Below are 113,492 nucleotides of genomic sequence, written 5' to 3' on the forward strand. Positions count from 1 at the left end.
CCTCGGCCCCTGCGAGGTCGTCGTGTTGCAGGACGACACATCGAACCCCGACGCGGCCCTGACCGAGCTCGCCGAACGCCACGCGACGACGCCGCGCCGGCCGGCAGCGGAGATCATCGCGGCGGCACAGGCCGAGTTCCCCACGTTCGAGGAGGACCTCGAGAAGCTGTGCCGGTGACGGGGTTGGACCAACGAGCCGTACGAACGCCGGGCGCCCACGGTCCAGCCCGGTTCCAGCTCCCACTTCGGACAGCGCAATTTCGTCATCCTTGATCGCGAAGCGGACGAAGCGTAGGACAATCGACAGTAATGAACACCGCAAGGCCTTCCTCTCCTGAGGTCTCCGCCAGGATGAGCCGCCAGGCGAGCCGCGACACCGCACCCGAGGTGGCGGTCCGGAAGCTGCTGCACGCGTCCGGCTACCGGTACCGCCTCAACGAGCGGGTGCCTCAGATGTCCCGTCGGACGATCGACATCGCCTTCCCGCGGGCGAAGGTAGCGGTGTTCATGGACGGGTGCTTCTGGCACGGCTGCCCCGAACACGCCACGCAACCGAAGTCGAACGCGGAGTGGTGGCGGCAGAAGCTCGACAAGAACATGGCACGGGACTCGGAGACGACGGCGCACCTGGTCGCCGAGGGGTGGACGGTCCTGCGCTTCTGGGAACACCAACTCCCGGCGCAGGTAGCCGAGGTGGTCGCGGAAGCCGTCGATCGCGAGAGGCCCGCCAGGCGGGCAACACAAGGGGGCGGGGGCTCATGAGCGGATTGCGGTTCGTGGATGTCTGCGCTGGCGCGGGCGGGCTGGCGTTGGGCTTGGAACAAGCAGGCTTCGACCCGGTGCTGCTGTTGGACAACAAGGCGGTGGCCTGCGACACGCTGCGCCTGAACCGACCGTCGTGGCACGTGATGGAAATGGATCTCCTGGAATTCGTCCCGGACGAGCACCCGAAGACCTACGACGTGGATCTCCTTTCGGCGGGCCCGCCCCGGGTGAAGTCCAGCGCGACCACGGCGAGGAAGGAGACGGAGGAGGAACAGCGCCTGCTGGAAGCGGCGATCCTCCTCACCCACTCCATCCAACCCCGCGCCCTCCTCGTCGAGAACGTGCCGGGTCTCGTGTCGGCTTCGGCATTCGAACCTCTGCGCTCGTTCATCCGCGAGGAGCTGGAGCATCTCGGATACCGGCTGCACTGGTTCGTCCTGAACGCGGCCGACTTCGGCGTACCACAGGACCGCAAGCAGGGCGTGCTGGTCGCACTGAAGGAGCGGTATTCCAACCTCTTCCGGCCGCCGCTGCCGACGGTCAAGGAGCACGTGTCGGTAGGCAAGGCGCTCCACCGTTCGGTGGCCGCCCGCGGGTGGCTCGGCGCTGACGCATGGGCATCTCAGGCACTCAGCGTGGCGCCGACGCTTGTCGGTGGCTCGGACAAGCGCGGCGGAGCGGATCTGGGGCCGACAGGGACGAAGAGGGCATGGGCGCGGATGAGGGTCAATGGAGGCGCCCTGGCCGATGAGGTCCCGGGGCCCGACCTCGACAGTTCCGCCGACATGATCAAACTTACGGACTCGCAGGCTGCGCTCCTTCAGGGGTTCCCACGTGAGTGGCAATTCGCAGGCAGAAAGACCGCGCGGTACCGGCAGATCGGTCACGCCTCACCACCACCGGTCGGGGCCGCTCTGGGACGAGCACTCGCAGTCGCCCTGAAGCGCTGATCCTTCTGGGGCCGACGGGCCCACCGGCCGGCTACACTGGCTCATCATGACCTGCCCAGTTCCTCCGTCACTCCCGCGTGCGAAATTCATGATCGTCGATCTTTTCGCAGGTCCCGGTGGTCTCGACATCGCCGCCACGATCATGGACGAAGTAGAGAGCATCGGCGTCGAATGGGACGACGCGACCCGTGCAACGCGTCGGGCGGCCGGACTTCTGACCACGACGGTGAAAGATGTCGCCGCGCTCGGTCCGCGCGACGACGAGGTCGCCCGAGCGAACGTCCTCACCGGCGGGCCTCCGTGCCAGTCCTTCTCCGTCGCGGGCAACCGTAAGGGCCACAAGGCTCTGGAACAGGTCAAGGCACTTGCCACGCAATTGGCCGGCCATGACGAACTCAAGCAGTTCGAGGCCGCGTGGAAAGAGGTCAAAGACAAGACGGACAAGATGTCCGACGACCGCACCGGCTTCGTGCTCCAGCCCTTGCGCTGGATCATGGAGGCCAAACTCGGGCGAGGCAAGCCGTACGACGTGATCGTCCTCGAGCAGGTGCCCACCGTTCTGCCGGTCTGGAAGCACTACGCCAAGCTCCTCCGCCGAGTCGGCTACGCCGCCGACGCCCATGTTCTCCACTCAGAGGATTTCGGCGTCCCACAGACACGCCGGCGTGCGGTGTTGATCGCTCAGTGGGACCCGGAGAATGTGGACAGGCCTGTCCAGTTCCCCACCGCTACGCACCAGCGCTACCGCAAGGGAATCACTCGCCTTCTCCAACAGGACACTCCGGAGTGCGAAGACCAGGGGGCGCTGTTCGCCGCACCTCAAAAGGGGAAGAGCCCGGTCAAGCCTTGGGTCGCCATGCAGGACGTGCTCACCGAGCGTCCGTCCGACTTCGAGGTGGTCTCCAACTACGGCTCGGGGGGCGACCCCAAGAACCGGGGGCGCCGCACCTCCGACCAACCCGCGGCGACGATCACGGGAAAGGTCCGGCGTAACCGCGTCTTCCTCCTGAAGGAGACCACTTCCGGGGCGAAGGAGGTCGGCGAGGAGCTGGAACGGCTCACATTCGAGGAAGCCGGCCTGCTTCAGTCGTTCCCGAAGAAGTACCCGTGGCGGTCCACCGATGTGGCCCAGCAGATCGGCAACGCGATTCCGCCGCTCCTTTCTCTGCACATCCTCAGCAGTGCACTCCGACTCGGGCCGCCGGACGACGATTTGATCAACAAGCTGGCAACGTGGACACCGAAGCATCCGGCCCCTTTGACGGAAGAGGACCTCGCCGAGGACCTGTGAGTCGTCCGGGGCCTGCGGTGACAAGCCCCGGACGGAGCTACGACCACCGCGTGTTCCGGGGGCCTCGACAAGGCTCAGTCTTGTGCAGCCTTGGACCGAGCCCGATCACGCAACGGTGCCTCTGCAGCAAATCGCTCGAACATCTGCGTCAGGGCCTCACAGGACGAGCGCCGGGCTGTGCCGTCGGCCGGCCCTTCAGGGAGTCGGTCCCACGGGACCGCCGGAGCTGATTCCACCTCTTCGATCCAGTCGGAGAGCCCGAAATGATCAGGGGCGTCGTCCGGCGCGATCACCTCGTACATGAGCGTGCTCCCGGCCACGTTGACTGCGGTGCAGAGCGCGTTGACTCGGTCCCCGAGCCTCGATGCGCCCTGTCGGGACAGGTCTTCGAGAACCCGCACCAGGGCCAGTGCGGTGGGCTTGTGATCGATGGTGGAGAGTCGGAGAGCCGTGTTGATCATGTCCTGATTCCCGCAGGCGATCTCTGCGGAGGTGTAATCGGGCCCGTCGCGGAACATCTCGGCGGCCCACCACAACCGGGCGAAGGCCTGACTGTAGTGAGGACCCACAAACCTGACGCCCGTGACCGTCCTGGCGTCGCCGTCGGGGGATCCTCCGAGTGGCAGGTGCCGCCACAGAACGTAGTCCGGTGCCACAGCCAGAGCCAGGAAGTTCCACAGACCGGGGTTCGCCGCCTCGGCCCGGGTCATCCGCAAGGTCGCGTGCAGCCGGGGCGCCAACCAGGCATCGGCGTCGGTCCTCGCCGCGTCGAACCGGCTCATGGCCTCTTCGACAAGCTCTCGCACCGGTTCGACGCCCCAACGGGCGGAGTCGCTCTCGATCGCCGTGCTCGCCCGAAGGATCGCCACCTGAGGCAGGCCGTCCCGGCCCGCGCGTACTCCGTGGGTGAGGAGACCGGTGGCGACGTTGCCGGGTAGCGAAGCGAGCCGTTCGGGAGGCTCGATGTGGTGTGCGCTCATCGACGCGGGCCTTCCTGGGCACGTTGCACGGCGCGGATGGTCGCCGTCAGATTCTTGGGCACCTGTCCTCGTTTTCCTGCTGCGTAGTGGATCCGCGCCTGAATCTCCGCCCACCCACGGCCATCACCTCGGCAGCTGTGTGCCTCGGCCAAGGCTTCGGGGAGCGGCAGCCCGGGGAACACCTCAGGAAGTATGGATCGCAGCACCGACTCCCGCCATCCACCAGGAAAGCGGGGGGTCCCGTCCTCGTCGAATTCGAGGTCACTCAGTGCCGCGTGGAACATGGTCGCCCACGCCTCACCCGCGATCTGCGCGGCCACCATTCCGGCGGTCGCCTTCTCCAGCGGACCACGAGCACCGGAGAGCAGTTCGGGAAGCCCTTCGAAAGATGTATTGATCAAGACCGCCGGCAGGTCCCCGGTGGTGTCGATCAGCCAGGGCGCGTCCGCGAACCGGCGAAGCCCTTCCTCTGGACCGTCCCGGAAGTCCTTCTCCAGAATCTCCAGATCGCGTTGCCTGGTCGGTGTACGGGCGAGCAGGTCCACGACCCAGGACGTGTCCGTCCGGCCGATGACGCGCCCGTCGACTCCACCATGACTACCGACGACGCTCACGTCGAGGAGTGCGCGTGCCGCGTGCATGGAGCGGCGCACCCGGACCTCACCTCGCCAGTGGGTGTCGCCGCGACGACGTTCCAACCGACTCACCACACGGGTGTTGGTTGCGCCTTCGGTCAGCACGGCGACGCAGCTCACTCCCGACCACGGGCCCTCATCCAGTTCATCGCTGGGGAGGGACACTTCCAGGTCGAGGACGCCCTCGATCCAGTCGTCCCGCTCGATCTGATGAAGGGCGACGACCTGATCCCGTTGGGAGATCAGCGACAGTTGCAGCGGTTTCCCGTCCATGCTCGCCCCTCGAACAGTGATCTCGATCTTCCCCGCCAGGGTCGGGTACGCGTACACAGTGCTCATGCCGAAATCTCCCGTGCCTGCTGGATGTCGACGATCACACCGGCCATGGCGGCGGCCACGGGGTGGCTGCGGACAGCCGTGACACCTCCGAAACGCGCCGACCGCACGTCCGGATCTATGAGCAACCGGCCGTCGACGACCTGACAGTTCTCCTTCGGGGACAGCTCGGCCCACTCCAACGAGGGGCGCCCTCCCGACCGCACATCGAACTTGACCACTGGCAACAGTTCCCAGCGCCCGTCGCGGTGCGGGACAGACAGGGTGACGTCCAAGGTCCAGGCCCCGTCCCCGTCCACCTTCCCGACGACCCGGTCCACGAGTGGGTGCCCCAAGCCACGGCGATTGCTCGCTGCCGCAGGCGCATCGATGCGCAGCAGCTTTCGAAGGATCTCGGGGCCGGTCGAGTCCTGACCGACGGCCCGCCGACCGACCACGCCTCGCAGGGCCGCATCCATGGCTGCGTTGAACTCGGTCAACCGTCGGGGAGCGTTGGCGTAGGCGGCGGTGAGTTCTTCGGTCGTCCCCCACCTGTCGTGCTCCGGCGGCTCGGCTGCCCGTAGGAATGCCTCGGCTGCGTGCGTCGCCGAGCTGTCATCGCCTGTGGCGAAACCGGCGAGCAGGACGGCTTGGAAAGGGTCCACTCCCGCGCCCAGGCTCCGAGGACTGCGGGCCGTGACAGACATGCGGGTGCCACGCATACAGATGATGCGGCTGTGCTTCTCGTCCTTGTCCGCAGCGGGAGTGACCAGGAGGACGGCACGGTGGTCGTGCCCCTCGGCTCCGCGTCCGGCGGCCCGCAGCGGCGGGACGGCGAAGGCCACGTCCCTGGCCGCGACCTGTCCGGAGTCCGTGAGTTCCTCGACCGTGTCGCCGTCGAGGAAAGCCCGCAGCGCGTGAACCAGTGCCGGGTGCCGACCGAGTGGATCAACCCGCTGCTCCGGCACCACGAATTCGCCGTTGCGAAGAGCGCGTACCGATGCTTCGAGCATGGCCGGGGTCGTACGGCCCGAGGTCATGGCGGCCCAGAAGTTGTCGGACAGCGCCCGACCGAGAGCCGCGTGCAGATCCTCCAGGGTGTTGTTGACCCCGGCCGCGTCGTGAGCGCCGACCACGAGGAAGGAAGTCCCCGGATCATCGCTGTCCCGGTCGAGACGCAGGTCGGCGACCACTCGTTCATCGGCCCACCAGGAGCGGGACACACCTTCGCGTTCCCTCGCCGTGTCCGGCTCACCGAGCCAGGCGGGCCCTGCGTAGGCGACTCCATCGACCTCGCGCCAGGGAAGGTCCAGACGACCGACCACCCGGCGGACCGTCCGCCCCTCATACGCCTCGGACAGGGTGCTGTTGATCAATACCAGGCCGAGCCGGCTGGCCGCCCACAGTGTGGCCTTGCCCAATCCGTACGATCCACCGGCCCGGTCGTTGCTTTTGTGACTGTCCAGCTGCCGACGGACCACAGCGGCATAGCGCCCGTCCCCGTACTCGGGTCCGGTCAGACCGGAGGCGTTGTAGTCGTCAACCCGGAGGAGCAGGAGAGAGGAGTCGTCACGCAACGCCCGCAGCCCTTCGGCGAGGGCCCTGCCGACCTTGTGCCGGGACTGTGCCGCCGCCGCGTAGTGGGGCTCGAGCTGGTCCCACTTCAGCGCGGAGAGGAAGGAGTGCAGGTGTTCACCAGTCAGTTCGTGCAGGGTAAATCGCACCCGCACAGGCCGCTCCGGATCCAGTCGTTCGTCCAGGGAGTTCTGCGTGACTTCCCTGGCCAGCACAGCCAGGTTCGCGTCGAAGGCGAAAACAGCCGCATTGCCGTACTCCCGACCACCGTCCTGATGCGCGGCCCGGTGGTACCAGTCGATCGGTCGATCCGACCCGGCATCGGAGTCCCTGGTGATCAGGGTGGCAACGTCCGTCTCCAGGATCTTGGCGATCTTGGCCAGCACCTCCGCCCTCGGGCGCGCTCGACCGGTGACCCATGCCGACACGGCCGCACGTGTCAGTTTCAGCTCCTGGGCGAGTTCCGCCTGCGATATGCCGTTGCGACGTAGCTGGCGTCCGAGCCAGACGCCGAAATCCTCGATGTCCTCCACCGAACCCACTTCCCCTTGGTTCCGAGCGGTTCACCGTAGCACCCGATTTGACGTCAGCATGGCGTCAAATGTTGCTTGACGCCCATGATCCATTCGAGCGCCAGCAGGAGTCGTCTATTTTCCTTCACCTTTTGATCGACAGGCCTCCACAACATGCCCTACTGTCCTCGTAGGCAACTCCCAGCCCGGCCAGGGTTGTTGATGGGGCCGTTCACTCAAGGGCCGAGCTCTGCCCTCAGGGTCCGTTTTGCAGCGTTTTCATGCGTCATCCAGTCATGGGCACACGTCGGTGTGCTCGCCGGGAGGGGACCCACATGATCAGAGACGATGATGCCTGGATGGCGTGGTTCATCACGCAGTACGAGAGGTTGGAGGACCCCGACCTCCGTGCCGAACTCCTGGCGTGCCACGACATCCGCCCCCAGGACCTGGCTTCGGAACGACGGCGCCTTGCCCGCCTCACGCAGACCTCGCACACGGAGCAGACCACCACCCCTCCCGTCTCTCCCGTGCCCCGCGCCTCTCGGGCCACCCGCCGCCCCAACACCCCTCGGCGCGCCGGTCGTCCTCGCACCTACCACCAGGTCACCCGGACCCGGAGGATCCGCACAACCGGGCGGACGGTGACGATCACCACGACTACCGTCACCGTCACCACCGTCGTCACGGTCACCACCAACAGCTGACCCCCCTCTGATCAGCTGCGCCACCCGCTTCACCCGGGGTGCCGGCGCCATGCGCCGGCACCCCGTATCCCCCCGCGCATCCTCGGTTCGTTTTCTCTCATTCGAGACAGGTGCCTCATGACCGACCGGCAGTTCGCCGACTCCTCGCTCCCGCCCGTGATCGAGACCGTGATCCGGCAGTCCGCCACCGTCCTGAAGACCTACCAGGTCGATCCGGGGCTGATACAGGAGCACGCCAACGGCGAGCGCCGCATTACCCAAGGCGGCTACGGCGAACGCCAGTTGTACGAGCTCGTGCAGAACGCGGCGGACGAGATCGCAGCGGCACCCGGCGGCAAGCTGCACGTGGTCCTCACCGACATGCACCTCTACTGCGCGAACGTGGGCAGTCCTGTCACGCCGGAGGGAGCGGAGACGATCCTGCGGATGGGCGTGTCCCGGAAGCGCGGCGGGCAGATCGGTCGGTTCGGTGTCGGCGTCAAATCCGTGCTCTCGGTGAGCGACTCACCCCAGTTCTTCAGCGGGAGCGGCGCGTTCGGTTTCGGCTTCGACAAGGAGTGGTCCGCTGCCGAGATCGCGCAGGCACTCGGTCAGCAGGGCTATTTCGACATGGACACCCCGGTGCTCCGCATGGCCCGTCCCCTCGACGTGGAGCAGGAACGCGCCGATGACGACACCCTTGACAAGCTGTTGCGCTGGGCCACCACTGTCGTCCGCCTGCCCCTGATGGCGGGCGCCGCGGAACGCCTTGCCCGCGACATCGTCGGCCACAGGGGTCGCAACGGACGCGAGACCGACGCCTTCCCCGCCCACTTCCAGTTGTTCTCCCCCCATGTCGGCGAACTGTTCCTGCACGACCGTCGCTCGATGCCACCCGTCCGGCGGGAGATCTCGATCGACCACAAGGACAACTACCGGACGCTCAAGGAGGTGGCGAGCGGCGCCAAGCAGACGACGGAACAGTGGAAGGTGTTCTCAGCCTCCTACTCTCCTACCGGCGAGGCCGAGGAGAGCGCGGGCGAGCTTCACGGACGGCCCGTACTCGAGGTCTCCTGGGCGATGCCCGAATACACTGTGCGTAACGGCCTGTACACCGTGCCGGTCGGCAAAGGCTCCTTCTGGGCATTCTTCCCCACCAAGTACGACGTGTCGTTGACCGGCATTCTCAACGCGCCGTGGAAGACCAACGAGGACCGCCAGCACCTCCTCGACGGCAGCCCCTTCAATCGCGAACTCCTGGAGGTGGCGGCGCGACTGGTGGTCGACACCCTGCCCGCGCTCGTCCCCGCCGAAGATCCCGCCGCCTACCTGCCTCTGCTGCCGGGACGCGTCAAGGAGAAGCTCAACTGGGCCGACGAGCACTTCCTGCGCCGCGTGTGGGAATACGCCGCCGAAAGCCCTTCCCTGCCCGACCAGAACGGTGTGCTCCAGCGGCCTCGCGAGCTCTTCATCACACCCCCCGGCCTCGACAAGGAATGGGTCCAGATCTGGGCCGAGTACAGCGGCCGCCCGGCCGGCTGGCTCCACCCGTCCGTCGACGCGTCCGACACCACTGTCCGGCGCGGCAAGATGAACCACATCCTGGACCAGGCAGGGAAGACGCCTGAGAGCGTCAAGGACTGGCTCGAAGCTCTTGTCGCCGACGGCTCCGCGGAGGCCTCAACGCATGCCATCGAGATCCTCTCCCTGATGGTGCTCAAGGATCAGGCCGGACGGCAGCGCGGCGACTCCGAGATCACCGCTGCGGCCCGCCGGGCAAAGATCGTCCTTACGGAAGTCCACGGGATGGTCGCACCCGTCGCCGGTGAGATCTTCCACCGCACCTCTTCCGACACCCTCCGTGACGACATGGTCTACGTGCACCCGTCGATCTCCGAGCGTCCCGAGATGTCCAGGCACCTGCACAACATCGGCATCAGGGTCGCCGATGCTCAAGGACGGTTCGAGGGCGTCCTCGATCAGGGATTCGACAACTACGACGACCATGCGTGGGCCAACTTCTGGGTGCTGCTGCGCAGCGCCGGCGGCAGCCTGCAGATCGACCGGCTGCGTACCAAAGTGCCCAAGCCGCTGGAGACGCTGCGAGTCCGTGCCCTGGACGGACGGTACCGACCGATGCGCGACTGCCTCCTCCCGGGCCCTGTGGTGCCTGCGGACGGGAGCCGTGACAGTGCCGTCACCGTCGATATGACCTTCCACGACAGCGACAAGCCGGTCTTCCGTGACCTCGGACTGCTCGACCGCCCCGCCGGCGGATACCGCCCTCATGACGAGCCGTGGTTCCAGGATTACAAGCAGGTCGTTCACGACGCGCACCTTCGTGACCTGCCCAGCACGGCTCCCCGCCCCAGCATCACTCGGCTCGCCGTCGAAGGTGCTCCGACGCTGGGACCACTGCACCTGCTGCCTGTTCTGTCCGAGGAGGGACGCGCGGCCTTTGTATCCGCGATGCCGGCGTCCGGCATCTCGCAGCACTGGCAGATGCAGTACGGATCCACTGCCGGCACGCGCAAAGCCGTCATCTCCCCACTGCTCTGGATGATCAGGAAGCACGGGCTCGTCAGGACCTCCATGGGCCTGACCCGGGTCCCCGAAGCTGTAGGACCCCAGCTCAAGAGCTTCCGAGCCGTGCTTCCTGTCGCCGAGATCTCCGAGGAGGCGGCACAGAGGCTCAAGATGCCCACATCCGCCGACGAAGTGCCCCTCCGGCGCTGGAGCAAGTTGCTGGATCTCCTGCTCGCGAGTGACGACGACGCCTTCATCGGGCGCGCCTACGCGCTACTGCACCGGGTCGGCTTCGAGTTTCCTGAGGACCTACTCACCCGCTGCAGGGTTGGATCGTCTTGGGAGGGTCGTCCCGACAGCGAGATCGCTGTCGCAACGAACGCGGTGGAGTTCCAGGAACTGGTCCGTGAACGGCTCCCCGCCCTCCTGGTCACGGACAAGGCGGACATCGCCACGGCGAGGGAGATGATCGAGGACTGGGGGATGCTCAAGGTCTCCGACGTCATCAGTAGGGAAATCGAGCCCGTCAAGATCGGGCGGGCTACGTCTCTGTCGGAGGAGTTCCCGACGGTCAAGGCACGTCTCGGTCAAGCCGCAGGCAGCCAGAAGATCCAGCGCTGCTCCGAGCTCAACGAGGTCATGCGCACTCCGATGGGGAGCAACCGTAAGCCGCTCCAGTTCGCGAAGAAGGGACAGACTCTCTACGTACTGGACTCTCTCGACCGGCAACAGGTGCTGGAGGCCGCGGACAAGGAGTTCAAGTGGGGCTGGGGCCCGGACGGCTGCCGCCAGGCTCTCGCTCTCCAGCACAAACAGGAACACGACCAGACCCTCCTGAAGCGTCTGCGGGAGGTACGAGAAGCCGAAAGCATCATCGACAAGATCGATCTGCTGATCGGTGAGACAGCTCTGCGTGGCCAGCTTCCGCCCGGGCTCATGGAGAGCGAGATCCAGGAGCACGGCGCCGAGCCGAGTTCACGGCGTATCGCGGAGATGGCCTTCAACGCCCACGGTGAGGCGATCCTGCGCATCCACTCCCGCGACCTCGCGCTTGACTTCCCCACGCGCGCGCCCAGCTCCTTCACCGGTAGCTCGAAGGCCCTGCTCTTCGTCACCGACCTCGGGTTCCCTGACTCCTTCGCCGGTGCCCAGGTGCCCTCGCTGGAGCCCCGCCTGGAAATCGACGGTCCCTCTGAATTTCCGGCCCTGCACCCGTATCAGGAAGAGCTCGCGCAAGCGCTGCTCGGCCTGTTGAAGAACCCGATGCCGCAGCGCGGCATGCTCAGTCTGCCGACCGGAGCGGGGAAGACTCGTGTCACGGCAGAGGGTGTGATCCGCTGGATCCGCGACCGGACGAATCTGCCCGGCCCGATCCTGTGGATCGCGCAGACCGAAGAACTGTGTGAGCAGGCCGTACAGAGTTGGAAGTTCGTCTGGTCGAAGGTCGGCCCCGAACAACCGCTGGTCATCAGCCGGCTCTGGTCGTCGAACGAGGCCACTCCGGTCGCCGGGCGCCCGCACCTGGTCGTCGCCACCGACGCAAAACTGGCCATCTGCATGGAGACTGAGAACTACACCTGGCTGAGGGAAACCGCCTCGCTCGTCATCATCGACGAAGCACACACCGCGATGTCCAAGCGCTACACGGGCCTGCTGGACCAGCTCGGTCTCACGCACCACCGGACCAGTCGCCACCTGGTCGGTCTCACCGCGACCCCCTACAAGAACAACGCGGAGCTGACCCGCCTCCTGGTGCAGCGGTTCGGTAGCCGCCTCGACACGGGGGTCTTCGACGGCGATCTCTCCGTCGCGATCAAGGGTTTGCAACGCATTGGTGTCCTGGCCCAGGTGAAGCACAGGGAGTTGGCGGGTGCCGCCATCGCACTCACTGCCGACGAGCGGGCCCAGTCCGAGAAGTTCGCCACGCTACCGAAGGGTGCCGAGCAGCGGCTGGCCGAAGACCACGGACGTAACCAGCGCATCGTCGATGAGATCGCCGCCATGCCCTCCGACTGGCCGGTGCTGGTGTTCGCCACCTCCGTCGCCCACGCAAAGCTGCTCGCAGCCAAGCTGGGTGACAGGGACATCAAGGCCGCGGCCATCGACTCGAGCACGCCCACGAACGAACGCCGTAAGCAGATCGCCGACTTCCGCCAGCGCAAGATCCAGGTCCTGACGAACTACGGCGTGCTCACCCAAGGCTTCGACGCACCGGCCACCCGTGCCGTGGTCGTAGCCCGCCCGACGTACAGCCCGAACATCTACCAGCAGATGATCGGACGAGGTCTGCGTGGGCCGAAGAACGGTGGCAAGGAAAGCTGCCTGATCCTGAACGTGCGAGACAACATCACCAACTACGGTGAGGCGCTCGCCTTCACCGAGTTCGAGTACCTGTGGGACGGGAACCAGTGACCGTCGCCTCTCTCATCGAGCATCGGCTCACCCCCGCGCAGCAAGCCGTGGTGGACCAGCCCTGGGACGCCCGGGTCCTGGTCACGGCGGGAGCGGGTGCCGGCAAGACGCACACCCTCGTGCGGCGGCTCGACGTGTTGGTGGAGCGCGAGGAGCTGGAGGCCGGGGAGATTCTGGTGCTCAGCTTCTCCCGCGCCGCCGTGCGCGAGCTCACCGAGCGGATCGAGCGGCATGCCGCCGCCGCCCAGCGGATTCGTGTCCAGACCTTCGACGGCTGGGCGGCAGCCCTGCTCAACCGCGCGTACCCGGACGTGGACTGGGGGACGTACACGTACGACGGCCGCATCGAGGCCGCCACCGAGGCGATCGACAAGGGAGCGATCGAAGGTGGTGACTACACGCCGGCCCATGTCGTGATCGATGAGGTCCAGGACCTCGTCGGTGTCCGACGGGAGATGGTCGAGGCGCTGCTCGATCGTTTCCAGGAGAACAGCGGGTTCACCGTGGTGGGTGATTCGGCCCAGGCTGTGTACGGGTTCCAGGTGTCCGATCCGGATCAGCGGGCCGAAGAGACGGACCGTTTCCTGGAGTGGGTGCGTGCCACGTTCGGTGAGGACCTGGTGGAGCTCCACCTGGGCGACAACTTCCGGGCCCGTAGCGAGACGGCGCGGATGGCCCTGCCCTACGGCCCTCAGTTGCAGGGGCTGCCCCGCGATCGGGCCGCTGCCGCCGGCGAGGCGGAGCGCATCCACGGCGACCTACGTACGTTGCTCCTGTCGACGCCGAATTTCGGAAGCCTGGACAACGAGTTCGTGCTTGCGGCACTGCGCGACTACCCCGACACCACCGCGATCCTGTGTCGTGACAACGGTCAGGCGCTGGCCCTGTCCGGCACCCTGTCCACCGCTGGTGTCCGACACACGCTGCAGCGTTCGGCTCGCGAGCGCTCCGCCCCTGTCTGGATCGCGGAATTGCTCGCCTCGACCGGAACGACCGCTCTGACTCGCGAACGCTTCGAGGAACAATTGGTCGATCTGCGTATCCCGGTCGGCGCCGTGCCCGAAGCCCTGTGGCGGTCGGTGCGGAAAGTGGCGCGGGGTCGTGGTCGCGGAACCCTCGATGTCGTCGCCCTGCACCGCGCGCTCGCCGAGGGCAGGTTGCCCGACGAGCTCACGGCGGCACAGCCGTCCTCGCTCGTGATCTCGACCGTGCATCGTGCCAAGGGTCTGGAGTTCGACCGGGTCCTGGTCGTCGAACCACGTGTTCTGAAGGAGCCCGTCCCGGTCAAGAAGAAGAAGTTCGACTACGACCCTGCTGCGGAGGCCCGACTGCTGTACGTGGCCATGACACGAGCCCGGGACGATCTCTACGTCCTGGATGCCCCCAACTCATGGATGCTCCGGAAGGACAAGCGCATCGACCGCTGGTACCTGGGCGGTCGCAGCGCCTGGGCCCGTAACGGCATCGAGCTGGCCGGTTCGGACGTGTCCCACGAGCAACCTCCGGGCACGGAGGAATTCCGAGGGGACGCCGAGGAGCTCATGCGTCACCTCATGACCGATGTCGTCGCAGGTGCCGAAGCGGAGCTCGTCCTGCTGCACGGCATCCCGGTCGCCTCGGACCAGTCGCCCCCGTACGCGGTAGTGGTGGGTGGACGACAGGTCGCGGTGGTTTCCGAGCGCTTCCGGACGGATCTGCACCGAATGCTGCGCCGCACCTCACACTCAGAGATCGATCGCTGGCCACCTCTGATCACCGGTCTCAGGGTCGACTGCGTGGAGAGCGTGGCGGGCAGCCCTGCCGCCACCGAAGCCGCAGGGCTGGGGACACACGGCGTGTGGGTCGCGCCCCGGCTGTGCGGTCTGGGGCGCTTTCACTGGTACGCGAACGAATCCGAGGGGGACGCATGAGTGAATCGGCTCACCAGGCGCATTACGAGGTGCGCGATTCGCTCCTCGCTGCGTTGCGGGAGGACCTACTGGGTCCTGTGGGTGGTGTGGACGAGGTGCTCAAGGATGACGCGCCGATCACCATGTACCCGGTGGGTGTGCTCTTCCCACGCTCACGGGCAGGTCGCTCCGACAATGCGTCCGGGACCGTCCCTACCGAACCGGGCGAGCTGGAGTCCGAGCGGGACGGCCTCGACGCGGTACCGCTCGGCGTTCGGCGGGACATCGAGGAAGGCCCCGGTGACCTGGGAGTCTCGCTGGCGAACGTCAGGATGCCCTCATCCATCGGCCTGACATTCGCCGTGGACCCGACCGTGTCCGCCTGGATTCGGTTGACCGTACGCACTGCCGTCTATCTCCCCGAAGACGCCGAAGGAAAGCCGGTGGCCGCGAAGCGGACCGAAGCACGGAGCACGAAGGGCCAACGGGAACATTGGCGACGCTCCACCCTGCGGATCGAACCGGTCAATGTGGACGTCACGCAGCCCGGCCTGCTTGCGCCCTTCGCGCTTCACCCTGGGCTGGAACTACGCGTGCTGGTCCGCCCCCGGTCCTCGTCGAACGGGACGGTGACCGTGACGGCCACTGTCGTCAACAGCCTTGAGGTCGGCCAGTACGACCTTCGCGACGCACACTGCTTCTACCAGCCGGAACTGACTGTCACGGCGAAGGACGGCAGCAGCCCCGTGTTCGTGGTGCGGCCGGCAACCCTGGGCGCGGTCGACTCGGAACAGGCGCTGAGCCGGCTCCTGCACCGCCATGCGCCGAGTTTCGCCACCGGGCACGGTTGCGCGGCGCATTGGGAGTGGACACCACCTGCGGTCGGATCCATTTCGATCGATCCTCCGAGCGTCAGCGCCATACGGACCGAATTCGTCCCCTCACACGAAGTGTTGCTGACCGATTCCAATCCCGGGATCGATGACAAGCCACTGGCCATGTACCGGCTGGGAACCGACCCGCCCCATGAGGTCGTGGCGGCGCTTCGCACCCTGTTGGCAGGATACGAACGGTGGATAGAGACCCAGGAGCACCAGGCTCGTCTGCTGCGTGACACGGAAGACGGCAACACCGCAGCCGATCAGGTTCAGCTCTGCAGACACGCACTGCGCCGCATGCGCGAAGGCGTGGATCTGCTGGCGGACACCGATCGGCCGGACATTCTGCGTGCGTTCCAGCTGGCGAACCTCGCGATGGCGGACCAGAGGGCTCGCACCGTGTGGATCAAGCGCGGTAGGTCAGGCCGACCGGACGAGCAGGCCGGACGGTGGAGGCCCTTCCAGATCTCCTTCGTCCTTCTTTGCCTGGCCGGAATCGTCGATCCGACCCATGACGACCGAGAAGTCTCCGACTTGCTGTGGTTCCCCACGGGCGGCGGCAAGACCGAGGCATATCTCGGGCTGATCGCCTTCACCACCTTCCTGCGACGGTTGCGGGACGGGGAGGCCGGGGCAGGCGTCACCGTGCTCATGCGATACACGCTCCGCCTTCTCACTCTCCAGCAGTTCGAACGTGCCGCAGCGCTGATCTGCGCCATGGACCGGCTACGGGCCGCCGACCCTGCGGCGCTCGGGTACGAGGAGATCTCCATCGGTATGTGGGTGGGCCGTTCGGCGACCCCCAACACCCTGGCGGCCGCCGAGGGGAAACTGGCCGACCTCATGCGTAATGAGAACCTCCAGTTGCAGACCGAGAACCCGGTTCAGCTACGCAACTGCCCATGGTGCGGCGAACCGTTGCGCCCCCGGGACTACGCGGTCGACACAGCCGCCGAACGCATGACGGTCACATGTCCGTCCAACGCGTGCGACTTCCACCGCGGACTCCCCGTGCACCTCGTCGACGAGGCCGTCTACGCCCATCGTCCGACCTTGGTCATCGCCACTGTCGACAAGTTCGCCTCGATGCCTTGGCGGCCCGCATCGGCGGCTCTGTTCAACCGGGATGTGGACGGGGTGCGGCCGCCCGAACTCATCGTCCAGGACGAACTCCATCTCATCTCGGGCCCGCTCGGCACCCTCACCGGCCTGTACGAGACAGCCGTGGATGCCCTGGCGGAACGCCCCAAGGTCATCGCCTCGACCGCGACGATCCGTCGCGCCGATGAGCAGGGCACCCGGCTGTTCGACCGTTCAGTTGAGCAGTTCCCTCCCGGCGGCCTCGATGCACGGGACTCCTGGTTCGCCGTTGAGACACCACGCGAGCGCAAGGCTGCCCGCTGCTACGTCGGCCTGCTGACCTCGAGTACCAGTCAGGCCACCTTGCTGATCCGGGTCTACGCGGCACTGCTCCATAGAGCGCACACTCAGGAGGCCCCGCCTGAGGTGAAGGATGCCTACTGGACCCTGGTCGGTTACTTCAACAGCTTGCGACTGCTTTCGGCCGCGGAGCTCCAGGTCCTCGACGACGTCCAGGACCGACTGGGCCACCTCGCAGTGCGAGACGGGCTCAAAGCCCGCCGCGCAGAGGCTCTTACGGAACTGAGCAGCCGGGCCAACGCCAGTGACATCTCCAGGCGACTCAAGGATGTGGAGCGCCGGCACCCGAGTCCGGATGCGCTGGACGTACTGCTCGCCACCAACATGATCTCTGTGGGTGTCGACGTCGACCGGCTCGGGCTGATGGCCGTAATGGGGCAACCGCAGACCACTGCCGAGTACATCCAGGCGACGAGCCGTGTCGGCCGACAACATCCCGGTCTTGTCGCTGTCATGCTCAACTCCACGCGTTCGCGTGACCGTTCGCACTACGAAGACTTCCAGAGCTTCCACTCGGCCTTGTACCGCGAGGTGGAGTCCACGAGTGTCACCCCGTTCTCTGCACGGGCCCGTGACCGAGGACTGCACTCCGTGGTGGTGGCTCTGGCCCGGTTGATGCTGCCTGCCGCACGGTCGAACGAAGCGGCAGCACGCGTCGAGGACTTCCATACCGATCTCCGCGAGCAGGTCGACAAAGCCTTGCTCGACCGGGTCTCAGCGGTGGAGCCGGACGAGTACGAAGCCACTACGGCAGCGTTCGAAGAGTTCATCAAATGGTGGCGGGACGAGGCGCTGGCCAGCCCGAACCTCGTGTACGAGGCTCCACGCGGCTCCCGTGCGCCCGCCCTGCTCGCCAACTACGACGACGAGTCGGCAGACGTGTCGCCGTGGAAGACATTGTGGAGTCTGCGCGACGTAGACGCCTCGTCCACCTTCTTCGAGGAGCGCTGATCCATGGGTCCCGTCCCGCCCCGCACACGTCGCCGCGGCCTCCCGTCCGCTCCGGCGCGTACCGCCCGCAAGCTCGGTGAGATCCGGCGCGCCCAGCTCATCACGACGTACGGCGTCGGAGCCATGATCGCGGTGGAGAACGAGTCCTTCCTCATCCGTGGCATCGAATCATGGGACATCTCCGAGGCGCCCTTCATCTCTGAGCCCCGGTTGGCCCGACAACTGGGTGTCTCCGGGTTCCGGATGCCGCCGGCACCCGACCCCGACTCGGCACGGGACGGCGTACGAGCGGTGCGCTTCCCTGAGATGTACTCATGCCCTCATTGCCACCAGTTGCAGCCTTTCCGCAAGTTCAACTCGCGTGCCGGGCGCGCCGAATGCTCGACCTGCCAGGAGAGTCTGGTCCCGTCCCGCTTCGTGATCGCTTGCACGCACGGACACCTGGAGGACTTCCCGTACTGGAAATGGGTCCACCGGGGTAACCGCACGGGTTCCGGGGCCTGCGGGGGCCAACTGACGTTCCAGTCCGACGGCTCGACCGCCTCTCTCCGTGCTGTGCTGATCGGCTGCAGTTGCGGGGTGGAGAGGGTGTCCATGGAGGGGTCATTCCGCCGCCAGGCCCTCCGGGACCTCGGCATCCGGTGCGGTGGTCGTCGTCCTTGGCTCAAGGACGCTCCGGCGGAGACCTGCCAGGAACCGCCACGCACACTCCAGCGAGGTTCTTCCTCGGTCTGGTTCCCGGTCATGCACTCCGCGCTGTCCATCCCGCCGTGGAGTCAGGGCGTCGCCAAACTCGTCGCGCCCTTCTACGACGCGCTCAAGGACGAGGACCCCGCCTCCATCAAGTCCTATGTGCGCATCGTGAAGCTGCTGCGTCACCACCCGCACTACACCGAGGACGATGTGGTCGCCGAGGTCGCACGGAGGCGTGCGGCGGATACCGCCGCTACGGAGCCGGTCGATGACACGGAGGCCGCGAAGCGGGCTGTCGACTACCGGCGGGAACTCTACGAGGGTGAGTACCGAAGCCTGCGCAAACCGCACCCTGAGATCGCCGCGGAGGAACAGGAGTTCGTCTGCGAACCCCCGAGCAGCTCGATCGACACCCTGCGCTCGTCCCATGGGCTGGCCCAGGTGATGCTGGTCAAGCGGCTGCGTGAGGTCCGGGCACTGCAGTCGTTCCGGCGCGTGGAGGAGCCGAGCCCGGCGGACTCACCCATGCGCGAGGCCGCCATCTCGTCGGAGAAGCCACGTTGGCTTCCTGCCTTCGAAGTGAGCGGCGAGGGGGTGTTCGTGCGTCTTGACCAGGATCGGCTTCGGGTTTGGGAGGAGCAACCGGCGCAGGTCCACCGAGCCGCTCGGATACGCCAGAATCACGAGAAGCTGTTGTCAGCGCGTGCGGGCGACTCGGAAAGGCCCGTTCCCCCCTCGCCCGCCACCCCCCGCTTCCTCCTTCTGCACGCCCTGGCCCACGTACTGATCAACGAGTGGAGCCTGGACGGGGGCTACCCGGCAGCCTCCCTGCGCGAGCGGCTCTACAGCGACGAAGACATGGCGGGAGTGCTGATCTACACAGCCACCAGCGACTCTGCGGGGAGTCTCGGCGGCGTCGTCGCGCAGGGTGAGCCGGACCGCCTCGCAACCTCCCTCCGAACTGCCCTGCTCAGAGCGAGCTGGTGCTCGAACGACCCTCTGTGCATGGAGTCCGAGGCGAGCGGTGCGGACAGCCTGAATATGGCCGCCTGCCACGCCTGCCTTCTTCTCCCCGAAACCAGCTGCGAGAACAACAACATCCTGCTCGATCGGGCAGCACTGGTCGGGACTCCGGAGGACCCCTCCATGGGGTTCTTCAGCAAGGCGTTGCGGACCTGACCGCACAGCTGCGGTCGTCCGGTCTCCCGCGGTGCGGCATCTACATACGCCCCGCCCCGCCGCCGAGAACGAGGAAACTGCCGACAGCCGATGCATGCGCCCCGGCGCGACCGTCCGGCCACGGCCACCCGTGCCGGCCGAGGCGGAGGAGGCGGCGATCGATCTGGTCGCCACCTCCTCCCATGGCTCCGGGCGCAGGGCCCCGACCCGGACGGTGCGCTGGACCGCGCTCTCCGTGGCGGCGTACTGATGGGCCCGGTTGAGGCTGCGCTACGGCCATCGCCCTTGCCCTCAACCGCCTCAGTGCAAGCCGCCGCAACGACAACGCCCTGCCCTCACAGTTCCACCGGGTGAGGCCCCCGGGACTGGGAAGTTACGGACAGAAATTCGGGCGATATGTCCGATGCGGGTGTCCGCGACTTCCCAGTGACGGGCGCCGGCGACTGCCCTGCGTGCCGCGACGGCGCTGCCACCGTCTGCGTGAGTGACCCGGTCGGCCCTCGGGGTGTGCGCGCCGGAGAGGATCGCTACCGTCTGCCGGATGAGGAGCATGATTCCGCGCGGCAGTTGGCTCGACGACGACATCTTCCGCGAGCTGGTGAAGGAGATCGCCCCGCTGCGGCTGGGCGGATGGAGCCTGCTGGAATTCGAGCGCGCCACGTCGGCGCTGGGCTGGGAGCTCCGCGAGCCGCGCGAGGTCGCCGGCCAGGTCTGGCGCCGCTTCCTCCCCCGGAAGGGCCCTTGGGGCGGATACGGCACCGTGATCGCCGACGCGTCGGAACCTGAGCAGATACGCAAGCTGCGCGTACCCGTCGTCGACCTGCCCCCGGAGGATGCCCCCACCGCCGCGGACCTGGTACGTGCCGCCTGGTGGATCGCGGAGGAGGAACTCGGTCCGGCGACGATGTGGGGAGGCCGCGTCGGGCCGTGGATGCTGTGGCAGCGCCCTGACAGCAGCCTCGTCGTGCACTCGGACCGCAGGGGGCAGGTGAACCTCGAACTCGTGCATACCGACGCCGACCCCGACGCCGGCGCAACCATCGCCGCGACCGCCACCGCGACCGCCGCCGCCACCGCCGCGCCGGAGGTCTCCCGCGGCGCCTGGCGGGCCGCCGACCCGGCCCACCTGCCCCCTGTCCTTGCCGCGCCGGCCGGGCCCAGCACCCGTTGGGACGAGGTACAGGAGCGCTTGTACCAGGCGTTGAGCGCCCTCACCCACGACACCCCGTTCTTCCCCGGGAGGTTCATCCTGCACCTGGGGTCGGCCCATGACCTCCACCGGTTCGTCCAGTGCTGGAGCCACGGCGCGGAGCTCGTCATCGAGGCCACCGGCTACCTGCACCGTCCGGAACTGGCTGATCCCGCCCGCCTCGCAGAGCGCGGTTGGGATCTGTCCCACTCGCTCTGGCAGCGCCGCTTCCCCCGTGCCAGGGAGGAGAGGGCTTGCTCCACGACAGCCGCCCGCATGCTCGTCGAGGAAATGCAGAACCTGGGCATCGGCCCGGCCGACATCGTCTACAGCGGAACCATGTCCGGTCGCGGGCTCGGCTTCCACCTCGACCTGCCCGGACTGGGCCTTCGGCGCAGCCAGTCTTGATGCGGGCCGAGCCGTGGAGCGGGCCGGGGCGAGCAGTGGGCTTCGGGACCCGCCCGGCGCTCGGATCCCGCAGCCCACTGCCCGGATCCCGCCACCCGGCGCTCGGATCCCGCAGCCCGGGTCCCGGAACCCGAGCTCCGGGATGGGTCCGTTCACTCCTTCGTGGGGTGCGAAACGGGCACCGCGCCCGGCGCTTGAGCTTCGGGATTCGAGGGGCTGGATTCGGGGGCCGGGATTCGAGTGGTGTCTGTCTCCGGTAGGGAAAAGAAGGGGGGTAAGGAAACCCTCCCGACCTCCCTGACCCGCCACGGCCAGCAAGTATGACTAATCGTGACCGGCTTGCGGCGCGGAGTCGCGACTGCTTACGGTGCCCACAACTGAACGACCCCGACGCGGTGTAGGAAGCACCAGGCCGGGGTCTCACCCCAAGATCGATACCCTAGAAAGACGATCTCGTGGCTACCCAGCACCCTAGCTCCGCCCTGCGCGCACCCGCATCCTCACGCCCGTACCGGCAAGCCCCGCACGGCTACGGCAAGCGGACCGCTCCCGGACAACGCCCGTCCGGCGCTGCGGACTTCGCCTTCCTCCCGGCGCGTGAGCGGTACATCGCCGGTTACGTCGACCGCCTCCCCGACGGCGCCGCCATGGACATCAAGTCCCTCGCCAAGGACCTTCCGCTGTACGGACAGATGGCGATCGGCAGCGCCTTGCGAGCCCTGGGCGTGGCCGGGCACCTCCGTCACGTACGGTGCCGCGTCGAGCGCCTCGGTCAGAGCCGCTGGGTCACCCTCACCTACTGGTCCCGCACCGCTCATGACAACGAGTGGTGGGCCACCCACCTCTCGGATGAGGGCGGCAGCCAGGCCGTGGGCGCCGAGGCAACTTCTCCGCCGCCGCCCCGGGTCGTCCCCGCCGCGCTTCCCGCCCCGCCGGTCGACGCGGCTGCCGACGCGATTGCCGTCGCGGCCACCGACGCGCAGTCACCTGCCCCGGACTCGGCATCGGAATCGGACCCGAACCGGGAACCGGCACCGGCACCCGCCCCGGCAAGGGCTTCGGCCGCCCCCGCCTCGCCCGCCTACCTCGTCCTCGCCCGGCTCGGGCAGCGCGAACCCCGGCTCGGGCTCTCCGCTGCCGACTGCCGGGTCCTGGAGGATCTGGCCGCCCGGTGGTTCGCACGTGGCGTGACTGCCGACCACCTCGTCCACGCCCTCACCGCCGGCCTCCCCGAGACGGTCGACTCCCCCGTCGGGTTCGTACGCCGCCGCCTCCTCGACAAGCTCCCGCCGGACCTTCCCTCCACCCCGGAACCCCCCGTCACCGCCGCCCGCCGCCTGCTGGTCGAATGCACCGAATGCGGGGCCCCCGGGTCCCCCGAAGCGATCCTCGACGGGCTCTGCCGCACCTGCCGGCCAGTCCCTCGGGACCACGCCCCGGCGATCTCAACGGCGCCCGCCGAGCGCGATGTCCACGCGCTGGTGGGCAGTCTTCGCGACATGCTCCGCGCTCCATAGCCGACCCGCGTCGGGCCCGGCCGGAAACGCATCCCGGGACGGCGCCGGCAGTCCCGGGACGGCGCTAGCCTGGCGGCCAGGGGGTGGAGTTGTGGACGACCTGGAGATCTTCGCGTCGGCATTGCGCGGCGACGACGTACGGCTGAGGGACTTCGCCGGGGCTTACGGCCTGGTGTGTACGGCCGTCGAGCTGTCCAGCGTGTTCGTGATCAGGCCCGCCGACGACGGTGGGCAACGCGGGGCGCTCGCCGTCGTCGGCGCGAGCGGTGGAGGTGGCGTCAGCGCGGTGCGGCTCCCCCGGTCCTTCCCGGTGCGCCGGGTCGAGTACGAGGGCGACCGCTTCGTTCTTACGAGCGTCGACGGACGGGAAGTGCGCGGCACCCCCGAACAGTTCAGTGCCTGGCCCAAGATGATCACGGCCGAGCACAACTCCTCGTACGAGCGACAGCTGGAAGAAGCGTTCCTGGCAACACATCTCCTTCCCGACGGCCGTCGCGGTACCGCCTGCGCCGAACGTCCGTGCACCGGGCGGGAATGGAGTGCTCTCCGCGCCGACGAGATGGTCCGCCGACAATCCGTGATCGTGGCGGCCGACGGACTGGACCTGTCCGTGAGTTTCGACTGCGCCGGGCCGGAGATGACGGCCGAACTGCTGCCCCACGCACGCGAGGTCGTCGCCGACTTCGGCGCCGTCCGCCGTGCAGGTGCGGAGTTCCTGTGGGGCTGGGGCGCGAACGGTGACGAGTCCGAGGAGGACCGCGCCGAGTTCCTGGCCGCCGTGGCGCCCACCGATCTGGTCGTCTTCCGCTCCGGAGACTTCGAGGTCCACTTCGGCGACGCGAGCGGACGATTCTTCCCCGACGGCTACTGGGGCGCCGTCCAGTACCGGCGCGACATGTCCCCCGCGTCCGGGGCGATGGAAGCGTGACCACCACCCACACGTGACCGGCACGTTCGCGTGACCGGCGCCGGTGAGGCGGATCCAGGGCCGCAGACGGTCCGGTCCGGGCCCTCCGGGGGCGTACGCCGCCGCGCACCGCTGGAACCAGCGCGCCCGCTCCCGCCGTCCTCACGCCCGAACCTCCGTGCGAGTCACCCCGAGTGCCGTGCGGGCCACGTCACGCACCCGAGGAGAAGCATGATCACCCACGGCAGCACACGACCACGGATCAGCGGCACGGGAAGCACCGGGGAGTCGTCGCGGCTCCGCGCCCGTACGGTCCTGTCGGCCGGCTCGCGCACGGCGGTGCTCCTCGCGCTCGTCCTGGCGGCGGCGACCGCCTGCGGCCCGACCTCCTCGTCCGGCGGCAGCAAGCAGGCCAAGGAGTGGAAGGCCGGCGACTGTGCCGGGCCGGACACCAGCAAGTCCGAGGACGGTTTCCAGGCCCTCGACTGCGACGACCCCAAGGCGACGCTCAAGGCACTGGAGGTGCAGGACGGCGCCGTATTCGCCCAGTCCGTCCAGTGCCCGGCCGGGACGGACGAGATCATCTCGGTGAAGGTCTCCTTCGGCGGCGACGCCTCCACCGGCGGCATTCCCAGCAAGACCGTCTGCGGGCGCAACCTGTCCGGTGAGCATCCCGGTGACGCAGGCGCGGGGGGCGGCCAACTGGTGGTCGGCGACTGCGTGGACGACCGGGCGAAGGAGATCGCCTGCGCCGGTGCGAGCGGCGCCGTGAACAAGGTCCTCGCCCTGACCAAGACGGCCGAGGAATGCCCGGCTGCGGCGAACAGCCCCATCGATCTGTTCCCGAGCCCGGGCCGGCCGTACGACACGATCTGCGCCTCCGCCGCCTGAAGGGCCCCCGGCCCGGGCGGCCGACCCGTGTGCACCCCCGGGGCGGCAGCCCGTGACCCGCACAGGCCCACCGCCCACCGCCCCCGTGCACCACCGCCCCCCGTACACCGAAGTGCGCGCGACATCTTGACCTGTCCCTGACGAGATGGCTTTATGGGAGCGCTCCCATTCCCCCACCCCCTCCCACCCCCTTTCCGATGCTCAGGTTTCTTGGCGCTCACTCATCTGGAGTCGCAGTGAGAACAGCAAGAGGTACGGCACGAAGCAACCCCGTCATCGCCCTGCTGGCCGCCCTGGCCACCCTCCTCGGGCTGGTCGCCCTAGGCGCCCTCGGTCCGACCACCGCCCAGGCTCAGGAACGGGCCGACGAACCGGCCCCGAAGCAGGCCCGGTCGGCCGACACCGCCGCCGCCACCGGCCTCCACATCAGCGACGGACGCCTGCTCGAAGGCAACGGCAACGACTTCGTCATGCGCGGAGTCAACCACGCCCACACCTGGTACCCGGGCGAGACGCAGTCGTTGGCCGACATCAAGGCGACGGGCGCCAACACCGTCCGCGTCGTCCTGTCCGACGGCCACCGCTGGACCAGGAACGGCCCCGCGGAGGTGGCCGGCATCGTCGGCCAGTGCAAGGCCAACCGGCTGATCTGCGTACTCGAGGTGCACGACACCACCGGCTACGGGGAGGACGCGGCGGCCGGGACGCTCGACCACGCCGCCGACTACTGGATCAGCCTGAAGGACGTCCTCACCGGCGAAGAGGACTACGTCATCGTCAACATCGGCAACGAGCCCTGGGGCAACACCAACCCCGAGGGCTGGACCGCGCCCACGACCGCCGCCGTCAAGAAGCTGCGAACCGCCGGATTCGCCCACACGATCATGGTGGACGCACCGAACTGGGGCCAGGACTGGCAGAACGTCATGCGGACCAACGCCCAGGCCGTCTACGACGCCGACACCACCGGCAACCTGATCTTCTCGATCCACATGTACAGCGTCTACAACACCGCGGCGAAGGTCACCGATTACCTGAACAGCTTCGTGGACGCCGGACTGCCCCTCCTCATCGGCGAGTTCGGAGGCCCGGCCGACCAGTGGGGCGACCCGGACGAGGACACCATGATGGCCGTCGCCGAGCAGCTCGACCTCGGCTACCTCGCCTGGTCCTGGAGCGGTAACACCGACCCGATCCTCGACCTGACGATCGACTTCGACCCGAGCCGTCTCAGCTCATGGGGCGAGCGCATCTTCCACGGCGTCAACGGCATCGCCCAGACCTCGCGGGAGGCCACGGTCTTCGGCGGTGGCAACCCGGGGGACACCCAGGCCCCGACCGCTCCGGGCACGCCGACCTCCTCCGCAGTGACGGCGACGTCCACCGCTCTCACCTGGGCCGCGGCCACCGACAACGTTGCCGTCACCGGCTACGACGTCGTGCGCGTCAGCAGCGGCTCCGAGACCACGGTTGCCGCGTCCACCACGAACAGCGCCACCGTGACCGGCCTCACCGCCGATACGGCGTACACCTTCGCCGTCTACGCCCGGGACGCGGCCGGGAACCGCTCCACCCGATCGGCCACGGTGAGCGTCAGGACCGCCACGGACGGCGGCACACCGGGTGCGGGCTGCTCCGTCGGGTACCGCGTGGTCGGCGACTGGGCCTCCGGATTCCAGGGCGAGATCACCATCCGCAACACGGGCACCACGACCCTCAATGGCTGGACCCTCGGCTTCGCCTTCGCCAACGGCCAGACCATCAACAACATGTGGGGCGGAACCCCCACGCAGAGCGGCGGCACGGTGAGCGTCACCCCCGCCTCGTACACCGCGTCCATCGCGGCCGGGAGCTCGGTCACCGTCGGCTTCACCGCCGCTCGCGGCGCGTCGAACACGGCTCCGACCGCGTTCACCCTCAGCGGCGCCGCCTGCGCGAAGGCCTGAGCGAGACGTACGTCAGCCGGCCGGCCGGGCGTGTGTCCCGGCCGGCCGGCCACCCGCCCCCGGGTCGTGCGCGGCCGGCAGCGATGACGCGGTCAGCGCGGCGTACGGGGCAGCCCCAGCTCCCTCGCGCGGAGCCCGGCCTTAAAGCGGGAACCGGCCTCCAGCACGGCCATCAGCTCGGCGACCCGCCGCCGGTAGGTGCGCAGCGAGACACCGAGCCGCCTGGCGGCCGACGCGTCGGTGAGCCCCGAGCCGAGGGCGTCGAGGATCATGCGGCCGTCTGCGTCGAGGTGCGGGACGTCGCTGGATCCGCCACCTCATTCGCGCAGGCTCCGACTACGGCCATGTGGAGGTTCCGGTCCAGCAGACCAGGCATGCCGCACTTCGGGATACCTGGTAGCGGAACAACCCCCGTACGCCGTCCGGTTCACGCGTACGCCGTCCGACTCACGGATTCACGCGGGCTGCCGCAAGGTCGCCGAGGACAGTCTCGGCCGTCCGGGCCGGGGTCTGTTCCGAGTTGTCCAGCCAGAGCCCCATGCGTGGCATCTCGGCCCGTGGGGGGCGCTCAGCCTCCTTCGAAGTCCCGGCGCACGGTGTCGGCGATGCGGGTGAGTGCGGTCTCGAGGTGGCGGCGCTGCGCGGCGCTGAGCGGGTCGAACACGAGCCGCTTCACCTGCGCGACGTGTGATGGTGCGCTCTCGACGAGCTTCTGCCGGCCGGCGTCGGTCAGGGCGGCGAGGGTGTACCGACCGTCGCCGGGGTCGGGGCGGCGGGCCACCCAGTCGCGGGCTTCGAAGCGGTCCATCACCTTCGACAGGCGGGGCTGGGTGCTGTCGCAGACCCGGGCCAGGTCGCTGAGCCGCATCGTGGCCCCGTCGGCCATCGACAGCTGGGCCAGGACCCCGCACTCGAAGTTGGAGATGCCCGCGTCCCTCTGCAGCTGGCGGTCGAGGGCCGCCGGGAGGGCGATGACGACCGTGAGAAGCGCCTGCCACAGGTCCTGCTGGTCGTCGTCGAGCCAGGGCGACTGAGTGTCCATGAGCCCCATCATACTTGCCCGGGCAACTCGCATCACTTGCCTGGGCAACTCATGATGGGTTACTTTCTGACTTGCCCAGGCAAGTGAAGACACTTTCCCCGACAAGTGAAGGAGTTGATTTCGATGACGGCCACGAGCAGCCCGGCCTCCCCCTTCCCGTCGCACAGACCAGCCGCGGCATACGACGATCTCCTTGCCCGGGTCCTGCCACAGGCGCGCGAGCAGCGGGTGTGGAATCCCTCCGACGGGCCCCTGCCCAGCCTCTTCGTCAGCCATGGCGCCCCGTTCACCCTCGACGATCCCCAGTGGCTCGGCGACCTCTTCGACTGGGCCCGGTCGATGCCCAAACCCCGGGCCGTCGTCGTCATCTCGGCCCACTGGGAACGGGCGCCGGTCGCGATGTCCCGGGCCGAGGCCGGCACCCCGCTCCACTACGATTTCAGCGGCTTCCACCCCCGCTACAAGACCCTTCCCTACGCGACCCCGGACGCCACCGACCTGGCTCGGCGACTCACGGGTCTGCTGGGCCGGACGCCGGTGCACGAGTTCGCCGACCGCGGCCTCGACCACGGCGCCTTCGTCCCGCTCATGGCCATGTATCCCGCGGCCGACGTCCCGGTCGTTCAGCTGTCGATGCCCAGCCTCGACCCCGGCGCCCTGCTCGAACTCGGGGCACGCCTGAGGCCCCTGCGCGAAGAAGGCATCCTCGTTCTCGGCTCGGGCTTCATGACGCACAGCTTCGCCGTCTTCCGCCGGCCGGAACTCGCCGCCGAAACCGAGGCCTTCGACGCATGGGCCGTCGACGCCCTCGCGCGGGGCGACGCCGACGCCCTCACCGACTACCGCAACAAGGCACCCGGCGCCGCGGTAGCCCATCCGACGGCCGAGCACTTCGTCCCGCTGCTGCTCACCGTCGGCGCCGCCGACGACCCCGGCAGCGCTGTGAGCGCCATCGACCGCATGGTGATGGGCAACTCGACCCGGTCGGTCCAGCTGACCTGAGCGCCTCGACGCGCTTCACCTTCCCGCCCGATCGCCTCATCCGTTGGCGACGGCATCCATACACCCTGGAGAAATGCCATGCAGGCAGTACGTTTCCACGAGTTCGGCAGCAGCGACGTCCTGCGTCTCGAGGACGTCGAGCGTCCGGTCCCCGGCACCGGGCAGGTGCTGGTGCGGGTGGCGGCCACGTCGTTCAACCCCGTCGACGACCACATCCGCGCCGGTGTCATGGCCGAGATGCTCCCCATCACTCTCCCGTACGTGCCGGGAATCGACCTTTCGGGCACCGTCGCCGAACTCGGCGCGGACGTGACCGGTCTGGAGGTCGGCGACCGGGTCGTGGCGATGCTGCCCCTCGACTCCGCCGGCGGCGCCGCCGAGTACGTGCTCGCCCCGGCCGAGTCCCTGGCCCCGGCGCCCCGGACCATCGAGCTGGTCGACGCCGCGGCGCTGCCACTGACCGGCCTGGCGGCCTGGCAAACAGCGTTCGAACTCGCCGAGCTGAAGCCCGGTCAGACCGTCCTGATCAACGGGGCGGGTGGCGCGGTGGGCAGCCTCGTGGTGCAGCTCGCCGTCGACGCGGGGGCGCACGTGACGGCGGTGGACGCGCCGCAGCACGCCGACCGCCTTCGGGGCTACGGCGCGGACCGGGTCGTCGACCCCCTCGACCTCGACGCGGGCCCGGCCGCCGTGGGCGGTCCGTTCCAGGTCGTGGTGAACCATGTGCGGGTCTCCCCGGAGGAGCTCGCCCAGCTGACGGACTACGTCGCGGACGGCGGGGCCGCCGCCAGCACGGCCGGCCCGATTCCCGAGGACCCCGCCCGGGGGGTGCGCAGCGCGAGCCTGTGGGTCCGCAGCGACGGAGCCCAGCTGGCCGCGCTGGTCGCCAAGGTGGATGCCGGCGAGCTCCGGGTCCACGTCGCCGCCCACCGCCCGCTGGCCGAGCTGGCCGCCGTGCACGAGGACGCCGGTGCCGGGCGGCTGCTCGGCAAGACGGTCGTGCTCGCTCCCTGATCACGCCCTGACCGCACCGACCGGGCGCGCCCGCCGTTCGCTCCCCACCGGCGGGCGTCCCGGAGGTTCGGCAGCAGCCGCACCCGCGATCCGTCGGCACCGGCGAGGCGGCGTTGTCAGACTCGTCCGTCATGCTCCGGGACATGACCGAAGACGACTTCTGGCGCCTCATCGAGGACTGCCGGCCCACCGCTCCCGACCCCGAGGCGGAGCTGCTCGCCCCCGCGCTGACGAGCCGCCTCGCGGCCGGCTCCGTATCGGCCGTGACCGGCTTCGCCGAGCAGCTGTCCTGGGCGCTGTACCGGCTGGACCGCCGGGAGTACGGCGGCGAGCTGTCCGGGGACGCGTTCCTCTACACACGGGCCGCCGTGGTCGCCGCCGGGCGCCGGGAGTTCGAGGGCGTCCTGGCCACTCCCGCCCGGTTCCGGTCGTACGCCGCCGAGTTCGTCTGGGCCGAGCCACTGCTGTACGTACCGGACGAGGCGTACCGGCTCCTCACGGGCGAGGAGTGGGACCGCGCCACGCGCCACAGCTACGAGTCGTACTCCAACGCGGAGGGGTGGGCGGGGGCCGACGGGTGAGGGCGGGCAGCTACTTCACACCCAGGAGCTCCAGGATCCTGTTGACCGCTTCCAGGACCGGTTCCCCGACCGTGCCGACCGTCGCGGCGATGCCCGCGACCGCCAGGAGCGCCCGGTGCCGGTTCTCGGGCGGGGCGCCGGCGTCACCGTCGATGGCCGACACGGAGTCGTCGATCGTCCGGGCGTTGAGGGGAGAGACCTGGTCGCGCAGCTCATGGACCAGCACGAGGAGTTCCCGTACGGCCGCTTCGAGGGCGGGGGGTTCCGACGGGGTGGTGCCGGGAGTCGTCTGACCCTTGACGATGCCGTAGTTGCCCGACCCGCCGTGCATGTTGACGATGTCGCCGAAGTTGTAGTTGTTCCCGCCGGCGCTCATGCGTGGGTGATCCCCACGTTGCCCGATCCCCCGTACATGTTGACGTTGTCACCGAAGTGGTAGTTCTGCGGGCTGCTGATCATGAGCCGCTCCACCTGGACGTGGAACTCCGCCTCGGGGTTCTCGATCGCGTTGGCGATGTAGCCGACGAGCTGCTTGAGGTGCTCCGTGTTCCGGCCGGTCACCATCGCGGTGGACGGCCCCGCCGTCTCGATCGCCACGACGTGGTGCGAGGTCGCGGTCAGTACGGTGAGCAGGTCGGTGACGTACACGACCAGCGCCACGAGGCCGCCTACCCAGGCGAACCGCACGAATCCGTCGCTGTCGTCACTGCCGAGAAAGGTGATCTCCCCGATCATCGTGAGGATCATCAGCACCGCCAGCGTGAGACCGACCCGCTTCAGGAAGCGCATGGTGGCTTCCTGGCGCTTCGGCTTCAGGACGAAGGTGTACACGCGGGCGATGTTGTGCAGCGGATAGGCGGCGCCCCCGACCCAGAGAAGCCGCTTGCCGATGCGGAGCTCCACCGTCTGCGCCGGCACTCTCACCGGCTCCGGCCGGTTGTGCCACGGCCGCTCCCCCGTACCCGGTTCCTGCATACCGACCCCCGATGGTGTGCATCAACTACGTTGCCATAGAAGGTATCTGAAGTGTTGTCAGATGCAGATGGGACTTTGTCGGCGACAGGCTCGATTCAGACAAACGTCCCCGCGCCCCGCTCGGAAGCCGGGACACGGGGACGCCGGAACGCGCGGACGTCGGGACGGGCGGACGTCGGGACGGGCGGACGCGGGACGGGCGTCAGGCGGCGAGCCAGTCCCGGTAGCGGGTGGGGGCGATGCGGGCGTCGTCGCCGTCCTTGGGGATGATCGCGTCACCCTTGACCGCGGAGAACATCCCGGCCTGGTCGTCGGTCGTGACGGTGCGCTTGTCGCCGCGGGCCGCGAGTGTGATCCTGCCGAGCTCGTCGAGCGGGAAGACGTCGGCACCGGCCACGTTGCGCGTGCCCCCGAGGGGGCTTCCCGCCGCCACGTCGGCGACGGCCTGGGCGACGTCCGCCGCGGCGATGGGCCGCAGTGGGGTGGCGGGCAGGCGGACGGTCTCCTCGTCGGCCGTCCAGGACAGCACGGCGTCCATGAACTCGAAGAACTGGGTGGCGCGGACGATCGAGTACGGGACGGGCCCCTCCTTGAGGATGTCCTCCTGGAGGACCTTGGCCCGGTAGTAGTCGAGCTCCGGCACCAGCTCCGCACCGACGATGGAGAGGACGACGGCGTGGCCGACGCCTTCCTTCGCCGCGGCCTCGAGGAGGTTGTCCATCGTCTGCCGGAAGAAGGCGAGCGAGGCGTCGTCGAAGGTGGGTGAGTTCGTCAGGTTGACGACGACATCGGCCCCCGCCAGTGCCGACGCCAGGCCCTCCCCCGTGAGGAGGTCGACGCCGGTGGAGAGCGCGTGCGGCTCCGCCTCGTGCCCGGCCGCCTTCAGGATGTCCACTACCTGCGAGCCGATGAGCCCGGTTCCGCCGATCACTGCGATTTTCATGTCGTACCTTCCATTGCGCTACAGGAGGGTTTCATGGCACATCATGCATACGCCGGAATTGCCCCGACCGCACGACACCCCACCCCCGAACTCGGACATCTTCTATCCGAGATGCTACTCGGACAAACTTTGACCGAGTAGAAGGGGGGTGGCTACTGTGAGGTCGTGAAGATGTCAGGTGGAGTGGAATGGGCGCTGCATTGCTGCGTCGTGCTCACGACCAGCGACGAAGCGGTGCCCGCCGCCCGGCTGGCCGAGCTGCACGAGGTCTCCGGCAGCTACCTCGCCAAGCAGCTCCAGGCCCTGTCGCGAGCCGGTCTGGTGCACTCCACGCAGGGCAAGTCGGGCGGGTACGCCCTGACCCGGGATCCGGAGACGATCACTGTGCTCGACGTCGTCCACGCGGTCGACGGAGCCGGGCCCGCCTTCGTCTGTACGGAGATCCGTCAGCGCGGCCCTCTGGCCACCCCCGCTTCCGCCTGCACCACCCCGTGCGCGATCGCCCGTGCCATGGGCGCCGCCGAAGCCGCGTGGCGCGAGGCGCTGGCGGCGATCACGATCGCGGACCTCGCCCGCGACGTCGACTCCGACTACGGCCCCCGGGCGCTGGCCGGCATCCGCACCTGGCTCACGGCCAAGGACGACTGAAACCGTCCCGGCCGCAGGGGGACGCCCCCTCTGCGGCACGGGACGACGGGACCGCCGGAAAGGGACGACCGGGCCCGCCGCGACCCGAGGGGGACACAACACCCCCACCCGCGGCGAGGACGACGGTGCGGGGACCGCGACCCCCGCGACGCTTCTCACCCCCCGGGCGCCTCCTCCTGGGGTGGTGGCGGGCGTTGCGCCCACCCCCGCCCACGGACCTACGGCGCCGGCGGCGCCGCCACCGCGCCCCACGGCAGGAGCTCCGGGCGCTTCGCCGTGCGGCCGTCACCGGATGACCTGCCGCGCAGGCGGCGGCCGATCCACGGACCGAGGAATCCGGCCGCCCACCGCACCTCGGCCCCCGCCGCGCGCAGGGCCGCAGGGCGTGCCTGGGTCTCCAGGGGCAGCGACCACGCCTGGTCGCTGCCGGGCAGGTGGAGGGCGTACGCGGCGGCCGCGGCGATCCGGGCGTGGCCCAGAGGGCTGGCGTGGAGACGGTCCTCGCTCCACAGGCGCGGGTCGGTGGCGACGGCCAGCGGGGCGAAGTCGGCGACCGTCACACCGTGTCGGGCCGCCGCGGCACGGATGCGGGCGTTGATGTCGAACACACGGGACCGCACCGGCCGGGCGATGGGTGCGATCTTCCCGACGTCGGGGAAGGTCAGGGTCACCACATGGGCCCCGGCCGCCGTGAGCGCGGCGAACATCTCCTCCAGGTGCCCCGCCACCTCCTCCGCGTCGAACTTCGGGCGGAGCAGGTCGTTGACACCGGCGACGACGGAGGCCAGGTCGGGGCGCAGGGCCAGCGCGGGTGCGAGCTGTTCCGCGTGGACCTGGGCGGCGACCCGTCCTCGTACCGCCAGGTTGGCGTACCGCAGACCGGGGTTGACGGCGCCCAGGTGCTCGGCGAACCGGTCCGCCCAGCCCCGCAGGCCGACGGTGTCGTCCCCGTCCCCGACGCCCTCGGTCTGACTGTCGCCCAGGGCGACGTAGCGCAGGTATTCACCGCTCGGCATGCTCGGTCCGTCTCTCTCTCAGTACGGCCGCGATCCGCAGGCACCACTCCCGGTGCTCCCGCTCGAAGGACAGGCCGCGCAGGCAGGTCAGGTACGGGCCGATGCGCTCACCGGTCCGCAGGAACTCGTCCTCGTCCACGTCACCGCGCAGCCGGAGCAGCAGCTTCCCGAGGAGCTCGATCTTGGCGTCGGCCGCGGCGGCCCGCTCGTCCAGCTGCTCGATCACCGGTCCGGTGCCGACTCGGTCGGCGGCCTGCACCTTGACGAGCAGGTCGTCGCGGATGAACGAGGGCTTCGACACGTCGGCGGCGAACCGCTCCAGCTCTGCCTGGCCGGCGTCGGTGACCCGGAAGAGGCGCTTGTTGGGCCGGGATTCCTGGATCACCTGCCGGCCGGCGACCAGCCCTTCCTTCTCGAGCTTGGCCAGCTCGGTGTAGAGCTGCTGGGGCACGGCGTGCCAGAAGTTCGCGACACCGATGTCGAACGCCTTCGCCAACTGGTACCCGCTGTACTCGCCGTCCAGCAGCGCAGCCAGCACGGCATGCCGCAGGGCCATCGCCGCACCCCCTCCACTCTCCGTGTTCTCGACCGCCAGCCATCATACTCAAGAATCTGTCTAGTCATAGAGTTGAGTATCGGGAACGGAGGTCAGCGGTCATGATGACGGCATGAGAAATCGTTCAAGTCCCGTAGAGGCACTGATCGTTGTGGACGTCCAGGCGGCGTCCGTCACCGGCGCGGGGGCACTGCCCGACGCCGCCCGGCTGCTGGACCGGACGACGGACCTGATCGCACGGGCGCGCACGGGCGGAGCGATCGTCGTCCACATCCAGAACGACGGACCCGCCGGCGCGGGCGACGCGCCCCACACGCCCGGCTGGGAGCTCCACCACCCGGTCCAGGCCGGCCCGTCGGAGACCGTCATCCGCAAGACCCACGACGACGGCTTCGAAGAGACCACGCTGGGCGGCCTGTTGAGCAGCGCGGGCGTCCGCTCGCTCGCCGTCTGCGGCCTGATGTCCGAGATGTGCGTCCAGGCCACGGCACGTACGGCGCTGGCGCTGGGGTACCGGGTCGTCCTGCCGTACGACGCCCACGCGACGCACGACATACCGGCGGAGCCCGGGATCAGCGAGGCGGTGCCGGCCGCTGTCGTCTCCCGGGTCGCCGCATGGCCCCTCAGCAGGGACGCCGACGTCACCGCCCGGGCGGCCGACGTCACGTTCACGGCCCCCGGCACCCGAGCGGCCCACTGACCAGGGGCCGGTCGGGAGCGGTGCGGGCCGCTGGATCAGGCGTACGTGTTCACGCTGACGGGGCGCGTCCCGGTGTACGGCGTCCAGCCCTGCAGAGTGGCGGGCAGTCCCACGCGGCTGTTGCAGTCGATCACCTGGAAGTGCAGGTGCGGAGCGGTGGAGTTGCCCGTACTGCCCGACCAGCCGACGACCCGGCCCTGCGGGACCCGGTCGCCGGTGTTGTAGATCGCCTTGTTCAGGTGGGCGTAGTGGGTGCACTGGCCGTTCGAGTGCCTGATGATCACCTCGATACCGTTCCCCGGGTAGGGCGACCAGTCCGAGATGACGATGGTGCCCGCCTGCGCCGCGGACACCTCGTAGTTGGCGGGGAGCCCGAGGTCCCACGCGTACTCGTTGTAGGGGCCGGTGTGCGAGTACGTCCCCTCCGGCCCCTGGGTGACCGTGTAGGCCTCCCCCGCCGGGTACGGCATCTCGTAGTAGTAGTCCACGGCCGCGGCCGTGGACGCCCCCGTCATCGTGATGCCCACCGCTGTCAGCAGCGCACTCGCCCCTGTGGCGATGCGACGCAGAACCGTCCTCGCTCCACCCATGTGCGTCTCCGTTCGCGTTCCCGCAGGACTCGGCTCCGCGTCCGGCCGGGGCGGAGGAGTTGCAAGGATTGGCCCGCACGGCCTGCCACGCAAGGCTCGGAGAAGGGTGAAAGGGAGCCGCGATTGGTCTCGACCACTGGCTCCTGGGATGCGCCGGTCATCTGCATGGGCGCAGGCCGGCGGGGCCGGGGACGCCGAGACGGGGCAAAGGGCCAGGCAGAGCACCGACCGCCTTCAGCGGCACCGCACAGGGCACGGGACCCGCCCTCCGGAAAGTCCGGCCGGGAGGCGCGAGGGCCCTCGCGGGGAGGAGGGCCGGGGCAAGAGCGTCGCGAGAGCGCGGGGAGAGCGGAGGTCACCTCCCGCGGGACTCGGGCCCGGGTGGCGGGCCGGGCTCGGGTGAGGGCCCGGGTGGCGGCGGCTCCGCCACGGGCCCGCGTGCCGACTCCGACTCCGACTCCGACTCCGACTCGGCCAACCTCCCCCTCGCGTGGGCGCGTTCGGGTTCTGTGCCCGCCAGACTCAGCGCCTTCCGGTACGCCACCGCCGCCTCGGCCCGGCGGCCGAGGCGGTGCAGCAGATCGGCCCGGGCGATCGCGTACGGGTGGTAGGCGCGCAGCCGGGGCTCGCCCGCCAGGTCGTCGAGGAGGGCGAGCCCGGCCTCCGGGCCGTCCCGCATCGCGACGGCCACCGCCCTGTTGAGGGCGACGACCGGGGACGGGGCCAGCGCCCGCAGCACGTCGTAGAGCGCAACGATCTGCGGCCAGTCGGTGGTCGCGAGCGAGTCGGCCTCGTCGTGCAGGGCGGCGATGGCGGCCTGCACCCCGTACGGGCCGGGCGGGCCGCCCTCCAGCGCGGTGACCACCAGCCGGGCGCCCTCCTCGATCATCGTGTGGTCCCAGCGGCCCCGGTCCTGATCGTCGAGCAGCACGATCGCACCGTCGGGCCCGGTCCGCGCATCGCGCCGGGCGTGGACCAGCAGCATCAGGGCGAGCAGCCCGGCCGTCTCGCGTTCGGCGGGCAGCAGGGCCCGCAGGATCCGGGCCAGCCGGATGGCCTCCTCCGCCGGTCCGGTCCGCTGCAGGTGCGGACCCGAGCTGGCGGCGTACCCCTCGGTGAAGATCGAGTAGAGGACCTGGAGGACCCCCGGGAGGCGGTCCGGGAGCTCGTCGGCGCCGGGTACGCGGAACGGGATGCGGGCCTCACGGATCTTCTTCTTCGCCCGCACGATCCGCTGCGCCATCGTCGCGGGCGGGACGAGGAAGGCCCGCGCGACCTCGGGGGTGGTCAGGCCGGCGAGGCAGCGCAGGGTGAGCGCGCTGCGGTCCTCGGGCCCCAGCGCCGGGTGGGCGCAGGTGAAGAAGAGCTGCAGCCGCTCGTCGGGGAGGCCGCCGTCCGTGTCGGCGGGCGGGGCGGGCGCGGCCCGTTCGGCCTCGACCTGGAGGACGGCCAGCCGGGCGGCGTACACCTGGTCGCGGCGCAGCCGGTCGACGGCCTTGCGCCGGGCCGTCGTCAGCAGCCAGGCGCCCGGCCTGGCCGGTACGCCGTCGACCGGCCAGTGCACCAGGGCCGCCTCGATGGCCTCGGAGGTGACCTCCTCGGCGAGGTCCAGGTCGCCGTAACGGCGGACGAGGGAGGCCAGCAGCCGGCCGTGCTCCTCGCGGAAGACGGAGGCGACGGACGACACGGCGGACGCCCCGGGGCTCCCGTCCCGGGCGGCGCCGGTTCCCTCGTCCATCGCCGTCAGGCCCCGAAGTCGGCGACCGGCCGCACCACGACCGCGCCGCTGCCGCGCGCACCGGGACACCGGGCCGCCCAGTCGAGGGCGACGTCGAGATCCGGTACGTCGATGACGAGGAAGCCGCCCAGCACCTCGCGGGTCTCGGCGAACGGCCCGTCCGTCACGGTCCGGTCCCCGGCGGGCCCGACCCGTACCGTCGTCGCGGTGACGAGGTCGGCGAGCGACTCCCCGGAGACCAGGATCCCGGCGTCCTTGATCTCCTTGTCGTAGCTCATCCAGTCCTCGACCGTGCACTCGGCCGCGCCGCCGCTCTCGTCGGTCGCTCCACTGTGGATCAACAGCATGTACTTCATGGTCCGGCTCCTGTCTGGTTCTGTCGTTCCCGTACGCGTTTCCCGCGCACACCATGACGACGTACGGGCGAGGCGCATATCGACACGCGCTTCGAAGATTCTTTGTCCCGGCCTCTTCGTGCGGCTGCTGAGAGGGTTCCGCCATGGCCACTCTGCCCCGGATCGCCCCGATACTCGCGACGCCCGGTGCCCTGCCGCCCGCGGCCACCGACGACCGGTGGGCGTTCGAGGTGAAGCAGGACGGTCAGCGGGCCATGGTCTACCTGCCGGGTGACGGCTCGGTGGAACTGCGGGCCAGGTCGGGGACCGACATCACGGCGGCCTACCCGGATCTCGCCGCGCTCGGGGCCGCGCTCGGCGGGGTGCGGGCCGTGCTGGACGGTGAGATCGTCGCGCTGGACAGCCGGGGGCGCAGCGATTTCGAGCGGTTGCAGTCCCGGATGGGCCTCTACGGATCGCCGGCGAAGGCCGCGCGCATGGCGGAGCGGGTCCCCGCCCATCTCGTCCTGTTCGACGCCGTGTTCCTGCACGGCAGGGACCTCGTGCCCCTGCCGTACGCGGAGCGGCGGGCCGCCCTGGAGGCGCTCGCGCCGGCCGGGCCGCACTGGTCGACGCCCGCGGCCGTCGTCGGGCACGGCGCTCAGGCCCTGGACATGACACGGGAAGCCGGTCTTGAGGGCGTGGTCGCGAAGCGGCTGACCTCCGTGTACGAGCCGGGGGTCCGGTCCCGTACGTGGATCAAGATCCGCCATGTCCGCACCGCGGACGTGGTCGTCGGCGGCTGGGTGCCCGGCCGCGGGCGACTGGGCGGCCTGCCGGGGGCGCTGCTGGTCGGGGAGCGGCACGCGGGCGGTCTGCGGTACGCGGGCAGCGTCGGCACGGGGTGGAGTGACGCGGAGCGGACCAGGCTCGCCGGGCTGCTCACGGTCGCCGCGGTCGACGCGTGCCCCTTCGACGAGGTCCCCCCGGTCGCGGGTGCGCGGTGGGTCCTGCCGCGGCTGGTCGGCGAGGTCCGGTACGCGACCCGGACGAGAGCGGGGAGGCTGCGGCATCCCTCCTGGCACCGGCTGCGCCCCGACCTGGCTCCGGACGACCTCCCCTGAGGCCCGTCAGGAGGCCGTCCGCTTCCTCGCCGCCGCCTTCTTCGCCGGCTTGCGTGCGGTGCTCGTCGCCTTCGCCGTCCTCCCGGCCGCCTTCTTCCCGGCAGCCGACTTCTTCGCGGCCCCCTTGCGGGTGCCGGACTTCATCTCGTGCACGGTCGCGTGCTCGTCGTCCGCCGCCTCGCCGCGCGTCTCGCGCGCCGCCTTCACCGAGGCGTTCAGTGCGGCCATCAGGTCCATGACCTTCCCCGACTCCTGCTCCTCGCCCTCGCGCGGCTCCGGCACCTCCTTGCCCTCGGACTTGGCGGCGATGAGCTCCTCCAGGGCCTCTCGGTAACGGTCCCGGAAGCCGGAGATGCCGTCGAGGGCCATGGTGTCGGTGAGCTGGACGGCCCGCTCGATCTCGTCCTCGTCCAGCTCGACGTCCCGGGGGGCCAGGGACTCGGGGCTGCGGATCTCGTCCGGCCAGCGCATGGCGTGCAGCACGATCGCGTCGTCCCGCACCCGCAGCAGACCGAGCCGCTCCCGGTTGTGCCAGGCGAACTTCGCGACGGCGACCTTGTCACTGCGCTCCAGCGCCCGGCGCAGGAGGGTGTACGGCTTCGCCGCGACCTGGCCGTCGACCGCGAGGTAGTAGCTGTCGCTGATCCGTACGGGGTCGACCGTGTCCGCGTCGACGAACGCGACGATCTCGATCGCCTTCGCCGTCGGCAGCGGCATCCGGTCCAGCTCCTCGTCCGTGACGGGCACGGTCCGGTCCTTGCCGATCTCGTACCCCTTGCCGATCTCCTCCTGCGAGAGCACCTCGCCGTCGAGTTCGCAGACCTTGCGGGTACGGATCCGGCCCATGTCCTCGAGGTGGTACTGGTGGAAGGAGATCGAGTGGTTCTCGGTGGCGGACACCACCTTGATCGGAATGGTGACCAGCCCGAAGCTGATCGCTCCGGTCCACAGGGGCCGCGGCATCCAGTACCTCCAGGCCCCCCTGACGGCTGGCCGGGAGGTGGACCGACGCGCCCGGAAGGGAGAACCGACCCGAGAGGGTCGAGGCGCCGCCGGGCCACCGCCCGTACTCCCGATCCTCGCGCCCGGAACCCGGGACCGCATGTGGATCACGGGCACCCGCACCACGCACCCCGGCGCGGCAGGTCTCCGGCACCGGATGCCCGCACCCGGCGTCAGGTCTCCGCACCGGATGCCCATTCCGCATCCGGTCTCCCGCACCGCGGCCGCTCACCCCCGCGGCAGATCGAGCTCCCCGACGACCTCGTCCTCGCTCATCTCGCCCGTCCTGCGGAAACCGAGGCGCAGATAGAACTCCTCGGGTCCGTGCTCCCCCGGCAGCCAGGTCACGGTGGCACGCCGCTGACCGCGCCGGAGGATCTCCTCGCACACGGCGTCCACCGCGAAGCGCCCGTACCCCCGGCCCTGCTCACCGGCGGCGACCGCCAGCCGCCAGAGTCCGGAGCGGGGCCGGTCGTCCGGGTCCGCCGGGTCGAACCGCACGTCGAAGAAGGCCATCACGAAGCCCACCATCCGGTCGCCTTCGAACACCAGCCTCGGCCAGGCGGTCTCGGGCTGTACGTACGCCTCGGCCAAGGACCGGGCGACCGGGGCGACGAAGCGCTCCTGCTCGGGGGCCACCGTCAGGCGGCACGCTGCGAGCACGTTCTCGGGGGTGACCTTCTCCAGCCGGAGCGAGGCCGTTGCCGTCGTCATCCGGGCACGGTACGGGCGCCGGGGAGGCCCGGCCACCGGATACCTCCCTGCGGCCCGTCACTTGCCCGCAGGGGATCCCGGCCTGTCGGTCATCCCCCGCACGCCCCTGCGTGCGGTGCCTGCCGAGAACGGCCCACCGCGATTCCGTGGGCATGGCCGGCCCCGCTCGCGGGGAGCGGGGCCGGCCGCGGGAGCTTCCCCGGAAGCCCCTCTCACCCCTTCAGGGCGTAAGCCGTGTTCGGTCCGCCCTCGATGGCGGTGACGCCCGACTGCACCGTCGTCGGGGCCGTGCGTCCGCTGCCCCAGGCGATGACCTTGCCGTTCTTCAGGGCCAGGCTGTACCACTCGCCCGCGGAGATCGCCGTCACGCCGGACCGGGCGTCGGCCGGCACGGTGGTCTGCCCCTGGCGGTTGTCGCCCCAGGCGATGACCTCCCCGTCCTTGAGCGCGAGGCTGTGGAAGATGCCCGCGGCGACGTCGTCCACGCCCGACTGCGCCGCTGCGGGAACCGTGGTCGCACCGAAGTAGTCGCTGCCCCAGGCGAGGGCCCGGCCGTCCTTCACGGCGAGCGCGGTGTAGACGCCCCCCGCCAACTCGGTGACCCCCGAAAGGGCTTCGGCGGGGACGGTCGACTGGGCCGGGTTGTGCGAACCGAACGCGATGACCTTCCCGTCCTTGAGCGCCAGGCTCACCCAGGCACCGGCCGCGATCGCGTCCACACCGGACCGGGCCTCGGCGGGCACGGTCGACTGGCCGTACTCGTCACTGCCCCAGGCGATGACCTCGCCGTCCTTGAGCGCGAGGCTGTGGCTGTTCCCGGCCGCGATCGCGTCCACGCCCGCCAGGGTCCCGGCGGGCATCGTCAACTGCCCGTCGAGGTTCGTGCCCCAGCCCAGCACCCGGCCGTCCTTGAGCGCCAGACCGTGGTGGTAGCCGCCCGCGATCGCGTCGACGCCCGACTGCGCCTCGGCCGGGACCGTGGCCTCGCCCCAGTCGTTGTACCCGCCCCAGGCGACGACCGAGCCCGCCGCCGGAGCGGCTGACGATTCGGCCGCCATCGCGGGAGCGGCCGGCAGTACGGACAGGAGGCCGCTCATCACGAACGCCGCTCCGAAACGGCGGCGTCGGACGATTCCGTTCGGCATGGATCAACCCTCGCAAGGTCGTCGTGGATCCCGTGTCTGCACCTCATTCAAGTCCACCGGGCCTGCGCCCAGAGGGAGTTAATCGGCCACTCCGCGCCGCGAGAGAGGGCGGAGAGCGCATCCGTCGCCGCGTACGGCACAGCTCCGGTCCGCACGGAGGGCGACGCCGCTATTTTCCAATCTGATTCAAACAAGCTATAAATGAGCAACTTCGAGCACCATCCACCAGGATTCATGCACCTGCGAAGGACGCCATGCCGCTCATATCCACCGGGGACATCGCACTCGCCGCCCGTACCCACGCGACGGGTGTCGGGGCCTTCAACGTCGTGCAGATCGAACACGCACAGGCGATCGTCAGCGGGGCGGAGGCGGCCGGGCTGCCCGTGATCCTGCAGATCAGCGAGAACACCGCCCGCTACCACGGCTCCCTCGAACCGATCGGACTCGCCTCGCTCGCCCTCGCACGGGCGGCGGACGTCCCGGTGGCCGTCCATCTCGACCACGCCGAGTCGGCCGACCTGGTGCACGAGGCCGTCGGACTCGGCTTCACGTCCGTCATGTTCGACGCGTCCACGCTCCCGTACGACGAGAACGTCGCGGCGACGCTCGCGATCACGTCGTACTGCCACAGCCGGGACGTCTGGGTGGAGGCGGAGCTCGGCGAGGTCGGCGGCAAGGACGGGGCGCACGCGCCGGGAGTGCGGACCGACCCCGAGGAGGCCCGCGCGTTCGTCGGTGCCACGGCCGTCGACGCCCTCGCGGTGGCCGTGGGCAGCTCGCACGCGATGCTCACGCGGGACGCGGTCCTCGACTTCGCCCTGATCGCCCGGCTGCGCGACGCGGTGGGCGTCCCGCTGGTCCTGCACGGTTCGTCAGGTGTCGGGGACTCCGGCCTGGCCAGGGCCGTCGGTGCGGGGATGACGAAGGTGAACATCTCCACCCACCTGAACAAGCTGTTCACCCGGGCCGTACGCGACTACCTGGACTCCCACACCGAGGCCGCCGACCCCCGCAGGTACCTCGGTCCGGCCCGCGCCGCCGTCGCGGCCGAGGTCACGCGCCTGCTGGGCGTCCTGTCCCGCCCTTCGCGATAGGGTTCGGCGGCGAACAAGGAGGCACAGGTGGCGGCACACACACGATGGACCCGGCTGCTGGAGATCCTCGGCGACCAGGGGCACCTCGACGTGCTCGACGCCGCCGAACAGCTCGGCTGTTCCGCCGCCACGGTCCGCCGCGACCTGGACGAGCTGGCCCGGCAGAACCTGCTGACCCGGACCCGGGGCGGCGCGGTCGTGAGCACCGTCGCCTACGACCTGCCGCTGCGCTACAAGGCGGCCCGGAAGGCCGACGAGAAGCAGCGCATCGCCAGGGCCGCGGCCCAGCTGATCCCCTCGGGCTCGACCGTGGGCATCAACGGCGGTACGACGACCTCGGAGGTGGCCAGGGAACTGGCCGTACGGCCGGAGCCGACGGGCGGAGGAGGGATCGCGCTGACCGTCGTGACCAACGCGATCAACATCGCCAACGAGCTCGCGGTCCGCCCCCAGATCAAGATCGTCGTCACCGGCGGGGTCGCCCGTCCGAACTCGTACGAGCTCGTCGGCCCCCTCGTCGACACCGTCCTGCGGACCCTCGCGCTCGACTACACGATCCTCGGCGTGGACGCCGTGCACCCCCGCTTCGGTGCCGCCACCCACGACGAGTCGGAGGCCGGTGCCAACCGGGCGCTCGCCGAGTGCGCCGGCACCGTGATCGTGGTGGCCGACTCGTCCAAGCTCGGGCGCCGGGCCTTCGCCCAGGTGTGCGAGACGGCAGCCGTGTCGATCCTGGTCACCGACAAGGAGGCCCCCGAGGACATCGTCGAGGAGTTCACCGCCCTCGGGATCGACGTCCTGCGCGTCTGACGTCTGCGGGCGCCCCGCGTCAGCGGTAGTCGTCCGGGTGGCCCTGCATCCAGGTGTTGACGCGGTCCCGGGTACCGATCAGCTCGGTGCGGTGCTTCTCCAGGTTCGGGGTGGAGGCATCGCCGTCCAGCGCCGCCCTTAGCGTGCCCATCCAGGCGATCGGCTCCTCGAAGTGGCCGGGGCCCTTCTTGTCCGCCTTCATCGCCCTGTCCACACGGCTCAGTTCGTCGTTGACCCGGCCCAGGAAGTAGGCGCAGTTCGCACCCTTGGGGGTACAGCCGTCCTGGTAGGTCGCCTGGAGCCCCGCGAAGGCGTCGCGGACCAGCTCCGGCGCGTTCGGGTCGTCCTGGATGATGAGCGTGGGCGTCGGCGGGGGTGCGGGCATCCGGGGCGCCTTCTGGGCCGCCGCCTCCGACGCGATGGCCGCGGACGGATCCACGGACGGGACGTCACCGCCGAGGTCCCCGCCGGTGTCTGCCGTGCAGCCCGCCAGGCACGCCGCGAGAAGCGCGGCCGGTATCGCGGCACGCAGGCCGGAACGGATCAGCATGAGGCCCCCCTCTGTTGTTCTGGCCCAGACCCTATCGCTACCGGTCGGTCGGTCTGTGACGGGACTCCCGCGGGTGCGGGACCGCACAGACCTCCGCGAGGAGCCGGCGGCCGTCGCCGTGGAGACCACGGGTGGGGCGCCCCGGCCGACGGGGTGACCGGCGCCGTGCCGGCGGCCGCGGCACCGGCCGCACACCGCGGAACGCCCGCGCGTTAGCCTCGGAGACCTCGACCCGCACGAAGAAGACGACGGAAGCGAAGGTGGCGGCGATGGCGAAGGTTCCGGCAGCGGCGGTGGCGGCGAGCGGGCTCGTCGGCGGGTACGGACTCGCCCGGTGGACGGGGAAGCGCCCCCTGGGCGGGGTCGCGCTGGCCGCCGCCGGATCAGTGGCCGCGTACGGGTGGAACCGGCAGGCCGGGACCCGGGCGGCCGTGGGGCTGAGCGTCGCCTACGTCGCCGCGTTCGCCGGATCCCACCCGCTCGCCAAGAAGGTCGGCGCCTGGCCCGCGGTGTTCGCCGTGGCCGGCGGTGTGGCGGCGGCCTCGTGGGCGGTCACGCGTCGCGGCGCCTGACGCCGCACCGGAAGAGAAAGTTCGTGCCCGGGGATTGAACACGGGCGCCGCGGGGTGCGTACTGAACAGCAACTCCCCCGCGTGACCCGGGGGCGTGCCCGTACGACAGGACGGGTGCGCCCCCGGAGCCTTTCCCCCACGGACCCGCACGCGACTCGGAACGCCTCCTCCCTAAGCCGTCCCGCTCACCGGTACGCGGAAACCGGGCGGAAACCGGAAGCCCCCGAGCCGTCCCCACCCACCGGTCCGCACCGCGCCTCCGGAGGCGCCCCCGCACAGCGGTACCGAACACCGCACGCCCCGCGAGCGCCGCTACGCGCCCAGCGCGTGCGAGACCGAATAGATCACCAGGCCCGCCAGCGCACCGACCACCGTGCCGTTGATCCGGATGAACTGCAGGTCCCTGCCGATGTTCGCCTCGATCTTCTTCGACGTCTGGTGCGCGTCCCAGCCGGCGACCGTGTCGCTGATCAGCGACGTGATCTCCGTGCGGTACGTCGTCACGACGTACACCGCCGCGTCCTCCAGCCAGCCCTCCAGCTTGGCCTGCAGCCTCTCGTCCGTCGCCAGCCTGGCGCCCAGCGACATGAGCGAGGCCCGGGCCCGCAGCCGCAGTTCGCTCCGCTCGTCCTCGGCCGCCGCGATGATCATCGTGCGGACGGAGGACCACGCCGAGGCGATGACGTCCTGGACCTCGCCGCGCCCCAGGATCTCCGACTTCAGCCGCTCCACCCGCGCCCGGGTGTCAGAGTCCGTCTGGAGGTCGGCGGCGAAGTCCGTCAGGAACGTGTCGATCGAACCGCGCGCCGGATGGCCCGGCATGTCGCGCATCTCCGTGACGAAGCGCAGCAGTTCCTTGTAGACCCGCTCCCCCACCCGCTTGTCGACGAACCGCGGCGTCCAGCCCGGCGCCCCGCCCTGCACCGCGTCCATCACGGACTCGCCGTGCTCGACGAGCCAGTCGTGCGCCCGTACGCAGACGAGGTCGACGACCCTGCGGTGGCCGCCGTCCGAGACGATCTTCTCCAGCATCTTCCCTATGCCGGGACCGACCTCCGCCGCGTCGGCCCGCCGGGTGATCGCCTCGCCGACCACCGCCTGGACGTCGGAGTCCCGCAGCACCGTCAGCGCACCGCGCAGCGCGGTGGCCAGCTCGGCGGTGACCCGGTCTGCGTGCTCGGGCTCGGCCAGCCACGCGCCGAGCCGCGCACCGACGCCCAGAGCGTGAATTCGGTCACGAACGACGTCTCCGGAGAGAAAGTTCTCGCCCACGAAGGAACCAAGTGACTCCCCGAGCTGGTCCTTCTTGGTGGGGATGATGGCGGTGTGGGGGATGGGCAGGCCGAGCGGGCGCCGGAAGAGCGCCGTGACGGCGAACCAGTCCGCCAGCGCACCGACCATTCCCGCCTCGGCAGCCGCTGCGACGTAGCCCGGCCAGCCGCTCACACCCGAATTCTTCGCCCAGGTGGCGAGCACGTACACGAGCGCGACGAACAGGAGCAGACCCGTGGCGGTGGCCTTCATGCGGCGCACACCGCGCTGCTTCTCCTCGTCGGCGGCGGTGTACGCGAACACGGCGAGCGGCGGCGCCGCGGCCTGTCGCCCGGACCCGCCGCCCCTGGTGCCGCCCGGGATCGCGCTCCCGCCCGCCGGGGCCGTCCCGGCGCCCCCCGGCCCGGTCGCGTCCTCGCGCGTCGGCGCCGTGGAGCGCGCCCCCGGCTCACCGCCGGACCCGTCCTCCGGTGCCGGCCCGAGCCTGCCGGGCCCACCGCCGCCGGCTCCGGGCTCCGTTCCCTGCCCCGCGTCCTGTTCCATCCGCTCCACCCGTCCGCGTACGCCTCACCCGTGCCGTACGCATTGTCCCTACCTCACCTACTCCCGGGCCGCACGTCTAGTTCCCCGGGGCCTGTCGCATCATGAGACCAGCCCGAACACCGCAAGGAGAAACACCGCACATGCCCAGGCGCCAGGGGTATGCCCTGCTCATCGCTCTCGTCGCGGGCACCGCCGCACTCGCCGCCGCCATCGCGTTCGGCACGTCGCTGGTCGCCGCCGAGCGCCGGACGCCCGCCGCCGGACCGGGAGCGCAGGCGGCGGCACGCAACCCCGCCGCACCGGCCAACTCCACCGGCACCTGGGTCGTCACCTGGACCGGCGCGCCCGTCAGCGGTGAACCGGACACCGCGCACGGCTTCCCCGGGCGCACCATCCGCAACACCGTGCACACCAGCGTCGGCGGTGACGCGGCCCGCATCACCCTGTCCAACCTCTTCGGCGCGACCCCTCTCGTCGTGGAGCAGGCGACCGTCAACACCCGCCCGGTGACCTTCCGCGGGCTGCCGGCCGTCACCGTCGCCGCGGGCACGCAGATCGTCAGCGACCCGGTGACCGTCCCCGTCGCCCCCGACGCCGACCTCGTCGTCACCCTGCGCACCCCGCACGCCGGAGGGCCCGTCACCCACCACCCCTACGCCCACCAGACGTCCTACCTGGCCGACACGGACGGCACCTGGCGCACCACCACATGGCGCTACCTGACCGCCGTCGACGTCCGCAACGACACCTCACCGGGTGCCGTCGTCGTGATCGGCGACTCCCTCACGGCGGGCAGCGGCTCCACCACCGACGCCAACAGCCGCTGGCCGGACGTCCTCTCCGACCGGCTGGACCACCGCTACGGGATCGCCAACCAGGGCATCGCGGGCAACCGCCTCCTGCGCGACAGCCCGGACGGCAGGAACGGCCGCGGCGGCCCGGCCGGCATCCACCGCTTCGAGCGCGACGTGCTCGACGTCGCCGGAGCGAGGACCGTGATCATCGCGCTCGGCATCAACGACGTGCAGCAGACGCCGCAGGAGCCGGACGCGCAACGCATCGTGGACGGACTCCGCTCCCTCACGGAACGCGCCCACGCGCGCGGGCTGCGGGTCGTCGGGGCCACGCTGACGCCGTTCGAGGGCTTCGCCACCTGGACACCCGAGCGCAACGCCGTACGCCTCGCGGTCAACGAGCGGATCCGCTCCGGGAGGGTCTTCGACGACTTCGTCGACTTCGACCGGGCCGTGCGCGACCCCTACGCCCCCAACCGCATCCTGCCCGCCTACGACTCGGGCGACCACCTGCACTTCAACGACACCGGCTACCGGACCCTGGGCCGGCTCGTCGACACCGCCGGGGTGACCGAGGCACCCACGTCCGACACGTTCTGACCGCGCCTTCCCCGGAGGTCATCTCCGGGGAACGGTCCTCAGAAGCCGTCGGGCTTCTCCAGGCGCCGCCGCTCCGCCTCCTTGAGGCGCTGGCGCTGCGCCTTGCTCCACTTGCGGTCCACGCCGACCCCGCCCATCAGGGCGAACCCGGTCACCCGCACCCGCGGAGCGCCCGGAGCCGGATCGCCGTAGTCGGCGTCCTTCGTCTGCTCGTCGAAACCGCCCATGATCCCGATGCCGTTGACCTGGAGGTGCACGTTCGGCGGGACCCTCACCTGGAGCCCGCCCATGATCGCGATGCACCGGATGACGACATCGCGGTCCTCGAAGTCCGCCTCGCGCAGGTCGATCTCACCGCCGCCCCACATCGCGAACGCGGTGAACACCCGCCCCACCGTCCAGCGCCCCTTGCGGCCGAACCCGCCCCAGAAGGCGACACCCCACGTCGAGGTGGCGGGACCGCCGATCCGCCGCGGCCAGTCCGCCTCCGCGGACGGACCTCCGGACGTCACCGGCAACGCGGCAGCCGCTGTGCCGGGCACCGGGAGATCACTCACCAGCGGGACCAACTCGCCGTGCGTACGCGCCTTGTACGCCGCGTCGAGCCGCTGCTCGAACTCGTCCATCTGCAACCGCCCTTCGGCCACGGCATCCCGCAGGGTCTCGGCGATCCGCTCGCGTTCCGCATCGGAGGCGCGCATGTCCGGACGTTCACTTGTCATACCGCGCAGCCTATAGATCAACCCGAAGACGGGCCTAGAGCCGCGAATCCGACACGTACATCTTCGCGATCACGGCCTCGATGTCGGGCTCCCGCAACGACAGGTCCACCAGCGGATAGTCCGCCGCGATACGCGCCACCAGCGGAGCCGCGGACGCCGCTGCCGGAAACGCCAGCCACTGCCGGGGCCCCTCCACCTTCACCACCCGCGCCGAAGGCTCCGACGCCAGCTCGATCGGCGGGAGCTCCCGCTCCAGATCGACCACCAGCATGCGCTCGCTCTCCCCCACCTCGTGCAGTCCCGCCAGGTCGCCGTCGTACACCAGACGGCCGTGGTCGATCACCATCACCCGCTTGCACAGCTGCTCGATGTCGGTCAGATCGTGCGTGGTCAGCAGCACCGTCGTGGACCGCTCCGCGTTCAAGTCCCGCAGGAAGCCACGCACCTTGGCCTTCGAGACCACGTCCAGCCCGATCGTCGGCTCGTCCAGGTACAGCACCTCCGGATCGTGCAGCAGCGCCGCCGCGATGTCGCCCCGCATCCGCTGCCCCAGCGACAGCTGCCGGACCGGCACGTCCAACAGCTCGCCCAGGTCCAGGAGTTCCACGCAGCGGTCCAGGTTCTCCCGGTAGCGGCGGTCCGGGATCCGGTACATCCGGTGCATCAGCCGGTACGAGTCGCGCAGCGGCAGGTCCCACCACAGCGTCGTGCGCTGCCCGAACACCACACCGATCCGGTGCGCCAGCTTCGTACGCTCCCGCGACGGGTCGATGCCCGCGACCCGCAGCCGGCCGCCGCTCGGGGTGAGGATCCCCGTCAGCATCTTGATCGTCGTCGACTTGCCCGCCCCGTTCGGGCCGATGTAGCCGACCATCTCGCCGCGCGGCACACGGAAACTGATGCCGTCCACCGCACGCACCTCGTGCCGCTCCCGGCGGAGGAAGCCCGCCTTGCGGCGTACGTCGAAGACCTTCTCGACGCCGTCGAGCTCGATGAAGTCCATGTCCATGCCCACTCCTCAGCTTCCCGTGCTGCGGTACGCCCGCAGCCCCGCCCGCCAGGCCAGCCCCGCAAGCACCCAGCACAGCCCCGCCACCAGCGGCGGCATGAACGCCACCCACTCCGGCAGCCCCAACGGATAGTCCCGGCCCAGCACGTACAGCGCGGGCAGCCAGCTCACGAACGCCAGCGGCACCACGAACGTCACCCCGCGCACCAGGTCCTTCGCGAAGATCGACGGCGGGTACTGGAGCAGCGTCGTCCCCCCGTACGTGAAGGAGCTCTGCACCTCCGCGGCGTCCTGAGCGAAGAACTGGAACGCCGCCCCCGCCACGAACACCGCCCCGAAGATCGCCGCCCCGCTCAGCACCATCAGCGGCAGCATCAGCACCTTCAGCGGCGTCCACGCGATGTCGAGCGTCACCAGCGCGTAGCCGAGGACCAGCAGCCCCTGCGTGATCCGGCCCAGCCTGCGCAGCGCGAACCGGTCCGCGGCCACCTGCGCCAGCACCGGAACGGGCCGCACCAGCAGCGTGTCGAACGTCCCGTCACGCACCCGCCGCCCCAGCCGGTCCATCGACCCCATCACCAGGTCGGACAGCCCGAACGCCGTGGCCGACGCCCCGTACAGCAGCGCGACCTCCGGCAGCGCGTAGCCGCCCAGCGCGTCGACGTGCGTGAACATCAGCATGATCGCGACGAAGTCGAGCGCCGTCGCCGCGAAGTTCCCGAGCGTGGTCATCACGAACGACGCGCGGTACGCCAGGGTCGAGCGCAGCCACATCGCCACGATCAGCCCGTAGGCCCGGACCCCCTCCACCAGCCGCGGCCGGTCCCCGAACGCGATCTCCGGCCGCAGTGCCGGTTCCGCCGCGGCCACCTTCTCGGCCTGGACCTCAGCCACCCTGGACCACCACCCTCCTGGTCGCCACCGACTGCAGCAGCCGCCCCGCGAGCAGCAGCGTCACCGCCCAGCCCGCCTGGAAGGCGTACGCCTGCACCAGGCCCCACCCCGTACTCCTGCCGAGGAACACATCGGCCGGCACCTGCAGCAGCGAGGACCACGGCAGGGCGCGGGCCACCTCGCCCAGCGTCCCGGGGAACAGGTTCAGCGGCAGCAGCATCCCCGAGAAGAACAGCCCCGCCAGCCAGGCGATCTGCATCGCACCCGCCCCGTCCATCAGCCAGAACGCCGACAGGGACACCAGGAAGCGCACCGCGAAACTGACCACGACACCCAGCGCCACCGACACCAGGAAGGCCAGCCACGTCCACGGCGACGCCGGGAGCGCCAGGTCGAACGCCAGCGCCCCCAGCAGCATGGGAACGATCCCGCGCCCCAGCAGGTGGAACGCGGCCCGGCCCAGGTCCCCCGCCAGCCACCACAGCTGGAGATCGGCCGGCCGGTACAGGTCCACCGCGATGTCCCCGGTCCGGATCCGTTCCATCAGCTCGTCCTCGAAGCCGCCGCCCATCAGCGCACAGGTCATCAGCAGCGCCTGCCCGAGCCACACGTACGTCAGCGCCTGGGACGCGTCGTAGCCGCCGAGCTGCGGACGCGCGTCCCACAGGGCCATATAGGTGTACGCCATGATGAAGCCGAAGACGGTGTTGGTGAACACACCCGCCGCCGTCGCCATCCGGTACGTGGCGTGCCGCCGGAATCCACCGGCCGCCACCACCGCGTAGAGCCGCACCGCGCCCCCTCTCGCCGCTCATCGGACCAAAGCGCACGACCCTAGTCCAGGGCGGACGGCCGCCGCGACCCTTTATTCGCGGAGGATCCGGGGGTTATCACTCATAAAAGTGCACTATGGGATAACTGTCCGCAGCCGAGGAGCCTCCACAGCCATGAGCCACGAGCCACCGCAGCCCGGCGGAGACCACGGAGAGCCAGGTCAGAAGGGTCACGGCGGCTGGCCGCCACGGGATCCCACGGCCGCGGCGACCACCCCGAACCCTCAGCCCTCGGACGGCGCACACGAGCCCAAGGGGCGCACGAAGCGCACCAAGAGGCCCCGCCGCACCGGTTGGCGCCGGGCGATCCCCACCTGGCGCATGACCCTCGGCGGCGTCCTCCTCCTCGCCCTGCTCCTCGGCGGCGGGTTCCTCGCCGGTTACCAGCTCGTCGGCATCCCCGCCGCCAACGCCAGCGCGACCGCCCAGTCCAACGTCTACCTCTACGCGGACGGCAGTGTCATCGCGCGCGACGGCGAGATCAACCGGGAGAACATCCCGCTCCACCGCATCCCCCGCACCGTCCAGCGCGCCGTACTCGCCGCCGAGGACAGGGACTTCTACTCCGAACCCGCCATCGACATCAAGGCCATGACCCGGGCCGGCTGGAACACCCTCACCGGCAAGGGCCGCCAGGGCGGCTCGACCATCACCCAGCAGTACGTCAAGAACTACTACCTCGGCCAGGAACAGACCGTCGTCCGCAAGGCCAAGGAGTTCTTCATCTCGATCAAGCTCGGCCGCGAACAGAGCAAGGACGAGATCCTCGAGGGATACCTCAACACCAGCTACTTCGGCCGCAACTCCTACGGCATCCAGGCCGCCTCCCACGCGTACTACGGCAAGAACGTCGAAGACCTCGGCACCGCCGAAGGCGCCTACCTCGCCTCGCTCCTGAACGCACCCAGCGCCTACGACGTCGTCGCCCACCCCGGGAACAGGGACGCGGTCCTCGCCCGCTGGGCCTACGTGCTCGACGGCATGGTCAAGGAGGACTGGCTCGGCGCCACCGACCGCGCCGCCATGACCTTCCCCCTCCCCGGCCCGGTCAAGCCCGCCACCGCACTCTCCGGCCAGCGCGGCTACCTCGTCCAGGCCGTCGAGGACTACGTCACCGGCCACGGGATCGTCGACGAGAAGACCCTCGCCACCGGCGGCTACCGCATCACCACCACCCTCCAGAAGAAGAAGCAGAACGCCCTCGTCGAAGCCGTCGAGGACAACGTCCTGTCCGAGATCAGCGACGACCGCGAGGCCGATCGCAACGTCCGCGTCGGCGGCGCCTCCATCGACCCCTCCGACGGACACGTCGTCGCCATGTACGGCGGCGTCGACTACACCAAGCAGTACGTCAACAACGCGACCCGACGTGACTACCAGGTCGGCTCCACCTTCAAGCCGTTCGTCCTCGCCGCAGCCGTCGCCAACGGATCCACCACCCAGGACGACCGGGCCATCACCCCCAACACCCGCTACGACGGCACCAACGAACGCACCGTCCAGAGCTCCGCCGGCTCCACCGGCTACGCCCCGGCGAACGAGGACGACGTCGACTACGGTTCCCTCACCGTCCGCGAGGCCACCGACAAGTCCGTCAACGCCGTCTACGCGCAGATGGCCCAGGACGTCGGTCCCACCGAGGTCAGGGACACCGCCATCGCCCTCGGCATCCCCCGGACGACACCCGACCTCACCCCGTCCCCCTCCATCGCCCTCGGCCCCGCCACCGCGAGCGTCGTCGACATGGCCGCCGCCTACGCCACCCTGGCCGACCACGGCAGGCAACGGGCCTACACCCTCGTCACCGAGGTCAGCAAGAACGGCACCGCCCTGCGGCTGCCCGCCCGCACCACACGGCGCGCCATCAGCCGCGAAGCCGCCGACACCACCACCTCCGTCCTGCGGAGCGTCGTCGACGGCGGCACCGGTACGGCGGCACAGGGCGCCGGAAGGCCGGCCGCCGGCAAGACGGGCACCGCCGAGGAGGACAAGGCCGCCTGGTTCGCCGGCTACACCCCCGACCTCGCCACCGTCATCGCCGTCATGGGCCAGGACCCCGACACGGGTGTCCAGAAACCCCTGTACGGAGCCCTCGGCCTGGCCCGCATGAACGGCGGCGGCCCGCCCGCCCGGACGTGGGCCGCCTACACCGCCGCCGCACTCGAATCCAGCGAGGCGCGGGACTTCGAACTGGAAGCCGAGGAAGGCCCGGAAGAACCCGACCCCGACGAGGAGACCGAGGAGAGCGGCGCCCCCCGGGAAAGCGGACAGCCCGTCGAGGAGGACGCGGAAGGGGCCGACAACGCCGCCTCCCGCTCGTCCAAGGCCCCCGGGCGCCGCACCGAGCCCGCGTCCAAGTCCCCCGGCCGCCGCACCGAGCCCGTGGACACCCCGGCCCCGGGCCGCACACCCCCGAGTGATCCCGTCGGCAGGGCGCCCGAACCCGCCGCCCCGGGCGCACCCGGGCGGGACCGCTTCGAGAACGCACCCGGGGAGAACGCGTCCTGGCGCGACCGCTTCGAGGACGGCGGCTTCATCGAGGGCGCCCGCGGCCCCGGCCGCTGACCCGTCAGTGGCCGGAGGTCGCCTTCAGCCCCACCACCGCGACCAGCAGCAGGCAGACGAAGAAGATGCGGGCAGCCGTGACCGGCTCGTTCAGCACCACCATGCCCAGCACCGCCGCACCCGCCGCACCGATCCCGACCCACACCCCGTACGCCGTACCGATCGGCAGGGTCTTCGCCGCGTGCGACAGCAGCACCATGCTGGCCACGATCCCCAGCCCGGTGAACACACTCGGCCACAGCCGCGTGAACCCCTCGGTGTACTTCATCCCGATCGACCAGCCCACTTCCAGCAGACCGGCCACGATCAACAGAACCCACGCCACGACGGCACCTCCACGACGAAACACGCGAACAACACGGGTGCGTCGTCTTTGCGGAAACCCGGTACGGCGCGTCTCGTCGGGGTCGCACCACCGTAGCAAAAAAACAGCGAAAGGCCTGGTGACCATGGTCACCAGGCCCACTCACGCCACATCCGCCTACAGGTACAGCCCGGTCGAGTCCACCGACCCCTCGAAGCGGTCCGCGGCCACCGCGTGCAGATCCCGCTCCCGCATCAGGACGTACGCCACGCCCCGCACCTCGACCTCCGCGCGGTCCTCCGGGTCGTACAGCACCCGGTCACCCGGCTCCACGGTCCGCACGTTCTGACCGACCGCGACCACCTCGGCCCACGCGAGGCGCCGGCCGACCGCGGCCGTCGCCGGAATCAGGATCCCGCCGCCCGAACGCCGCTCGCCCTCGGGCGAATCGGACCGGACCAGCACACGGTCGTGCAGCATCCGGATGGGCAGCTTGTCGTCGGTGTCGTTGCTCACGCCCCGCAACCTACCTGCCCGTACCGCTCCGCACGTCCCCGGGCACCCCGGGATCCGCCGTCTAGCGCTTCTTCCGCCGCGTCGACACCGTGAGCAGGGCGACCGCGCCCGCCACCAGCAGCGCAGCCGGGATCACCCGCTCCAGCCTGGGCGAACCGTCCTCGGACACGAACTGCGCCTTCACGTCCGACACCGACCGGTTCACCGCGACGTACGCACGCCCCGCCGTCCGGTCCACCGTCGACGCCACCTTGGCCTTCGCGTCACCAATGATCGTCTTCGGGTGCACCCGCACCCCGATCTCGTCCAGTACCACCGCAAGCTGCTGACGCCTGCTGATGATGTCCGCCTCGATCTGCGCAGGGGTCCTGGTATCCGACACTGCGCCGCCTCCGTGGTCGTCGTCGGGTAAACCTTCATCGACAGTCTGTCAGCTCGGCCGCCCGTACACCCGGCGGCACCCCCTATTACGCTCGGTCCCACATACCCCGCGTGCCACTCGAGGAGAAACATGAGCGAGCGACTCCAGACCGGCGACACCGCCCCCGCCTTCACCCTTCCGGATGCCGACGGCAACGACATCTCGCTCGCGGACCACAAGGGCCGCAAGGTCATCGTCTACTTCTACCCCGCCGCACTTACCCCCGGCTGCACCAAGCAGGCCTGCGACTTCACCGACAACCTGGAACTCCTCGCCGGCGCGGGGTACGACGTCATCGGTGTGTCCCCCGACAAGCCGGAGAAGCTCGCGAAGTTCCGCGAGAAGGAGGACCTCAAGGTCACCCTGGTCGGCGACCCCTCCAAGGAGACCCTGGAGGCGTACGGCGCGTATGGCGAGAAGAAGCTCTACGGCAAAGTGGTGACAGGCGTCATCCGGTCCACGATCGTCGTCGACGAAGAGGGCAAGGTGGAACGGGCTCTCTACAACGTCAAGGCGACCGGTCATGTAGCCAAGATCATCAAGGACCTCGGCATCTGACGTGAACGACCTGTGAGCGTAATCGCAATCGCGCACGGATTCGGTTTGCAACCGCCATGACCGCGCAGAAGCCTTTCCTGGAACACCCCCCGAGGAAAGGAACCGGCCATGGCGGCCTCCGACCCCCACCAGGCGGCCGACCCGGCAGCGGTCAAACGTCACCCCGCGCTCTTCCGCGCCGTGCGGAAGCGGCGCAACCCCCGGCTCCGGCGGACCGACATCACGGTCACCGACGACCAGGCGGTCAAGCGCGCGGTGAAGGCGGCGTCCCTCGGTAACGCCATGGAGTGGTTCGACTTCGGCATCTACTCCTACCTCGCCGTCACCATCGGGCACGTCTTCTTCCCGTCGGGGAACGACACGACCCAGCTCCTCTCCTCCTTCGCGACCTTCGCCGTGGCCTTCCTCGTACGTCCGCTCGGGGGAATGTTCTTCGGCCCCATGGGCGACAAGATCGGCCGTAAGAAGGTCCTCGCCCTCACCATGATCCTCATGGCGGTCGGCACCTTCGCGATCGGACTCATCCCCTCGCACGGCACGATCGGCGTATGGGCCCCCGCGCTGCTGATCCTCTTCCGCATGCTCCAGGGCTTCTCCACGGGCGGTGAGTACGGCGGCGCCTCCACCTTCATCGCCGAGTACGCCCCCGACAAGCGCCGCGGCTTCTTCGGCAGCTTCCTCGAATTCGGCACCCTGGCCGGATACGTCGGCGCCGCGGGGCTGGTCACCGCCCTGTACGCCCTCCTGGACACCGGCCAGATGGAGTCCTGGGGCTGGCGCATCCCGTTCCTCGTCGCCGGCCCCCTCGGCCTGGTCGGCCTCTACCTGCGACTGCGCCTCGACGAGACGCCCGCGTTCCAGAAGCTGGAGGGCGGCACCGCCCACGCCACCGAGGCCGCCGACCACGTCGAGTCCACCGCCAAGGGTGACCTCGCCAAGATCTTCCGTCAGTACTGGCCGACGCTGATCCTCTGCATCGCGCTGGTCGGGGCGTACAACATCACCGACTACATGCTGCTGTCGTACATGCCGACGTACCTCTCCGACGAGCTCGGCTACAGCGAGACCCACGGCCTGCTCATCCTGCTCGGCGTCATGGTGTTCCTGATGCTGATCATCAGCCGGTTCGGCAAGCTCTCCGACCGCTTCGGCCGCAAGCCGCTCCTGATGGCCGGCATGCTCGGCTTCCTCTTCCTCTCCCTGCCGTCCTTCCTCCTGATCCGCCAGGGCAGCATCCCGGCGATCACCATCGGCATGCTGATGCTGGGCCTGTCGCTGGTGTGCCTGCTGGGCACGATGTCCGCGGCGCTCCCGGCCCTGTTCCCGACCAACGTCCGCTACGGCTCCCTGTCGGTCGGCTACAACCTCTCGGCGTCGATCTTCGGCGGTACGACCCCGCTGGTGATCACCGCTCTGATCAGCTGGACCGGCTCGAACCTGATGCCGGCCTACTACGCGATGGCGGCGGCACTGGTCGGGGTGATCGCGGTGGCCTGCATGAAGGAGACCGCGAACCAGCCCCTGGCCGGCTCCCCGCCCTCGGTGGAGACGGACGAGGAAGCGGCGGAACTCGTCCACGCCCAGACCCCGGACCCCAAGTTCTGACCCGCACTCCTCGCCGAGGGGCCTGTATCGGGGAGTACCAGGACGGCAGGCTTCCTCGGCCTCTACGGCCTTCAGCTGCTCATGAGGTTTTGGTTGACATGTTCAACGTGTGCGTACAGCGGTCCCTCTGTGATGACACGCTCGCCCTTGCCTCGTCTCCAAGGATCCACCTGGATCACGGTGACCAATACGTTGCCCAGACCGATCACCACCCACCAGTCCCGACCATCCGCAGGGACCCGCCAGGTCGACTTGACCCACCTGCCGGTATCGGTGCGTACGTCGGCCGAGATCAGCTCCCAAAGATATGGGTCGAACGCCATCAGCTCCTCGACGGGCGCGTTGCGCTGCTGGAGACGCTCGATCACGTGAGCACCGTGGGCCTTCAGCCGCGCCGGCTCGCGCAGGATGTGGCGCACGCGGGTGAAAAGGGAAGCCGGCCCGGACTCGGAGTGGAAGCGGGCTGTCTCGAAGCGGGGTGCCATGGTGATTCCTCGGGCAGGTCGGTCAGGTGCTGTGCTGGAAACGCACCGGCGTGTCCAGCACAGCCCGGGCGCCCTCGAAGTCGGCCAGACGGGCCGCCACCGTGGAGACGGCGAGACTTTCCGGCAGGGCCGCGGAGAACTTCAGGCCGCGTACTGCACGGGGGTCGACGTCGGGCAGCACGAGGTTTTCACCGACGTGCTCCCGGGCCGTGCGCCAGTCGGCGGAAGTCAGGTTCTCACGCAGGCGTAGCCAGCAGTCGGTGGGGCGTTGCAAGGGGTCGGCGACTGAGGGGACAGTCGCCGCCAGGGTCGCGTTGGCGCGGTAGCCGGCCCAGGTCCACCAGCGCACGTCGTTGCCGACGCGCGTGATCACGGTGCCGTCCAGGTGCACTGTGTCGGGCGCGTCGGTCTCACGCTGTTCGGCCAGACTGGCTTCGGCACGCCGGGTGAGAGCGACAGGTGGGTCCGCTCCCAGCAGTACCTCGCGCATGGCGCGTGTCAGCGCGTAGGAAAGCCCTGCAATGCCGCCGCCCAACCATTTGGCGACGCCCCCGCCAGACGTGGCCGGTGTTGGCGGTGAAGATGAAGTTCGACCAGGCCCGCCAGGGATCGGAGTCCGGCAGCTTCTGCCGGATCGCCTCCAGGCCGCGCCGCTCATGATCGAACTCGGACTCGGTGACCGTGGTCCACCGGCCATCCCGCATGCACTGCACCGTCCTTCGAACCACGCGCGCACTCCGCCGGAGACCTCACCGGCCCCGGCTGGATCAAACCCCGCCGCCAGATCCTAGCCGCTGGGTACGACATGAGGAGAGCCGGTGAAGGAAGGAAAGATCGGGCATCCGGCTCACAGGGCCTTGGCGTCAGCCTGGCTGATGCGGTCGAACGCCACCCACGGGCACCGCCGACCAGCCCCTGGCCGGTTCGCCGCCCTCGGTGGAGACGGAGGAGGAAGCAGCAGAACTGGTCCACGCCCAGAGCCCGGACCCCGAGTTCTGACGCACACACGTCCCCGTGGAAGGGCCCATATCGCCACAAAGCGGTACGGCCCCTTCCGCATCTCATCGCATGACGGACGTGACCATCCGATAAGCGGTTCGTTGCTCGTACGAGGCCGCGAACGCGCGGCCGGATGCGGAGGCAGGATGTCCGAGGTGTACGACCCAGCGAGGCTCGCACCGGCTGTGGCAGCAGCGAGCAACTGGACGGACCTCATGCGGCGTTTGGGCTTGAAGGAGAGCGGCGGGAGACACCGCGTCCTCAAGGGCAAGGTCGCGGAGCTCGGTCTCGACACAAGCCATTTCAAGCAGCGGAGCCCATGGCGTAAATATCCCGACGCAGCCATCGCCGCTGCTGCGAGATCGTCGTCATCACTGCGCGAGGTCGTCCTCAAGCTGGGTGCGACGCCGGCGACGGGCACGCTGTCGCACATCGCCCGCCGCATCGCGGCCGCAGGGATCGACGTCAGCCACTTCCCTGGAATGAACCGCCCACAGCTGGGCCTCCTGTTCAGCACCGAGGAGTTGCAAGCTGCCGCCGACTCCAGTGAGTCCGTCCGCGGGGTAGCGCGTGCGCTGGGAGTTCCTGATGACGGCCGGTCGCGCGCCGCTGTGGCCGCAATGCTCCGCAGCAGAGGCGTCGATACATCTCATTTCCGCAATGCCCGCCTCTCCATCCCGGAAGACGCGCTGCGCACTGCGGTACGGGAAGCCACCAGCTTCGCCGACGTCATGCGCGCACTCAGCCTTGAAGTGACGGATCCCAACCACCGTCGCGTCCGACGCAAGGTCTTGCAGATGCAGTTGGACACGGCTCACTTCAAACGCCGCACCTGGGGGTCGCTGCAGGCGCCCCCCGAACAGCGACGGATCGCACCAAATGCACTGGTGATCATGCCGCAGGGATCGGCGCGCGTGAACCGGACGCGCCTTCACCGCGCGCTACAGGAGATCGGCGTGGAGTACCAGTGCACGTCGTGCGGGAGCACCGGCGAATGGCTAGGGAGACCGATCACGCTCCAGATCGACCACGTCAACGGCAACTGGCTGGACAACCGCGCAGAGAACCTGCGCTACCTGTGTCCGAATTGTCACGCACTGACAGACACATGGTGCCGTAACCGAAGCGGGACAAGGACATCAACGCCTCCTGTCCCTACCGGACCCCGCTCCCGCTTGTAGACTGTCACCACGCGCGCGAGTGCTGGAATTGGCAAGACAGGCTGGTTTTAGGTACCAGTGCCCTAGTGGCGTGAGGGTTCGAGTCCCTTCTCGCGTACGTCGCGGAGGCTCAGCACGTATCAGTACGTGCTGAGCCTTTCGTATCGGCCGACCTCAGCTCACCAGCTCCCGCACCACCGGCACCAGCGCCCGGAACGCCTTCCCCCGGTGGCTGATCGCGTTCTTCTCCGCGGCGGACAGTTCCGCGCAGGTCCGGGTCTCGTCGTCGGGCTGGAGGATCGGGTCGTATCCGAAGCCGTTTGTCCCCGCCGGGACGTGGCGCAGGGTGCCCGTCAGCCGCCCTTCGACCACCCGTTCCGTGCCGTCGGGAAGGGCCAGGGCAGCAGCGCAGGCGAAGTAGGCGCCGCGGTGCGGGGTGTCGATGTCGGAGAGCTGGGCCAGGAGCAGGTCCAGGTTGGCGCGGTCGTCGCCATGGGTGCCGGACCAGCGCGCCGAGAAGATGCCGGGGGCGCCGCCGAGCACGTCGACGCAGAGGCCGGAGTCGTCGGCGACGGCCGGGTGGCCGGTGGCGCGCGCCAGGGCGTGGGCCTTGAGGAGGGCGTTCTCGGCGAACGTGACGCCGGTTTCCTTGACATCGGGGATGTCGGGGTACGCGTCCGCGCCGACGAGGTCATGAGCGAGACCTGCGTCGGCGAGGATCGCGTGGAGTTCGGTGATTTTACCGGCGTTGCGGGTGGCGAGGATCAGGCGGGTCATGCCCTGATTATGGCCGGGTGGCCCGCCTGCCCCGCGAGGGCCTCACGAGGGCCTCACGAGGTGCAGACGTTGCCGATCTCCGTGGCGGCGTCCGTGACCGGGGTGATGTCGGGGGTGGCGTCGCCCTTCTCGATGGACTCGCGGACGTTGGTGACTCCCGCCTGGAGGTCGTCGACGGCCTTGCCGAGGTCGGCGTTGTCCGTGGTGTCGCCGAGGTCCTTCAGCTCCTTGTCGATCTCGTCGAGGGCTTCGGAGGCCTGCGTCGGATCGTTGGAGGCGTTGGATATGGCCTGCTGGAGGTTGTCGACGCTGGTGGCGATGGCGTCGGCGGTACGGACGCAGTCCAGGGCCTTGTCGACGGCTCCGCAGCCGACCGCTGCGGTGAGCGTGAGCAGCGTGGCCGTGACGGCGAGTGCGGTGCGGTGGTGACGGCGCGAGGCCATGGAGCGGTCCCTCCCCAGGGGTCGATACGTGGACGGACGCACGGTTCGACCCGTGCGCCCGTACTCGTATTGACGTTTCGTGGTGCGTATTTGGTTCCTTCTTTACTCGCCGAGGGTGCGGGCGAGTGCCTCTTCCTGGAGCTTGGCGAGGTCGGTGCAGCCCGCGGTGGCGAGATCGAGGAGTGCGTTGAGCTCGTCGCGGTCGAAGGGCTCGGCCTCCGCGGTGCCCTGCACCTCGACGAAACGGCCGTCACCGGTGCAGACGACGTTCATGTCGGTCTCGGCGCGCACGTCCTCCTCGTAGCAGAGGTCCAGGAGGGGGACGCCGTCGACGATGCCGACGCTGATCGCGGCGACGGTGCCGGTGAGCGGCTTGCGGCCGTGCTTGATGATCTTCTTGCCCTGGGCCCAGGCGATGGCGTCGGCGAGGGCGACGTAGGCGCCGGTGATGGCGGCGGTGCGGGTGCCGCCGTCGGCCTGGAGGACGTCGCAGTCCAGGACGATGGTGTTCTCGCCGAGGGCCTTGTAGTCGATCACGGCACGGAGCGAGCGGCCGATGAGCCGGCTGATCTCGTGGGTGCGGCCGCCGATCTTGCCGCGTACGGATTCGCGGTCGCCGCGGGTGTTGGTCGAGCGGGGCAGCATGGAGTACTCGGCGGTGACCCAGCCCTCACCGCTGCCCTTGCGCCAGCGGGGGACGCCTTCGGTGACGGAGGCGGTGCAGAAGACCTTGGTGTCGCCGAAGGAGACGAGCACGGAGCCTTCGGCGTGCTTGCTCCAACCGCGTTCGATGGTGACGGGGCGGAGCTGTTCGGGGGTGCGGCCGTCGATGCGAGACATCTGCCGAGCCTATCGGCTGGCGGGGCGGCTCGGCCCGGGTGCACCGCAGGCCCCGCTCCTCGGCCGGGGACGAGCGGGGGCGGGGCCTGCGGCGGGTGGCGCGGACCTGGGTGGGTCGGCCGGGGTCAGCCGGTCACATCATGTCTTCGATGTCGGCGGCGATGGGGTCGGCGTCGGTACCGATGACGACCTGGATCGCGGTGCCCATCTTGACGACGCCGTGGGCGCCTGCGGCCTTGAGTGCGGCTTCGTCGACCTTGCTGGGGTCGTGGACTTCGGTACGGAGGCGGGTGATGCAGCCTTCGATCTCGTCGATGTTCTCGATACCGCCGAGCCCGGCGACGATCTTCTCAGCCTTGCTGGCCATGTCCTACTCCCTGGTCTGTACGTGCGGGGGCGGCCCACCATGGGTCCCGTTTCGTCACGGTAACGCACGGTTGGCCCACCTTCACGGGCGGGTAACCGTGCTGTCCCCAATGATGACGATCACCGGCGCCCTGCCCTGCGGGCGGGCTCCGCACGGTATCGCAACTGGTCTACACCAGTGTGCAACGACCGTCGGCCCTGTCGTGTTCCAGGAGGAGGACGCCGATGAGCTCCAGCAGCACAGCAGGCGCGGCGGTGCCGCAGAAGAAGTGGTGGAACAGCCTGTTCCAGGGCCTGCAGAAAATGGGCCGCAGCCTCCAGCTGCCGATCGCTGTGCTTCCCGCGGCGGGCATCCTGAACCGGCTCGGCCAGCCGGACGTCTTCGGTGACGACGGGCTGGGCTGGACGAACGTCGCCAAGGTCTTCGCGGCGGCGGGCGGGGCCCTGCTCGACTCCGGGCTCGGCCTCCCCCTGCTGTTCTGCGTCGGTGTCGCGATCGGCATGGCGAAGAAGTCGGACGGCTCGACCGCGCTCGCCGCCGTCACGGGCTTCCTCGTCTACTACGCGGTCCTGCACGCGTTCCCGGTCGACTGCACAGAGGGCTCGGACTTCAGCGGGGCGGGCACATGGGGAGGGGTCTGCGTCGCGGCGGACACCACGGTGACGGCCGCCGCGTATCAGAACCCCGGCGTGTTCGGCGGCATCGTCATGGGTCTGATGTCGGCCTGGTTCTGGCAGCGGTTCCACCGGGTCAAGCTGGTCGACTGGCTGGGCTTCTTCAACGGACGCCGGCTCGTCCCGATCATCATGGCGTTCGTCGGGCTGGTCTTCGCGGGTCTCTGCGCCTGGCTGTGGCAGCCGGTCGGTGACGGCCTGACCAGCTTCTCGGAATGGCTGGTGGACCTGAACTGGCTGGGCTCCGGCATCTTCGGCGTCGCGAACCGCGCCCTGCTCGTGTTCGGCCTGCACCAGTTCCTGAACACGTTCGTCTGGTTCCAGTTCGGTGACTACACCAAGCCCGACGGCACGGTCGTGCACGGTGACATCAACCGGTTCCTGGCGGGCGACCCGACGGCCGGCCAGTTCACCACGGGCTTCTTCCCGATCATGATGTTCGCCCTCCCGGCGGCGGCACTGGCGATCACCCATTGCGCCAAGCCGCACCGCCGCAAGGCGGTCGGCGGACTGATGGTCTCGGTCGGCCTGACGTCGTTCGTCACCGGCATCACCGAGCCGATCGAGTACTCGTTCCTCTTCGTCGCGCCCCTGCTGTACGTCATCCACGCACTCCTCACCGGCGTCTCGATGGCGGTGACGTGGGCGTTCGGGGTGAAGGACGGCTTCAGCTTCTCGGCCGGCCTGATCGACTACGTCATCAACTGGAGCCTGGCGACCAAACCGTGGCTGATCATTCCGATCGGCCTGGGTTTCGCGGTCGTCTATTACGTGATCTTCCGGTTCGCGATCACGAAGTTCAACCTCCAGACACCCGGCCGGGAGCCCGACGAACTGGAGGAGCAGATCGAGAAGGATCTCACCAAGTAAGCTCTTCCGGGCTTCGGAACCGGCTCGGCAAGGCCCTCGGACCTGGTGGTCCGGGGGCCTTGCCGTGTCACCGAGGGTGCCGGGTTCACTACTGCGCAAATTGAAGGTTCCTTATCTAACCCTCACCGTGCTAAAACTGGTCTACACCACTGAGTGGTCCAGACCACGCGGCTGTTTTTCCGCCGCGTTCCTCGAGTCGCCGCCTCCTCTCATCACTGATCCGGGCGGCACCGTGCCCCATGGAGGAAGTTGATGAGTACGGATACCGCTCCGGCGGCACCCGCGAAGAAGCGGGGCGCAGGCGTGCTCCAAGGCCTGCAGAAGGTGGGGCGCAGCCTGCAGCTGCCGATCGCCGTGCTGCCCGCCGCAGGGCTTCTGCTCCGTCTCGGCCAGCCGGACGTGTTCGGTCCGGAAGGGCTCGGCTGGGACCAGGTCGCCAAGGTCTTCGCGGGTGCGGGGGGTGCGCTGCTCGACGCCTCGTTCGGTCTGCCCCTGCTGTTCTGCATCGGCGTCGCGATCGGTTTCGCCAAGAAGGCCGACGGTTCGACGGCGCTCGCCGCCGTGGTCGGCTTCCTCACCTACTACGCCGTGATCCACCAGTTCCCCATCGAGGTGGAGGGCGGCACCTACATACCGACCGGGCTCTTCGGTGGCGCGTACGAGAAGGGCGGAGAGGTCACGGCCGCCGGGTTCCAGAACCCGGGTGTGCTCGGTGGCATCATCCTGGGCCTGCTGACGGCGGTGCTGTGGCAGAGGTTCCACCGCACCCGGCTCGTCGACTGGCTCGGCTTCTTCAACGGACGCCGGCTCGTCCCGATCATCATGGCTTTCGTGGGTACGGCCATGGGCGTGCTGGTCGTCCTCGGCTGGGAGCCCATCGGTGACGTCATCACCAACTTCGGCGAGTGGATCACCGGTCTCGGTGCCGCGGGTGCGGGAATCTTCGGTCTGATCAACCGTGGTCTGCTGCCGATCGGCATGCACCAGTTCGTCAACACCGTGTCGTGGTTCCAGATCGGTGACTTCACCAAGCCGGACGGCTCGATCGTCCACGGTGACCTGACGCGCTTCTTCGCCGGTGACCCCGACGCGGGACAGTTCATGTCGGGCTTCTTCCCGATCATGATGTTCGGTCTCCCGGCCGCGGCCCTGGCCATCGCCCACTGCGCCCGGCCCGAGCGGCGCAAGGCCGTGACCGGCATGATGATGTCACTGGCCCTGACCTCGTTCGTCACCGGTGTGACGGAGCCGATCGAGTTCGCGTTCATGTTCATCGCGCCGCTGCTCTACGTCATCCACGCGGTCCTCACCGCCCTCTCCATGGTCGTGACCTGGGCGCTCGGGGTGCACGCCGGCTTCACGTTCTCGGCCGGTGGGATCGACTACTTCCTGAACTACAGTCTCGCGACGAAGCCCTGGATGATCATTCCGATCGGTCTCGTCTTCGCGGTGATCTACTACGTGGTCTTCCGCTTCGCGATCACGAAGTTCAACCTCCCGACGCCGGGCCGCGAGTCCGACGAGGAGCTCGCCGAGCTCCAGAAGGCCGAGGCCAAGTAGGCCCCGCCCGTACGCGGCAGGCCGAAGGCCCCGCTCCCTCTCGTCGAGAGGGAGCGGGGCCTTCGGCGTTCCCGTGCCGCCCCGCGCGGGCCGGGTCCGGGCGGCGGTCGGCACGCGGGCGGCGCGTTCGTCCGGGACGTGTGGGAGGCGGTGCGTGGCGAAACCGGGGTCGCGCACGCCCACACGGGTGACGAGGGCGAATTCGACAGCGGCCGGCGAGGGCGGTGCCGACCCGCCCCTCCTCGCCCGCCGAGCATGATCGAACGAGAGACCCTAGACCTCGTAGACCGCCCCGGGCACTGCCAGCTCGACCGGGCCGTCGTAGGCATCGCGGGCGTCACCGAGGTTGCGTTCGGCGTCCGTCCACGGCGGGATGTGGGTGAGGACGAGTCGTCCCGCCCCGGCGCGTGCGGCGTACTCGCCGGCTTCGCGCCCGTTGAGGTGGAGGTCGGGGATGTCCTCCTTGCCGTCGACGAACGACGCCTCGCAGAGGAACAGGTCGGCGCCCTCGGCGAGTTCGGCCAGGGCGTCGCAGGTGCCCGTGTCCCCGGAGTACACGAGCGTGCGGCCGTTGTGCTCGACGCGGATGCCGAAGGAGTCGACGGGGTGGAAGAGCTTCTCCGTGCGGACGGAGAAGGGGCCGATGTCGAACGCTCCGGACTTGAGGGTGTGGAAGTCGAAGACCTCACCCATCGCGTGCTCGGACGGGGTGTCGGCGTGTGCGGTGGTCAGCCGCTGTTCGGTGCCTTCGGGGCCGTACACGGGGATGGACTCGGGGCGTCCGCCGTCGAAGCGGTAGTACCGGACGACGAAGTACGCGCACATGTCGATGCAGTGATCGGCATGGAGGTGGCTGAGGAAGATGGCGTCGAGGTCGTAGAGACCGACATGGCGCTGCAGCTCGCCCAGGGCACCGTTGCCCATGTCGAGGAGCAGCCGGAAGCCGTCGGCCTCTACGAGGTAGCTCGAGCAAGCCGAACCCGCGGACGGGAAGGAGCCGGAGCAGCCGACGACGGTGAGCTTCATGGAGCGTGAACCTCCGAGACGTGGAACGGGGAGGGTTCGTGCGGTCCGTCGAGCGTAAGGCGCGAAACAGCTGGTCGCTCCTCTACGGCCTGCCGTTGTGGGGGAACTCACCTGTGCTGTCACCGGTTCGATGGAAGGCCGGGCCCCGGTACGGTCGGGATATGAACACGTGGTGGTGGGTGGCTCTGGTCGCCGTGGTCCTGCTGGCTCTCGTCGTGACGGTGACCGATGCCCGGGGGCGGGGCGGCCGGGGGCCGCGGCGTCCCGGCGGGCGGACCCGGCCGCCGGGACGGGCGCCGGAGCGGAAGCGGCCGAAGCCGCACGGGGACCCGCGGCCGGGGGAGATCTGGTGGGCGGACGTGCCGTACGAGGACGGGCCCGGGTCGAAGGACCGGCCGTGTCTCGTGCTGTCGGTACGGGGTGGCACTGCGGTCGTCGCCAAGATCACCAGTAAGCACCATGAGGAGCGGCCCGGCGTGATCGCGCTGCCGGCCGGGACGGTGGGGGACGCCCGCGGGCGGCAGAGCTTCCTGGAGACGGACGAACTGCGGGACGTGCTGGTGTCGGGGTTCCGCCGGAAGGCGGGCGAGCTGGATCCGGGGATGTGGGCGCGGGTCCGCAAGCAGGGGTGACCCGGAATGCCGAAGAGCGCCGGACCGGCTGGGAGACCCAGTCCGTCCGGCGCTCTTCGGTGTGGTGCGTCCGGTGCGTGGGGCCCGGGCACCGGCCCGGCCGCTACGCCCAGAGCTGGCCGTGCAGGGTCTCGATGGCGGCCTCTGTCGTGGGAGCGGTGTAGACGCCCGTGGACAGGTACTTCCAGCCGCCGTCCGCGACGACGAAGACGATGTCCGCCGACTCCCCCGCCTTGACAGCCTTGCGGCCCACGCCGATGGCCGCGTGGAGTGCGGCGCCGGTGGAGACGCCCGCGAAGATGCCCTCCTGCTGGAGGAGTTCACGGGTGCGGGTGACCGCGTCGGCGGATCCGACGGAGAAGCGCGTGGTGAGCACGGACGCGTCGTAGAGCTCGGGGACGAAGCCCTCGTCGAGGTTGCGCAGGCCGTAGACGAGGTCGTCGTAGCGCGGCTCGGCCGCGACGATCGTGACGTCGGGCTTGTGCTCCCTCAGGTAGCGGCCGACCCCCATGAGCGTGCCGGTGGTGCCGAGGCCCGCCACGAAGTGCGTGAGGGACGGGAGGTCCGTGAGGATCTCCGGTCCGGTGGTGGCGTAGTGGGCACCCGCGTTGTCCGGGTTGCCGTACTGGTAGAGCATGACCCAGTCGGGGTGCTCCGCCGAGAGCTCCTTGGCGACGCGCACGGCCGTGTTGGAGCCGCCCGCCGCGGGGGACGAGATGATCTCGGCTCCCCACATGGTGAGCAGGTCGCGCCGTTCCTGCGAGGTGTTCTCCGGCATGACGCACACGATGCGGTAGCCCTTGAGCCTGGCCGCCATGGCGAGCGAGATTCCGGTGTTGCCGCTGGTCGGCTCCAGGATCGTGCAGCCGGGCGTCAGGCGGCCGTCCTTCTCCGCCTGCTCGACCATGTGGAGCGCGGGGCGGTCCTTGATCGAGCCGGTGGGGTTGCGGTCCTCCAGCTTGGCCCAGATGCGGACGTCCTCGGACGGGGACAGCCGCGGGAGGCGGACCAGGGGTGTGTTGCCCACGGCCGCCAGCGGGGAGTCGTACCGCATCAGCGCATGCCGCCGGCGACGGCCGGGAGGATGGTGATGTTGTCGCCGTCGGTGAGCTTGGTGGAGATGCCGTCGAGGAAGCGGACGTCCTCGTCGTTGAGGTAGACGTTCACGAAGCGGCGGAGCTGGTCGCCGTCGACGATGCGCTCCCGGATGCCGTTGTGGCGGCTCTCCAGGTCGACGAGGAGGTCGGCGAGGGTCTCCCCGCTGCCTTCGACCGCCTTGGCGCCGTCGGTGTAGGTGCGGAGGATGGTCGGGATGCGGACCTCGATGGCCATGGCGTGGGCTCCTGTCGAAAGCGGGGAGGTGGCGTGGGGCGCGCGTTTGTGCCCCCCGCGCGGGGGGTGGTGCGTACGTGGTGGCGCTCGGACCGCGGCTCAGGCCGTGCGGCTCACGGGCATGCCGAAGCGGGACACATCGCGCTGGACAGCCTGCACAGGTCGACGTGCAGCCGCGCGACGAGCAGCATGCCCGGCGTCTTGTCGCTCACGTCATGGGGAACCATGGGCTCATCGTATCGATTCCCGGCCCGGAACCCGGAGTGTGATCCCACATGGTGGATGGTGAGCGTTCACCAGGTGGACAAGCGCCCCAGGGGCGGCGCGCGCCGCACCGCCCCCGGGGGGTCAGGCTGCCGGGGGGTACGCCTCGACGACCTCGACGTCCTCCTCCGTGATCTCGCCGTCCACGATGCGGTACGAGCGGAACTGGAAGGGGCCCGCCGCGTCGACGTCCGCGGTGGAGACCAGGACGTAGTGGGCGCCGGGCTCGTTGGCGTAGGTGACGTCGGTGCGGGAGGGGTAGGCCTCGGTCGCCGTGTGCGAGTGGTAGATGATCACCGGCTCCTCGTCACGGTCGTCCATGTCGCGGTAGAGCTTCAGCAGGTCCGCCGAGTCGAACTCGTAGAACGTGGGCGAGCGCGCGGCGTTGAGCATCGGGATGAAGCGTTCCGCGCGGCCCGTTCCGGCCGGGCCCGCGACCACGCCGCACGCCTCGTCGGGGTGGTCGGCGCGGGAGTGCGCCACGATCCGGTCGAACAGCTCCTGGGTGATGGTCAGCATGGCGCCAGGATAAGCAGACGGGCCCTCCCGTACCGAGGGGTGGTACGGGAGGGCCCGGATGCCGGACACGACCGTTGGGGCGGCCGGTGTCCCGGGGTGGGCCGTGGCGCGGTCAGCGCTTGGCGAAGGAGGTGTTCCCGGGGTTGCGGGACTTGAGCGTCAGGTAGGAGACGCCCAGGATGAGGCCCCACAGCGGCGCGCAGTACAGCGAGATGCGGGCGTCCTCGTCGATGGCCATCATGACGATGACGAGGCCGATGAACCCGAGCGCGAACCAGCTGCTGAAGGGTGCGCCGGGCGCCTTGAAGGAGGACTGGGGCAGCTCTCCGCGGTCGGCCTTGGCGCGGTAGCGGATCTGGCAGACGAGGATCATGATCCAGGCCCACATGCCGGAGATGGTCGCGAAGGAGACGACGTAGTTGAACGCCTCGCCCGGCCACTGGTAGTTGATCCACACGCCGACGAGCATGAGCGCGGCGGAGAAGGTGGTGCCGGCCAGCGGCAGGCCGTTCCTCGTCAGCCTGGTGAACGCCTTCGGCCCCTGGCCGTTGAGCGCGAGGTCACGCAGCATGCGGCCGGTGGAGTACATGCCGGAGTTGCAGGAGGAGAGGGCCGCGGTGAGCACGACGAAGTTGACGATCGCGGCCCCGATGCCGAGGCCCATCTCCTCGAACGCGGCGACGAACGGGGAGACGCCCGGCTTGAAGTTGCTCCACGGGACCACCGACAGGATCATGATCAGCGCGCCGACGTAGAAGACGGCGATGCGCCACGGCACCGTGTTGATGGCCTTCGGCAGGACGGTCTTGGGGTCCTTGGACTCGCCGGCGGTGACGCCGACCAGCTCGACGGCGAGGAAGGCGAACATCACGATCTGCAGGGTCATCAGCGTGCCGCCGATGCCCTCGGGGAAGAAGCCGCCGTCATTCCACAGGTTGGCGACGGTCGCGGTGTCACCGGCGTCGGAGAAGCCGATGGTGAGCACTCCGGCACAGATGAGGATCATGCCGATGATCGCGGTGACCTTGACCATCGAGAACCAGAACTCGAGCTCACCGAAGAGCTTGACCGAGATCAGGTTGGCACCGTAGAGGATGACGGTGAACACGAGCGCCGACAGCCACTGCGGGATATCCCACCAGTACGTCATATAGGTTGCGGCAGCGGTTACTTCGGTGATTCCGGTGACGACCCAGAAGAGCCAGTAGGTCCATCCGGTCACGAATCCGAAGAACGGGCCCAGGAATTCGCGCGCGTACTCCGAGAAGGAGCCGGACACCGGGCGGTACATGAGGAGTTCGCCCAGGGCTCGCATAATGAAGAAGATGACCAGGCCCGCAATGGCGTACGCCAGGATGAGGCTGGGTCCGGCCCGGTCGATGGCTTTGCCCGCACCGAGGAAGAGTCCCGTGCCGATGGCGCCGCCGATGGCGATCATCTGGATCTGGCGGGCCCCCAGCCCTCGCTGGTAGCCCTCGCCCGCTGTGACGGCTTCCGCGGACTCGGGTCCGTCCGGCTGTCCCTTGTCGACCTGCGCCGATGTCATGGTGGTGCGCCTTTCTCCACGCCGATCCGCGCCCTCGTAGGCGTCGGATCAGGTCCTGATCCCCCCGGATATGGATGGAGTGCCGCCGGCGTTCGGCCGGCTCGTAGCGCCCCCGGGGACAGGGGTGGCGTCCCCGGGCGGTCGTGAAGATTTATCACGGTCGCCCGGTTGGGCCGTCGGACATTATGTGGCGCAGACCACAGGAAAAAGCGGACAAGGGTTTCCAGCCGCTGCAAAGAAGGCCGATCGGGTGACGGGATCGTTATTCGGATTTGAGGCTCCGTTGAGCGAACCCGACCGGCCGCCGAGGACTACTTCGGCATCATCGTTTCGACGAGTGTTTCCTGGAGCGCCCCGAGCCAGAGATAGGCCATGACCATCGGCTTGCGCGGATCACTGTCGGGAAGCCGGTAGAGCGAGCCGTCCTGCCCCTCGTCCTGGTCGGACACCTCGAGGCGGGTGCCGATGGTGAGCCTGAGGTCGTTCAGGGAACCCAGCCAGCTGCGGCACTCGTCCGCGCCGAGCGTGAGCACCGCGCCGCCGTCCCCCAGGGGGGTGAGCCCGTCGAGCGTCCGCACGACGGTGAGGGCGTCCTCGCGCTTACGGGTGCGCAGGTCGTTCTCCGTGAAGCGGCGGAACTCCGCGGACGCCTCGCGGAGCTCCTTGTCCTCGTCCCCGTACGCCTCGGGGAAGAGCCTGGCCAGCGCCGGGTCGGAGGGCGGTTCGCTCGGCCCTTCGGCGAACAGGGCGGCGAGCGGGTCCTCGCCCTCGACGGGTTCGTCGCCGGGACCGATCAGTTCCAGCAGTTGGACGGCGAGGGAGCGCAGGATGGCGATCTCGACCTCGTCGAGCGCGACGGCCGCGCCGCCGCCGGGGGTGGCCTCGAAATGGCCGGCCATGAATTCTCCGATGGTGGGTCGGACGGAGGGGCAGCGGTGCGTCAGTTGCGGTCCTGGGTCAGCGTCGCCCAGAGGCCGTAGCCGTGCATGGCCTGGACGTCGCGCTCCATCTCCTCCCGGCTGCCGCTGGAGACGACCGCGCGGCCCTTCTGGTGGACGTCGAGCATCAGCTTGTGCGCCTTGTCCTTGGAGTAGCCGAAGTACGCCTGGAAGACATAGGTCACATAGCTCATGAGGTTGACCGGGTCGTTGTGCACCAGCGTCACCCAGGGGACATCGGGCTCAGGGACGGCGAAGGTCTCCTCGGCCGATTCGGGACGTTCGATCTCTACGGGGGCAGCAACGCTCACCTACCCCATGCTGCCACCAGGAGGGGTCCCGCGCATAAACGGAGGCCCCATCTCGTCACTTTGACGAATAGGGGGTAGCATCCCCGTCATGAACTCAGCGGACCTTGGGCGGCGGGTCGGTGTCCCGTCGACCGCACTCTTCACCGACCAGTACGAGCTCACGATGGTGCAGGCCGCACTGAAGGCGGGCACCGCGGAGCGGCGCTCCGTCTTCGAGGCCTTCACCCGGCGACTGCCGGAAGGACGGCGCTACGGGGTCGTCGCCGGCATCGGGCGGGTGCTGGACGCGGTGGAGAACTTCCACTTCGACGACGAGATGCTCACCTTCCTGCGCGACCAGCGGATCGTGGACGCGCCCACGGTCGACTGGCTGGCGGACTACCGCTTCAGCGGCGACATCTGGGGCTACCCGGAGGGCGAGGTGTACTTCCCCGGCTCGCCGCTCCTGCGGGTCGAGGGCTCCTTCGCCGAATGCGTGCTGCTGGAGACCGTGATCCTGTCGATCCTCAACCACGACTCGGCGATCGCCGCCGCGGCGTCCCGGATGGCGGCCGCGGCGAGCGGCCGCAGGCTGATCGAGATGGGCGCACGGCGCACGCACGAGCTCTCGGCGGTGGCGTCGGCCCGTGCCGCCTACATCGGCGGCTTCCACACCACGTCCGACCTGGCGGCCGGCTTCCGCTACAACATCCCGACCGTCGGGACGAGCGCGCACGCCTTCACGCTGCTGCACGACAGCGAGCGGGACGCCTTCCGGGCGCAGGTGGACTCGCTGGGCCGGGGCACGTCGCTGCTGGTCGACACGTACGACGTGACCGAGGCGGTCCGTACGGCGGTGGAGATCGCGGGGCCGGAGCTCGGTGCCGTACGGATCGACTCGGGCGACCTGCTGCTGGTCGCGCACCGGGTGCGCCAGCAGCTGGACGAGCTGGGCGCCACGGAGACGAAGATCGTGGTGACCTCGGACCTCGACGAGTACGCCATCGCCTCGCTGGCCGCCGCGCCCGTCGACGCGTACGGGGTGGGCACGCAGCTGGTGACCGGGAGCGGGCACCCGACCTGCTCGATGGTCTACAAGCTGGTGGCGCGGGCGACGTCCGCCGATCCGTCCGAGCCGCTGCTGCCGGTCGTGAAGAAGTCGCTGGGCGCGAAGACGTCGCGGGGCGGCCGCAAGTGGGCGGCACGCCGGCTGGACGAGTACGGGGTCGCCGAGGCCGAGGTGATCGGCACGGGCCCCGTCCCGGCGGAGCTGGCGGACCGACAGCTGCAGGTCGAGCTGGTCCGGGGCGGCGAGGTCGTCGCCCGGGAGCCGCTCGAGGCCGCGCGCGAACGGCACATCGCGGTGCGCTCGGGCCTGCCCATGTCGGCGGTCCAGCTGTCGCGGGGCGAGCCGGTGATCCCCACGGAGTACGTCTGAGGGCCGGCGGCCGGAGCGGCGCGGGTGCACCGGGGGCGGCAGGGGGGCGCGGTCGCCCCCGCCGCACCCGGGGGCCCGGTGAGGCGCACGGGGCCGGTGGTGCGGGCCCCGGCGCGGCGGGACGCCCGGCTCCCTCACGGCCCCCGAGTCCCGGGGCGCGGGGGGCGCAGACCCGGAGGGCGTGACCCCTCCCGCGGCGCCCGTCCAGTCCCTAGGCTCGAAGGCATCCCCACCCGTACCCACGACCGCCGTCCCCTATCCCCCGTCGAAAACCCCACCGAAGGACATCCGTCATGCATCGCGCCTTGATCGTCGTTGACGTTCAGAACGACTTCTGCGAGGGCGGCAGCCTCGCGGTGGCGGGCGGCGCCGATGTCGCCGCCGCCATCACCGACCTGATCGGCGAGGCCCAGCCCGTCTACCGCCACGTGGTGGCCACCCGCGACCATCACGTCGACCCGGGTGACCACTTCTCCGCGGAGCCCGACTTCGAAAACTCCTGGCCGGCGCACTGCGTCGCCGGTACGGAGGGCGTGGGCTTCCACCCGAACTTCGCGCCGGCCGTCGCCTCCGGGGCGATAGACACCGTCTTCGACAAGGGCGCGTACGCCGCGGCGTACAGCGGTTTCGAGGGCGTCGACGAGAACGGGACCGGACTCGCCCAGTGGCTGCGGGACCGTTCCGTCACCGCCGTCGACGTCGTCGGCATCGCCACGGACCACTGCGTGCGGGCCACCGCGCTGGACGCGGCCCGGGAGGGCTTCACCACGCACGTGCTGCTGGATCTGACCGCGGGTGTCGCCGAGGGGACCACGGAGCGGGCTCTGGAGGAGCTCCGTGCCGCGGGCGTGGAGCTGACCGGCAAGCCGGTCGTCTGACCGCTCCCGGGGCTCTCAGGCGGCCGGGCGGGACTCTCAGGCGGCCGGGCGGACCGGTCCCGCGTATCCGGTGGGGCCCAGCAGGGCCCGGATCGGATGCCAGAGCTCCTGGCCGGTCTGCGGCGCGGTCCGCCACAGCAGCCCGTCCGGATGGTGCAGCACCGCGGTGATCTCGTCCGGGGTGGGCGGCTGGGTGTTGCCCCGGAGGTAGACGGCGCGCAGCCCCAGGTTGCGCAGCCTGGTCAGGGCGCGCGCCCGGTTGGCCGCGTGGACCAGTACCCGGACCGGGGCTCCGGGCCCTGATCCGTCCGCCGGACGGTTCAGGGCCAGTGCCACCACCACGGTGCCGTTGGGCAACCTGCAGAAACCTCCGCCTGCCATGCTTCGCGCTCCCCCATGAGACACCGCGTCAATAAGGATCGAACAAGACGCACCTAAACACGATCGGCCGTCGCCCGCTAGAGGGCGACGGCCGATCATGTTCTGACCTGCGGTGTTGCTGACTACTTGCCCGAGGGGCCGACCTTCACGGTGATCGTCGAGCCGCTGAGGGGCTCGTTGACGATCGAGATCCGGGTGTTGGTGTCAGAGACCTTGACACTTCCGGTCGGGTTCTCCGCGTACCAGTAGGTGCCCTTGCGGTCGTCGAAGACCGGGACGCCCAGCGACGGCTTGATCTTGAGCGGCACGTCCGCGTTGTGCAGCGTGAAGCCCTTGTTCGGGTACCAGCTGAACGGCGCGTCGAACGGCTGGATCTTGTTCCGGAGGAGCGTGCCGTTGGACCACTTGAGCGGCTTGGCGTGCGAGTCCACCGGAAGGATCAGGCCCTTGCCGTGGTGCTGCGAGGTGTTGTTGTCCTTCTGGGAGGTGTCCCAGAGCCACACCATCAGACCGTTCTGGTAGGCGTAGTGCTCGACCCAGTCCGGGCGGGTGGTGGAGAAGCCGAAGTTGTACGGGCCGACCTCGAGGGTCTTGTCGTACGACACGTACTGGCGGTTCTCGGCGATGTAGTACTGCGGGTAGTCGTTGGTGAACGACTCACCGATCCGCGAGAAGCCCTTGGCGGTCCAGCCGTTGTCGTCGCCCTCGGCGTTGTCCGTGAAGAGCACGGCTCCGTCGGCGGTGACCGTGATGGCGTCGGCCGTGAAGCCCTTGCCGCCCGCGCCGCCGTCCGTCTGGTAGCGGAAGCGGAGATCGACCTTCTTGCCCGCGTAGGCGTCCAGCGGGTACGAGAGCTTCTTGACCGCGCCGGAGACGTCGGTCAGGGCCGGCTTGTCGCTGGCGTCACGCGGGATGGCCTTGCCGTCGGCGGTGCCGTCGAGCGCGGTCCAGGAGGAGCCGCCGTTGTCCGAGACCTCGGTGTAGAGGTAGTCGTAGTCGGCCTCGATGTCGTACCAGCCGGACAGGTCCAGCGAGGCGGACGTCTTTCCGGTCAGGTCGACCGAGCGCGTCAGGGTGTTCGACAGGTCGTCACCCATGTCGCTCCACCACTGCTTCGAGCCCTCGGCGGGCTTCGTGACGGTGGTGGTGACTTCCTTCTCGGGCAGCTCGACGACGAGCGCCTGCTTGTCCTTGGTGTTGTACTCCGCGACACCGAGCTTGTGCGTCGACTTCGTGGCGGCCTTGGCCTTGTCGTAGTCGAGCCAGCCGAGCTGCAGCTTGTCCCAGGCGGTCATGTCGCCGGGCAGGTTGCCGATCTCGCCCTTGCCGGTGCCGAGCCAGGAGCCCGCCGACATGAGGGACCAGAAGCCGACCGAGTTCTCGCCGCCGCCGGAGGTGTCGTAGAGGTCGGGCAGGCCCAGGTCGTGGGCGTACTCGTGGGCGAAGACGCCCAGGCCGCCGTTCTCGGGCTGCGCGGTGTAGTCGCCGACCCAGATGCCCGTGTCGCCGATCTCCGCGCCGCCGGCCTTGTTGCCCGCCGGGCCGGTCGCGCCCGCGTTGGTGCCGTACGCGTACCAGCGGTGCGCCCAGAGGGCGTCGGTGCCCTGCGCGCCGCCGCCCGCCGACTCGTCCTCACCGGCGTGGACAAGCTGGAAGTGGTCGATGTAGCCGTCCGGCTCGTTGAAGTCGCCGTCGCCGTCGAAGTCGTAGCGGTCCCACTCGTCGTACTGGGCGAGGTCCGCCTTGATCTGGTCGAGCGTGCGGCCCTTGGCCTTCTGGTCGGTGACCCAGGCGTTGACGCCGTCGCGGACCGTGTCCCAGACGTTGGCGCAGTTGGTGGAGCCGCAGTAGTTGGACCCGTAACGGGCCTCGTTGTACGGCACCTTGACCCAGTCCGAGACCTCACCGTCGACCGAGTAGCGCCCGGAGGACGTCTTCTCGTAGTAGGTCTTGAGCGAGTCCTTGCCCTTGCCCTCACCGAAGTAGAGGTCCTGGAAGTGGGCCTGGTCGTAGTCGGCCTGCCAGGCGGTGCTGTTGTCCTTCGCCGGGTCCGGCTCGGCTATCTCGTTGTGCAGGGGGCCGGGCGTGCCGCCGTACTTCTTGACGGGCGGCTCGGGGCCGTCGCCGTCGGGGTCGAACATCGTGGTGTCGTCGACCTGGTCGCCGAACTCCACGAGGATCGTGAAGATCTTGTCGGTCTTCTCGCGGCCGAGCTCGACGTACTTGCTCTTGCCGAGCTTGACGACCTTGGAACCGCCGCGGGTCGACACCTTCTTGTCGCCGGCCAGCACCTGCTCCAGCGCGGCCTGACGCTGAGCGTCCTGCTCCTTGCTGAAGGGCCCTTCCAGGTCGTGCTCGTGCGCCTTGACCGGCGCGGGATCCCGGCGGTCCACGACGGAGGCGCCGGATCCCGACGTCCTGTCGTCCGCCTGGGCGGTGGCGAAGGCCGATGCCGTCGCAGCGGTGGCGGCCAGGGCCACGGCTACCGCGGTGGCGCGTAGCGCCCGTCTCTGAGTGGTCACTTGATGCAGTCCTCCCCGGCGTTCGCGTCCGCGGCCAGGGGGGTGGAGAGGGCCGCGCGCGTTAACGCGTCACAAGTGACGACATTTGATCGGAGTTACGAGAGAAAAGACAGATCTTGACTTGAACACACCAAGTGCACTATGCGGGAGTCGTCTACCGGTATCCGGACGTTCATTCAAAACCCACCATCGGCCACCAACCGGCGCGCCGTGCCGCCCGATTGCCGACCGTGTGACTCGATGCGCCCCCCGTGCACCGGTACCGTGGGTTAGGTCACGCTTACTACCTGTTCCTCATGGGCATCCACCGTCATAGAGTCGATTGACAGTGCGAACGTGTTGAGAGACTGCCCCATCCGACACCCCGAGGACGGATTCCGCCATGCCGCGTCCGACTGCCGCACAGTTCTCCTACGGTTCGGTCACCGTCATCGTCTCGACGCTTGCCATGCTGCTGCTGTCCCGCACGGATTCGGGCGTCGGTGTGGCCGTCGTCTGCGTCGCGGCGCTGGCCCTGGGTCTGCTGGTCGCCCTGTCTGTGCCCCTGCCCAGGCGTGGGAGGACCGCGCCGGCCACGGCGCGTGCGCAGCGCCCGGTCGAGGACATAGAGATCGCCGCCGCGCACCAGGAGCGGGTCGGCGGGCATTCCCTGCACCGCTGAGCGACGGCCGTCCGGCCGCGGCCTCAAGGAGTCGTGACCACCACGGTCTTGGCCGCCTTGTCCTGCAGGCCCTGACGGTAGGGCTTGTCGGTGAACATCAGCACGATGTTGATGAGCCACCACAGGCACGGGCAGCACAGCAGCGCGGGGAGCCAGAGCACGACGGCCCGCATCAACGCGGATCCGGTGTCGGGCACCGACCCGTCGTTGAGCATCGCCACACGCATCTTCAGCAGCCGCATGCCGAGCGTCCGGCCGTCCTTGTGCGTCAGATAGGTGTCGTAGGCGACGTAGACCACCAGGGCGATCAGCGACCAGATCAGCTGATGACCGCTGTAGGAGTTGCTGATGGCGTCGCCGAAGTCGTCGTCGCCGTTGTCCGAGGTGACGTCGACCGCCCCGCCGAAGGGCAGCGAGATCAGGTACAGCGGGATCGAGATGACGAGGAAGTCGATCAGCCGCGCCAGGATCCGCTTGCCGGGCTCGGCGAGCGGCGGCATGCCGGCCAGCGGATCGGCACCTCCGTAGGGACCGCCGCCGCCGTACGGGCCGCGATCGTACGGCGGCGGGGGCTGCTCACCTCCGTAGGGCGAGCCGCCCGGCGGAGGACCCTGCGGCGGCCTCTTGGAGAAGGGGTCGTCCTCGGGCGGCTGACCGGGCGGCGGCGGCGGCGGTTCGTTGCTCATGGGGGCAGTGCACCCCGGCCCGCAAAAGCCCGCAACGGCTGAGGTGCTTTCGGGGGACGGGGCGTCAGCACATGGGCGTAAGGGGCCGCTCCGCGCCCACGGACCGGGCTCGCGCTCCCGCGTCCGCCCCTCAGCCCGCGACGAAGGTGCGGGCCGCCTTGTCGTGCCAGCACTGGCGCCAGGGGCGGTCCACCAGGCACCACAGGACATTGACCACGCCGACGACGAGCAGGCACAGCACCCCGTACACGAGCCAGCGGCGCAGCGCCGCCCCGAGGGTGGGCGGACCGTGGGACTCGATGTCCCGCACCTCGAGACCGCAGAGCTTCTTGCCCAGCGTGCGCCCCCACTTCGCGGTGGGCAGCGCCTCCAGGACGAAGCCGACCACGAGGAACGCGCCGATCACCGCGCCGAGCAGCCCGGCCGTGGTGGAGTCCAGCAGCCATACCGTGACCGTCTCGCCGGACTGCTTCGCCGCTTCGATCTTGCCGTCGATGTGCTCCGTCGCCCGGGTGACCAGCGGGAGTGCGATCGCGCCGACGAGCGCGCCCAGCACGACCGCGTCGACGAGCCGGGCGGCCAGCCGCTTGCCGAGCCCGGCGGGCCTGGCGGACGCCTGGGCCCGGGCCAGCTGCTGGAAGTGGTCGTCGACCGGCGGCTTCCAGGGCGTGACGGGCTGCTGCTCGGGACGGCCGCCCTGCTGCTGCGGGGGCGACGGGTGCGCCTGCCGGGGGGCGGCCGGCTGCCCGGGCCGGGAGAGCGGGTGCGCCTGCTGGGCCCAGGACGCGGACCCGCCGCCGGGGCCGGGGGTCAAGGGGTTCACCGGGTGGCCCGTCCTCGCCGGGGCGTGCGCCCGGGGCGGTTCGGGGGACGGCTCGGGCGGGCGCGCGGCCGGTGTGTGCGGGCGTGCGGCGGGCGGTTGCGGGGCGGGCGGGCGCGCCGCCGGTGTGTGCGGGCGCGGGGCGGGTGCCTGCGGTGCGGGTGTGCGCGGGGCGCCGCCGGGTGTCGCCCCGCGGATCGTCATCGTGCCGTCGGCGGGCGCGGCGGCCTCCTCGCGCGGATGCGGGGGGCGGGCGGTGCCGGCGGGCCCGGTCGCGCGGATGGTGACCGTACCGTCGGTGGGCGGGCGGCCCGCGTCGCCGCTGGCGCCCGTGGAGCCGGCCGGGAGGCGCGTGGGGCCGTCGGTGGCCTCGACGCTGCCGTCCCGCATTCCGGGGAGGGCCCCGCGCGTCGGGTCCTGGACGGCGGGCCGGTGCGGATCGCCGGCCACCCGCCCGGCAGTGCCGTCGTCCGTGCGCGGGGTGGCGGCGGGTGCCGCCTCGTCCGCGGCACGCGGATCAGGGCCGCCCCAGGAGACGCGGTGGTCGCGTTCGCCGCCGAAGCCGGTCTGCCGGGAGGTGTCGGCCTGCCAGGCGGACGCCGGTTCGGGGCGGCTCGGCGCTTCACCGCGTCCGCCGAACGCCGTGGACCCGCCGACGTCGTCGAGGTACATCGGCCCGGTCTCGTCCACCGGGGCCGGCCGCTGCGCGGTGTGCTGCGGGGCGGCGTCCGCCGCCGGGGCGGGCGGTGCCGCAGGAGCCGTACGGCCCTGCTGCGGCGCGGGACGGCTCGTACCGGGAACCCATGACGCGCCGTTCCAGTACCGGACGTATCCGGGGATGGACGGGTCGGGGTAGTACCCCTCGCGGGGGCTTTCGTCACCGGGTGCCGGGGTTGGGGCGCTCATCACCGTGGTCCCGTATCTCTTAGGCCTCAATACAAGGGTCCACATCTATCAGACCGCCACGTATCCCCGGGCCCGTCCTGCCGTTTGGACCACATTCCGGGCCCGGAGAAGTTTTTCTGGAAAGTCGCGTCATGGATCGCCGGGAGGGCGCTCTCTCCTTGTGCGGACCGGTCAGGGGACCGGCCCCTACGAGCATCGGAAGGTCGTGCACCCTCATGCAGCACATCGTGGAACGCGAACTGGAACTCAAGCTGGTCCTGTCGCCCGAGCGGTCCGTCCCCGTGCCCGCGCGGCTGTCCTACCTGACCGACGACCCGTACGCCGTGCACATCACCTTCCACATCGGCTCCGAGACGCCCGTGCACTGGACGTTCGCCCGTGAGCTGCTGGTGGAGGGGGTGTTCAGGCCGTGCGGGCACGGGGACGTGCGGATCTGGCCGACCAAGGTCGACGACCGGAGCGTCATCCTGGTCGCGCTCACCTCGCCCGACGGCAACGCCCTCCTGGAGGTGCCGTCGGTCGCGGTGGCCGCCTGGGTGGAGCGCACCCTGAGGGTGGTCCCGCCGGGTTCCGAGAACACCATGCTCGGACTGGACGCCGCGCTCGCCGAGCTGCTCACCCCGCTGCCGGCCGACGACCTGTGGCTGAGCGACCCGTGGCCCTCGGACGAGTCCCAGGACGGGGAGGCCTGAGTGGCGGGGAGACCTGAGTGGCGGCGGAGTCAGAACAGCTTGCCGGGATTGAGCAGCCCCAGGGGGTCGAAGGCCGCCTTGATGCCACGCTGCAACTCCACTCCCACCTCGCCGAGTTCGCGGGCCAGCCACTCCCTCTTGAGGACGCCGACACCGTGCTCGCCGGTGATGGTGCCGCCGAGCCCGAGGCCCAGCGCCATGATCTCGTCGAAGGATTCGCGGGCCCTGCGGGACTCGTCGGCGTCGGTGTGGTCGAAGCAGACGACGGGGTGCGTATTGCCGTCGCCCGCGTGGGCGACGACGCCGATGGTCAGCCCGAACTTCTCGGCGATGGCCGCGGTGCCCTCGATCATGGCGCCGAGCCTGGAGCGCGGTACGCACACGTCGTCGATCATCGTGGCGGGCTTGAGGGTCTCCATGGCGGGGAGCGAGAGCCGACGCGCCTGCAGGAGGAGTTCGGACTCGGCGGCGCTCTCGGCGGGCACCACCTCGGTGGCGCCCGCCTCACGGCACAGGGCGCCGACGGCGGCGAGATCGGCAGCCGGGTCGGGCGTGTCGAATGCGCAGAGCAGCAGCGCCTCGGTGGATTCGGGGAGCCCCATGGAGGCCGTCGCATTGACGGCGCGCACCGTCGTACGGTCCATCAGTTCGAGGAGTGACGGGGTGTGTCCGCGCTCCATGATCCGGCACACCGCGTCGCAGGCGGCGGTCGCCGAGGGGAATTCCGCGGCGAGCGCGAGCTGCTGCGGCGGCCGGGGCCGCAGGGCGAGGACGGCCTTGACGACGATACCGAGGCTGCCCTCCGAACCCACGATGAGCCGGGTGAGGTCGTATCCGGCGACGCCCTTGGCCGTGCGCCGGCCCGTGTTCAGCAGCCGGCCGTCGGCCAGGACGACCTCCAGGCCCAGGACGTACTCGGCGGTGACGCCGTACTTCACGCAGCACAGCCCCCCGGACGCCGTGCCGATGTTGCCGCCGATGGTGCACGTCTCCCAGCTCGACGGGTCCGGCGGGTAGCACAGCCCGTGTTCGTTGACCGCGCGGGAGAGCGTGGCGTTGATGACGCCCGGCTCGACGACCGCGATCCGGTCGACCGTGCTGATCTCCAGGATGCGGTCCATCTTCACCAGGGAGAGCACGATGCAGCCGTCGGAGGCGTTGGCCGCGCCCGACAGGCCCGTCCTCGCACCCTGGGGCACCACGGGGACACGCAGCGCGGTGGCGGTCCGCATGACGTGCTGGACCTCCTCGACCGTGCGGGGGAGCACGACGACGGCGGGGGCGCCCGCGTCGCAGAAGCTCGCCATGTCGTGGGCGTACGAGGCGGTGACCTCCGCGTCCGTGATCAGTGCCTCGGCCGGAAGACCCGCGCGCAGTTGTTCGAGGAGTGCGTCCATGATCCAAGGGTGACACCCGGGGCCATTGGTGTGAACCCGTCTGCGCGCGCGTTCGCGCAACCCGATGTGATCTTCATACTGACGCAGAGTGATGGTCATGGATGCCAAGCCGCAGCAGAAGCCGGAGTCACCCCCCTCCACCCTGCCGCCGAAGGGCGCGACGTCCGTGCCCCCGTCCCCCGCACCGATGCGCACCACGCTGCGCAGGGCGGCGTTCGGCGCGGTGGCCGGTGCCGTGCTCGTGGCCGGTGCGGTGGTCGCCGTCCCCGACGCGGAAGAGAGCGCGCCCCCCGTGCCCGGGCCCGTGGCACGGGCCGAGAGCGCGGCGGCTGCGGGCTCCCCCGCTTCCCTGTCCGATCTCACGGCCCTGATCGGCGACCGGCAGCAGTGGGTGGAGACGCATCCCTCCGACGCACCGTCCTGGGCGGTGCTCGGTACGGCGTACGTGGAGTGGGGCCTGCGCTCGGCGGACGCGACGTACTACACCCGGGCCGAACAGGCGCTCCAGCGTTCGCTGGCCGCGCAGCCCGGGGAGCGCGGCAACGCGGAGGCCTGGGTGGGGCTGGGCGCGCTCGCCAACGCGCGGCACGACTACCTCGCGGCGAAGAAGTGGGGCGAGACCGTGCGCACGCGGGAGCCGAAGAACTGGACGGCGTACCCGGTGCTGATCGACGCGTACAACGGTCTCGGCGAGTACGAGGCGGCCGGCAGGGCCACGGAGAAGTTCGGGTCGCTGCGCAAGGGGGTCCCCGCGCTGGCCAGGACGTCGGAGATGTACCACAACCAGGGCTGGCGCGAGGACGCCCTGGCCACCGCCCAGGAGGCGGCGGACCGTGCCACCGGGCCCGCGGAGAAGGCGGCGGCGCTGCACCGCCTGGGCGACCTGGCCCGGGAACGCGGCGAGCCCGAGGAGGCCGTCGCCCAGTACGGCGCGGCCCTGCGCACCGACCGCAGTCACCTCGCCTCCCTCGCGGGCCGGGCCCGCGCGCTGGTGGCCCTGGACCGCACGGACGAGGCGCTGGCCGACTACCGGACGGTGACGGCGAAGCTGCCGCGCCCGGAGTACGTCCTCGAGCTGGGCGAGCTGTACGAGTCGCTGGATCTGGACGGTGACGCCCGCACCCAGTACAAGAGGCTCCGGGAACTGCTCGCCGAGGCCAGGAGGGCCGGGGTCGACGAGTCCCTGACGGAGGCCCGTTACGAGGCGGACCACGGCGATCCCGAAGCGGCCGTGGAGCTGATGCGCACCGAGTGGTCCGGGCTGCGCCGCAGCTCGGACGTGTCGGACGCACTGGGCTGGGCGCTGCACCGGGCGGGCCGGTCGGAGGAGGGCCTGCAGTACGCGGAGCGGGCGGTGGAGACCGGCGTACGGGACGCCTCGTACGCGTACCACCTGGGCATGATCGAGAACGCGCTCGGCCAGGACGGCCCGGCCCGCAGCGATCTGGAGGCGTCCCTCCGTACGGACCCGGAGTTCTCCCCGCTGGACGCACCCCTGGCGCAGGAGGCTCTGAACGCCCTGGACGGACCGGCGCCGGGCGGTCCGGCGGACATGGAGCCGTCGGACCCGGAACCCGCTCCGGGGCAGGCCCCCGGGACGGCCGGCACGGACGGGGGCGACGAGGGGCAGGGCGAGGGCCGGACGCGGGAGAAGCCGGGGAGGGACGAGCCGGAACCGAAGCAGTCCGCGCGGGAGGCCTCGCCTTCCCCGGGGGCGGAGCCCGGCGCAGCGGCTCCGTAGGCCCGCCGCCCCCTTGTACGCGCCCCCGCCGAAGGCGGCGGGGGCGAACGGCGGACTACAGGTTGCCGCGCTTCTCCTGCTCGCGCTCGATCGCCTCGAACAGGGCCTTGAAGTTGCCCTTGCCGAAGCCCATCGAACCGTGCCGCTCGATCATCTCGAAGAAGACCGTGGGCCGGTCCTGGACCGGCTTGGTGAAGATCTGCAGCAGGTAGCCGTCCTCGTCGCGGTCGACCAGGATCTTCAGCTCGCGCAGCGTCTCCACGGGCACGCGGGTCTCGCCCGCCCACTCGCCGAGGGTGTCGTAGTACGAGTCCGGGGTGTCCAGGAACTGCACGCCGGCCGCCCGCATCGTCTTCACGGACGCGACGATGTCGTTGGTGGCGAGCGCGATGTGCTGGACGCCCGCGCCACCGTAGAACTCGAGGTACTCGTCGATCTGCGACTTCTTCTTCGCGATCGCCGGCTCGTTGATCGGGAACTTCACCTTCAGCGTGCCGTCGGCGACGACCTTCGACATCAGGGCGGAGTACTCGGTGGCGATGTCGTCGCCCACGAACTCCTTCATGTTGGTGAAGCCCATGACCTTGTTGTAGAACGCCACCCACTCGTTCATCCGGCCGAGCTCGACGTTGCCGACGCAGTGGTCGATGGCCTGGAAGGTCCGCTTGGCGGGCGCCTCGACGATCGGTTCGGCCGCGGCGAAGCCCGGGAGGTACGGCCCGTCGTAGCCGGAGCGCTCGACGAGGGTGTGGCGGGTCCTGCCGTACGTGGCGATGGCGGCGAGGACGACCGTGCCGTGCTCGTCCTTCAGCTCGTACGGCTCGGTGATGCCCTTCGCGCCGCGCTCGACCGCGTACGCGTACGCGGCGCGGGCGTCCGGGACCTCGACGGCGAGGTCGACCACACCGTCGCCGTGGGCGTGCACGTGGTCGGCCAGGAAGGTGCCCCACTCGGTGGACGCCTTGATGACGGAGGTGAGGACGAAGCGGGCGGAACCATTGGTCAGGACGTAACTCGCGGTCTCGCGGCTGCCGTTCTCCGGTCCGGAGTAGGCCACGAGCTTCATGCCGAAGGCGGTCGAGTAGTAGTGCGCCGCCTGCTTGGCGTTGCCCACGGCGAAGACCACCGCGTCCATGCCCTTGACCGGGAAGGGATCGGCCTGCCGGGCGGTGTCAGGGGTGGTGTGCAGAGTCTCAGTCATGTCCGAAGGTTCCCGCCGCTTCGCAAGGTGCGCAACAGTTCGCGCGATCGCTGGTCAACCTGCCCGACGGGTGGCCAGGATGGGCGGGCTATCTGTACAGGGTGACCACAGGGAGACGGATCATGGCGATCGATCATCTGGACGGCCGGCTCATCGCCCTGCTGGCCCGCGAGCCCCGCATCGGTGTGCTGGAGGCCTCCCGGCGGCTCGGGGTGGCGCGCGGGACCGTCCAGGCACGGCTGGACCGGCTTCAGTCGAATGGCGTCATCCGCGGCTTCGGCCCCGACGTCGACCCGGCGGCCCTCGGCTACCCGGTCACCGCGTTCGCGACGCTGGAGATCAGGCAGGGCCAAGGCGCCGATGTACGGGCCCATTTGGGTGGGGTGCCCGAGGTGCTCGAACTGCACACCACCACCGGGCACGGTGACATGCTCTGCCGCCTCGTCGCCCGGTCCAACGCCGATCTCCAGCGGGTGATCGACCGGGTGGTCGGTTTGGATGGGATCGTCCGGGCCTCCACGGCGATCGTCATGGAAAATCCGGTCCCCCTGCGTATTCTCCCGCTCGTCGAGCAGGCTGCACAGGACACCGACTGACCGAGGAGCAGCATGTGAACTTCTGGGAGTACGTGAGCACCCGCCACCAGCAGCTGCTCACCGACGCGTTCCAGCACGTCAGCGCAGTCTTCCAGTGCATGGTCCTCGCCACCGTGCTCGGCGTCGTGATCGCCGTGCTCAGCTACCGGAGCAGTTGGGGCGGGTCGCTGGCCATCACCTCGACGGCCATGATCCTCACCATCCCGTCGCTCGCCGCGATCGGCCTGCTGATCCCGCTGGTCGGCCTCGGGGTTCCGCCCACCGTGATCATCCTGACGCTGTACGGGCTGCTGCCCGTCGTCCGCAACGCCATCGTCGGACTGCGCGGCGTCGACCCGTCCCTGGTCGACGCAGCGAAGGGCATCGGGATGTCGCGTACGGCACGGCTGTGCAAGGTGGAGCTGCCGCTCGCCTGGCCGCCCATCCTCACCGGGATCCGGGTCTCCACCCAGATGCTGATGGGGATCGCCGCCATCGCCGCGTACGCCTCGGGCCCCGGTCTCGGGAACGAGATCTTCCGCGGTCTCGCCTCGCTGGGCAGTGCCAACGCGATCAATCAGGTCCTCGCAGGCACGCTCGGCATCGTCGTCCTCGCCCTGCTCTTCGACGCCGCGTACGTCCTGCTCGGACGCCTCACCATCCCCAGGGGGATCCGTGTCTGAAACCGTCACCGGGCCGACGGAGACTCCCGCGGCCGGCACCACCGCCTCGGGTGCCACCATCCGGCTGGAGAACCTCACCAAGTCCTACCCCGGCAACCCCGCTCCGGCCGTCGACAACGTCACGATGGACATCAAGGCCGGCGAGACCGTGATCCTCGTGGGGCCGTCCGGCTGCGGGAAGTCCACCACGCTGAAGATGATCAACCGGCTGATCGAACCGACGTCCGGGCGGATCAGGATCAACGACGAGGACGTCACCGACATGGACCCGGTGAAGCTGCGGCGCAAGATCGGGTACGCGATCCAGTCCTCCGGGCTCTTCCCGCACATGACGGTCGCGGAGAACATCGCCCTCGTGCCCAAGATGACCGGCTGGTCGAAGTCCGGCGTGAAGGACCGCGTCGAGGAGATGCTCGACCTGGTCGGTCTCGATCCGCGGGAGTTCCACGGGCGGTATCCGCGCCAGCTCTCCGGCGGCCAGCAGCAACGGGTCGGCGTGGCCCGGGCCCTGGCCGCGGACCCGCCGGTCCTGCTGATGGACGAGCCGTTCGGCGCGGTCGACCCCATCACCCGTGACCACCTCCAGGACGAGCTGATCCGGCTCCAGCACGAGCTGCACAAGACGATCGTCTTCGTCACGCACGACTTCGACGAGGCGATCAAGCTGGGCGACCGCATCGCGGTGCTGCGGGAGCGTTCGCACATCGCCCAGTTCGACACTCCCGAGGCGATCCTCACCAACCCGACGGACGACTTCGTCTCCGGCTTCGTGGGCGCGGGAGCGGCACTGAAGCGGCTCAACCTCACCCGCGTACGGGATGTGGGGATCGCCGACTTCCCCACGGTCACCGTCGAGGACCCGCTCCAGTTGATCTTCGACAAGCTGCGCGACGGCTCGCACAACGAACTGCTGATGCTGGACCGCAGGAACCGTCCGTACAAGTGGCTGCGGCGCGGCGACCTGATGCGGGCCAAGGGCTCGCTGGCCCGGGCGGGGCAGCTGGTGCACGACACCGTGACCCGGGACGCGACGCTCCACGACGCGCTGGAAGCCGTGCTGACCGACAGCGGGGGGCGGGTCGCCGTGACGGGGCGGCGCGGAGAGTTCATCGGCGTAGTCGACATGCAGACACTGATGAACTCCGTGCACGAGCTCCTGGAGGCCGACCGGCTCACGGCGATGGAGCACCAGCACGATCTGGAGCACCTGCGGGGCCACCAGACGGAACAGGAGCTTGAGGGGGGTGGCAGCGGGCTATGACACCCAGCCATCAGGCGCCGCCCAAGGGAGCACGCCCTCCGGGCGAGCACGACGTGGGCGGCCACGCCTTCCGCGACGAGGAGGCGGAGCCGTCTCCGCCGTCGCCGGGCCCGCCGCGCCGCATCACCTGGAAGAAGCTCGTGCTGGTGCCGGCCGTCCTGACGGTGGTCCTGGTCGCGACCTACCTGTGGATCACCCACGTCGAACTCGACTCGATCGCCAGGAACTCCCTGGCCGGCGACATCGTGGAGGTGCGCTGGTGGCAGCACGTCAGGCTGACCGCCATCTCCACCTTCTGGGTGCTGATCATCGCCATCCCGCTCGGCATCGCGCTGACCCGGCCCGGCCTGAAGAAGGCCGCCCCCGGGGTCACCGTCATCGCCAACATCGGGCAGGCGACGCCCGCGATCGGGCTGCTGGCCCTGCTGGTGATCTGGCTGGGCATCGGCCCGTCGACGGCGATCATCGGGATGGTGATCTACGCCGTCCTGCCCGTGCTCTCCAACACGGTGGCGGGGCTGAACTCGATCGAGCCGACGCTCGTCGAGGCGTCCAGGGGCATCGGCATGTCGGCGATGGGCACCCTCACCAAGGTCGAACTGCCGCTCGCGGTCCCACTGATCCTCGCGGGCGTGCGGACGGCCCTGGTGCTCAACGTGGGCACGGCGACCCTCGCGACCTTCGGGGGCGGCGGCGGCCTCGGCGACCTGATCACGTCGGGGATCCAGACACAGCGCATGCCCGTGTTGATCCTCGGATCCGTACTGACCGTCGTGCTGGCACTGCTCGTGGACTGGCTGGCCTCGCTGGTCGAACTGTGGCTGACGCCGCGCGGACTGGAGGAAGCGTGAGGGTACGTACGGGCCTGGCGTCGACGGCCGCGCTCGCCCTCCTGCTCACGGGGTGCGGGCTGAAGAGCGGATCGCCGCTGGTGGACGAGGTGGAACCCGGATCGGTCGGGAAGGGCCAGCCGCTCAGGGGCGCTTCCCTGACGGTGACCTCGAAGAACTTCAGCGAGAACATCATCCTCGGACAGATCATGGGCCTGGTCTTCAAGGCGGCCGGCGCGGAGGTCCTGGACCGCACGAACCTGCCGGGGTCGATCAGCGCGCGCGAGGCGGTCGTCAAGGGCGAGGCCGACGCCCTGTACGACTACACGGGCACGGCGTGGATCACCTACCTCGGCCACGCCAAGCCCATCGTCGACCCGCAGAAGCAGTGGAAGGCCGTCCGGGACGAGGACGTCGGCAACGGGGTGACCTGGCTGCCACCGGCCACCCTCGACAACACGTACGCCCTGGCCATCAGCAAGAAGAACAACGCGAAGTACAAGCTGAAGACGCTCTCGGACGTGGCGGCGCTCGCGAAGAAGGACCCGAAGGCCGTGACGGTCTGCGTGGAGAACGAGTTCGCCTCGCGGGACGACGGACTGCCCGGCATGCAGAAGCTGTACGGGATGAACCTGCCGGCCTCGAACATCAAGAAGATGGACGCGGGGATCATCTACACCCAGGTGTCCACGTCCGACTCCTGCCTGCTGGGCGAGGTGTACACCACGGACGGCCGCATCAAGGCGATGAACCTGGACGTCATGGAGGACGACAAGCAGTTCTTCCCCAACTACAACGCGGCCCCCGCCATCCACACGGCGACCCTCGACAAGCACCCCGAGATCGCCGGACTGCTGGCCCCGGTCACCGAGAGGCTCACCACCCAGCTCGCACAGGAGCTGAACTCCAAGGTCGACGTGGACGGCCAGGACCCGCACGAGGTGGCGAAGGACTGGCTGGTCAAGGAGGGGTTCATCCGGGAGGGCTGAGCCGGGGACCGCACGCGGCGGGCCTGAGGGAGCCGGGCACCGGAAGGGCTCCCCGCCGGACGGCTCAGCAGCTCGGGACCTTGCTCCCCCGCTCCAGGGCCTTCAGTGACGACACGGCGCTCTTCAGGGTCGTGACCGGGATCAGCCGCAGGCCCTCGGGCCGCTCGGCCTCCGCCTGCTTGCACTCGGCCTTCGGCACCAGGAAGACGGTCGCGCCGTCGCGCCGGGCGGCCTGCGTCTTCAGGGAGACCCCGCCGACGGCACCGACCGCGCCGTCGGCCTCGATCGTGCCCGTACCGGCGACCGTACGGCCACCGGTCAGACCGCCGCCGGAGCCGTCACCGGCGAGTTTGTCGATGATGCCGAGCGAGAAGAACAGCCCGGCACTGGGACCGCCGACATCGGCGAGGTGCAGAGTGACGTCCACGGAGCCGGGGTCCTTGCCCAGGTAGTCCAGGGCCGCCTCGACCGCGACGTTCTGCGACTTCTCCATGTCCTGGAGGTTGTGCTGCTCGATCTCCTTCTCGGAGCCCCCGGTCGGGTAGACGGAGTCGCGCGGCATGACCGCGCGGTCCGTCCTGAACCAGCTGTCGACCACGTCCCCGACCCTGACATCCGCCGTGGGGCCGGTCGCGATGATCGTCGTCATCAGCAGCTTGCCGTCCGTCGGGAGGGTCGGCGCGCCCTTGATCGTGATGACCGGTTTCCCCTGGTCGTTCCCCAGGACGTTCGCGGTCGTGCCGGGCTGTGCCAGGGTGAACGGCAGGGGCGCGAAGGCCGCCGTGCCGAACAGCGCGAGGACGGGCAGCGCGCAGAGGGCGAGGGTGCGGGGGCGCGTAAGACGAGTGAGCACCCGCCCAATCTATCCGCCGCCGTACGCCCCCGACGATTTCCAGGGCCCGGGCCCGGCCCCTGGCTCGGCGCCGCCCCGGGCCACGGCCCCGGACCCCGGCTCAGCGCAGCGCGTCCGCGACTTCCCGGGCCGCGTCGAGCACCCGGGGGCCGACCCGTTCGGGCACGGCGTCCGCGAGCATCACCACACCGACGCTGCCCTCCACGCCTGACACCCCGACCAGCGGTGCCGCGGCCCCGCAGGCGCCGGCTTCGAGCTCGCCGTGGGTGAGGGTGTATCCGGGGTGGTCGGCGACCGCCTTCTGCCGGGCGGTGAGGATCGCCCTGCCCGCGGCGCCCCTGTCCAGTGCGTGCCGGAAGCCGGCCCGGTACGCCACGTGGTAGTCGGTCCAGGTCGGTTCGACGACGGCGACCGCGAGTGCGTCCGCGCCGTCGACCAGGGTGAGGTGGGCGGTGGCCCCTATGTCCTCCGCCAGCGAACGCAGTGCGGGCAGCGCCGCCTCCCGGACGAGCGGGTGCACCTGGCGGCCCAGGCGCAGCACGCCCAGACCGACCCTGGCCCGGCCGCCGAGATCGCGCCGGACCAGAGCGTGCTGTTCCAGAGTGGCGAGGAGTCGGTAGACGACGGTGCGGTTGACGCCGAGCTTGTTCGACAGCTCGGTGACGGTCAGGCCGTGGTCGGTATCGGCGAGCAGCTTGAGGACACGCAGTCCCCTGTCGAGCGTCTGGGAAGTCTCTGCGGTCACGACGCCCTCTCCCTCTTTGGTGAGCGGGGCGGATATCTCTCCGGACTGCCGACGCCGGTCTCAACGGCGACGTACCGAGAGGCCGCCGACTGGCCATGGCACCGGCTGCGCACCGCGGCCACATTGACACGGTGCGTTCATGTTTCGGGGACATTAGCGAGCGAGTCCGCTCAGCGGAAGACCTCGTCCAGAATCCGGTCCCCCTCCGGAACGCGACGGCATAACCGCCGGTCAGCGCAGAACCGTCCGGAACGCGAACATCTACGCGCGTTCTAGTCGCGTGACGCCATCGCGACGCTCCGTACACCGGATGTGAACGGGTGTTAACTCACCGTAAATTAATGTGCTGAACTTTTCGCGGGGCGAGCCCTCGCGCGCCTTCACGCGCGCCGCGCACCACGGAGCGGGGCGCCGGATCGGGCCGCCGGGCTCGGGAGCCCGGCGGCCCGATCGGGGCGCCCCGGACGGCCCGGCCCTCAGCACGGGCGGCGGGGCAGGACTTCGGGCGCCAGCGGTATCGGCATCGGTATCGGCATCGGCATCGGCATCGGGCGAGGGGGAGCCGCAGACAACGGCAGCGGGCCCGGTGCGGGAGGCGTGCACCTCCCGCACCGGGCCCGCGTTCCGGGGTCATCTCACCGCATCCGGGTGGCCCATTCCTGCACCTTCTTGATCCGGTCCTGGATCTGGCCGGCCGTCGCCTCCGCACTCGGCGGGCCGCCACAGACCCGGCGCAGTTCGGTGTGGATCACGCCGTGCGGCTTGCCGCTCTGATGGGTGTACGCCGACACCATCGTGTTGAGCTGCTTGCGGAGCTCCAACAGCTTCTTGTGCGTGACCACGGGCCGGTCCTCGGCCGCCTTCTCCAGGAGGTCGGCCTCCGCGGCCGGTTTCTGGCGGCTGTGCGCGATCTGCCGGGTCTGCCGCTTCTGGAGGAGCAGCTGCACCTGGTCGGGCTCGAGCAGTCCCGGAATCCCCAGGTAGTCCTGCTCCTCCGCACTTCCCGGGTGCGCCTGCATGCCGAATTCGGCGCCGTCGTACAGCACCCGGTCGAAGACCGCGTCGGACTCCAGCGCCTCGAAGGGCAGCTGCTCCTCGGTCTCCTCGTCCTCCAGCTTCTCCGCGTCCGCGAGGAGCTGGTCCTCCTCGGCGAACGGGTTCTCCTCGTCGCTGCCCTTCTTCGGCTTGTCGAGCACGTGATCGCGCTCGACCTCCATCTCGTTCGCGAAGTCGAGCAGCATCGGAATGGTCGGCAGGAACACGGACGCGGTCTCGCCGCGCCGCCTCGACCGCACGAAGCGGCCGACGGCCTGGGCGAAGAAGAGGGGTGTCGAGATGGTCGTGGCGTACACGCCGACCGCGAGGCGGGGCACGTCGACGCCCTCCGACACCATCCGGACCGCGACCATCCAGCGCGATTCGTCCTGGCTGAACTGGTCGATCTTCTTCGAGGCGGCCTTCTCGTCGGAGAGCACGACGGCAGGGCGGTCGCCGGTGATCTTCTTCAGGATCTTCGCGTACTCCCGCGCCGACTCCTGGTCCGTCGCGATGACCAGACCCCCCGCGTCCGGAATGCCCTTCCGCACCTCGGTCAGCCGTTTGTCGGCGGCGGCCAGCACGTTGGGAATCCAGTCGCCGGTGGGCGAGAGCGCGGTGCGCCAGGCCTGCCCGATGGCGTCCTTGGTCATCGGCTCGCCGAGCCGGGCTGCGATCTCGTCCCCGGCCTTGGTGCGCCAGCGCATGTTGCCGCTGTAACTCATGAAGATCACGGGGCGGACGACACCGTCGGCGAGCGCGTTGCCGTAGCCGTACGTGTAGTCGGCCGAGGAGCGCCGGATGCCGTCGTTGCCCTCTTCGTACGCCACGAAGGGGATCGGGTTGGTGTCGGACCGGAACGGCGTGCCCGTGAGCGCGAGGCGCCGGGTCGCCGGGTCGAACGCCTCCTGGCAGGCCTCGCCCCACGACTTCGAGTCACCGGCGTGGTGGATCTCGTCGAGGATCACGAGGGTCTTGCGCTGCTCACAGCGGTTGCGGTGCAGCATCGGGCGCACACCGACCCCGGCGTAGGTGATCGCGACCCCGTGGTAGTCCTTGCTCACGGGGCCGGCGCTGTACTCCGGGTCGAGCCTGATGCCTATACGGGCGGCTGCCTCCGCCCACTGCTTCTTGAGGTGCTCGGTGGGCGCGACCACGGTGATCTGCTGCACCACGTGGTGGTGCAGCAGCCATGAGGCGAGGGTCAGCGCGAAGGTGGTCTTCCCTGCGCCGGGCGTCGCGACGGCGAGGAAGTCGCGCGGCTGCTCCTGGATGTACTTCTCCATGGCACCCTGCTGCCAGGCTCGCAGCTTCCCGGCCGTACCCCAGGGGGCGCGGCCGGGAAAGGCGGGTGAGAGGTGGTGGGAGGCGGTAGTAGTCACGGTCTCCGGTTCGGGGCACTCGGGTACGTGGGGCGCTGTCCGTGCGCGCCGGGACGGGCTCGCACGCGATACGACAACCGGGCCACCCTACCGGCGGGCGGGTCGGAACCCCGTACGAACCAGCCGTGATCCGGCGCCGCTGAGACCCGCTTCACAGGAGACGGCTACTTGGCGAACCCGGGCAGCTGTTCAGCGATCTTGGGCATGTCCAAGGCCCCCTGGCATACGTCCAGCACGAACCGCTCGGCCTCGTCCACGTCGAAGCCGGGGTCGAGCGGGTGCCCGTTCATGTGCAGGAAAACCCAGGTCGCGTACCAAGCGATGCGCTTGTTGCCGTCCACGAGAGCGTTGTTGTGGGCCAGTGACTCCATCAGCGCAGCGCTGCGGCCTTCTGCCACACGTCCGGATAGGCGTCCTGGCCGAATACGCTCGCCTGCGGGCGCGCCAGCGCCGAATCGAGCAGCCCGAAGTCACGCACCTCGGCCGCACCGAGGCGCTCCGCCAGGTTGAGCAGCTCGGGCAGTGTCAGGTACCGCATCAGGCAAGCCTCCGGTTGAGCTCCTCACTCACCTTCAGCACATGATCCGCCGCCTCGTTGAAGAGACGCGAGTGTTCGTTTATGGCGGTGATCACCGCGTCGTGGGCGAAGGCCTGCATACTGCGGCCCTCCGCCTCGGCGCGCGCACGCAGCGCGTCCAGCTCTTCCTCGCTGAACCGCAGATCCAGACCAGCCATGAAAAAAATGGTACCGCGCGGTACCAGGCGGCACTACGAGCTTTCCTTCACCCGCGTAGCCACCCACACCCCCACCAGCGCCACCGCCGCCATCGGCAGGAACACCGCGGTGAACGCCCCCGGGTGCGCCCCGGCGGCCCCGCTCCCCACAGCCCCGTGCGCGGCGGCCCCCACCGCACCGCCGCCGAGCGCGGCGAACGCCGCACCCCCGCCGGTGAGCAGCAGCACGTTGGACAGGCCGTCCGAGATCTGCAGCGCGGCGGAATTGCCGCCCGCCTCCTCCGGGGCCGACAGCTTCAGCAGCAGCACGCTCGTCGAGGCGATCACCATGCCCATGCCGAAGCACCCCACGGCCCAGGCGGCGGCCAGCGTCCACACCGGCACCGACTCGATCAGCACGGCAGGCGCGGCCGCGATCGAGAGGACCACCAGCACCATGCCGCCCACCATCAGCGACTCCCGGTGGGTCTCCAGGCGTGGCCGGGCCAGTACGTACGAGCCGAGCGCCCAGGTGAGGCCTCCCACCGCGAGCGACAGTCCGGCCATCGTCGGGGACAGTCCGCGCTGGGTGACCAGCATCAGCGGTACGAAGGACTCGGCGGCGATGAACGAGCCGGCGGAGATACCGCGCAGCAGGATCACCGCGGGCAGCCCCCTGGCCGCCCGCACGGTCCCCGGGGGCAGCAGCCCGCGCACGGCGGGCACGAGCAGTGCGACACCGACGACGGCCGGCAGCAGCGAGAACCACCGCAGCTCCTGCCCGGCGAACTGCAGCAGCCCCGCACCCAGCGAGATGCCCAGGGCCAACCGGATGCGCCGCTGGTCGAAGGGCTTCACGGCGGACTCCGCGTCCGAGGGTCCTGCCGCCATCCGCCGGATCGCGGGCAGGGCGAGAGCGAGCGGCAGGAGGATGAGCACGGGGATGCCGACGAAGACCCAGCGCCACCCGAGGTGTTCGGTCACGGTCCCGGAGGCGAGCGGCCCGACGACGGACGGGACGACCCAGGCCGCGGAGAACGCGGCCATGATCGCGGGTCTGATCCGCTCCGGGTAGGCCCGCCCGATGACGACGTACAGCGCCACGATCACGAGGCCGCCACCGATGCCCTGGACGGCCCGCCCCAGGATGAACATCCACATGCTGCCCGCGGTCCCGGAGAAGAGCAGCCCGGCCCCGAAGGCGCCGATCCCGGTGGCCAGCGGCGCGAGCGGCCCGCTCCGGTCGGCCCACTGCCCGGAGAGCACCATGGCGAAGAGGCTGGTGGTGAAGTACGCGGAGAACGCGAACGCGTACAGCGGGATGCCGTGCAGCTCACGGGCGGCGACCGGCATCGCGGTACCGACGGCGGTCGCCTCGAAGGCGATCAGCAGCACGACGGAGACGATGCCGATGCTCAGCGCCCGGTGGGTCCGCCCCAGCACACCCTCCGCGGGGACGTCGACGGCTATGTCGGTGAAGGGGGCCGTGACGTCGACGTCACGCGGTTCCAGGGCGCTCATGGACCCAAGAGTAAGGGCCGTAATGCCGGATGAGCCCTGTCGAGGGGCGCAGCCCGCATCGGTCCTTGGTCGTAGGCCCGGCCGCCCGAACATGAACGGCGTGTGGCAGTCGCGTTGCAGCGCGCCCGGCACCCTTGAGCGTGGTCGCGCCGGACCCGTACGGTCGACCACAGAACGACAACACCTGACCGTGTGCCCGAGAGGCTCAGGGGCTCGACTGCAACTCGAGTTACACCGGTTCGATTCCGGTCACGGTCTCCAGCGCTCTCCAGCGGGAGAACCCGAAAGGGAACGGCCGCCCCCATGGTGCGGGGGCGGCCGTTCCTGTGTGTGTCTGCGGTTACAGCGCCTCGGGACGGCGGGAGCCCTTCGGAGAGCCCGCGCCGCACACAAGGCCTGCTACTTCGGTGTGAGGACGGGTGTCTTGGGCAGGCCGCCGTCGTTCTCGCAGTCGAGCTTCTTCACCACGGAGAGCGAGGCGGCGTGAAGGATCTCCAGATTGGCAGCGCGCGATGCAGGTGTGTCGGCCGCATCGCTCTTACCCCGTCCGAAGCTGCCGAAAATCCGCAGCGGTCTCTCGTCCGATCCCTTCACCTGCGGGCTCACGCACTCAAAATAGAGCGAAGCACCTGCGGGACGCGACTCGGCCTTCTCGCCCATGTCGTAGGACTCGGTGTCGGCCGACGTCCGTGGGTCCTCCACGTCTCGTGGTGCGTACATGGAGAACTTGATCCCGCCGCTGTCTCCCGCCGCTGCCCCCTTCGGGCTCAAGGGGCACAGCTCCGCTCCGGTCGCCCAGCTGCGCCCGGACGCGTGGCCGCGCTTCAGTGCCTCGACGACGTTGTCCAGTCCCTTGGCCCCCGTGGCGAAGAACTCCGCGTCACCTGTCACGGACCGGACCTTCGACGCAAGAGGGCCGGCGAAGAGCCCGTCGCAGACCTCCTCGGCCCCGACGAACGTGTCCTCCCCGGTCTTCTCGTCGGACCCCCCGCACGCCACACCTCCGACACCCATGGCCAGTACCAGCCCGACTGCGGACAGCACCCGCCCGGCCCGCACCGATCCCACGACCTTCATCGCAAAGTCCCTCGTTCTGTCATCGTCAGCCGGTTTCCGGTGCTCTGCCCTGCTGGTTCTCCCGGTCGTTTCCGGTCGAATAGCCCGAACGCATGGACTCCTTCATGTCCTGCCGGAGGCCGGTGTCGTCGGCGGTCGCATGGCGTGAGAGGAACTCCTCCATCGGGGCCTCAGCCATGGATTCGCCGGAGCGGTAGATCCTGTTCCATTCCTGCTTGGTGAATTCCTCGGCCCTCTCCTTGCTCTTGTCCACCGAATTGTCGGAGATATCTCCGACGATCTGTCCGACGACCTGTTCCGCGGCACCGCTGGCCGTGTCGGTGACCAGCGGAATCAGCACCGCGGCCGTGCCCACCGCCGCCGTCGCGGGCAGGAAGGCGACACCGGCCGCGATCCCCGCCGCCGCACCGAATTCGACCCAGCCGGACCGCGTGGCGACGGCCTTCTCGTAGTCCTCGTGCGTCTTCATGTGGTCGGCCTCGACCTGGTCGGCCCGGGACTGGTCGAGCATGCCCTGCACCTCGGCACCGACGTGCACGGTGGATCGGGCCGACCCTGTGTCGACCTTCCCGTCGGGCCCCACTTGGGCCTCCAACACGCTCCGGGTGTAGACCTGCTCCGCCGTGGAGAGGGTGGCGTAGGCGTCCGGGTGCTGGCCGAGGGCGCTGAGGAAGCCACGCGCGACGCTCCGGCCCTCCTCGTCGTCCTCGAAGTCGATGTGTCCCTCGGGATTCCTGCCGGGGGCGAACACGCTGTCCGTGTTGCCCTTGTCCAGCGCCCAGTTGATGTCGTCGATGTACCCGGCCCCCATCGTGCCGAGGCTGTCCGCCAACGCTTCCTGCTTCTTGAGGAGCCCCGCATCCGCGCCGTACTTCTCCATCACCTGCTTCATGACCTCAGCGTTCTCGGCGTCCCGCACCACGCTCGCGTCCGGGTGGCCGGCAGGATAGCCAAGCGTCGCCGCCTCCAGTGCATGCCCCAGGGCATCCGGCATGTAGCCGAGCGATTCTTCCCGCTTGGCCTCGTCCGATTGATCGATGTCCCCGAGGGATTCCCACTTCTCGTTGCCGAAGAAGTCGAGATAGCTCTTGATCGAATCGCCTCCCTCAGCCTTCCCGAGGTCGGCCACGCCACTCTTGTCGACCGTGCCGTCCTCGTTATACGCGGTCGGCGCATCGGCGAAGAAACGCTTGGCCGCGTCCGGACTGTTGCCGAGCGCTTCCAGCATGGAAACGGTCGGGTCGTATCCGGATCCGTTCACGCCCGAAGGGTTGAACGGGTTCTTGAGTGAATTGTTGGCCGCCTTGTTTTCCCCGAACATGAACGGGCTCTTCTGGTGCAGCTGCGCGACGTGTTCGGCAATCGGGTTCAGGAACTTTGCGTCGTAGTTTCCGTACCGCATGATGCCGCCCAGCAGCTGGTAGCCGAAAGGGCCGGCATAGTCGTGCTTGGCCAGGGGGAAACGCTCCGTTCCGAGCTTGCGCAGTTCCGGGCCCCACTCGGCGGTGAACGCCTTGTCCCGGGAAGCCGTGGCAAGGTTCAGTCCCAGGTTCCTCTGCAGCTCCTGCACATCCTTGAGTCGCTCTTTGTCAACCTTGGGGTAGACGTACGTGCTCGTCGAGAGCTGCCCGAAGAACGTGAGCGACTTCTCCGGGCCGAGCTTCTCGTAGAAGCTCTTGGAGAACTCGGGCGACTTGCTGTTGTCGCGGAGAAGCTCGTTGAGCGCCTGCAGTTCGGTGTGCGTGATGTCGCGGCCCTTGGCGGCCAGGGCGGCGGCGCGCGCGGCCTCCTCCTGGTCCATCTTCGTGTACTTCGGGGCGCTGAAGTCCTTGCCCTCGGTGACGTTGGCTTCGAGGGAGTTCTTGAAGGACACGTCGGTTTCGTTGCAGGTGTCGACGATGAGGTCGATCTTCTTCTGCCAGGCCTGGATGTTCGCCTTCTGCTGACGCACGAGATCGGGATAGTCGGGGTCGTTGCGGCGCTGCTGCGGAGGAATGTCCTCCACGGGGTGCCTCGCCGTGACCTTGCCCTTGGCGTCCACGTGAATACCGGCTGCCGGCCCCTCGTCGTCCCGGATGGCGATCAGGTCGTCCTTGGCCTTCTTGATGGCCGTGTGGGCTTCCTCGAGGATCTGCTTGACACCCTTGGCCTCGGCGGCCGCGTCCTTGAACTCCTTGGCCGCCTTGCTGATGAACCCCTTGGTGACACCCGCGTTGACGCCCTCCCACTCGGCCTTGTCCGCCTTGACCTTCATGCCGTCATGGGCGTCGTCGGCCAGTCGGTCCAGCTTCGTGACCATGTCCGACCAGTCGTCGGCCGCGGTCTTCAGCTTCGCCACCGGGGCATCGACAATGTCCTCGTACGTCAGCATTCCCGAATCCCCCGCGCTTACTTCAAATAGTCGTTGAGCTTGGAGACGGAGATCAGATCGCCACCGATCTGCACATCGTCCTTCGCGTGGGCCAACGTGGTGTAGTCGAGGTGGTTCGAAATCTGCGCGCAGGCGTCGAGGAGTGTCTTCATATGCGTGTTCCAGCGGTCATGAACTTTCAACAGCGCGGAGCCGCTGGAGAAGTTGCCGTTGGTCAGCGCGATCGCCGCGTCGAAGGTCGTGGGCCGGGCATGGTCGCCGTCCTTGGAAAGGCGGGTGCGCAGACCGTACGCGTCATGCCCGACGGCACCCAGGTTGTCCTGGTTGACGGCAAGATCAGCGTTGCTGGGCACGCCATGACCGCCAGTGCCGTCATCGACACCGTTGAGCCGCATATCGACCTGTTGCGTCGACTCCGCCCGAAGCGCCGCCCACTCTGCGTCGAACGTCACGAATTCCCCCGTACTCGATGCCGGATACCGCACGAAACCATCGGCTCCGCTCTCGGTGACACTCACGCTAGCGCTTTCATTTTCCGCGCGTGCAGCCCGGAAGGAATCCCATAGCAACCGTTGCCGCACCCCGCGCCAGGCCGGCGTCTCCGAGCAACCAGCGGTAATTACGCCCTGGTCGCCGTCCGTGCCACCGGTGAGGACTTGGAGCCCACCGCCTGAGCCGCCGAGAGCCCGTCTGCTTACCGGCATGCGACACACACCGAGTTCAGATACGAGGGCCCTGCCCGTGAGGGTCTCCATGGGACGAGTCGGATCCGGGGCCCCCGGGAGGGGGTCCATAGGAGGGGTACGGAGGCTGCTGTTGCGCGTACGGGCCCTGAGGTTGCTGCTGGTACGCGTACGGGGGCTGGTACGGAAGCTGCACGGCCGCGGCTGCCCGACGACGGCGGGAGCGTACGGCCACGACGGCCACCGCGCCGCCGACAAGGACGGCCGCAGCGACGCCCAAGCCGATCCAGAGAGCGGCGTCGCTGCCGCCGTCGGAGGCCGGGGCAGCGGTCGCCGACTTGTCACTCTTCTCGGCGGAATCGGCGGCCTCGGACGCTTCGGCTGACGGTTTCGCGGACTCGGCTGCGGCCGCAAGGTCGGGAAGCGGGTACTCGTCAGCGGGACCGGGGTCGCCGGGTGACTTGAGGGCGACACTGGGGCGAACGATTCCGTGCCCGATGTAATCGGTGCGTTCGTCACCACTTACCGGACCGCTGGCTGTGTTGATCAGGACACGCAGGACCTGATTGTTGGACCAGTCCGGGTACTTGGACCAGATCAAGGCAGCAGAGGCCGAAACGATGGCGGTGGCATCACTAGTACCGCTGCTCTTGCACAGCTGGGTCCCGCCGCTGCAGGCGTGAACCATGTCCACACCCGGACCGGACAGGTCGACCTGGGGGCCATACTGCGATGATTTGGCTCGCTTGAGATCTTTCCCGACCGACCCCACACCGACGACTCCAGGCGTCCCTGCCGGGTATTCGACTGGGTTCCCCTCATCGGCACTGTTCCCTGCAGACGCGAAGACGAGAGACCCCTTTTCCAGAGCATACGCTACAGAATCAGTAAGTTGCTGTGACCCAACGTTGTTCCCAAGGGAAACATTGATAATTTTGGCACCACTATCGACTGCGAAGCGAATCGCTTCCGATACATCTTCGTTGAAGTACTTATCCCCCTTACCTCCACTGACCTTGCCGAAGTTATCCCGTACGCGAATGGGAAGAATTTTGACTGCAGGCGCAAGACCAAAGGCGCCGTCCCCACCCGCATCACCGGTTCCGGCAATTAGCCCCGCGATTCCGGTACCGTGATTCCGGTAGTCAGTGTGCTCGTCTCCTGGGGAATCCACTGCCAGATCTTTCCCCTGAAGAACACGCCCTTGCAGATCAGGGGTGGAAGTATCAACACCTGAATCGACGACAGCGACGGTGACGTTCCGCCCCGTACTAGACGCCCACATCCGTTCAGCCTGCATGGCGTCCAGGTGCCATTGACTCGAACGCACCGAGTCCGCGTATGCGGGACTGGCGCCTACCAGGAGCACGGCCACTACGAGGGAAGCGACGGTTCCACGGCGGGCAGTCGCTGCACTACTGGTAAGCATCGGATTCCTTTACCTATGTCCTGCTGCTCAGTCGATCACTGGGGGGACAACCCGCCGGCTGCCCTGCTGCCAGGTCTCCTCGTCTTCCACGAGGTAGTCCGGCCGCTCACCCTCGTCACGGCGCGGGTCGCGCGCACGCTGAGGAGCGGCAGCTCCTCCTCGCCCCGCTTGACCGGCCCCACGACTGCCGTCACCCGTCGTCGCGCCCCGCACCAGTCCTGTGCCACCGGGCGTGAACGGCCGGCCGGTCGTGCGTCCTGGCTGCTGCGGACGACCACCCACCATCCCGCCGGCTTCCCCCGCCAGTCGGCGACCACCGACAACTCCGCTCTGCCCGCCACCCCCGGCCCCGCCCATACCGCCGCCGCCATGCCCCATCGCTCCGCGACCGGCCTGGGCGCCTTCACCACCAATTACTGTGCCGCGAGGAATGCCGCCACCAGGGCGCCCGGGGCTCTGCGCAACAGGGCGGCCCCCAACGATTCCACCGTCGCGGGCCGGTCGGCCAATCGGATTAGTGGCCAGGTGCCCGGCACCGGTGGACATGGGAGGACGAGGAATGCCAGGGGTTCGGCCCCCCGCGCTTGTCGTCGGCATCACAGGTCCACCGCCGCTGCCCAGGGGCAGAACCGCAGGCGTCACGGTGGGTCCGGCGTCAGGCCTCCCCGGGCCCTGCACTCCAGGCGGAGCAACGGGGTTGGTCGGCGTGGTCGCCGGCAACGTGTCCACTCCGGCGATCTCCATGTCCACCGGCCGCTGCACTACGCCGACGACCGGTGCCACCACACTCGAAGAAAACCCCGGCAGCGCATCAACTCCGCCAGTCGACTCTGAAATGGCACCGGGCGTCGAGGCGCCACTCGGCGCCACGCGAGCGCCGCCTCCGGGCCCCCCGCCTCCTGAGACGTACCCGTTGGCATCGTCCCGCTCCGCCAATGCATCGTCCGGAGCAATCACCTGCGGTGGCGGTGGAAACTCCGGCTTGTCCAGCTTGCCGAACCCCGCCACCGAGTGGCTGTACGTCTGAGAGAGCTTCCTCATCTCCGCCGCGACAGCCTCCCGTTCCTCGGTGAGCTTCCTCACCAAGGCAGCAGAATCCGGGTCGTTCCGTGCCTCGAGTGCTGCTTCAAGGTTCGCCTCGGGGTCCCCCACAGGGCGAGGCGTCGCTGCCTTGGCCAGAGCGATCGCGTCCGCTGCATTACTCAGCTGCTTCGACGCGCCCTTGCTGTATTCGGCAAGGCGCAGGGTCGCGTTGGCCAGGTCCGCACTCCAGGTGCGGAACGAGAATGCCCCCTCGCCCTCCCAGGTCACCCACTGCGGGCGGATCTTCAGTTCACCGGCGATCTTGTCGATCTCGGTCCCGGCGTGCGCCAAGCGGTCCGCCACCGCTTGCACGGCCGTGCTGTTCGCCTGGTCGAGCCACGCGATCATCTGCTTGTGCGACATACCATCAAACGACGTCGTACTCATCCCGCTCCCCCGTCCGTACCAAATCCAGTACCAGCGAACCTCACCGCCAGGAACCCCCGGATTGCTCCGTCGGCGAAGGCTCCGGAGCCGCTGCCGGCTTCCCGGCCTCTCCCTTGCCGCCTTCCGGCTGCGGGTCGTACTCGCCCTTGTAGTGCTCCTGCGCACCCTCTCGGATCGCGAGCATGCGCTGGCGGATGTCGTCGTCGAGGTTCTCGTAGCCCTTGTGCGACGCCAGGACCGCGATACCCATGCCCTCCATCGAGTCCGAGAGGAGCTTCGAGAAGGTTTCGAGCTCGGTGATGACCTTCTGGTACGACGAGAACAGACCCGTAGCTTCTGCCCACGCAGGGGCCCCGAACTGCGTCTCCCCGATGAAGACTTCGTTCAGCTTCTTCGCATCCGCCGGGGACGCCTTGAGGTCCTCCAGCAGTTCGTCGATGCGGTTGCGGAACTTCGTGAACGACTCGAGCTCCGTGACCAGATCGCCCACGGTGTCCTGCACCATGTCGACGATCCCGCCGAACGGCCATCCCAGAGCCGGCCCCGTTCCTGACCCTGCGTCGCTCGCCACAGCAACCTCCCCGTATACAGCTGGCTATAGCTCAGGCCATCACTGTAGTCAGCACCGGTGACACACCGCACCCCCGGGTTGCACGTGCAACGCGGATCACATCCGCGTGTTGACGCTCAGGACTTGGGGGCGGCCACCGCTGCCTGCGGGCGGATCGGGAGGCGGTTGACCGGGCGGCCCGTGGCCGCGCGGACCGCCGCGGCCACCGCTGCGGGGGACGTGACCACCGGGACCGCGGACGCGGGTTTGGCTCCGAAGGGGGCCACCACGTCGCGTTCCTCTATGAGTTTGACGATGCGAATGTCCGGAGCGTCCAGTGACGTGGGTAGCGCGTAGCCGGTGAGGTCCGGGTGCCGGATCAGGCCCCGGGCCGTACGGAGGTTCTCGGTGAGGGCCGCGCCGATCCCCTGGGTGACGCCCGCCTCGATGCGGGTCGCCAGCTGGGAGGGGTTGAGGACACGGCCGACGTCCTGGGCGACCGCCATCTCGACCACGCGGATCGAACCGAGCTCGATGTCGACGTCGACCACCGCGCGGACCGCGCAGAAGGCCAGGCCCACGAACGCGTCGCCCTGGCCGGACTCGTCCAGGGGCTCGGTCGGATGGGGGCGGCACTGGGCCGTGGCCCAGAGTTCCTTGCCGTCCATGGCCTCCATGACCGTCGTGGACAGCACACCGTCGTACGAGGTGATTTTGCCGTCGGCGATCTGGAGAAGCTCCGTGGACATGCCGAACTGGTGGGCCAGCGGCTGGAGGAGCTGGGTGCGGACCATCCTGGCCGCGCGTTCCACCGCACCGCCGGACACCCAGGTGTGCCGGCCGTGCGTCGCCGGGCCCGCGGGGGGCTGGTCGGTGTCCACCGACGCCACGTGGACCTCTTCGATGCCCAGGGTCTCCTGGACGATCTGGCGGGCGAGGGTGGTGAAGCCCTGGCCGGTCTCCACGGCCGCGCAGATGACGGTGGCCACCCCGTTGTGGACCCGGACCGTGGCCGTCGAGACCTCGTCCGTGCCCTCGGCACCGAGCATGTGGACCATGCCGAGCGCGTAGCCGACACCCCGGCGTACGGCACCGGGTTCACCGGCGCCCTCCGGGCCTCCCGGCAGCAGCCAGTCGTCCTCGGGAGCGTCCTTGGGCAGCGTGGGGAGCGGGTAGTCGCGGACCTCTCGGAGCAGTTCCGCCACCGGGGCGGGGCATGTCACCGTCTGGCTGGTGGGGAGTATGTCGCCGGTGGAGAGGGCGTTGCGGAGGCGGATCTCGGCCGGGTCGATGCCCAGTTTCGCCGCCAGCTTGTCCATCTGGCCCTCGTAGGCCGCACATACCTGCATCGCGCCCTCACCGCGCACATGGCCGGAGGGCGGGTTGTTCGTGCGGACCGCCCAGCCCTCGATGAAGGCGTGTGGGACGACGTACGGGCCGCAGGCGAACGCCACCGCCGCCGCCAGGGATTCCGACGAGGAGTCGGCGTACGCGCCCGCGTCGAGGAGGATCTGGGCCTCGACCTTGACCAGCCTGCCCTCGGCGTCCGCGTGGTGGCGGTAGCGCAGCAGCGTCGGGTGGCGGTGGGCGTGGCCGAGGAAGGACTCCTCGCGGGTGGCGGCGAGTTTGACCGGGCAGCCGGTGCGCAGCGCGAGGAGGCCGAGTGGGATCTGGAAGCCGGGGTCCTCCCGGTCTCCGGTCGCTCCCGGGACACCCGTCACGACCACCTTGACCCGGTCGGTGTCCAGGCCGAAGCAGGCGGCGGCGAGGTCGCGGTCGGTGTGCGGGTCGGTGGACGCCGTGTAGAGCTCGACGCCGCCGTCGGGGCGGGGCACGGCGAGGCCGGCCTCGGCTCCGATCGGGGCCGGGTCCTGGCGGCCGATGCGGTACAGGCCCTCGACGATCACCTCACCCACGGTGTCCGGGTCGCCGAAGCGCAGCGGGATGTGGCGGATGAGGTTGCCGTCGGGGTGCAGCGGTTCGGCGGCGAATGCCTTCTCCGGGTCGGTGACCGGCTCGAGGACCTCGTACTCGACGGCGATCGCCGCGGCCGCCAGACGTGCGGTGTCGGGATGGTCCGCGGCGACGGCGGCGATGGCCTCACCGTGGTGGCGCACCAGGTCGGAGGCGAAGACGGGGCGGTCGACGACGCTCCGGCCGTACGCGCCGTCCCCGGGGATGTCCTCGTGCGTGACGACCGCGCGGACGCCGGGCATCGCCGCGGCGGCCGAGGTGTCGATCGACAGGATGCGCGCGTGCGGGTGCGGGGAACGCAGCATCGCGGCCCACAGCAGGCCCTCGGCCCAGAGGTCGGCCGCGTACGGGTACGTGCCCTCGGTCTTGGCGCGGGCGTCGGCCGGCGGGAGCGAGGCACCCAGGCCGAGCAGGGGCAGCTCCTGGTCCGGGCCCGGACCGGTGCCCTCGGGCAGCGGCGTGGTGCGGGTGGTGCTGGTCGCGGTGGCTGCGTCGTTGGTCACGCCGCCTCCTTGTCGTTCGCCCCGCTGCGGCAGCAGCTAATGGTGGTGGTGTGGGTGACCGGTGATGCGGGAGACGCGGCGTTCACCGGGGGTCTCCCTCGTGCGCGTGCGGCTGGACGCTGCCCGCGCCGGGGCCGGCCTGGTGCGGGATGCGCAGTTCCTCGTTCTCCGCCTCGGCCGCTTCCCGGCCCTCGACGACCTCGCGCACGGCGTCGAGCACGCCCCGGTAACCGGAGCAGCGGCAGAGGTTGCCGCACAGCGCCTGGCGCGTCTCCAGTTCGCTGGGGGCGTGGTTGCCTTCCAGGAGGTCGTGGACGGTCATGGCCATGCCCGGGATGCAGAAGCCGCACTGGACGGCACCGCACCGGGCCAGGGCCCGCTGGACATCGGACGGTTCGCCGTCCACCGCGAGGCCCTCGACCGTACGGACCTCGCTGCCCGCGGTGGTGGCCGCGGGAACCAGGCAGGAGGCCACGAGGCGGCCGTCGACCTGGACGTTGCAGGCACCGCACTCGCCCTGCGAGCAGCCGTCCTTGGCCCCGGCGAGGCCGAGGCGCTCCCGCAGGACGTACAGCAGCGACTCGCCGATCCAGGCGTCGCTGACGGGGCGGTCCGTGCCGTTGACGTGCAGGACGTAGGAGACGGAGGGGTGCTCACTGGGCACGTCCGGCGCGCCCTCGGGGGCGGGATCAGCTCCCGGCGGTGTGCTGGACCCGTGGGCGTCGAGTGGGGCCTCGAAGGCCGCGGCGAGCTCGGGCGCCTCTGCGGGTTCGCCCGAAGCACCCAGCACGTCCGACACGTCAGGCGCGTCCGGCACATCAGGCGCGTCCGGCACATCGAGCGCGTCCGCCACATCGAGTGCGGCCGGCGCACTGTCCAGCGGCTCCAGCGGCTCCAGCGGCCCGGCTGTCCCGGTGGACGCCTCCTCCTCGGAAACCTCGGAGACCTCGGAGACCTCCACGACCGCTTCGGCCACGGGCTCCGGCTCGGACGGGAACTCCGGCAGGAGCTCGGCCGGGAATTCCGGGGAGAGCTCCGGCTCGGACTCGGCTGCCGGTTCGGGCTGCGGCTCCGGCGACTGCTCCGGTGCAGGTGCCTCCGGGAGTGCCTGTTCCTGCGAAGCCCACGGTGCCGATGCGCCCCCGGGCAGCGTGGCCGGGGGCGAGTCCGCGTACCACGGGGACGCCAGGGCCGAGGCCGCGAACTCGCCGGACTCCTCCGGGAGGTCGCCGTTCGCCACCGGGATCGTCCACTGGCCGGTGTGCCCCATGGGCTCGGCGGAAGCGGAAGCGGAGCCGGAAGCCGCGTCCGGCCCGTCCGGCCCCGCGGCGGGCACGGACTCGGTGAAGTTCCACTGGGCCGTCGTCGACGACGTCTGCTCGTACTGCGGGGTCGACGGGTACGCGCCCGGGTACTCCTGCCCGTACGGCTCCTGCCGATACGGCTCCTGCTGGTACGAACCCTGGTGGTTCGGTTCCGGCCGGTACGGGTCCTGGTGGTTCGGGTCCTGGTGGTTCGGGTCCGGCCAGTGCACCTCGGAAGGGACCTCGCCGGCCTGGACGGCCCGCTCCTGCTGACTCTGCGTCTGCACGACCCAGCTGCCCGTCGCCGCGGGGTCGAGCCCCGCCGCCGGGGTCAGCGGCAGGATCATCGGCGGTACGTAGCCGTGGCCGGGAGCGGCCAGCGGGTCGTTCCCGAGGTTGGCGAGGTCCTCCGGCGGGAGGTGGACGAAGGCGGTCGCCTCGGCGTCGTACTCGCCGCCCTGCGGAGTGGGCTCCCAGCCGCCGTACGGGTCGGGCTGCCCGTGCCGCTGCTCGGGGTTCTCTTCATTGCTCACGACAGTGCCCTCCCCAGTGCGCGTCGGGCGAGCGCGGCGACGGTGCGCCGCAGGTGGAGCACGGCGGGGGGCAGCGGTGGCGCCTCTCCCCCGTCGTCGGGTGCCTGGTCCGGGATGCAGGCCGCTGCGACGTACTCGCCGAAGGCGGCCAGCGCGTCGGGGGCCAGGCCCCGTTCGCCGTCCCAGTCGATCAGCGAGGCGATCCAGCGTTCCGCCTCCAGGGGCCGCAGCGGCATCGGGGCGATCGCACCGACCGCGCAGCGCACCCCGCGCCGGGCCGGGTCGAGGACGATCGCGACGGAGGCGGTGGCGCGGCCGGGGCCGGTGCGGCCGGTCGCCTTGAGGAACACCTGGGGGGCGTGCAGCAGCGGTACGCGCACGAAGCCGATCAGCTCGGCCGGCTCCAGCATGTCGCGGCCCGCCAGGAGGTGCGAGACGGGGATCTCGCGGCGGGAGCCGTCGGGGCCCGCGATGACCAGCTCGGCCTCCAGGGCCGCCAGCACCGGCAGGGAGTCACCGGTCGGGGCCGCGGTGGCGATGTTGCCGCCGAGGGTGCCGGCGTTGCGGATCTGGGGCGGTCCCGCGGCGCGCGCGGAGGCGGCCAGCGCGGGGATGAGGGCGGCGAAGTCGGGCCGTCCCATGCGCGCGTGGGTGAGGCCGGCCCCGAGCAGGGCGTGGCCGTCCTGGTAGTGCCAGCCGCGCAGCTCGCTGATCCGGCTCAGCCCGACCAGCCCCGCGGGGCGCAGCAGGCCCTGGTTGACGGCCGCCATGAGGTCCGTGCCCCCGGCCACCGGAACGGCTGCAGGCATGGCGCCGAGAGCCGCCACGGCCTCGTCGAGCGAGGCCGGCAGCGTCACCGACTGCATCGCCTGCGGTGCGTGCGTGGTCAACCCAGCTGCCCCTTCCCGGTGTCCCGGCAGTCCCGCCTGTCCGCCGTACGGTACGTGCTCACGGCCGGGACGTGGCAACTCTGGCACATCTTCCGGGCTGACCGACGCGAGGGACCACGAAGGACACATCCGTCCCCGAACAGGGGAAAAGTCGCCTTTCACGCGACTTCTACCCGACGCGCGAATTGCCACCCTTCAGCAAGTTCGTACGACTTGTTCGGATCACACGCACCACGGGCCGGGTGGCCGGACCGGCCGCCCAAGGACCGGCCACCCACGGGCCGGCCGCCCGGACTCACACGTTCGGGGGCGGTCCCTCGATCGGGCGACCCAGGACACCGGGCCGGCGTTGCCACGGCAGCGGGCCGCCCACGGGCCGGTAGGCGACCCCCAGGGCGTCGAGCCGCGCGTAGTGCGTGCCCATGCGCCGGTCGAAATCGGTGAAGTCCCGCTCCCCCGGCGCCGGAAGGGCCGACCAGGCGACCTCGGCGAACGCCGCGAGCCGCGGGAAGACCTGGTAGTCCACGCGTGCCCGGTTCTGCATGACCTCGGTCCAGACGTTGGCCTGGGTGCCGATGATGTGCCGGGCGGCCTCCTCGGAGAGGCCCGGGGGAACCGGCTCGAAGCGGTAGACGTCCTCCAGGGTGCGGACGAAGCCGATGGGCATCGGCTCGTCGGGGCCGCCGTCCTGACGGTGGTCCAGGTACACCTGCTGCTCGGGGCACATCACGACGTCGTGGCCCGCCTCGGCCGCGGCGACGCCGCCCGCGTAACCCCGCCACGACGAGACCGCGGCGCCCTCGGGGAGACCGCCTTCGAGGATCTCGTCCCAGCCGATGAGCCGGCGCCCGCGGGCGGTGAGCCAGTCGTCGAAGTGCCGGATGAACCAGGACTGGAGCGCGTCCTCGTCGGGCAGGCCGAGTTCGGCCATCCGCGCCTGAGCCGTTGGCGAGTCCTTCCACTGGTCCTTCAGGCATTCGTCGCCACCGATGTGGATGAACGGCGACGTGGCGGCCGGAAAGAGGCCGAGCACCTCCTCGAAGACCCCTTCGAAGAAGCGCAGTGTGGTGTCGGTGGGTGCGAGTACGTTCGGGTTGATGCCCCAGGTGTCCCACACGGAAAGGGCGGAGGTGTCGACGACGTCGGTGTTGCCCAGTTCCGGATATGCGCTGATGGCGGCCTGCGAGTGCCCCGGGATGTCGATTTCGGGGACGACACGGATATGCCGCTCGGCCGCGTACGCGACGATTTCGCGGATGTCGTCCTGTGTGTAGAAACCGCCGTGCGGGGTCTCCTCCCACAGTTCGGATGCGCGGTGGCCGTATTTGGTCCGTGCGCGCCAGGCACCGGTCTCCGTGAGCCGCGGGTGGCGCTTGATCTCGATGCGCCAGCCCTGGTCGTCGGTGAGGTGGAAGTGGAAGACGTTCAGCTTGTGTGCGGCGAGGAGGTCGAGGTAGCGCAGGACGTCGTCCTTGGGCATGAAGTGCCGTGCCACGTCGAGCATCAGGCCGCGCCAGGGAAAGCGGGGCCGGTCCTCGATCTCCACGGCCGGAATTCCCCTGGGTGTACCGGCGCCGAGGGGTGCGCGGCGGAACGCTTCGGGGCCCAGGAGCTGACGGAGGGTCTGCGCCCCCCAGAACACCCCGGCGGCGCTCCCTCCGGTGATCCGTACGCCGGCGCCGGGCGCCACGGACAGCCGGTACCCCTCGGGCTCCAGGCAGGCGTCGATGCGCAGCTCCACGGTGTTCCCGGCCCCGTCGACCCGGGTGCCCGGGGCGAGCGGGAGGCCGAGTGCGCCGCCGAGGGTGGTGCGCAGCCAGCGCTCCGCCGACTCGGTGCCGGGGTGTGCCGTGAGGGTGGTGGACCGGTCCGGGAGGAATGCGTGCGGCCCTCCGTCCTCGGCGCGTACCGGTGCCGGAATCAGGTTGTCCACGTCAGTCCTTAACCGCTCCGCCCAGCCCGGAGACCAGACGGCGCTGTACGAGTACGAAGAAGACCAGCACGGGAATGGTCATCACCGTCGAGGCCGCCATGATCCCTCCCCAGTCGTTCTCGTCCGGTTTGAAGAAGACCAGCAGCGCCATGGGGAGCGTCGACTGGGAGGTGTCGCTGATGATGAACGACTTGGCGAACAGGAAGTCGTTCCAGGTCGAGATGAAGGAGAAGACGCTGGTCGCCACGAGCCCGGGAAAGACGAGCGGGAAGAGGATCTGCCACAGGAAGCGGGTGCGGCTCGCCCCGTCGATGTAGGCGGCCTCCTCCAGCGCCTCCGGGACGGCCTTCACGAAACCGCGCAGCATCCAGATCGCGAAGGGCAGCGAGAAGGCGAGATGCGGCAGGATCAGTGAGCCCAGCGTGTTCAGCTGGCCGAAGTCCCGCATCATGAAGAACAGCGGAATGGTCAGCGCTTCGACCGGCACCATCTGGGCGACCAGGAACATGATCAGCAGGGTCGTGCGGAATTTGAAGCGGAACCGGGTCACGGCCGTCGCCGCGAGGAAGGCGATCAGCGCGGAAGCGATGACGACCGTGCCCGCGACGAGCAGGCTGTTGAGGAAGTACCGGCCGAATTCCTGCTGTTCGAAGACCCGCCGGAACGAGTCGAGGGACGGGGCCAGTGTCCAGGGCCGGGCCTCGGTGGACTGGATCTCTCCCGCCGGCTTGAGCGCGGAGAGCACCATCCAGTACAGCGGGAAGGCGACCGCGGCGGCGATGACGAGGGCGGCGGCCTCCGCCGCCAGCCTCCCGGGCCTCCGGACGCGCAGCAGCGCACGTGCGCTCACAGTTCCTCCCCCTGGCGCCGCACCAGGCGCAGATAGACCAGCGTCACGGCCAGCAGGATCACCAGCATCACGACGCCGATCGCCGATCCGAGGCTGTACTGCGAGGACGCGAACGCCTTCTGGTACGCGTACACGTTGAGCACCAGGTTCTGACCGGCGATGCCGCCGCCGTTGGTCATGACGTAGATCTGGGTGAAGACCTTGAAGTCCCAGATGATCGACTGGATGGTGACGACGATCAGGATCGGCCGCAGCATCGGTGCCATGACCGACCGCCAGATGCGCCACTGCGAGGCTCCGTCCAGCGAGGCCGCCTCCAGCACCTCGGTGGGGATCGCCCGGATGCCCGCGTACACGGTCACCATCACGAACGGGAACGAGCACCAGAGCACTTCGAGGAGCACCAGCGCGAAGGCGCTGTAGCGCCCGTACGTCCAGGAGAAGTCGCCGAGTCCGAGCACCTTGTTGACCGGCCCGAAATCCGGGTCGAAGAGGAACACCCAGACGGTGGAGCCGGTGATCGCCGGGGTCGCCCAGGCGCCCAGCGCGGCCATCATCAACGCGAGCCGGGGCAGTGCCCGGATGCGGGTCAGCAGGACGGCCAGGGCGCATCCGACGAACAGGGTGGCGAGCACGCAGGCCGTGGCGAAGAGCACGGTCGCGAGGAGCACCTGCCAGAACTGGCTGTCGTTGAAGAGGGTCGCGTAGTTCCCGAAGCCCTGGAAGGTGGTCGGTTCGCCGCCGCTGACCTGGGCCTGGGTGTACTCCAGGAAGGAGATCAGGCCCAGTTGGTAGATCGGGTAGACGAGGAGTCCGCCGAGCAGGACCAGGGCGGGCAGCAGGTAGAGCCAGGGGGTCCAGCCGGAACGCCGTGCGGGGGACGCCGGGCGGCCCCGGGGCGCGCGGGCCGGCGGGCCGCCCGCCCCGGCCCGCGCGGGGGCCTTGTGGGCCGTCGTGTTCGCGGTCATCGTCAGCCCGCGTCGGCGAACGCCGCGTCCATCTTCTTCGCCGCGTCGTCCGAGGCCGCCGCCACGTCCTTACGGCCGCTGACGATCTCCTGGAACATCGTCGGCAGGACCAGCGAGGCGTCGATCTGACCCCAGGCCGAGGAGGCGGGGACGAACTTGGCACCCGCGCCGAGCGTGTCGACGAACGGCCCGACGAACGGCTCCTTCTCCGCGACCGCGGCCCGCACGTCCGTGTAGGTCGGCAGGAAGCCCATCGCGTCGAACATCTTCGCCTGCGTCTTCTTGCCGGTCAGCGACTTCATCAGGTCGACCGCGAGGGTGCGGTGCGAACTGCTCTTCAGCACGCCGATGTTGTTGCCGCCCGCGAACGCCGGGGCGATCGACCCCTCCTCGACACCGGGAAGCGGGACGACCGCGTACTTGCCCTTCACGCTGCCCGCCTCGACGGCCGCGTGGCTGAAGTCGCCGCCGATCGCCATGGCCGCCTTGCCGGACGCGAAGGCGGTGACGGTCGCGTTGCCGCCCATGGCGGCGCACTTGGCGGCGGGGCAGTTGTCGTCGCCGAAGAGCGAGGTGTACGCCTCGATGCCCTTGCGGGCCTTCGCGCTGTTGATGGCCGACTCGTAGCTCACACCGGTCTCGTCGGCCAGTTCGCCGCCGTTGGCCCAGATGAACGGCATCGCGCCGTAGGTGTAGGCGCCGCCGACCACGAGGCCGTACAGGTCCGGCTTCTCCCGGTGGACCTTCTTGGCTGTGGAGATCAGCTCGGCCTGGGACTTGGGGGGTTCGATGCCGAGGTCCTCGAAGACGTCGGTGCGGTAGTACAGCGCCCGTACGCCGACGAAGAGCGGGGCCCCGTAGACCTGGCCGCCCACGGTCACGGACTGCTTGGCGGTCGGGTCCGTGTCCTTGGCCTCGTCCCAGGCGGCGAACTCCTTGCTCACGTCGGCGAGTCCGCCGTCCTTCACGTAGCCGGCCGTGTCGGTGTTGCCGTACTCG

Annotated in this window: 103 protein-coding genes, 2 tRNA genes, 3 pseudogenes and 1 riboswitch (2 of these 109 cut by a window edge); of the genes and pseudogenes, 44 read left to right on the forward strand and 64 right to left on the reverse strand. The window is 69.7% G+C overall.

The genetic code is table 11. From position 1 onward, the window contains the following. The 4 genes from OG927_RS12050 to OG927_RS12065 all read left to right on the forward strand — a co-directional run. Positions 1-178, forward strand: the 3' portion of a protein-coding gene (locus OG927_RS12050; RefSeq protein ID WP_319103610.1) for an SMI1/KNR4 family protein. It extends 356 nt beyond the left edge of the window; only the last 178 of its 534 coding nucleotides appear in the window; the start codon falls outside the window, past its left edge; its stop codon occupies positions 176-178. A gap of 131 nt (positions 179-309) precedes the next feature. Then, positions 310-762 carry a very short patch repair endonuclease gene (locus tag OG927_RS12055; RefSeq protein WP_209470448.1) on the forward strand — a complete coding sequence of 151 codons (453 nt, stop codon included), beginning with the start codon at positions 310-312 and terminating at the stop codon, positions 760-762. Continuing rightward, complete coding sequence (locus tag OG927_RS12060) at positions 759-1,715, forward strand: DNA cytosine methyltransferase (protein ID WP_209470447.1); 957 nt, start codon at positions 759-761, stop codon at positions 1,713-1,715. Before OG927_RS12055 ends, OG927_RS12060 begins: the two co-directional genes overlap by 4 nt. Before the next feature lie 88 nt (positions 1,716-1,803). Continuing rightward, positions 1,804-3,006: a DNA cytosine methyltransferase gene (locus OG927_RS12065; protein ID WP_245376792.1), complete on the forward strand. Its 1,203-nt coding sequence runs from the start codon at positions 1,804-1,806 to the stop codon at positions 3,004-3,006. A gap of 74 nt (positions 3,007-3,080) precedes the next feature. Here the strand turns inward: OG927_RS12065 and OG927_RS12070 are convergent, their stop codons facing one another. From OG927_RS12070 to OG927_RS12080, 3 genes are all read right to left on the reverse strand, one after another. Further along, positions 3,081-3,875: a DUF6339 family protein gene (locus tag OG927_RS12070; RefSeq protein ID WP_307840665.1), complete on the reverse strand. Its 795-nt coding sequence runs from the start codon at positions 3,873-3,875 to the stop codon at positions 3,081-3,083. Positions 3,876-3,982: 107 nt separating this feature from the next. Further along, positions 3,983-4,960, reverse strand: a complete 978-nt coding sequence (locus tag OG927_RS12075) for a hypothetical protein (RefSeq protein WP_209470444.1) — start codon at positions 4,958-4,960, stop codon at positions 3,983-3,985. Continuing rightward, positions 4,957-7,044 carry a helix-turn-helix domain-containing protein gene (locus OG927_RS12080; RefSeq protein ID WP_372450638.1) on the reverse strand — a complete coding sequence of 696 codons (2,088 nt, stop codon included), beginning with the start codon at positions 7,042-7,044 and terminating at the stop codon, positions 4,957-4,959. Before OG927_RS12080 ends, OG927_RS12075 begins: the two co-directional genes overlap by 4 nt. A gap of 314 nt (positions 7,045-7,358) precedes the next feature. On the opposite strand from OG927_RS12080, the gene OG927_RS12085 reads away from it, so the two are divergent. From OG927_RS12085 to OG927_RS12135, 11 genes are all read left to right on the forward strand, one after another. Next, the gene (locus OG927_RS12085) at positions 7,359-7,730 is read left to right on the forward strand and encodes a hypothetical protein (protein WP_209470442.1); all 372 of its coding nucleotides are present in this window, start codon (positions 7,359-7,361) and stop codon (positions 7,728-7,730) included. A gap of 117 nt (positions 7,731-7,847) precedes the next feature. Next, positions 7,848-12,647: a DEAD/DEAH box helicase gene (locus tag OG927_RS12090; protein WP_330320138.1), complete on the forward strand. Its 4,800-nt coding sequence runs from the start codon at positions 7,848-7,850 to the stop codon at positions 12,645-12,647. Continuing rightward, positions 12,644-14,557 (forward strand): UvrD-helicase domain-containing protein, encoded by a 1,914-nt coding sequence (locus OG927_RS12095; protein WP_209470440.1) that lies wholly within the window; start codon positions 12,644-12,646, stop codon positions 14,555-14,557. The genes OG927_RS12090 and OG927_RS12095 overlap by 4 nt, the downstream gene beginning before the upstream one ends. Further along, positions 14,554-17,805, forward strand: a complete 3,252-nt coding sequence (locus OG927_RS12100; RefSeq protein ID WP_330320139.1) for a helicase-related protein — start codon at positions 14,554-14,556, stop codon at positions 17,803-17,805. The genes OG927_RS12095 and OG927_RS12100 overlap by 4 nt, the downstream gene beginning before the upstream one ends. Before the next feature lie 3 nt (positions 17,806-17,808). Next, entirely contained in the window at positions 17,809-19,677 is a 1,869-nt protein-coding gene (drmB, locus tag OG927_RS12105; protein WP_209470438.1) for a DUF1998 domain-containing protein, read from the forward strand. A gap of 94 nt (positions 19,678-19,771) precedes the next feature. After that, positions 19,772-19,927: a hypothetical protein gene (locus tag OG927_RS12110; RefSeq protein ID WP_330320140.1), complete on the forward strand. Its 156-nt coding sequence runs from the start codon at positions 19,772-19,774 to the stop codon at positions 19,925-19,927. A gap of 291 nt (positions 19,928-20,218) precedes the next feature. Next, positions 20,219-21,274 carry a hypothetical protein gene (locus tag OG927_RS12115; protein ID WP_330320141.1) on the forward strand — a complete coding sequence of 352 codons (1,056 nt, stop codon included), beginning with the start codon at positions 20,219-20,221 and terminating at the stop codon, positions 21,272-21,274. Positions 21,275-21,729: 455 nt separating this feature from the next. Then, positions 21,730-22,791 (forward strand): MarR family transcriptional regulator, encoded by a 1,062-nt coding sequence (locus tag OG927_RS12120; RefSeq protein ID WP_330320142.1) that lies wholly within the window; start codon positions 21,730-21,732, stop codon positions 22,789-22,791. A gap of 91 nt (positions 22,792-22,882) precedes the next feature. After that, complete coding sequence (locus tag OG927_RS12125) at positions 22,883-23,719, forward strand: hypothetical protein (protein ID WP_330320143.1); 837 nt, start codon at positions 22,883-22,885, stop codon at positions 23,717-23,719. A 210-nt stretch (positions 23,720-23,929) separates the two neighbouring features. After that, the gene (locus tag OG927_RS12130; RefSeq protein ID WP_241191876.1) at positions 23,930-24,589 is read left to right on the forward strand and encodes a hypothetical protein; all 660 of its coding nucleotides are present in this window, start codon (positions 23,930-23,932) and stop codon (positions 24,587-24,589) included. A gap of 236 nt (positions 24,590-24,825) precedes the next feature. Further along, positions 24,826-26,535 (forward strand): cellulase family glycosylhydrolase, encoded by a 1,710-nt coding sequence (locus OG927_RS12135; RefSeq protein WP_330320144.1) that lies wholly within the window; start codon positions 24,826-24,828, stop codon positions 26,533-26,535. A gap of 92 nt (positions 26,536-26,627) precedes the next feature. Here the strand turns inward: OG927_RS12135 and OG927_RS12140 are convergent. Both OG927_RS12140 and OG927_RS12145 read right to left on the reverse strand, forming a co-directional pair. Continuing rightward, a pseudogene (locus OG927_RS12140) lies at positions 26,628-26,837 on the reverse strand (DNA-binding response regulator); the annotation flags it as partial. A gap of 266 nt (positions 26,838-27,103) precedes the next feature. Next, entirely contained in the window at positions 27,104-27,577 is a 474-nt protein-coding gene (locus OG927_RS12145) for a MarR family winged helix-turn-helix transcriptional regulator (RefSeq protein WP_330320145.1), read from the reverse strand. 123 nt (positions 27,578-27,700) lie between these two features. Between OG927_RS12145 and OG927_RS12150 the strand changes: the two genes are divergently transcribed. From OG927_RS12150 to OG927_RS12160, 3 genes are all read left to right on the forward strand, one after another. Further along, positions 27,701-28,579 (forward strand): DODA-type extradiol aromatic ring-opening family dioxygenase, encoded by an 879-nt coding sequence (locus OG927_RS12150; RefSeq protein WP_124282210.1) that lies wholly within the window; start codon positions 27,701-27,703, stop codon positions 28,577-28,579. Positions 28,580-28,657: 78 nt separating this feature from the next. Beyond that, positions 28,658-29,593, forward strand: coding sequence for an NADP-dependent oxidoreductase (locus OG927_RS12155; RefSeq protein WP_330320146.1), 936 nt, complete (start codon positions 28,658-28,660; stop codon positions 29,591-29,593). Between the two features lie 143 nt (positions 29,594-29,736). Continuing rightward, positions 29,737-30,174, forward strand: a complete 438-nt coding sequence (locus tag OG927_RS12160) for a DUF4240 domain-containing protein (RefSeq protein WP_330320147.1) — start codon at positions 29,737-29,739, stop codon at positions 30,172-30,174. A 10-nt stretch (positions 30,175-30,184) separates the two neighbouring features. Here OG927_RS12160 and OG927_RS12165 read toward each other — a convergent pair whose 3' ends face one another. The 3 genes from OG927_RS12165 to OG927_RS12175 form a co-directional block, all read right to left on the reverse strand. After that, positions 30,185-30,550 carry a hypothetical protein gene (locus OG927_RS12165; RefSeq protein ID WP_124282207.1) on the reverse strand — a complete coding sequence of 122 codons (366 nt, stop codon included), beginning with the start codon at positions 30,548-30,550 and terminating at the stop codon, positions 30,185-30,187. Continuing rightward, positions 30,547-31,092, reverse strand: coding sequence for a DUF6232 family protein (locus tag OG927_RS12170; protein ID WP_056798343.1), 546 nt, complete (start codon positions 31,090-31,092; stop codon positions 30,547-30,549). The genes OG927_RS12165 and OG927_RS12170 overlap by 4 nt, the downstream gene beginning before the upstream one ends. A 259-nt stretch (positions 31,093-31,351) precedes the next feature. After that, positions 31,352-32,092 carry an SDR family oxidoreductase gene (locus OG927_RS12175; RefSeq protein ID WP_209470432.1) on the reverse strand — a complete coding sequence of 247 codons (741 nt, stop codon included), beginning with the start codon at positions 32,090-32,092 and terminating at the stop codon, positions 31,352-31,354. Between the two features lie 171 nt (positions 32,093-32,263). Here OG927_RS12175 and OG927_RS12180 point away from each other — a divergent pair, with 171 nt between their 5' ends. After that, positions 32,264-32,740, forward strand: a complete 477-nt coding sequence (locus OG927_RS12180) for an RrF2 family transcriptional regulator (RefSeq protein ID WP_056798780.1) — start codon at positions 32,264-32,266, stop codon at positions 32,738-32,740. 218 nt (positions 32,741-32,958) lie between these two features. On the opposite strand, the gene OG927_RS12185 is transcribed toward OG927_RS12180, so the two are convergent. Both OG927_RS12185 and OG927_RS12190 read right to left on the reverse strand, forming a co-directional pair. Beyond that, on the reverse strand, positions 32,959-33,756 hold the full coding sequence (locus tag OG927_RS12185) for an SGNH/GDSL hydrolase family protein (RefSeq protein WP_056798351.1): 798 nt from the start codon (positions 33,754-33,756) through the stop codon (positions 32,959-32,961). Beyond that, positions 33,743-34,312 carry a PadR family transcriptional regulator gene (locus OG927_RS12190; RefSeq protein ID WP_056798353.1) on the reverse strand — a complete coding sequence of 190 codons (570 nt, stop codon included), beginning with the start codon at positions 34,310-34,312 and terminating at the stop codon, positions 33,743-33,745. Before OG927_RS12190 ends, OG927_RS12185 begins: the two co-directional genes overlap by 14 nt. A gap of 112 nt (positions 34,313-34,424) precedes the next feature. Here OG927_RS12190 and OG927_RS12195 point away from each other — a divergent pair, with 112 nt between their 5' ends. Further along, positions 34,425-35,012, forward strand: a complete 588-nt coding sequence (locus OG927_RS12195; protein WP_209470431.1) for an isochorismatase family protein — start codon at positions 34,425-34,427, stop codon at positions 35,010-35,012. 35 nt (positions 35,013-35,047) lie between these two features. On the opposite strand, the gene OG927_RS12200 is transcribed toward OG927_RS12195, so the two are convergent. The 3 genes from OG927_RS12200 to OG927_RS12210 form a co-directional block, all read right to left on the reverse strand. Further along, the gene (locus OG927_RS12200) at positions 35,048-35,602 is read right to left on the reverse strand and encodes a M23 family metallopeptidase (protein WP_330320148.1); all 555 of its coding nucleotides are present in this window, start codon (positions 35,600-35,602) and stop codon (positions 35,048-35,050) included. 355 nt (positions 35,603-35,957) lie between these two features. Next, the gene (locus OG927_RS12205) at positions 35,958-37,340 is read right to left on the reverse strand and encodes an RNA polymerase sigma factor (RefSeq protein WP_330320149.1); all 1,383 of its coding nucleotides are present in this window, start codon (positions 37,338-37,340) and stop codon (positions 35,958-35,960) included. Positions 37,341-37,345: 5 nt separating this feature from the next. Continuing rightward, positions 37,346-37,696 carry a YciI family protein gene (locus OG927_RS12210; RefSeq protein WP_330320150.1) on the reverse strand — a complete coding sequence of 117 codons (351 nt, stop codon included), beginning with the start codon at positions 37,694-37,696 and terminating at the stop codon, positions 37,346-37,348. Between the two features lie 143 nt (positions 37,697-37,839). On the opposite strand from OG927_RS12210, the gene ligD reads away from it, so the two are divergent. Further along, positions 37,840-38,799 carry a non-homologous end-joining DNA ligase gene (gene ligD / locus OG927_RS12215; protein WP_124282202.1) on the forward strand — a complete coding sequence of 320 codons (960 nt, stop codon included), beginning with the start codon at positions 37,840-37,842 and terminating at the stop codon, positions 38,797-38,799. 6 nt (positions 38,800-38,805) lie between these two features. Here the strand turns inward: ligD and ku are convergent, their stop codons facing one another. From ku to OG927_RS12230, 3 genes are all read right to left on the reverse strand, one after another. Then, a complete protein-coding gene (gene ku, locus OG927_RS12220) occupies positions 38,806-39,762 on the reverse strand; it encodes a non-homologous end joining protein Ku (protein ID WP_330320151.1) in 957 nt (318 codons plus the stop codon). A gap of 267 nt (positions 39,763-40,029) precedes the next feature. Next, positions 40,030-40,515 carry a GNAT family N-acetyltransferase gene (locus tag OG927_RS12225; protein ID WP_056798370.1) on the reverse strand — a complete coding sequence of 162 codons (486 nt, stop codon included), beginning with the start codon at positions 40,513-40,515 and terminating at the stop codon, positions 40,030-40,032. A 212-nt stretch (positions 40,516-40,727) separates the two neighbouring features. After that, positions 40,728-41,660: an RCC1 domain-containing protein gene (locus OG927_RS12230; RefSeq protein WP_056798373.1), complete on the reverse strand. Its 933-nt coding sequence runs from the start codon at positions 41,658-41,660 to the stop codon at positions 40,728-40,730. A 254-nt stretch (positions 41,661-41,914) separates the two neighbouring features. Here OG927_RS12230 and OG927_RS12235 point away from each other — a divergent pair, with 254 nt between their 5' ends. Beyond that, the gene (locus tag OG927_RS12235) at positions 41,915-42,757 is read left to right on the forward strand and encodes a class II fructose-bisphosphate aldolase (protein ID WP_319102963.1); all 843 of its coding nucleotides are present in this window, start codon (positions 41,915-41,917) and stop codon (positions 42,755-42,757) included. 27 nt (positions 42,758-42,784) lie between these two features. After that, positions 42,785-43,567: a DeoR/GlpR family DNA-binding transcription regulator gene (locus OG927_RS12240; RefSeq protein WP_330320152.1), complete on the forward strand. Its 783-nt coding sequence runs from the start codon at positions 42,785-42,787 to the stop codon at positions 43,565-43,567. Positions 43,568-43,586: 19 nt separating this feature from the next. Here the strand turns inward: OG927_RS12240 and OG927_RS12245 are convergent, their stop codons facing one another. Continuing rightward, the gene (locus tag OG927_RS12245; protein ID WP_056798382.1) at positions 43,587-44,117 is read right to left on the reverse strand and encodes a hypothetical protein; all 531 of its coding nucleotides are present in this window, start codon (positions 44,115-44,117) and stop codon (positions 43,587-43,589) included. Between the two features lie 269 nt (positions 44,118-44,386). Here OG927_RS12245 and OG927_RS12250 point away from each other — a divergent pair, with 269 nt between their 5' ends. Next, entirely contained in the window at positions 44,387-44,689 is a 303-nt protein-coding gene (locus OG927_RS12250; protein WP_056798784.1) for a hypothetical protein, read from the forward strand. 312 nt (positions 44,690-45,001) lie between these two features. Here OG927_RS12250 and OG927_RS12255 read toward each other — a convergent pair whose 3' ends face one another. Then, entirely contained in the window at positions 45,002-46,504 is a 1,503-nt protein-coding gene (locus tag OG927_RS12255) for a DUF445 domain-containing protein (RefSeq protein ID WP_056798384.1), read from the reverse strand. A 140-nt stretch (positions 46,505-46,644) separates the two neighbouring features. On the opposite strand from OG927_RS12255, the gene OG927_RS12260 reads away from it, so the two are divergent. Continuing rightward, a complete protein-coding gene (locus OG927_RS12260) occupies positions 46,645-47,898 on the forward strand; it encodes an SGNH/GDSL hydrolase family protein (RefSeq protein WP_330320153.1) in 1,254 nt (417 codons plus the stop codon). 38 nt (positions 47,899-47,936) lie between these two features. On the opposite strand, the gene OG927_RS12265 is transcribed toward OG927_RS12260, so the two are convergent. The 4 genes from OG927_RS12265 to OG927_RS12280 are packed head-to-tail and all read right to left on the reverse strand — an operon-like array spanning position 47,937 to position 51,316. Next, positions 47,937-48,599 (reverse strand): DUF1707 SHOCT-like domain-containing protein, encoded by a 663-nt coding sequence (locus OG927_RS12265; RefSeq protein WP_056798391.1) that lies wholly within the window; start codon positions 48,597-48,599, stop codon positions 47,937-47,939. A 55-nt stretch (positions 48,600-48,654) separates the two neighbouring features. Next, positions 48,655-49,629 (reverse strand): ABC transporter ATP-binding protein, encoded by a 975-nt coding sequence (locus OG927_RS12270; RefSeq protein ID WP_056798394.1) that lies wholly within the window; start codon positions 49,627-49,629, stop codon positions 48,655-48,657. A 9-nt stretch (positions 49,630-49,638) separates the two neighbouring features. Further along, positions 49,639-50,523, reverse strand: coding sequence for an ABC transporter permease (locus OG927_RS12275; protein ID WP_056798396.1), 885 nt, complete (start codon positions 50,521-50,523; stop codon positions 49,639-49,641). Further along, positions 50,516-51,316, reverse strand: coding sequence for an ABC transporter permease (locus tag OG927_RS12280; RefSeq protein ID WP_330320154.1), 801 nt, complete (start codon positions 51,314-51,316; stop codon positions 50,516-50,518). The genes OG927_RS12275 and OG927_RS12280 overlap by 8 nt, the downstream gene beginning before the upstream one ends. 154 nt (positions 51,317-51,470) lie before the next feature. On the opposite strand from OG927_RS12280, the gene OG927_RS12285 reads away from it, so the two are divergent. Continuing rightward, a complete protein-coding gene (locus OG927_RS12285) occupies positions 51,471-53,921 on the forward strand; it encodes a transglycosylase domain-containing protein (RefSeq protein ID WP_330320155.1) in 2,451 nt (816 codons plus the stop codon). Positions 53,922-53,925: 4 nt separating this feature from the next. On the opposite strand, the gene OG927_RS12290 is transcribed toward OG927_RS12285, so the two are convergent. The 3 genes from OG927_RS12290 to OG927_RS12300 form a co-directional block, all read right to left on the reverse strand. After that, a complete protein-coding gene (locus OG927_RS12290; RefSeq protein ID WP_056798402.1) occupies positions 53,926-54,246 on the reverse strand; it encodes a DMT family transporter in 321 nt (106 codons plus the stop codon). A gap of 36 nt (positions 54,247-54,282) precedes the next feature. Further along, positions 54,283-54,348: riboswitch (guanidine-III (ykkC-III) riboswitch) on the reverse strand. A 54-nt stretch (positions 54,349-54,402) separates the two neighbouring features. Beyond that, positions 54,403-54,741, reverse strand: a complete 339-nt coding sequence (locus tag OG927_RS12295; protein ID WP_056798406.1) for a GroES family chaperonin — start codon at positions 54,739-54,741, stop codon at positions 54,403-54,405. A 61-nt stretch (positions 54,742-54,802) separates the two neighbouring features. Continuing rightward, positions 54,803-55,123 carry a DUF3618 domain-containing protein gene (locus OG927_RS12300; RefSeq protein ID WP_319104154.1) on the reverse strand — a complete coding sequence of 107 codons (321 nt, stop codon included), beginning with the start codon at positions 55,121-55,123 and terminating at the stop codon, positions 54,803-54,805. 129 nt (positions 55,124-55,252) lie between these two features. On the opposite strand from OG927_RS12300, the gene bcp reads away from it, so the two are divergent. Together bcp and proP are read left to right on the forward strand one after the other, a co-directional pair. Further along, positions 55,253-55,720 carry a thioredoxin-dependent thiol peroxidase gene (bcp, locus tag OG927_RS12305; protein ID WP_124282194.1) on the forward strand — a complete coding sequence of 156 codons (468 nt, stop codon included), beginning with the start codon at positions 55,253-55,255 and terminating at the stop codon, positions 55,718-55,720. A 108-nt stretch (positions 55,721-55,828) separates the two neighbouring features. Beyond that, positions 55,829-57,325, forward strand: coding sequence for a glycine betaine/L-proline transporter ProP (gene proP / locus OG927_RS12310; protein ID WP_056798414.1), 1,497 nt, complete (start codon positions 55,829-55,831; stop codon positions 57,323-57,325). A 71-nt stretch (positions 57,326-57,396) separates the two neighbouring features. Here proP and OG927_RS12315 read toward each other — a convergent pair whose 3' ends face one another. Both OG927_RS12315 and OG927_RS12320 read right to left on the reverse strand, forming a co-directional pair. Continuing rightward, the gene (locus OG927_RS12315) at positions 57,397-57,810 is read right to left on the reverse strand and encodes a hypothetical protein (protein ID WP_241191870.1); all 414 of its coding nucleotides are present in this window, start codon (positions 57,808-57,810) and stop codon (positions 57,397-57,399) included. 22 nt (positions 57,811-57,832) lie between these two features. Then, positions 57,833-58,366 (reverse strand): annotated as a pseudogene (locus OG927_RS12320) (DEAD/DEAH box helicase); the annotation flags it as partial. Positions 58,367-58,955: 589 nt separating this feature from the next. On the opposite strand from OG927_RS12320, the gene OG927_RS12325 reads away from it, so the two are divergent. Further along, positions 58,956-59,990 carry an HNH endonuclease signature motif containing protein gene (locus OG927_RS12325; protein WP_330320156.1) on the forward strand — a complete coding sequence of 345 codons (1,035 nt, stop codon included), beginning with the start codon at positions 58,956-58,958 and terminating at the stop codon, positions 59,988-59,990. 13 nt (positions 59,991-60,003) lie between these two features. Then, a tRNA-Leu gene (locus OG927_RS12330) sits at positions 60,004-60,087 on the forward strand. A gap of 56 nt (positions 60,088-60,143) precedes the next feature. Here the strand turns inward: OG927_RS12330 and rdgB are convergent. The 4 genes from rdgB to OG927_RS12350 all read right to left on the reverse strand — a co-directional run bounded on the left by rdgB (position 60,144) and on the right by OG927_RS12350 (position 62,396). Next, on the reverse strand, positions 60,144-60,746 hold the full coding sequence (gene rdgB, locus OG927_RS12335) for an RdgB/HAM1 family non-canonical purine NTP pyrophosphatase (RefSeq protein WP_124282192.1): 603 nt from the start codon (positions 60,744-60,746) through the stop codon (positions 60,144-60,146). A gap of 53 nt (positions 60,747-60,799) precedes the next feature. Further along, a complete protein-coding gene (locus OG927_RS12340; protein WP_056798468.1) occupies positions 60,800-61,189 on the reverse strand; it encodes a hypothetical protein in 390 nt (129 codons plus the stop codon). A 102-nt stretch (positions 61,190-61,291) separates the two neighbouring features. After that, positions 61,292-62,029, reverse strand: a complete 738-nt coding sequence (rph, locus tag OG927_RS12345; RefSeq protein ID WP_056798469.1) for a ribonuclease PH — start codon at positions 62,027-62,029, stop codon at positions 61,292-61,294. A gap of 133 nt (positions 62,030-62,162) precedes the next feature. After that, the gene (locus tag OG927_RS12350; RefSeq protein WP_014156020.1) at positions 62,163-62,396 is read right to left on the reverse strand and encodes a glucose PTS transporter subunit EIIB; all 234 of its coding nucleotides are present in this window, start codon (positions 62,394-62,396) and stop codon (positions 62,163-62,165) included. 224 nt (positions 62,397-62,620) lie between these two features. Between OG927_RS12350 and OG927_RS12355 the strand changes: the two genes are divergently transcribed. After that, positions 62,621-63,940, forward strand: coding sequence for a PTS transporter subunit EIIC (locus OG927_RS12355; protein ID WP_209470424.1), 1,320 nt, complete (start codon positions 62,621-62,623; stop codon positions 63,938-63,940). A 252-nt stretch (positions 63,941-64,192) separates the two neighbouring features. Continuing rightward, complete coding sequence (locus OG927_RS12360; protein WP_124282190.1) at positions 64,193-65,500, forward strand: PTS transporter subunit EIIC; 1,308 nt, start codon at positions 64,193-64,195, stop codon at positions 65,498-65,500. A 273-nt stretch (positions 65,501-65,773) separates the two neighbouring features. On the opposite strand, the gene OG927_RS12365 is transcribed toward OG927_RS12360, so the two are convergent. Next, on the reverse strand, positions 65,774-66,526 hold the full coding sequence (locus OG927_RS12365; protein WP_124282189.1) for an MBL fold metallo-hydrolase: 753 nt from the start codon (positions 66,524-66,526) through the stop codon (positions 65,774-65,776). A 161-nt stretch (positions 66,527-66,687) separates the two neighbouring features. Here OG927_RS12365 and OG927_RS12370 point away from each other — a divergent pair, with 161 nt between their 5' ends. Next, entirely contained in the window at positions 66,688-67,158 is a 471-nt protein-coding gene (locus OG927_RS12370) for a type II toxin-antitoxin system PemK/MazF family toxin (protein WP_056798480.1), read from the forward strand. Positions 67,159-67,261: 103 nt separating this feature from the next. Here OG927_RS12370 and OG927_RS12375 read toward each other — a convergent pair whose 3' ends face one another. The 7 genes from OG927_RS12375 to clpS form a co-directional block, all read right to left on the reverse strand. After that, positions 67,262-68,212, reverse strand: a complete 951-nt coding sequence (locus OG927_RS12375) for a PLP-dependent cysteine synthase family protein (protein ID WP_056798483.1) — start codon at positions 68,210-68,212, stop codon at positions 67,262-67,264. Continuing rightward, entirely contained in the window at positions 68,212-68,490 is a 279-nt protein-coding gene (locus tag OG927_RS12380; protein ID WP_056798484.1) for a MoaD/ThiS family protein, read from the reverse strand. The genes OG927_RS12375 and OG927_RS12380 overlap by 1 nt, the downstream gene beginning before the upstream one ends. A gap of 113 nt (positions 68,491-68,603) precedes the next feature. Then, the gene (locus OG927_RS12385; protein ID WP_319106416.1) at positions 68,604-68,717 is read right to left on the reverse strand and encodes a putative leader peptide; all 114 of its coding nucleotides are present in this window, start codon (positions 68,715-68,717) and stop codon (positions 68,604-68,606) included. Between the two features lie 121 nt (positions 68,718-68,838). Beyond that, entirely contained in the window at positions 68,839-69,273 is a 435-nt protein-coding gene (locus tag OG927_RS12390) for a Mov34/MPN/PAD-1 family protein (protein WP_056798487.1), read from the reverse strand. Between the two features lie 112 nt (positions 69,274-69,385). Next, positions 69,386-70,819 carry an amino acid permease gene (locus OG927_RS12395; RefSeq protein WP_209470423.1) on the reverse strand — a complete coding sequence of 478 codons (1,434 nt, stop codon included), beginning with the start codon at positions 70,817-70,819 and terminating at the stop codon, positions 69,386-69,388. 311 nt (positions 70,820-71,130) lie between these two features. Then, positions 71,131-71,718 (reverse strand): DUF2017 domain-containing protein, encoded by a 588-nt coding sequence (locus OG927_RS12400; protein WP_330320157.1) that lies wholly within the window; start codon positions 71,716-71,718, stop codon positions 71,131-71,133. Positions 71,719-71,759: 41 nt separating this feature from the next. Beyond that, positions 71,760-72,068, reverse strand: a complete 309-nt coding sequence (clpS, locus tag OG927_RS12405; RefSeq protein WP_031100168.1) for an ATP-dependent Clp protease adapter ClpS — start codon at positions 72,066-72,068, stop codon at positions 71,760-71,762. Between the two features lie 88 nt (positions 72,069-72,156). Between clpS and OG927_RS12410 the strand changes: the two genes are divergently transcribed. Next, positions 72,157-73,485: a nicotinate phosphoribosyltransferase gene (locus tag OG927_RS12410; protein ID WP_056798496.1), complete on the forward strand. Its 1,329-nt coding sequence runs from the start codon at positions 72,157-72,159 to the stop codon at positions 73,483-73,485. Between the two features lie 293 nt (positions 73,486-73,778). Continuing rightward, a complete protein-coding gene (locus tag OG927_RS12415; RefSeq protein ID WP_056798500.1) occupies positions 73,779-74,363 on the forward strand; it encodes an isochorismatase family protein in 585 nt (194 codons plus the stop codon). A 36-nt stretch (positions 74,364-74,399) separates the two neighbouring features. Here OG927_RS12415 and OG927_RS12420 read toward each other — a convergent pair whose 3' ends face one another. Next, positions 74,400-74,744, reverse strand: a complete 345-nt coding sequence (locus OG927_RS12420) for a hypothetical protein (protein ID WP_079099506.1) — start codon at positions 74,742-74,744, stop codon at positions 74,400-74,402. Positions 74,745-74,866: 122 nt separating this feature from the next. Beyond that, positions 74,867-77,266, reverse strand: coding sequence for an immune inhibitor A domain-containing protein (locus tag OG927_RS12425; RefSeq protein WP_056798505.1), 2,400 nt, complete (start codon positions 77,264-77,266; stop codon positions 74,867-74,869). Between the two features lie 382 nt (positions 77,267-77,648). Between OG927_RS12425 and OG927_RS12430 the strand changes: the two genes are divergently transcribed. Next, positions 77,649-77,927: a hypothetical protein gene (locus OG927_RS12430; RefSeq protein WP_056798508.1), complete on the forward strand. Its 279-nt coding sequence runs from the start codon at positions 77,649-77,651 to the stop codon at positions 77,925-77,927. Between the two features lie 23 nt (positions 77,928-77,950). Here the strand turns inward: OG927_RS12430 and OG927_RS12435 are convergent, their stop codons facing one another. Next, positions 77,951-78,613: an RDD family protein gene (locus tag OG927_RS12435; protein WP_124282187.1), complete on the reverse strand. Its 663-nt coding sequence runs from the start codon at positions 78,611-78,613 to the stop codon at positions 77,951-77,953. 130 nt (positions 78,614-78,743) lie between these two features. Continuing rightward, entirely contained in the window at positions 78,744-80,339 is a 1,596-nt protein-coding gene (locus OG927_RS12440; RefSeq protein ID WP_330320158.1) for an RDD family protein, read from the reverse strand. A gap of 215 nt (positions 80,340-80,554) precedes the next feature. Here OG927_RS12440 and OG927_RS12445 point away from each other — a divergent pair, with 215 nt between their 5' ends. After that, entirely contained in the window at positions 80,555-81,031 is a 477-nt protein-coding gene (locus OG927_RS12445) for an SsgA family sporulation/cell division regulator (RefSeq protein ID WP_056798517.1), read from the forward strand. A gap of 29 nt (positions 81,032-81,060) precedes the next feature. Here the strand turns inward: OG927_RS12445 and OG927_RS12450 are convergent, their stop codons facing one another. Then, positions 81,061-82,428: an FAD-binding oxidoreductase gene (locus tag OG927_RS12450; RefSeq protein WP_209470421.1), complete on the reverse strand. Its 1,368-nt coding sequence runs from the start codon at positions 82,426-82,428 to the stop codon at positions 81,061-81,063. Between the two features lie 97 nt (positions 82,429-82,525). Between OG927_RS12450 and OG927_RS12455 the strand changes: the two genes are divergently transcribed. Next, positions 82,526-84,169 carry a tetratricopeptide repeat protein gene (locus OG927_RS12455; protein ID WP_330320159.1) on the forward strand — a complete coding sequence of 548 codons (1,644 nt, stop codon included), beginning with the start codon at positions 82,526-82,528 and terminating at the stop codon, positions 84,167-84,169. A 55-nt stretch (positions 84,170-84,224) separates the two neighbouring features. Here OG927_RS12455 and hppD read toward each other — a convergent pair whose 3' ends face one another. Beyond that, positions 84,225-85,370, reverse strand: coding sequence for a 4-hydroxyphenylpyruvate dioxygenase (hppD, locus tag OG927_RS12460; RefSeq protein ID WP_330320160.1), 1,146 nt, complete (start codon positions 85,368-85,370; stop codon positions 84,225-84,227). 122 nt (positions 85,371-85,492) lie between these two features. Here hppD and OG927_RS12465 point away from each other — a divergent pair, with 122 nt between their 5' ends. The 5 genes from OG927_RS12465 to OG927_RS12485 are packed head-to-tail and all read left to right on the forward strand — an operon-like array spanning position 85,493 to position 89,708. Then, a complete protein-coding gene (locus OG927_RS12465; RefSeq protein ID WP_056798526.1) occupies positions 85,493-85,966 on the forward strand; it encodes an Lrp/AsnC family transcriptional regulator in 474 nt (157 codons plus the stop codon). A 14-nt stretch (positions 85,967-85,980) separates the two neighbouring features. Continuing rightward, entirely contained in the window at positions 85,981-86,628 is a 648-nt protein-coding gene (locus tag OG927_RS12470) for an ABC transporter permease (RefSeq protein WP_056798530.1), read from the forward strand. Continuing rightward, the gene (locus OG927_RS12475) at positions 86,621-87,889 is read left to right on the forward strand and encodes a betaine/proline/choline family ABC transporter ATP-binding protein (protein WP_056798533.1); all 1,269 of its coding nucleotides are present in this window, start codon (positions 86,621-86,623) and stop codon (positions 87,887-87,889) included. The genes OG927_RS12470 and OG927_RS12475 overlap by 8 nt, the downstream gene beginning before the upstream one ends. Beyond that, a complete protein-coding gene (locus OG927_RS12480; RefSeq protein ID WP_056798536.1) occupies positions 87,886-88,740 on the forward strand; it encodes an ABC transporter permease in 855 nt (284 codons plus the stop codon). Before OG927_RS12475 ends, OG927_RS12480 begins: the two co-directional genes overlap by 4 nt. Then, complete coding sequence (locus tag OG927_RS12485; RefSeq protein ID WP_209470418.1) at positions 88,737-89,708, forward strand: glycine betaine ABC transporter substrate-binding protein; 972 nt, start codon at positions 88,737-88,739, stop codon at positions 89,706-89,708. The genes OG927_RS12480 and OG927_RS12485 overlap by 4 nt, the downstream gene beginning before the upstream one ends. A 64-nt stretch (positions 89,709-89,772) precedes the next feature. Here OG927_RS12485 and OG927_RS12490 read toward each other — a convergent pair whose 3' ends face one another. From OG927_RS12490 to OG927_RS12515, 6 genes and pseudogenes are all read right to left on the reverse strand, one after another. After that, the gene (locus OG927_RS12490) at positions 89,773-90,561 is read right to left on the reverse strand and encodes a S16 family serine protease (RefSeq protein WP_056798542.1); all 789 of its coding nucleotides are present in this window, start codon (positions 90,559-90,561) and stop codon (positions 89,773-89,775) included. A gap of 100 nt (positions 90,562-90,661) precedes the next feature. Further along, positions 90,662-91,306, reverse strand: a complete 645-nt coding sequence (locus tag OG927_RS12495) for an IclR family transcriptional regulator (RefSeq protein WP_056798545.1) — start codon at positions 91,304-91,306, stop codon at positions 90,662-90,664. Positions 91,307-91,941: 635 nt separating this feature from the next. Then, positions 91,942-93,723: a DEAD/DEAH box helicase gene (locus tag OG927_RS12500; protein WP_057573639.1), complete on the reverse strand. Its 1,782-nt coding sequence runs from the start codon at positions 93,721-93,723 to the stop codon at positions 91,942-91,944. Positions 93,724-93,887: 164 nt separating this feature from the next. Next, positions 93,888-94,261, reverse strand: a pseudogene (locus OG927_RS12505) (type II toxin-antitoxin system death-on-curing family toxin). Further along, positions 94,261-94,458, reverse strand: a complete 198-nt coding sequence (locus tag OG927_RS12510) for a hypothetical protein (RefSeq protein WP_124282181.1) — start codon at positions 94,456-94,458, stop codon at positions 94,261-94,263. Before OG927_RS12510 ends, OG927_RS12505 begins: the two are co-directional and overlap by 1 nt. A gap of 33 nt (positions 94,459-94,491) precedes the next feature. Beyond that, positions 94,492-95,958 (reverse strand): MFS transporter, encoded by a 1,467-nt coding sequence (locus tag OG927_RS12515; protein WP_330320161.1) that lies wholly within the window; start codon positions 95,956-95,958, stop codon positions 94,492-94,494. Positions 95,959-96,144: 186 nt separating this feature from the next. Here OG927_RS12515 and OG927_RS12520 point away from each other — a divergent pair. Further along, positions 96,145-96,219, forward strand: a tRNA-Cys gene (locus OG927_RS12520). A gap of 138 nt (positions 96,220-96,357) precedes the next feature. On the opposite strand, the gene OG927_RS12525 is transcribed toward OG927_RS12520, so the two are convergent. The 13 genes from OG927_RS12525 to OG927_RS12585 form a co-directional block, all read right to left on the reverse strand. Then, positions 96,358-97,035 (reverse strand): hypothetical protein, encoded by a 678-nt coding sequence (locus OG927_RS12525; RefSeq protein WP_330320162.1) that lies wholly within the window; start codon positions 97,033-97,035, stop codon positions 96,358-96,360. Positions 97,036-97,060: 25 nt separating this feature from the next. Next, a complete protein-coding gene (locus tag OG927_RS12530) occupies positions 97,061-99,406 on the reverse strand; it encodes a hypothetical protein (protein ID WP_330320163.1) in 2,346 nt (781 codons plus the stop codon). 17 nt (positions 99,407-99,423) lie between these two features. Next, positions 99,424-99,858, reverse strand: coding sequence for a hypothetical protein (locus tag OG927_RS12535; RefSeq protein WP_330321315.1), 435 nt, complete (start codon positions 99,856-99,858; stop codon positions 99,424-99,426). Between the two features lie 268 nt (positions 99,859-100,126). Continuing rightward, on the reverse strand, positions 100,127-101,518 hold the full coding sequence (gene mycP / locus OG927_RS12540) for a type VII secretion-associated serine protease mycosin (protein ID WP_330320164.1): 1,392 nt from the start codon (positions 101,516-101,518) through the stop codon (positions 100,127-100,129). 27 nt (positions 101,519-101,545) lie between these two features. Next, a complete protein-coding gene (locus OG927_RS12545) occupies positions 101,546-102,988 on the reverse strand; it encodes a hypothetical protein (protein ID WP_124282176.1) in 1,443 nt (480 codons plus the stop codon). A 40-nt stretch (positions 102,989-103,028) separates the two neighbouring features. Continuing rightward, on the reverse strand, positions 103,029-103,559 hold the full coding sequence (locus OG927_RS12550; protein ID WP_124282175.1) for a hypothetical protein: 531 nt from the start codon (positions 103,557-103,559) through the stop codon (positions 103,029-103,031). Positions 103,560-103,675: 116 nt separating this feature from the next. Further along, the gene (locus tag OG927_RS12555; protein ID WP_330320165.1) at positions 103,676-106,015 is read right to left on the reverse strand and encodes a xanthine dehydrogenase family protein molybdopterin-binding subunit; all 2,340 of its coding nucleotides are present in this window, start codon (positions 106,013-106,015) and stop codon (positions 103,676-103,678) included. Positions 106,016-106,097: 82 nt separating this feature from the next. After that, on the reverse strand, positions 106,098-107,852 hold the full coding sequence (locus OG927_RS12560; RefSeq protein ID WP_330320166.1) for a 2Fe-2S iron-sulfur cluster-binding protein: 1,755 nt from the start codon (positions 107,850-107,852) through the stop codon (positions 106,098-106,100). Then, a complete protein-coding gene (locus OG927_RS12565; RefSeq protein ID WP_056798569.1) occupies positions 107,849-108,742 on the reverse strand; it encodes an FAD binding domain-containing protein in 894 nt (297 codons plus the stop codon). The genes OG927_RS12560 and OG927_RS12565 overlap by 4 nt, the downstream gene beginning before the upstream one ends. Positions 108,743-109,037: 295 nt before the next feature. Continuing rightward, a complete protein-coding gene (locus OG927_RS12570; protein ID WP_330320167.1) occupies positions 109,038-110,675 on the reverse strand; it encodes a beta-N-acetylhexosaminidase in 1,638 nt (545 codons plus the stop codon). A gap of 1 nt (position 110,676) precedes the next feature. Next, positions 110,677-111,525, reverse strand: coding sequence for a carbohydrate ABC transporter permease (locus tag OG927_RS12575; protein WP_056798575.1), 849 nt, complete (start codon positions 111,523-111,525; stop codon positions 110,677-110,679). Continuing rightward, positions 111,522-112,493 (reverse strand): carbohydrate ABC transporter permease, encoded by a 972-nt coding sequence (locus OG927_RS12580; RefSeq protein ID WP_319102399.1) that lies wholly within the window; start codon positions 112,491-112,493, stop codon positions 111,522-111,524. Before OG927_RS12580 ends, OG927_RS12575 begins: the two co-directional genes overlap by 4 nt. 2 nt (positions 112,494-112,495) lie before the next feature. Continuing rightward, positions 112,496-113,492: the 3' portion of an extracellular solute-binding protein gene (locus OG927_RS12585; RefSeq protein ID WP_330320168.1), read on the reverse strand. The gene runs 308 nt beyond the window's last position; 997 of the gene's 1,305 nt are visible here — the last part of the coding sequence; the start codon falls outside the window, past its right edge; the stop codon is at positions 112,496-112,498.

The sequence above is a fragment of the Streptomyces clavifer genome (assembly GCF_036345975.1).
Classification (GTDB): domain Bacteria; phylum Actinomycetota; class Actinomycetes; order Streptomycetales; family Streptomycetaceae; genus Streptomyces; species Streptomyces clavifer.

What these genes read in the sequence shown, in the direction of transcription:
- OG927_RS12545 (WP_124282176.1), bottom strand. Translation starts at nt 102,988, where the DNA reads ATGAGTACGACGTCGTTTGATGGTATGTCGCACAAGCAGATGATCGCG.
- OG927_RS12340 (WP_056798468.1), bottom strand. Translation starts at nt 61,189, where the DNA reads ATGGCCTCGCGCCGTCACCACCGCACCGCACTCGCCGTCACGGCCACG.
- OG927_RS12450 (WP_209470421.1), bottom strand. Translation starts at nt 82,428, where the DNA reads ATGGACGCACTCCTCGAACAACTGCGCGCGGGTCTTCCGGCCGAGGCA.
- OG927_RS12205 (WP_330320149.1), bottom strand. Translation starts at nt 37,340, where the DNA reads ATGGACGAGGGAACCGGCGCCGCCCGGGACGGGAGCCCCGGGGCGTCC.
- drmB (WP_209470438.1), top strand. Translation starts at nt 17,809, where the DNA reads ATGGGTCCCGTCCCGCCCCGCACACGTCGCCGCGGCCTCCCGTCCGCT.
- OG927_RS12175 (WP_209470432.1), bottom strand. Translation starts at nt 32,092, where the DNA reads ATGAAAATCGCAGTGATCGGCGGAACCGGGCTCATCGGCTCGCAGGTA.
- OG927_RS12420 (WP_079099506.1), bottom strand. Translation starts at nt 74,744, where the DNA reads ATGGCAGGCGGAGGTTTCTGCAGGTTGCCCAACGGCACCGTGGTGGTG.
- OG927_RS12165 (WP_124282207.1), bottom strand. Translation starts at nt 30,550, where the DNA reads ATGAGCGCCGGCGGGAACAACTACAACTTCGGCGACATCGTCAACATG.
- OG927_RS12210 (WP_330320150.1), bottom strand. Translation starts at nt 37,696, where the DNA reads ATGAAGTACATGCTGTTGATCCACAGTGGAGCGACCGACGAGAGCGGC.
- OG927_RS12415 (WP_056798500.1), top strand. Translation starts at nt 73,779, where the DNA reads ATGCATCGCGCCTTGATCGTCGTTGACGTTCAGAACGACTTCTGCGAG.
- hppD (WP_330320160.1), bottom strand. Translation starts at nt 85,370, where the DNA reads ATGACTGAGACTCTGCACACCACCCCTGACACCGCCCGGCAGGCCGAT.
- OG927_RS12225 (WP_056798370.1), bottom strand. Translation starts at nt 40,515, where the DNA reads ATGACGACGGCAACGGCCTCGCTCCGGCTGGAGAAGGTCACCCCCGAG.
- OG927_RS12370 (WP_056798480.1), top strand. Translation starts at nt 66,688, where the DNA reads ATGAACACGTGGTGGTGGGTGGCTCTGGTCGCCGTGGTCCTGCTGGCT.
- OG927_RS12110 (WP_330320140.1), top strand. Translation starts at nt 19,772, where the DNA reads ATGCGCCCCGGCGCGACCGTCCGGCCACGGCCACCCGTGCCGGCCGAG.
- OG927_RS12185 (WP_056798351.1), bottom strand. Translation starts at nt 33,756, where the DNA reads ATGCCGAGCGGTGAATACCTGCGCTACGTCGCCCTGGGCGACAGTCAG.
- OG927_RS12465 (WP_056798526.1), top strand. Translation starts at nt 85,493, where the DNA reads ATGGCGATCGATCATCTGGACGGCCGGCTCATCGCCCTGCTGGCCCGC.
- OG927_RS12455 (WP_330320159.1), top strand. Translation starts at nt 82,526, where the DNA reads ATGGATGCCAAGCCGCAGCAGAAGCCGGAGTCACCCCCCTCCACCCTG.
- OG927_RS12065 (WP_245376792.1), top strand. Translation starts at nt 1,804, where the DNA reads ATGATCGTCGATCTTTTCGCAGGTCCCGGTGGTCTCGACATCGCCGCC.
- OG927_RS12145 (WP_330320145.1), bottom strand. Translation starts at nt 27,577, where the DNA reads ATGGACACTCAGTCGCCCTGGCTCGACGACGACCAGCAGGACCTGTGG.
- OG927_RS12230 (WP_056798373.1), bottom strand. Translation starts at nt 41,660, where the DNA reads ATGCCGAACGGAATCGTCCGACGCCGCCGTTTCGGAGCGGCGTTCGTG.
- OG927_RS12160 (WP_330320147.1), top strand. Translation starts at nt 29,737, where the DNA reads ATGACCGAAGACGACTTCTGGCGCCTCATCGAGGACTGCCGGCCCACC.
- OG927_RS12085 (WP_209470442.1), top strand. Translation starts at nt 7,359, where the DNA reads ATGATCAGAGACGATGATGCCTGGATGGCGTGGTTCATCACGCAGTAC.
- OG927_RS12150 (WP_124282210.1), top strand. Translation starts at nt 27,701, where the DNA reads ATGACGGCCACGAGCAGCCCGGCCTCCCCCTTCCCGTCGCACAGACCA.
- OG927_RS12440 (WP_330320158.1), bottom strand. Translation starts at nt 80,339, where the DNA reads ATGAGCGCCCCAACCCCGGCACCCGGTGACGAAAGCCCCCGCGAGGGG.
- OG927_RS12195 (WP_209470431.1), top strand. Translation starts at nt 34,425, where the DNA reads ATGAGAAATCGTTCAAGTCCCGTAGAGGCACTGATCGTTGTGGACGTC.
- OG927_RS12285 (WP_330320155.1), top strand. Translation starts at nt 51,471, where the DNA reads ATGAGCCACGAGCCACCGCAGCCCGGCGGAGACCACGGAGAGCCAGGT.
- OG927_RS12435 (WP_124282187.1), bottom strand. Translation starts at nt 78,613, where the DNA reads ATGAGCAACGAACCGCCGCCGCCGCCGCCCGGTCAGCCGCCCGAGGAC.
- OG927_RS12180 (WP_056798780.1), top strand. Translation starts at nt 32,264, where the DNA reads ATGTCAGGTGGAGTGGAATGGGCGCTGCATTGCTGCGTCGTGCTCACG.
- OG927_RS12075 (WP_209470444.1), bottom strand. Translation starts at nt 4,960, where the DNA reads ATGAGCACTGTGTACGCGTACCCGACCCTGGCGGGGAAGATCGAGATC.
- OG927_RS12315 (WP_241191870.1), bottom strand. Translation starts at nt 57,810, where the DNA reads ATGGCACCCCGCTTCGAGACAGCCCGCTTCCACTCCGAGTCCGGGCCG.
- OG927_RS12380 (WP_056798484.1), bottom strand. Translation starts at nt 68,490, where the DNA reads ATGGCCATCGAGGTCCGCATCCCGACCATCCTCCGCACCTACACCGAC.
- OG927_RS12200 (WP_330320148.1), bottom strand. Translation starts at nt 35,602, where the DNA reads ATGGGTGGAGCGAGGACGGTTCTGCGTCGCATCGCCACAGGGGCGAGT.
- rph (WP_056798469.1), bottom strand. Translation starts at nt 62,029, where the DNA reads ATGTCTCGCATCGACGGCCGCACCCCCGAACAGCTCCGCCCCGTCACC.
- OG927_RS12410 (WP_056798496.1), top strand. Translation starts at nt 72,157, where the DNA reads ATGAACTCAGCGGACCTTGGGCGGCGGGTCGGTGTCCCGTCGACCGCA.
- ku (WP_330320151.1), bottom strand. Translation starts at nt 39,762, where the DNA reads ATGCCGCGGCCCCTGTGGACCGGAGCGATCAGCTTCGGGCTGGTCACC.
- OG927_RS12385 (WP_319106416.1), bottom strand. Translation starts at nt 68,717, where the DNA reads ATGGTTCCCCATGACGTGAGCGACAAGACGCCGGGCATGCTGCTCGTC.
- OG927_RS12360 (WP_124282190.1), top strand. Translation starts at nt 64,193, where the DNA reads ATGAGTACGGATACCGCTCCGGCGGCACCCGCGAAGAAGCGGGGCGCA.
- OG927_RS12245 (WP_056798382.1), bottom strand. Translation starts at nt 44,117, where the DNA reads ATGCTGATCCGTTCCGGCCTGCGTGCCGCGATACCGGCCGCGCTTCTC.
- OG927_RS12580 (WP_319102399.1), bottom strand. Translation starts at nt 112,493, where the DNA reads ATGACCGCGAACACGACGGCCCACAAGGCCCCCGCGCGGGCCGGGGCG.
- OG927_RS12390 (WP_056798487.1), bottom strand. Translation starts at nt 69,273, where the DNA reads ATGCTGACCATCACCCAGGAGCTGTTCGACCGGATCGTGGCGCACTCC.
- OG927_RS12395 (WP_209470423.1), bottom strand. Translation starts at nt 70,819, where the DNA reads ATGACATCGGCGCAGGTCGACAAGGGACAGCCGGACGGACCCGAGTCC.
- OG927_RS12130 (WP_241191876.1), top strand. Translation starts at nt 23,930, where the DNA reads ATGATCACCCACGGCAGCACACGACCACGGATCAGCGGCACGGGAAGC.
- OG927_RS12100 (WP_330320139.1), top strand. Translation starts at nt 14,554, where the DNA reads ATGAGTGAATCGGCTCACCAGGCGCATTACGAGGTGCGCGATTCGCTC.
- OG927_RS12270 (WP_056798394.1), bottom strand. Translation starts at nt 49,629, where the DNA reads ATGGACATGGACTTCATCGAGCTCGACGGCGTCGAGAAGGTCTTCGAC.
- OG927_RS12400 (WP_330320157.1), bottom strand. Translation starts at nt 71,718, where the DNA reads ATGGCCGGCCATTTCGAGGCCACCCCCGGCGGCGGCGCGGCCGTCGCG.
- OG927_RS12250 (WP_056798784.1), top strand. Translation starts at nt 44,387, where the DNA reads ATGGCGAAGGTTCCGGCAGCGGCGGTGGCGGCGAGCGGGCTCGTCGGC.
- mycP (WP_330320164.1), bottom strand. Translation starts at nt 101,518, where the DNA reads ATGCTTACCAGTAGTGCAGCGACTGCCCGCCGTGGAACCGTCGCTTCC.
- proP (WP_056798414.1), top strand. Translation starts at nt 55,829, where the DNA reads ATGGCGGCCTCCGACCCCCACCAGGCGGCCGACCCGGCAGCGGTCAAA.
- OG927_RS12115 (WP_330320141.1), top strand. Translation starts at nt 20,219, where the DNA reads ATGAGGAGCATGATTCCGCGCGGCAGTTGGCTCGACGACGACATCTTC.
- OG927_RS12255 (WP_056798384.1), bottom strand. Translation starts at nt 46,504, where the DNA reads ATGGAACAGGACGCGGGGCAGGGAACGGAGCCCGGAGCCGGCGGCGGT.
- OG927_RS12480 (WP_056798536.1), top strand. Translation starts at nt 87,886, where the DNA reads ATGACACCCAGCCATCAGGCGCCGCCCAAGGGAGCACGCCCTCCGGGC.
- rdgB (WP_124282192.1), bottom strand. Translation starts at nt 60,746, where the DNA reads ATGACCCGCCTGATCCTCGCCACCCGCAACGCCGGTAAAATCACCGAA.
- OG927_RS12515 (WP_330320161.1), bottom strand. Translation starts at nt 95,958, where the DNA reads ATGAGCGCCCTGGAACCGCGTGACGTCGACGTCACGGCCCCCTTCACC.
- OG927_RS12325 (WP_330320156.1), top strand. Translation starts at nt 58,956, where the DNA reads ATGTCCGAGGTGTACGACCCAGCGAGGCTCGCACCGGCTGTGGCAGCA.
- OG927_RS12260 (WP_330320153.1), top strand. Translation starts at nt 46,645, where the DNA reads ATGCCCAGGCGCCAGGGGTATGCCCTGCTCATCGCTCTCGTCGCGGGC.
- OG927_RS12060 (WP_209470447.1), top strand. Translation starts at nt 759, where the DNA reads ATGAGCGGATTGCGGTTCGTGGATGTCTGCGCTGGCGCGGGCGGGCTG.
- OG927_RS12155 (WP_330320146.1), top strand. Translation starts at nt 28,658, where the DNA reads ATGCAGGCAGTACGTTTCCACGAGTTCGGCAGCAGCGACGTCCTGCGT.
- OG927_RS12445 (WP_056798517.1), top strand. Translation starts at nt 80,555, where the DNA reads ATGCAGCACATCGTGGAACGCGAACTGGAACTCAAGCTGGTCCTGTCG.
- OG927_RS12530 (WP_330320163.1), bottom strand. Translation starts at nt 99,406, where the DNA reads ATGCTGACGTACGAGGACATTGTCGATGCCCCGGTGGCGAAGCTGAAG.
- OG927_RS12525 (WP_330320162.1), bottom strand. Translation starts at nt 97,035, where the DNA reads ATGAAGGTCGTGGGATCGGTGCGGGCCGGGCGGGTGCTGTCCGCAGTC.
- OG927_RS12375 (WP_056798483.1), bottom strand. Translation starts at nt 68,212, where the DNA reads ATGCGGTACGACTCCCCGCTGGCGGCCGTGGGCAACACACCCCTGGTC.
- OG927_RS12355 (WP_209470424.1), top strand. Translation starts at nt 62,621, where the DNA reads ATGAGCTCCAGCAGCACAGCAGGCGCGGCGGTGCCGCAGAAGAAGTGG.
- OG927_RS12190 (WP_056798353.1), bottom strand. Translation starts at nt 34,312, where the DNA reads ATGGCCCTGCGGCATGCCGTGCTGGCTGCGCTGCTGGACGGCGAGTAC.
- OG927_RS12055 (WP_209470448.1), top strand. Translation starts at nt 310, where the DNA reads ATGAACACCGCAAGGCCTTCCTCTCCTGAGGTCTCCGCCAGGATGAGC.
- OG927_RS12090 (WP_330320138.1), top strand. Translation starts at nt 7,848, where the DNA reads ATGACCGACCGGCAGTTCGCCGACTCCTCGCTCCCGCCCGTGATCGAG.
- OG927_RS12430 (WP_056798508.1), top strand. Translation starts at nt 77,649, where the DNA reads ATGCCGCGTCCGACTGCCGCACAGTTCTCCTACGGTTCGGTCACCGTC.
- bcp (WP_124282194.1), top strand. Translation starts at nt 55,253, where the DNA reads ATGAGCGAGCGACTCCAGACCGGCGACACCGCCCCCGCCTTCACCCTT.
- ligD (WP_124282202.1), top strand. Translation starts at nt 37,840, where the DNA reads ATGGCCACTCTGCCCCGGATCGCCCCGATACTCGCGACGCCCGGTGCC.
- OG927_RS12365 (WP_124282189.1), bottom strand. Translation starts at nt 66,526, where the DNA reads ATGAAGCTCACCGTCGTCGGCTGCTCCGGCTCCTTCCCGTCCGCGGGT.
- OG927_RS12350 (WP_014156020.1), bottom strand. Translation starts at nt 62,396, where the DNA reads ATGGCCAGCAAGGCTGAGAAGATCGTCGCCGGGCTCGGCGGTATCGAG.
- OG927_RS12235 (WP_319102963.1), top strand. Translation starts at nt 41,915, where the DNA reads ATGCCGCTCATATCCACCGGGGACATCGCACTCGCCGCCCGTACCCAC.
- OG927_RS12510 (WP_124282181.1), bottom strand. Translation starts at nt 94,458, where the DNA reads ATGGCTGGTCTGGATCTGCGGTTCAGCGAGGAAGAGCTGGACGCGCTG.
- OG927_RS12265 (WP_056798391.1), bottom strand. Translation starts at nt 48,599, where the DNA reads ATGCGCGCCTCCGATGCGGAACGCGAGCGGATCGCCGAGACCCTGCGG.